The 108,516-nt window shown below is 68.8% G+C and carries 75 protein-coding genes and 5 pseudogenes; 39 read left to right on the top strand and 41 right to left on the bottom strand.

The window, feature by feature from the left end; genetic code table 11:
* Positions 1-1,236: 1,236 nt before the first annotated feature.
* From ACIRG9_RS25210 to ACIRG9_RS25200, 3 genes are all read right to left on the bottom strand, one after another.
* Positions 1,237-1,554: a hypothetical protein gene (locus tag ACIRG9_RS25210; RefSeq protein WP_402860598.1), complete on the bottom strand. Its 318-nt coding sequence runs from the start codon at positions 1,552-1,554 to the stop codon at positions 1,237-1,239.
* 431 nt (positions 1,555-1,985) lie between these two features.
* Positions 1,986-3,725, bottom strand: coding sequence for a CocE/NonD family hydrolase (locus ACIRG9_RS25205; protein WP_402860595.1), 1,740 nt, complete (start codon positions 3,723-3,725; stop codon positions 1,986-1,988).
* A 349-nt stretch (positions 3,726-4,074) separates the two neighbouring features.
* Positions 4,075-7,014 (bottom strand): M20/M25/M40 family metallo-hydrolase, encoded by a 2,940-nt coding sequence (locus ACIRG9_RS25200; protein WP_402860592.1) that lies wholly within the window; start codon positions 7,012-7,014, stop codon positions 4,075-4,077.
* Positions 7,015-7,121: 107 nt separating this feature from the next.
* Here ACIRG9_RS25200 and ACIRG9_RS25195 point away from each other — a divergent pair.
* Positions 7,122-7,414 (top strand): annotated as a pseudogene (locus ACIRG9_RS25195) (transposase); the annotation flags it as partial.
* A gap of 217 nt (positions 7,415-7,631) precedes the next feature.
* On the opposite strand, the gene ACIRG9_RS25190 reads toward ACIRG9_RS25195, so the two are convergent.
* The gene (locus ACIRG9_RS25190; protein ID WP_402860589.1) at positions 7,632-8,906 is read right to left on the bottom strand and encodes a hypothetical protein; all 1,275 of its coding nucleotides are present in this window, start codon (positions 8,904-8,906) and stop codon (positions 7,632-7,634) included.
* Between the two features lie 586 nt (positions 8,907-9,492).
* Between ACIRG9_RS25190 and ACIRG9_RS25185 the strand changes: the two genes are divergently transcribed.
* The 3 genes from ACIRG9_RS25185 (at position 9,493) to ACIRG9_RS25175 (ending at position 17,138) form a co-directional block, all read left to right on the top strand.
* A complete protein-coding gene (locus ACIRG9_RS25185) occupies positions 9,493-12,615 on the top strand; it encodes an alpha-mannosidase (RefSeq protein ID WP_402860586.1) in 3,123 nt (1,040 codons plus the stop codon).
* A gap of 540 nt (positions 12,616-13,155) precedes the next feature.
* A complete protein-coding gene (locus tag ACIRG9_RS25180; protein ID WP_402860583.1) occupies positions 13,156-15,963 on the top strand; it encodes a PQQ-dependent sugar dehydrogenase in 2,808 nt (935 codons plus the stop codon).
* A 14-nt stretch (positions 15,964-15,977) separates the two neighbouring features.
* Positions 15,978-17,138: a ThuA domain-containing protein gene (locus tag ACIRG9_RS25175; protein ID WP_402860580.1), complete on the top strand. Its 1,161-nt coding sequence runs from the start codon at positions 15,978-15,980 to the stop codon at positions 17,136-17,138.
* 343 nt (positions 17,139-17,481) lie between these two features.
* Here the strand turns inward: ACIRG9_RS25175 and ACIRG9_RS25170 are convergent, their stop codons facing one another.
* The 3 genes from ACIRG9_RS25170 to ACIRG9_RS25160 all read right to left on the bottom strand — a co-directional run bounded on the left by ACIRG9_RS25170 (position 17,482) and on the right by ACIRG9_RS25160 (position 20,436).
* Positions 17,482-17,841 carry a cyclophilin-like fold protein gene (locus ACIRG9_RS25170; RefSeq protein WP_402860577.1) on the bottom strand — a complete coding sequence of 120 codons (360 nt, stop codon included), beginning with the start codon at positions 17,839-17,841 and terminating at the stop codon, positions 17,482-17,484.
* A 247-nt stretch (positions 17,842-18,088) separates the two neighbouring features.
* Entirely contained in the window at positions 18,089-19,354 is a 1,266-nt protein-coding gene (locus ACIRG9_RS25165; RefSeq protein ID WP_402860574.1) for a multidrug effflux MFS transporter, read from the bottom strand.
* A 98-nt stretch (positions 19,355-19,452) separates the two neighbouring features.
* Positions 19,453-20,436 (bottom strand): zinc-dependent alcohol dehydrogenase family protein, encoded by a 984-nt coding sequence (locus ACIRG9_RS25160; protein ID WP_402860571.1) that lies wholly within the window; start codon positions 20,434-20,436, stop codon positions 19,453-19,455.
* Between the two features lie 827 nt (positions 20,437-21,263).
* On the opposite strand from ACIRG9_RS25160, the gene ACIRG9_RS25155 reads away from it, so the two are divergent.
* From ACIRG9_RS25155 to ACIRG9_RS25140, 4 genes are all read left to right on the top strand, one after another.
* On the top strand, positions 21,264-21,431 hold the full coding sequence (locus ACIRG9_RS25155) for a hypothetical protein (RefSeq protein WP_402860569.1): 168 nt from the start codon (positions 21,264-21,266) through the stop codon (positions 21,429-21,431).
* Positions 21,432-21,553: 122 nt separating this feature from the next.
* Positions 21,554-22,432: a helix-turn-helix transcriptional regulator gene (locus ACIRG9_RS25150; RefSeq protein ID WP_402860567.1), complete on the top strand. Its 879-nt coding sequence runs from the start codon at positions 21,554-21,556 to the stop codon at positions 22,430-22,432.
* 72 nt (positions 22,433-22,504) lie between these two features.
* A complete protein-coding gene (locus ACIRG9_RS25145; protein WP_402860565.1) occupies positions 22,505-22,912 on the top strand; it encodes a cupin domain-containing protein in 408 nt (135 codons plus the stop codon).
* Positions 22,913-23,360: 448 nt separating this feature from the next.
* The gene (locus ACIRG9_RS25140) at positions 23,361-24,458 is read left to right on the top strand and encodes a phosphotransferase enzyme family protein (RefSeq protein WP_402860562.1); all 1,098 of its coding nucleotides are present in this window, start codon (positions 23,361-23,363) and stop codon (positions 24,456-24,458) included.
* A 17-nt stretch (positions 24,459-24,475) separates the two neighbouring features.
* Here the strand turns inward: ACIRG9_RS25140 and ACIRG9_RS25135 are convergent, their stop codons facing one another.
* From ACIRG9_RS25135 to ACIRG9_RS25120, 4 genes are all read right to left on the bottom strand, one after another.
* Positions 24,476-24,952, bottom strand: a complete 477-nt coding sequence (locus tag ACIRG9_RS25135; RefSeq protein WP_402860559.1) for an HAD domain-containing protein — start codon at positions 24,950-24,952, stop codon at positions 24,476-24,478.
* Complete coding sequence (locus tag ACIRG9_RS25130; RefSeq protein WP_402860556.1) at positions 24,945-25,280, bottom strand: hypothetical protein; 336 nt, start codon at positions 25,278-25,280, stop codon at positions 24,945-24,947. The genes ACIRG9_RS25135 and ACIRG9_RS25130 overlap by 8 nt, the downstream gene beginning before the upstream one ends.
* A gap of 13 nt (positions 25,281-25,293) precedes the next feature.
* Entirely contained in the window at positions 25,294-26,238 is a 945-nt protein-coding gene (locus ACIRG9_RS25125; protein WP_402860553.1) for a hypothetical protein, read from the bottom strand.
* Between the two features lie 119 nt (positions 26,239-26,357).
* A complete protein-coding gene (locus ACIRG9_RS25120; protein WP_402860550.1) occupies positions 26,358-26,501 on the bottom strand; it encodes a hypothetical protein in 144 nt (47 codons plus the stop codon).
* Between the two features lie 243 nt (positions 26,502-26,744).
* On the opposite strand from ACIRG9_RS25120, the gene ACIRG9_RS25115 reads away from it, so the two are divergent.
* Positions 26,745-28,130 (top strand): serine/threonine-protein kinase, encoded by a 1,386-nt coding sequence (locus ACIRG9_RS25115; protein ID WP_402860547.1) that lies wholly within the window; start codon positions 26,745-26,747, stop codon positions 28,128-28,130.
* 82 nt (positions 28,131-28,212) lie between these two features.
* Positions 28,213-29,979 carry a substrate-binding domain-containing protein gene (locus ACIRG9_RS25110; RefSeq protein ID WP_402860544.1) on the top strand — a complete coding sequence of 589 codons (1,767 nt, stop codon included), beginning with the start codon at positions 28,213-28,215 and terminating at the stop codon, positions 29,977-29,979.
* A gap of 510 nt (positions 29,980-30,489) precedes the next feature.
* Here ACIRG9_RS25110 and ACIRG9_RS25105 read toward each other — a convergent pair.
* Both ACIRG9_RS25105 and ACIRG9_RS25100 read right to left on the bottom strand, forming a co-directional pair.
* Entirely contained in the window at positions 30,490-30,777 is a 288-nt protein-coding gene (locus tag ACIRG9_RS25105) for a hypothetical protein (protein ID WP_402860541.1), read from the bottom strand.
* Positions 30,778-31,228: 451 nt separating this feature from the next.
* Positions 31,229-31,591: a VOC family protein gene (locus ACIRG9_RS25100; RefSeq protein WP_402860538.1), complete on the bottom strand. Its 363-nt coding sequence runs from the start codon at positions 31,589-31,591 to the stop codon at positions 31,229-31,231.
* Positions 31,592-32,155: 564 nt separating this feature from the next.
* Here ACIRG9_RS25100 and ACIRG9_RS25095 point away from each other — a divergent pair.
* The 13 genes and pseudogenes from ACIRG9_RS25095 to ACIRG9_RS25035 all read left to right on the top strand — a co-directional run.
* Entirely contained in the window at positions 32,156-32,533 is a 378-nt protein-coding gene (locus ACIRG9_RS25095) for a helix-turn-helix transcriptional regulator (protein WP_402860535.1), read from the top strand.
* A 951-nt stretch (positions 32,534-33,484) separates the two neighbouring features.
* Positions 33,485-34,483, top strand: a complete 999-nt coding sequence (locus tag ACIRG9_RS25090; RefSeq protein WP_402860532.1) for a glycosyltransferase family 2 protein — start codon at positions 33,485-33,487, stop codon at positions 34,481-34,483.
* The gene (locus ACIRG9_RS25085) at positions 34,480-35,700 is read left to right on the top strand and encodes a glycosyltransferase 87 family protein (protein WP_402860530.1); all 1,221 of its coding nucleotides are present in this window, start codon (positions 34,480-34,482) and stop codon (positions 35,698-35,700) included. Before ACIRG9_RS25090 ends, ACIRG9_RS25085 begins: the two co-directional genes overlap by 4 nt.
* Positions 35,700-36,704 (top strand): glycosyltransferase family 2 protein, encoded by a 1,005-nt coding sequence (locus ACIRG9_RS25080; protein ID WP_402860527.1) that lies wholly within the window; start codon positions 35,700-35,702, stop codon positions 36,702-36,704. The genes ACIRG9_RS25085 and ACIRG9_RS25080 overlap by 1 nt, the downstream gene beginning before the upstream one ends.
* Complete coding sequence (locus ACIRG9_RS25075; RefSeq protein WP_402860524.1) at positions 36,701-37,777, top strand: glycosyltransferase family 2 protein; 1,077 nt, start codon at positions 36,701-36,703, stop codon at positions 37,775-37,777. Before ACIRG9_RS25080 ends, ACIRG9_RS25075 begins: the two co-directional genes overlap by 4 nt.
* Positions 37,774-38,811, top strand: coding sequence for a lysylphosphatidylglycerol synthase domain-containing protein (locus tag ACIRG9_RS25070; protein WP_402860521.1), 1,038 nt, complete (start codon positions 37,774-37,776; stop codon positions 38,809-38,811). The genes ACIRG9_RS25075 and ACIRG9_RS25070 overlap by 4 nt, the downstream gene beginning before the upstream one ends.
* Before the next feature lie 76 nt (positions 38,812-38,887).
* Positions 38,888-40,210: an aspartate aminotransferase family protein gene (locus ACIRG9_RS25065; protein WP_402860619.1), complete on the top strand. Its 1,323-nt coding sequence runs from the start codon at positions 38,888-38,890 to the stop codon at positions 40,208-40,210.
* Positions 40,204-41,247: an NAD-dependent epimerase/dehydratase family protein gene (locus ACIRG9_RS25060; RefSeq protein WP_402860518.1), complete on the top strand. Its 1,044-nt coding sequence runs from the start codon at positions 40,204-40,206 to the stop codon at positions 41,245-41,247. The genes ACIRG9_RS25065 and ACIRG9_RS25060 overlap by 7 nt, the downstream gene beginning before the upstream one ends.
* Positions 41,247-42,200, top strand: a complete 954-nt coding sequence (locus tag ACIRG9_RS25055) for a UbiA prenyltransferase family protein (RefSeq protein ID WP_402860515.1) — start codon at positions 41,247-41,249, stop codon at positions 42,198-42,200. The genes ACIRG9_RS25060 and ACIRG9_RS25055 overlap by 1 nt, the downstream gene beginning before the upstream one ends.
* Positions 42,197-43,393, top strand: a complete 1,197-nt coding sequence (locus ACIRG9_RS25050; protein ID WP_402860512.1) for an endonuclease/exonuclease/phosphatase family protein — start codon at positions 42,197-42,199, stop codon at positions 43,391-43,393. Before ACIRG9_RS25055 ends, ACIRG9_RS25050 begins: the two co-directional genes overlap by 4 nt.
* Complete coding sequence (locus ACIRG9_RS25045) at positions 43,384-44,541, top strand: glycosyltransferase family 4 protein (RefSeq protein WP_402860509.1); 1,158 nt, start codon at positions 43,384-43,386, stop codon at positions 44,539-44,541. The genes ACIRG9_RS25050 and ACIRG9_RS25045 overlap by 10 nt, the downstream gene beginning before the upstream one ends.
* 8 nt (positions 44,542-44,549) lie before the next feature.
* Positions 44,550-44,704, top strand: a pseudogene (locus ACIRG9_RS25040) (type III PLP-dependent enzyme); the annotation flags it as partial.
* A gap of 362 nt (positions 44,705-45,066) precedes the next feature.
* Positions 45,067-45,243: pseudogene (locus ACIRG9_RS25035) on the top strand (hypothetical protein); the annotation flags it as partial.
* A gap of 32 nt (positions 45,244-45,275) precedes the next feature.
* On the opposite strand, the gene ACIRG9_RS25030 reads toward ACIRG9_RS25035, so the two are convergent.
* The 3 genes from ACIRG9_RS25030 to ACIRG9_RS25020 are packed head-to-tail and all read right to left on the bottom strand — an operon-like array spanning position 45,276 to position 46,440.
* On the bottom strand, positions 45,276-45,632 hold the full coding sequence (locus tag ACIRG9_RS25030; protein WP_402860506.1) for a nuclear transport factor 2 family protein: 357 nt from the start codon (positions 45,630-45,632) through the stop codon (positions 45,276-45,278).
* Positions 45,629-46,096: an SRPBCC domain-containing protein gene (locus ACIRG9_RS25025; protein ID WP_402860503.1), complete on the bottom strand. Its 468-nt coding sequence runs from the start codon at positions 46,094-46,096 to the stop codon at positions 45,629-45,631. Before ACIRG9_RS25025 ends, ACIRG9_RS25030 begins: the two co-directional genes overlap by 4 nt.
* The gene (locus tag ACIRG9_RS25020; RefSeq protein ID WP_402860500.1) at positions 46,093-46,440 is read right to left on the bottom strand and encodes an ArsR/SmtB family transcription factor; all 348 of its coding nucleotides are present in this window, start codon (positions 46,438-46,440) and stop codon (positions 46,093-46,095) included. Before ACIRG9_RS25020 ends, ACIRG9_RS25025 begins: the two co-directional genes overlap by 4 nt.
* A 563-nt stretch (positions 46,441-47,003) precedes the next feature.
* On the opposite strand from ACIRG9_RS25020, the gene ACIRG9_RS25015 reads away from it, so the two are divergent.
* Complete coding sequence (locus ACIRG9_RS25015) at positions 47,004-47,216, top strand: hypothetical protein (RefSeq protein ID WP_402860497.1); 213 nt, start codon at positions 47,004-47,006, stop codon at positions 47,214-47,216.
* Here the strand turns inward: ACIRG9_RS25015 and ACIRG9_RS25010 are convergent.
* Entirely contained in the window at positions 47,211-47,522 is a 312-nt protein-coding gene (locus ACIRG9_RS25010) for a hypothetical protein (protein ID WP_402860494.1), read from the bottom strand. The two genes, ACIRG9_RS25015 and ACIRG9_RS25010, sit on opposite strands and share 6 nt — an antisense overlap.
* Before the next feature lie 681 nt (positions 47,523-48,203).
* Between ACIRG9_RS25010 and ACIRG9_RS25005 the strand changes: the two genes are divergently transcribed.
* Genes ACIRG9_RS25005 through ACIRG9_RS24990 form a run of 4 tightly spaced genes read left to right on the top strand, consistent with a single transcriptional unit; the run spans position 48,204 to position 52,178 of the window.
* Positions 48,204-49,235 carry a LacI family DNA-binding transcriptional regulator gene (locus ACIRG9_RS25005; protein WP_402860491.1) on the top strand — a complete coding sequence of 344 codons (1,032 nt, stop codon included), beginning with the start codon at positions 48,204-48,206 and terminating at the stop codon, positions 49,233-49,235.
* A 5-nt stretch (positions 49,236-49,240) separates the two neighbouring features.
* Entirely contained in the window at positions 49,241-49,981 is a 741-nt protein-coding gene (locus ACIRG9_RS25000) for a (Fe-S)-binding protein (protein WP_402860488.1), read from the top strand.
* On the top strand, positions 49,978-51,480 hold the full coding sequence (locus ACIRG9_RS24995; RefSeq protein ID WP_402860485.1) for a LutB/LldF family L-lactate oxidation iron-sulfur protein: 1,503 nt from the start codon (positions 49,978-49,980) through the stop codon (positions 51,478-51,480). The genes ACIRG9_RS25000 and ACIRG9_RS24995 overlap by 4 nt, the downstream gene beginning before the upstream one ends.
* On the top strand, positions 51,477-52,178 hold the full coding sequence (locus tag ACIRG9_RS24990) for a lactate utilization protein C (protein WP_402860482.1): 702 nt from the start codon (positions 51,477-51,479) through the stop codon (positions 52,176-52,178). The genes ACIRG9_RS24995 and ACIRG9_RS24990 overlap by 4 nt, the downstream gene beginning before the upstream one ends.
* 78 nt (positions 52,179-52,256) lie before the next feature.
* Here the strand turns inward: ACIRG9_RS24990 and ACIRG9_RS24985 are convergent, their stop codons facing one another.
* From ACIRG9_RS24985 to ACIRG9_RS24905, 17 genes are all read right to left on the bottom strand, one after another.
* A complete protein-coding gene (locus ACIRG9_RS24985; RefSeq protein WP_402860479.1) occupies positions 52,257-53,744 on the bottom strand; it encodes a rhamnulokinase family protein in 1,488 nt (495 codons plus the stop codon).
* A complete protein-coding gene (locus ACIRG9_RS24980; protein WP_402860476.1) occupies positions 53,741-57,856 on the bottom strand; it encodes a glycosylhydrolase-like jelly roll fold domain-containing protein in 4,116 nt (1,371 codons plus the stop codon). Before ACIRG9_RS24980 ends, ACIRG9_RS24985 begins: the two co-directional genes overlap by 4 nt.
* Before the next feature lie 3 nt (positions 57,857-57,859).
* Positions 57,860-58,012: a hypothetical protein gene (locus ACIRG9_RS24975; protein ID WP_402860473.1), complete on the bottom strand. Its 153-nt coding sequence runs from the start codon at positions 58,010-58,012 to the stop codon at positions 57,860-57,862.
* 80 nt (positions 58,013-58,092) lie between these two features.
* The gene (locus tag ACIRG9_RS24970; RefSeq protein WP_402860470.1) at positions 58,093-58,308 is read right to left on the bottom strand and encodes a LuxR C-terminal-related transcriptional regulator; all 216 of its coding nucleotides are present in this window, start codon (positions 58,306-58,308) and stop codon (positions 58,093-58,095) included.
* Positions 58,309-58,326: 18 nt separating this feature from the next.
* Positions 58,327-59,781 carry an arabinose isomerase gene (locus tag ACIRG9_RS24965; RefSeq protein ID WP_402860467.1) on the bottom strand — a complete coding sequence of 485 codons (1,455 nt, stop codon included), beginning with the start codon at positions 59,779-59,781 and terminating at the stop codon, positions 58,327-58,329.
* 56 nt (positions 59,782-59,837) lie between these two features.
* Entirely contained in the window at positions 59,838-61,889 is a 2,052-nt protein-coding gene (locus ACIRG9_RS24960) for a bifunctional aldolase/short-chain dehydrogenase (protein WP_402860464.1), read from the bottom strand.
* Positions 61,890-61,947: 58 nt separating this feature from the next.
* Positions 61,948-63,114 carry an L-rhamnose isomerase gene (gene rhaI / locus ACIRG9_RS24955; protein ID WP_402860461.1) on the bottom strand — a complete coding sequence of 389 codons (1,167 nt, stop codon included), beginning with the start codon at positions 63,112-63,114 and terminating at the stop codon, positions 61,948-61,950.
* A gap of 74 nt (positions 63,115-63,188) precedes the next feature.
* Entirely contained in the window at positions 63,189-65,432 is a 2,244-nt protein-coding gene (locus ACIRG9_RS24950; RefSeq protein ID WP_402860458.1) for a family 43 glycosylhydrolase, read from the bottom strand.
* Between the two features lie 174 nt (positions 65,433-65,606).
* Positions 65,607-66,575 (bottom strand): substrate-binding domain-containing protein, encoded by a 969-nt coding sequence (locus ACIRG9_RS24945; RefSeq protein WP_402860455.1) that lies wholly within the window; start codon positions 66,573-66,575, stop codon positions 65,607-65,609.
* Positions 66,576-66,708: 133 nt separating this feature from the next.
* Positions 66,709-67,794 (bottom strand): ABC transporter permease, encoded by a 1,086-nt coding sequence (locus tag ACIRG9_RS24940; RefSeq protein ID WP_402860452.1) that lies wholly within the window; start codon positions 67,792-67,794, stop codon positions 66,709-66,711.
* Complete coding sequence (locus tag ACIRG9_RS24935; RefSeq protein WP_402860449.1) at positions 67,784-68,785, bottom strand: ABC transporter permease; 1,002 nt, start codon at positions 68,783-68,785, stop codon at positions 67,784-67,786. The genes ACIRG9_RS24940 and ACIRG9_RS24935 overlap by 11 nt, the downstream gene beginning before the upstream one ends.
* Positions 68,782-70,320, bottom strand: a complete 1,539-nt coding sequence (locus ACIRG9_RS24930) for a sugar ABC transporter ATP-binding protein (protein WP_402860446.1) — start codon at positions 70,318-70,320, stop codon at positions 68,782-68,784. Before ACIRG9_RS24930 ends, ACIRG9_RS24935 begins: the two co-directional genes overlap by 4 nt.
* Before the next feature lie 644 nt (positions 70,321-70,964).
* Positions 70,965-75,860 (bottom strand): family 78 glycoside hydrolase catalytic domain, encoded by a 4,896-nt coding sequence (locus ACIRG9_RS24925; RefSeq protein ID WP_402860443.1) that lies wholly within the window; start codon positions 75,858-75,860, stop codon positions 70,965-70,967.
* An 81-nt stretch (positions 75,861-75,941) separates the two neighbouring features.
* Complete coding sequence (locus ACIRG9_RS24920) at positions 75,942-79,229, bottom strand: family 78 glycoside hydrolase catalytic domain (RefSeq protein WP_402860440.1); 3,288 nt, start codon at positions 79,227-79,229, stop codon at positions 75,942-75,944.
* A gap of 254 nt (positions 79,230-79,483) precedes the next feature.
* Positions 79,484-84,130: a family 78 glycoside hydrolase catalytic domain gene (locus ACIRG9_RS24915; protein ID WP_402860437.1), complete on the bottom strand. Its 4,647-nt coding sequence runs from the start codon at positions 84,128-84,130 to the stop codon at positions 79,484-79,486.
* Positions 84,131-84,225: 95 nt separating this feature from the next.
* Complete coding sequence (locus ACIRG9_RS24910; protein WP_402860434.1) at positions 84,226-87,012, bottom strand: family 78 glycoside hydrolase catalytic domain; 2,787 nt, start codon at positions 87,010-87,012, stop codon at positions 84,226-84,228.
* A 65-nt stretch (positions 87,013-87,077) separates the two neighbouring features.
* Complete coding sequence (locus ACIRG9_RS24905; RefSeq protein WP_402860432.1) at positions 87,078-90,278, bottom strand: family 78 glycoside hydrolase catalytic domain; 3,201 nt, start codon at positions 90,276-90,278, stop codon at positions 87,078-87,080.
* A gap of 486 nt (positions 90,279-90,764) precedes the next feature.
* Here ACIRG9_RS24905 and ACIRG9_RS24900 point away from each other — a divergent pair, with 486 nt between their 5' ends.
* The 3 genes from ACIRG9_RS24900 to ACIRG9_RS24890 are packed head-to-tail and all read left to right on the top strand — an operon-like array spanning position 90,765 to position 93,423.
* A complete protein-coding gene (locus ACIRG9_RS24900) occupies positions 90,765-91,604 on the top strand; it encodes a lysostaphin resistance A-like protein (protein ID WP_402860429.1) in 840 nt (279 codons plus the stop codon).
* The gene (locus ACIRG9_RS24895) at positions 91,601-92,752 is read left to right on the top strand and encodes a sensor histidine kinase (protein ID WP_402860426.1); all 1,152 of its coding nucleotides are present in this window, start codon (positions 91,601-91,603) and stop codon (positions 92,750-92,752) included. Before ACIRG9_RS24900 ends, ACIRG9_RS24895 begins: the two co-directional genes overlap by 4 nt.
* Positions 92,749-93,423, top strand: coding sequence for a response regulator (locus ACIRG9_RS24890; RefSeq protein ID WP_402860423.1), 675 nt, complete (start codon positions 92,749-92,751; stop codon positions 93,421-93,423). The genes ACIRG9_RS24895 and ACIRG9_RS24890 overlap by 4 nt, the downstream gene beginning before the upstream one ends.
* Before the next feature lie 28 nt (positions 93,424-93,451).
* Here the strand turns inward: ACIRG9_RS24890 and ACIRG9_RS24885 are convergent, their stop codons facing one another.
* A complete protein-coding gene (locus ACIRG9_RS24885) occupies positions 93,452-93,733 on the bottom strand; it encodes a hypothetical protein (protein ID WP_402860421.1) in 282 nt (93 codons plus the stop codon).
* Positions 93,734-93,793: 60 nt separating this feature from the next.
* Here ACIRG9_RS24885 and ACIRG9_RS24880 point away from each other — a divergent pair, with 60 nt between their 5' ends.
* Together ACIRG9_RS24880 and ACIRG9_RS24875 are read left to right on the top strand one after the other, a co-directional pair.
* Positions 93,794-94,105 carry a calcium-binding protein gene (locus ACIRG9_RS24880; protein ID WP_402860418.1) on the top strand — a complete coding sequence of 104 codons (312 nt, stop codon included), beginning with the start codon at positions 93,794-93,796 and terminating at the stop codon, positions 94,103-94,105.
* Positions 94,106-94,110: 5 nt separating this feature from the next.
* Positions 94,111-95,259, top strand: a complete 1,149-nt coding sequence (locus tag ACIRG9_RS24875) for a hypothetical protein (protein WP_402860415.1) — start codon at positions 94,111-94,113, stop codon at positions 95,257-95,259.
* A 331-nt stretch (positions 95,260-95,590) separates the two neighbouring features.
* Here ACIRG9_RS24875 and ACIRG9_RS24870 read toward each other — a convergent pair whose 3' ends face one another.
* The 4 genes and pseudogenes from ACIRG9_RS24870 to ACIRG9_RS24855 form a co-directional block, all read right to left on the bottom strand.
* Positions 95,591-96,265: a class I SAM-dependent methyltransferase gene (locus ACIRG9_RS24870; RefSeq protein WP_402860412.1), complete on the bottom strand. Its 675-nt coding sequence runs from the start codon at positions 96,263-96,265 to the stop codon at positions 95,591-95,593.
* A 45-nt stretch (positions 96,266-96,310) separates the two neighbouring features.
* Entirely contained in the window at positions 96,311-97,336 is a 1,026-nt protein-coding gene (locus tag ACIRG9_RS24865; RefSeq protein ID WP_402860409.1) for a fatty acid desaturase family protein, read from the bottom strand.
* A gap of 79 nt (positions 97,337-97,415) precedes the next feature.
* Entirely contained in the window at positions 97,416-97,619 is a 204-nt protein-coding gene (locus tag ACIRG9_RS24860; protein ID WP_073838824.1) for a cold-shock protein, read from the bottom strand.
* A gap of 409 nt (positions 97,620-98,028) precedes the next feature.
* Positions 98,029-98,115: pseudogene (locus ACIRG9_RS24855) on the bottom strand (IS5/IS1182 family transposase); the annotation flags it as partial.
* 640 nt (positions 98,116-98,755) lie between these two features.
* On the opposite strand from ACIRG9_RS24855, the gene ACIRG9_RS24850 reads away from it, so the two are divergent.
* From ACIRG9_RS24850 to ACIRG9_RS24840, 3 genes are all read left to right on the top strand, one after another.
* Entirely contained in the window at positions 98,756-100,222 is a 1,467-nt protein-coding gene (locus tag ACIRG9_RS24850; RefSeq protein ID WP_402860405.1) for a dolichyl-phosphate-mannose--protein mannosyltransferase, read from the top strand.
* A gap of 89 nt (positions 100,223-100,311) precedes the next feature.
* Positions 100,312-100,620, top strand: a complete 309-nt coding sequence (locus ACIRG9_RS24845) for a hypothetical protein (RefSeq protein WP_402860402.1) — start codon at positions 100,312-100,314, stop codon at positions 100,618-100,620.
* Positions 100,621-101,642: 1,022 nt separating this feature from the next.
* Entirely contained in the window at positions 101,643-102,140 is a 498-nt protein-coding gene (locus tag ACIRG9_RS24840; RefSeq protein WP_402860616.1) for a tyrosine-type recombinase/integrase, read from the top strand.
* A gap of 48 nt (positions 102,141-102,188) precedes the next feature.
* Here the strand turns inward: ACIRG9_RS24840 and ACIRG9_RS24835 are convergent, their stop codons facing one another.
* Positions 102,189-102,908, bottom strand: a complete 720-nt coding sequence (locus ACIRG9_RS24835) for a VOC family protein (RefSeq protein ID WP_402860399.1) — start codon at positions 102,906-102,908, stop codon at positions 102,189-102,191.
* Between the two features lie 156 nt (positions 102,909-103,064).
* On the opposite strand from ACIRG9_RS24835, the pseudogene ACIRG9_RS24830 reads away from it, so the two are divergent.
* From ACIRG9_RS24830 to ACIRG9_RS24820, 3 genes and pseudogenes are all read left to right on the top strand, one after another.
* Positions 103,065-103,379 (top strand): annotated as a pseudogene (locus ACIRG9_RS24830) (RCC1-like domain-containing protein); the annotation flags it as partial.
* 39 nt (positions 103,380-103,418) lie between these two features.
* The gene (locus ACIRG9_RS24825) at positions 103,419-104,147 is read left to right on the top strand and encodes an RCC1 domain-containing protein (protein ID WP_402860613.1); all 729 of its coding nucleotides are present in this window, start codon (positions 103,419-103,421) and stop codon (positions 104,145-104,147) included.
* Between the two features lie 107 nt (positions 104,148-104,254).
* Positions 104,255-105,310 carry an ankyrin repeat domain-containing protein gene (locus ACIRG9_RS24820; protein ID WP_402860396.1) on the top strand — a complete coding sequence of 352 codons (1,056 nt, stop codon included), beginning with the start codon at positions 104,255-104,257 and terminating at the stop codon, positions 105,308-105,310.
* 769 nt (positions 105,311-106,079) lie between these two features.
* On the opposite strand, the gene ACIRG9_RS24815 is transcribed toward ACIRG9_RS24820, so the two are convergent.
* Positions 106,080-108,002: a hypothetical protein gene (locus ACIRG9_RS24815; RefSeq protein WP_402860393.1), complete on the bottom strand. Its 1,923-nt coding sequence runs from the start codon at positions 108,000-108,002 to the stop codon at positions 106,080-106,082.
* Positions 108,003-108,516 lie beyond the last annotated feature (514 nt).

Raw genomic sequence — 108,516 nt, 5'->3', positions numbered from 1 at the left:
GATGGCCTCACCCGCTTCATTCGCCTCCAGGTAGGCCACTCACCCCGCGAACCCCCAGCTCAACGACCCGCGAACCGAACACGCAATAGCCCTGCCGGCCGGAGGCGGATCGTCATCACCGGCACCGAGCATGGAGTAGCCGACGACACCACCACAGGCCACCAACACCACCATCACGACCGCACCAATACCCAGCCCAAGCCAAAGCCCCTTGTTCGGAGACTTCGCTGGCGGCGTGCCGTACGGTGCCGCAGGCGGCGGTGGCGGGGCACCAAACTGCGGCGACGGATACCCCGACGGGCCGGCGACCGGAGATCCCGGTGCAATCGGCTGACCCGCCATAGGACCAGGCGGCGTGCCCCAAGCGGCATTCGGATCCGGCTGCCCTCCATACGGAGGGTGGCTGTCACTCATCTGAGACCCTTGTCAGGAAAGAAGCTCACTGGCAGATAACAAAGCAGGTGATGGTCAGCACAAGCTGACGGCATCCCCATCACGACGGATTCCGAAAGGACCATCCGTAGGTGACGGAGGGACGATACGAGGACGCTCGTACAAGCCGCAAGGAACACGCCACCGATTCGGCCAACTCCGGCAATATTCTGGAAATATACCGGCGCAGCTGTTGTCCGATCTTCCCTCAGGGCTAGGCTCGCCACGCATCGAGGTGAGCGCCGATGAATGCATTTTCATTCATGGGCGACGATTCGGATGAGAGGACTTCGCCTTGCGCAGTAAGTTGGGCAGAAAATCGCGGGCCGGACTGGTCGCTGGGGCACTTGCCGCTGGGATGGCTGCGGCCGTCGTGCCGGCAAGCCCGGCGGCAGCCGCCCTTTCTTGCGGTCTGACCGTGGAGGTCAGGGCAATGGACTGGACCGCATCGTCAGGGTGGGCCTACTATCGGAACTGTAGCAATTACCCCAGAACGGTGCGCACGGTGAACAGCGGCGGAACCCACTCGACCTGCAAGACGGCTGGGCCTAACCTGACCATCAAGTGGGACTGGATCTGCATTTTGACCGTCGGGGAGCCCAAGCGAATCGAGACCTGCTGAGTTCAGTGAATGGCGCGGGACTCCGATACGAAGGGCTCCTACCACGGACCGCTTCGCCCGGAGCGCGCCAGCTATGAGGTTGAGTCGGCCTGAGGCGCGGTGCCTGGATTGCTCCGGGTCCGTTTCCCCAGGCCGCTCGCCGAACCGTACGTGCGAGTTGGCAACCGCGTTGGACGACCCGATCACGCCGATGTCTCGGTGAGGCCCAGAATTTCGGCGAGCCGATCGTGGTGCCGGTGCGTGTCGGACGTCGTCAGCCGCCAGTTGTGATGGGCCTCCGCGATTGCGTTCGACGCGATCTTTGCTGCGCGATCAAGGTCAGACTGGTCGCCGAACGAGCCGTCCCAGGCCGGGTAGAGATCGGTCGCCGGTAGGTCGGCGACGATGCGCTCGAAACAATTTCCGAGGACCGCAGCCGGCTCGACCGGCCAGGCCGTGATGGAGATGTGGAGCGACCAGTCGTCGGCGCTTCGGGCCTGGTGAGGTCGGCCGGCCGGCATGTAGCAGGTGTCACCTGGGGCGAGGGCGAGGCGAGGCGCCGGTTCGACGCCTGCACGGCGCTGCCCTCGTCGCGGTAGCACACGGCATGATGGTCCGCCGTGCTGCTGCGACTGGCCTACCCGGGTGTGATGACCGCGTTCGCCATGCGGTGCCTGCTGGCGGTGAGCGACCGGGACAAAGACGTGGGATTCCTGGCGTTGCGCCATCAGACCACGGTTCTGCAGCGGCGACCGGGCACGCAGAGGCCGCGGTCTCAGCCGAGCGATGGGGCGTTCCTGGCGGCGGTCGCCGCACCCGGTAAATGGGGGCGGTTTCCGGGGGGAGGTTCAAAACCTCACAGAAGAAGATCGAAGCCCTGACCAGGGTTCCCGCTGGTCAGGGCGGAGCGGCCCGCCCGGCCGGGGGCGGACCGCTCCTCTCTGGAGGTTGCTCAGTGCCGAGTGCCGAGGGCGAGCGGGAAGGTGCCTTCGCCGACGCCGGTGAGCGTTTGGGTGTATTGCCTCCGATAGGTGTTGAGGAACGGCGAGCGGTCGCCCTGGGTCGGCACGTCGAGCTGTGGGTCCTGCAGCGCCAGACTCAGCCGCGCTCCGGTGACCTGGATCGTGTTGCCGCTCGGGGTGCCGCGCCAGCCGCTGGCGCCGATCGTCCCGACCTGGACCCCGAGCTGGTGGCCCTCCTCGAAGGTCCAGTCGGTGGACTTCAGGTCGAACGCGACCCGGCCCGCCTGCCTGACCAGCGCGACGTTCTCATCGAACATCACGGCGGTGCCATTCGGCGCCACGTCCCACAGCCGCACCATGACATTGCCGGATGCGCTGGCGTCCATCGTGAACCGGGGCGTGGCGGTGATCCGAAGCCGGGAGGTGGTCGGCGTGGACCAATTGAAGTAGCTGTGCGTGTCACCGGCCAACGGCGCCACGGCAAGGCTCCTCATCTCCAGCGACGCGGGATCGGTGTAGTGCTCCATGTCCCACTGCTCGCCATCGGACGCGGTCTGCGCGGCCAGCACCGAGGGGCGACCGTCATCGACGTACTGCCCGTCCGGCAGGGCCGCCACGGTGGACGACGATGGGGTTGGCCAGGTCGACTGCTCACGCCACACGCCGGTGCTGTCCTCGATATCGAAGGCGGGGTCCTGGACCTCCGGCTTGACGATCTTCAGGTAGCGGTCGTAGAAGCGCATGACCTCGCCGAAGAAGTCGGCGCGGCCCTGTAGCAGCTGGCCCTGCGAGTTCCTCTCGTTGCCGCGGACGTGCTCCCACTGCCCCATCCAGCCCCGCTCCACACCGTTGTGGTTGGCGAGGTACTTCTCGACGTCCTCAGGCTTGGTGTTGTTCTCGATGAAACCCTGCGTGATGAACAGCGGCGTGCTCGTGCCCCTTGCCTGCGCGGCGAGGTTCCGGGCGCTCCAGTAGGGCGAGTCAGGGTCGGGGTTGTTGTTGTTCGCGAGGTTGTCGGAGAGACACTCGGGATGGCTCTTCTCGTAGTTCGCGTTGGCCTTGTAGTGGTCGGTGTCGTCGGCCAGCGCCGCCATCGTGGCGATGCCGTTGTAGGCGTTCGGCGTGCCGGTCACGTTGGGCCGAGGAACGCCGTTGCTGAAGAGGTAGGGGTACATGTTCCACAGCGGCTCCTGGGCGACGACGGCCTTCAGCGCGCCGATACGCAGGTTGTTGCCGACCAGGCCGGTCACCGCGTCGTACGACTTGCCGTACATGCCCACCTTGCCCGTCGACCACGGCTGCTTCGCCGCCCACCGGATCGCGGCCTTCACGTCGGCCTGCTCGCCGGGCCCCACCCAGTCGAGGCAGCCGGTGCTTCCGCCGAAGCCGCGCAGGTCGACCATGACATAGCTGTAGCCGCGGGCGAAGAGGTCGGTGCCGCTGGTGAAGTCCTCGAAACGGTTGGACGGGCCGGTTGCGGTCCAGCCTTCCGGTCCCGTCTGGCCGGCGTGGCCGAAGTAGGGGCCGACGGCGAGGATCACCGGTGTCTTGGCGTCGGACGGCAGGTTCGCCGGCCGGAGTACGTCGGCGTGCAACTCGACGTCGCTGCCGTCGGCGGACGGGAAGTATGCCTCGGTCCACACCGCGCCCTCCGGGACGCGGGGGTTCTCCTCGTGAGTGATGCCCTGCTGAGCCGGTGCTGGAGTGGCGGCGGTCGCCGTACCACTCACAGCCAGAGTTGCGATCGTGACTAGCACACCCAAAGCGGCGGCTGTTATCCGCCTGCGTAGGCTCATCTGAACTCCTCAAGCAATAGCAGTGTCCCTGCGAGCATTGACGCTAGCGTGTCGGAGTCCCGCTTGGCAGCCTTCGAAGGCAATGGATTTCCATTCGTGCGGAGTGCTTGGCAGCAACCCACAGGAATGGCGCACAACGGAGTGGAACCACCGCCGACGGCAATGGCTCCACTCCGTTGTCAATGCGCCTCGCACCCCGGCAGCCGCTGACTCCGAGTCGAGGCATCCTGCCACCGCGCGCGCCCTCTCGTACGCGCTGAACTGAACTTCCGGTTCACCCGCGTCACACGATGGAGATCGACCGCACCTGGGTGTTGCCCTTGGTGTCGACGTACACCTTGTAATCGCCGACGGTGTAAGTGCCAGCAGCGTTGTTGTCGATGGTGAACCGGGCCGTCACAGGAGACTCGCCGCCGTCGATATGAGTCTGCTTCACCGTGATGGTCAACTCGTTCGTGTTGCCCTTCAACTTCTTCACCACCGCCGACGGTTTCGCATCGATGACCGCGTTGGCGACTGTCACGTAGACCGCGTCGGGCGAAGAGAACTCCGCGTTCTTCTGCCCATCACCGAACAGGAAGAAGCCTCGTTGTTCGACGGCACCGCGCCCGGGGAACGGATCCGGGTTTGCGGCCAGGTACGTCGGATTGACCGTGTACAGGTCCGTCTTGGAATCCGCGAGGATGGCCTGCACCCCGGTGTACGGGGCATCGGTGATCGCGAGGTTGACCGACAGGTAGATGGCGTCGGGGTTGTTGGCCGAGATGCGCGAGGAGAAGTACTTTTCCGCACTCTGCCCGGCAGGAACGGCCAGCGGCACAACCGAGTCGCCGACGAGAATGTTGAACTGGAAGTCGCCGTAGCCGCCGGCCACGAACTTCGCCCAGGCCGCATCCGACATGTAGTCGGGGCGCTCCACCTTGAACTCCAAGCGCATCGGCGCCACGTACGTGGAGTTCAGGTACTCGGTGTCGGTCAGGGGCAGGTACACCCCTCCCGGGGCGTGCCCCAGTTCGAAGGCCGACGCCGTCGGAGTGGAGTTGCCGCGCCCGATCCACATCGGGATGTTGAACGAGGTGGCGCCGAGCAGGGCCTGGTTGCCCAGCTGGCTCGTGCCGACAGCGGCCGACGCGTCCTGGTAGGTTCCGATCGTGACGTCGAGCAGGTCGAGGTCCGCCCGGTCGGAGTTCAGCCCCGGGATGCTTGCCGACATGAACTTGGCACCGGCGGGCCCGGAGTACCGGGCCATCTCCAGCATGCCATCGGCCATGATCTTGGTCATCTGCACTGCCGAGTCGACCTTCATCCGCTCGTTGGCCGTGTGCCACCAGCGCTCGTTACCCGGGATCACCGCGCCGAAGGCGGTCATCTTGTTGCGGAAGCTGCTGGCCAGGGTGCCCCCGGTCGTACCCTGCGGATAGACCACGTCCCGGAGGGAATATGGATCCGCAAAATCCTCCGAGTTGCGGTTGATCGAGGCTTGGTAGCTCCCGAACTGAAGAGCCGTCAGCGGGTTGTCGTGGGTGACGTACAACCCGGCACCGACGGGCGACCCGAGGTTGCCGATGGTGAACCCCTTCGCCTGGAAGGCGGCAGTGACCGCCGTCGTCGCCTGGCTGGAGTCATCCGCGGTGACGTGCATGCTGCGCACATACATCGGCATGCTGAGGCTGCCGGAGGCGGCCGTGTAAAAGCTCGTCGGGGTCTCCGAATTGATGCCGCCCATGAGGGCAAAGGTCAGGTTCGGCGTGCCGTTGCTCGGGTTGCGCAACAGGCTCGCCGGGATGCCCATGTACTTGCCGATATAGGCTTCGCCTTCGACACCGTCGCGGAAGAACAGGTCGGCGATGCCGTCAGCGGCTTTCTTCAATTGCATGTCGGCGGCCGTGGTTCCCAGTGCGCCGAGTCCCTTGGAGAGGAGGGACATTCCCCAGACGATGGCATTCTTGCCATACTGCGGGGTCGGCATCTCCATCGCCACATCGGTGTTGATCTCCAGCGTGAGCGAGTCGCCGGTGATCGTGGTCTGCACCTTGGGCGTGGTGCGGGGAGCAGCCGGGAGCCAACCCTTCGCGGTCGCGGCAGCGGTGATCGCCGACACGAATCGGTCGCGCTCGGCGGAGCCGGCCCCCGCCACGTCGAGGGTGAAAGTGGCCCGCGAGGCGATCTGCGTGGTGCTGCCGTAGGCGATGTCCTTGAGCGTCGGATCACCTTCACGCAGGGTGACGCCAGCTGTGGCAGCCGTCAGCCGGAAGGCCTTGGCGCTGTCCGCGGACAAGCTCATCGACACCGACGGGGTCACCGATCCGGAGTTGCCGACGATGACCGGGAACCGCGAGTCGGAGGTGTAGGCCGCAATCGGGATCTCCTCCCGATTGAGGTTCTTGTAGGCCCAGTTGTCGTAGAAGCTCGGGTTCGAGTTGTACGGGATGGACTGGAAGGTGGCGGTGTTCGTCGTCGAGGGCGTGCCGGGACCGCCGTCTTCGTAGATTCCCATGACGATGCGGATGCGTCGGTCGAGGGGCAACCCCGCCTCAAGCAGCGCCTTGGCCGCGAGCAGCGTCGCCAGCGTCGGGCCGCTGTCGTCCTGAATGCCCGCCCCGTAGACCCAGCCGTCCTGGACATAGGGCGAGTGGTACGCACCAGGAGTGCCGAGGTTGCCATCGGCGTCCCGCCAGCGCGCCAGTTGGGCTGATGAAACGGACGCCGTCGGGGAGTCGAGGTGGCTCAACGCCATGACCATCTCCGGGGCGTCCGGGTCACCGATCTCCGCGTAGACGTACTTGTCGGGCTGGCGTTGGACGACCACCGGGAAACCCAGGTCGGTGGCCAGCTTGACCACCCAGGCGAGCTTGGCGACCTTGCGGTCGTACTCGTTCTGGTTGGCTTCGGTGTTGCTGACCGGGAAGGGGTACGCCGTCGCGGCCGTGCCGCCTCGGGAGATGGAGTCGTAGCTCGACCCGTCCAGCATCGCCCCGACCAGGCTGAGCGGGTCGTAGGTGCCGTCCCCCGCCCGCGCGCTGTTGACACGTCCGGCCAACGCCTCGACTTCCGCGTGAATCGCGTCGCGCTCGGCGTCGGTCACGGACAGGTCGTAGGTGACACTCGGCTGGAAGCCCTCCTCGCCGAAGCTGGTCGCGAACGCGTTGGGCGTGGGCCCGACGGTCGCCGCGAGGGTCGCGGCGAGCAGGACGGAGAAGATGGTCGTCCGTCTGTCTCTCATAGAAGCTCCAGAACAGGGGGGATGACACGGTGGCGACAGCACACGCCAGCCGTGCCGCCAGCGGCCGAAGGGGCGGGATATCTTGAGGATGATCTGAGAATCGGCCCGTGCCGTCAGCTCGGCCGCAGCCCGAGCCGACGGCGTCGGCGAAGGCCGCCGCCAAGCTGGTCCGGGCGCGAAGGAACAAGGGCTGTCGCTGACGGGCCCGGACGGGCTGCTCAAACAGTTGACCAAGACGGTCCTGGAGACCGCGTTGAACGAGGAGATGACCGAGCGGCTCGGCTACGAAAAACACGACCAGGCCGGCGTCGGGCCGGGCAACATTCGCAAGGGCACCCGGCCGAAGACGGTGCTGACCAACACGACCGGGCCGGTGCAGATCAACGTGCCGCGGGACCGACGATCCCGGCCGTGCTGTTCCGCGGCGACGTCGTCCGGCTCCGGCGGCACAACACGGATCGCGCGCCCAAACCCCCACACGATCGGCGCCGACCCGGCGGGCGGCCGCGCTGCGGTCACGAGACATCCGCTCATAGCCGCAGACCGCGCTACGCTCCGTGCCGAGGTGCAGGGGGGCAAACACTCGGTCGTGGCCGATGTGAGGATGGTCAAGTCCGTTAGAAATTGCGCAGCCATTGACGGAGGCGGTCGATGACGCCGTGCGGCTTGAGCGGCGGAAGGGCCCGCCGCAGCTCATCGTCGGTGGCCGGGCGGGCATTGAGAGCCGCCTGGCGCAGCAGCGTCTTGTCGACCCGCAGCCCGCCCAGCACCTGCACATTCACCTCATCGCGCCGTATCACGTACCCGTGCGTGTCCTCCTGGCGGACGTAGGTGAGGCCGGCGTCCGGCGTGCACTCGATGGTGTCGAAGCAGATGCTGTCGCCGGCCGCGTAGGTCACATACAGGGAGATGGACACGCTCTGTGCCCCGTTGCCGGTCTGGTCGACGGGCGCGTAGAGCATCCCCGGTGGGCTCCCGGTTGCCTGCCCGACGTATCCGGGGACCGCCGCCGTGTAGTACTCCCCGGCCAGCTCCCGGTTGTCACCCAGTTCGTCCGTGGTGGCCAGGTGCAGACTCAGTGCTGCGGCCCGCAGCAGGTCATGGTCGACCGCCGGGGTCCCCACGACCGTCACGTACCGGTGACCGACCGGCACCTGGTAGCCATGCTCGATCTCGTTGTGCCGGTAGACCAGACCACCCGCCTCCACCTTGCAGGAGCCCCACGTCAGACGTGAGTCCTGGGCGGTCGGCTGCCCACACATCTGTTCGCCGAGCATGGCCCGGTCGTACCTGGTGATCGTGATGTACCGGTCGGGCGGAACCGCGTCCGGGTTCTCCGGATGGAAGCTCGCGCCACCCAGTCCGTCGCCGTAGTCACCACCGTCGGTGGGCAGATAGCCGGGGATGGCGACCGCGTAGGTGGTCTCCCTGTGCACGTTGTCGGCAGCCAGTCGCGCCTCGAACTCGTCCGGTGACTCGTGGCGCAGCACCACCACGCCGGCGCTGATCAGCACCACGCTCAGGCCGAGCACGGCGGTGTTGAGCTTCCAGCCAGCCAGGAACAATCCGGCCACCAGGGCGTACGGAACCCCTCCGAGCAGGAACGTCAACAGCAGGTTGTGGCTCACCCCGAGGCCGGCGACGTCGGTGACGGCCCACCCCAGAGCCCACCCGGCGGTTCCCCCACCCACGACGAGCAGCGCCCACAGCAGTCGACGACCGCCGGTCGCACCGAGAACCGACACCTCGCCGGTGATCGTGATCACCACGAACAGGTAGGCCAGGACGGCCAACGCGCCCACGAGGACCATGACGCCGAACAGGCCCGTCCCGCCGGCGAGCAGCGCAACGAGCAGGGCCTGCCATGCCATCGGCAGTGCGACCGCCCCCACCGCCCAAACTGCGCCGAGCTGGAACGCGACAATCGCGGGCTTCGACGTCCTTAATTCGAGCACCCACCAAGGGTGCCCACCCGGGCGAGATTGCGCATCCCGCCGCCTACCCAGTCCCGGCCGAGTACCGGCACTCACCCGTCAGGACTCGTTACCGGGATTGGCGGGGTCCTCGCCGTGACCGGATGGCTGTCACCGCCCGCACCGGGTCGTCTCGAACCAGATCGCCCGCCCGCCGCCGGTCACCAAGGAACAGTTCGTCGTGGCCCAGGCGATCCTCGATGAGCAGTGGCTAATCGAGAGCTTATTGGCGGATTAAATCCACCATAACCGGCACCCGGATACCAGCAGCCGCCGATACTCTTCACCGCGCGGAGGACCGGGGTCCGAAGGACTTCTGCACCGGGCCGCCCAGGCAGTGAACCGCCGAGGGCAACGGCCCCGGCCCTCCGTCCAAATCTTGATCCGGGACACGGCCCGATGCCGGCAGCAGCCAGATTCCCCCACAACAGGCGATGCCCGGCGTTACCGGATCCGCTTCGCGGCGCACGCCATGCGCCTGCCCGCGACACCTGAGCGTATCGGCATGGCAACGAAGCGTGGTGCGCGGATATGGTTGCGATCCCACCCCGACGAGGTCCCGTGCCTCACCTCCCCACCCCCGGAGTTCCGGATGCACCGGTCGCTGTCCAGCCTGACCGAGCGGATCGAACGCGCTCTCAATGAACGGCTCATCCCGGCGCTGTACCGGGACGCCGAACCCGTACAGGTCGAGGCGGCGCACCTGCCCGGTGAGCCGGTGCCGGCAGGCGAGGGGCTGGCGATGGCATACGCGCCCTTCGCCGTGGGTCAGCGGTGGGGGCGCGCCTGGAGCACCACGTGGTTCCGGTTCACCGGAGAGGTGCCGGCGCGGATGCGCGGGGGCCGGGTCGAACTTCTCGTCGATCTCGGCTTCGAGCGGGCCGGACCGGGATTCCGTTCCGAGGGCCTCGCGTACACGGCCGACGGCACGCCGATCAAGGGCATCGAGCCACGGACGGCGTACGTACCGATCGCCCGGCCCGCCGTCGGTGGGGAGCGGGTCGAGGTGTACGTCGAGGCGGCCGCCAATCCCCGGTTCGACGGCAGCGTCTCCCCGCTCGGTGATCCGGAGACGGTGCCCGACTGCCCGCTCTACCGGCTGGACCGGGCGGAACTCGCGGTGCTGGACGAGGAGGTGCACGCCCTCGTTCTGGACGTACAGGTGCTGCACCAGCTGGCGCTGCAACTGGCCGAGACGGACCCCCGGCACCACGAGATCCGCCGGGCCCTTGGACTGATGCTCGACGAACTCGACCTCGCCGATGTCTCTGGCGGGGCTGCCGCCGCTCGCGGCCGCCTGGCCCGGGTCCTTTCCTCCCCCGCCGTGCCGAGCGCCCACCGGGTCACTGCTGTCGGGCATGCGCACATCGACTCGGCCTGGCTCTGGCCGGTACGCGAGACGATCCGTAAGTGTTCCCGGACCTTCTCCAACGTCGTGGCACTCGCCGACGAGTACCCGGAACTGATCTTCGCCTGTTCCTCCGCGCAGCAGTACGCGTGGCTGCGGGAGCACCACCCGAAGGTGTACCGCCGCGTGGCGGAGAAGGTGGCCACCGGACAGTTCCTCCCGGTCGGCGGCATGTGGGTGGAGTCGGACACCAACATGCCGGGCGGCGAGGCGATGGTGCGCCAGTTCACCCAGGGCAAGCGGTTCTTCGCCGCCGAGTTCGGCGTCGAGCCGCGGGAGGTCTGGCTCCCCGACTCGTTCGGCTACTCGGCGGCGCTGCCACAGCTCGCTCGGCTGGCCGGGTTCCGCTGGTTCCTCAGCCAAAAGATGTCCTGGAACCAGACCAACCGTTTCCCGCACCACACCTTCTGGTGGGAAGGCATCGACGGAAGTCGGGTCTTCACCCACTTCCCACCCGCCGAAACGTACAGCTCCGAGCTGTCCGGCAAGGATCTGGCGTACGGGGTGAGCAACTTCGCCGAGCACGGGCGGTCCAGCGTGTCGCTGTTGCCATTCGGCTACGGCGACGGCGGGGGCGGCCCGACCAGGGAGATGCTCGAAACGGCCCGGCGAGTGGCCGACCTCGAAGGCTCGCCCAGGCTCGCCATCCGCACCCCCGCCGAGTTCTTCGCCGAGGCGGAGCGGGAATTTCCGGACGCCCCGGTGTGGAGCGGCGAGATGTACCTCGAATACCACCGGGGCACGTACACCAGCCAGCAGGCGATGAAACGCGGCAACCGGCGCACCGAGCACCTGCTGCGGGAGGCCGAGTTGTGGTCCACCGCCGCGGCGCTGCGGGCCGGCCATCCGTACCCGTACGCCGAACTTGACACCATCTGGCAGGAGACGCTGCTGCTGCAGTTCCACGACATCCTGCCCGGCAGCTCGATCGCCTGGGTGCATCGTGAGGCTCGGCAGACGTACGCGAAGCTGGCGGACCGGCTGGAACGAGCGATCGACGCGGCACTGACCGCCCTGGCCGGCCCCGGATCGGTGCCATTGACCGCGAACGCGGCGCCGCACGAGCGGGACGGCGTACCGGCACTCGGGGTCTCAGCAGGCCGCGACGGCGGTGCTCCGGACGTGTCGGTGCGGTCCGGACCAGACGGAACGGTGCTGGACAACGGCCTGCTCCGGGTACGCCTCGGCCCCGACGGGACGGTCTTCGCGATCCGCGACCTGGTCGCCGACCGCGACGTCCTCCGGCCCGGCACCGCGGCCAACGTCCTGCAACTGCACCCGGACACGCCCAACAAGTTCGACGCGTGGGACATCGAAGACTTCTACCGCAACCGACGCCGCGACCTGACCGAGATCACCAAGATCGTGGTCGAGTCGGACGATCCCCGGCAGGCCCGGGTCCGGGTGACCCGCGACGACCGGAACTCCGCGTACGTCCAGACCGTGTCGCTCTCGGCCGGCGAGCGCGTGCTGCGGTTCACCACCGAGGTGGACTGGCACGAACGAGAGACCCTGCTCAAGGTTGCCTTCCCGATCGACGTCCAGGCCGTGCAGTCCAGCTCGGAAATCCAGTTCGGCCATGTACAGCGACCGACCCACACCAACACATCGTGGGACGCGGCGAGGTTTGAGATCTGCGCGCACCGGTGGCTGCACATCGGGGAGCCCGGGTACGGCGTGGCGCTGGTCAACGACGGCACCTACGGCCACGACGTGACCCGCCAACCACCTGGTGATGTGTTGGGTGCGCAGCCGACCACGGTACGGCTCTCCCTGCTGCGCGGTCCCCGCTACCCCGACCCGAACACCGACCAGGGCGTGCACCAATTCGGGTACGCGCTGGTCTGCGGCGCGGAGATCGTCGACGCGGTACGCGAGGGCTACCGGGCGAACCTGCCGATCCGCCGGCACCGGGGCGCGCGGCCGGTCGCGCCGCTGATCGAGGTGACCAACCCCGCCGTCGTGGTGGAGGCCGTGAAGCTGGCCGACGACCGGTCCGGTGACGTGATCATCCGGCTGTACGAGGCGCTCGGCGGCCGCGCCCGTACCCGTCTCACCGCATCGTTCGATCTCGCCGAGGTGCGGGTCTGTGACCTGCTCGAACGGGACAACGCCGAGATCGCCGCGCTTGCCCCGGTCTCGGTCGACGGCAACGAGGTGGATCTCGCCCTGGGACCGTTCCAGATCGTCACCCTCCGGCTCCGCCCGGCGCAGCGCTGACCTCGCAGGCGGCTACGAAGGGTCGCGTCAGGCGGTGGCGGTCCCGCGAGGCCATGCGGATCCTGGTAGCCCGACGGCGCTGGCTGCGCCTGGCACCGTCACCGTCGGAGCGTTACTCGACGAACCCACCGACCACCTGCAGCCACGCCTGCACGACGAGCTTGAGGCTGCGCTGGGCCACCGACGCCTGCGCGATTGTGCTGGCCAGCCACGACGGCTGACTGCGGGAGCGATGGCAGGGGCGGGAGATCCGGCTCGACCGGCCGGCGCATACGCCCTCCTTTTGACTGGCGTCGCAGAAAGTTCTGCCACCTTGATCGAAACATCTAGACGTATCGATCTAACTTCCGTAGTATGTGCCCACGGCTGAGAGCGCTCTCCCAATGATCCATTCGTACGGACATTGAAGGTGCGCTCGACGACGCGGGCCGGCATCGCGGCAGCCTCGGCTGCAGCGCGGCGGCGCGCGCCTTGCCTGACGGGTTCGGTCAGGAAGGGGCACCCATGAAGCGATATCACCCCACTCGTCGATGGCGGCCAATGGCGGCCGCCCTACTCCTGCTCACCCCGGGGCTTGTCATGGTCGCCGCGGCGACCCCGGCCGCGGCGGCGATCAACCCCGCGGAATTCCAGCAGGTCACGCTGGCCAAGGGCGTAGCCGAGACCGGCGAACCCATGGCGCTGGCGGTGCTGCCGGACCGCTCGGTCCTGCACACCGCGCGCAACGGGACTCTGCGCCGCACCGACGCCGCCGGCAACACGTCGGTGATCGCGAACATCCCCGTCTACACCCACGACGAGGAGGGGCTGCAGGGCATCGCCGTGGACCCCAACTTCGCCGGCAACCGCTACATCTATCTGTACTACGCGCCGCCGCTGAGCACCCCCGCCGGCGACGCGCCCGCCAGCGGTACCGCCACCGACTGGGCCACCTGGACCGGGGTCAACCGTCTGTCCCGGTTCACGCTCAACGCCGACTTCACGGTCAACACGGCCAGCCAGGTCACTGTCCTGGAGGTGCCGACCAGCCGCGGCATGTGCTGCCACGTCGGCGGCGACATCGACTTCGACGCGGCCGGCAACCTGTACCTGTCCACTGGCGACGACTCGAACCCGTTCGAGTCGTCGGGCTACACGCCGATCGACGAGCGCACCAACCGCAACCCCGCCTACGACGCGCAGCGCTCCGCCGGCAACACCAACGACCTGCGCGGCAAGGTCCTGCGGATCAAGGTCAACGCCAACGGGACGTACTCGATCCCAGCCGGCAACCTGTTCGCGCCGGGCACCGCCAACACCCGGCCCGAGATCTACGCCATGGGCTTCCGTAACCCGTTCCGGATGAGCGTCGACAAGGCCACCGGCATCGTCTACCTCGGCGACTACGGGCCGGACGCCGGCACCACCGACCCCAACCGGGGCCCGTCCGGCCAGGTGGAGTTCGACCGGATCACCGGGCCGGGCTTCTACGGCTGGCCGTACTGCACCGGGTCCAACACCACCACCGAGACGTACAACAAATGGGACTTCGCGACCAACTCCACCGGCCCGAAGTTCAACTGCGCCGGCGGCCCCACGAACAGCTCCTTCCGTAACACGGGCCTGACCACGCTGCCCGCGGCCAGGCCCGCCTGGATCCGCTACGCCGGCGACGCCGGCTCACCGCCGGCCTTCGGTGGCGGCTCCGAGTCGCCGATGGGCGGCCCGGTCTACCGGTACGACGCCGCGAACCCGTCGACCACGAAGTTCCCCGCCAGCCTGGACGGGCAGTTCTTCGCCGGCGAGTTCGGCCGTGGCTGGATCAAGCCGATCGTGGTCAACGCGGACGGCTCGCCGGGCACGATCGACAACTTCCCGTGGAACGGCAAGCAGGTCATGGACATGGCGTTCGGCCCGGACGGGTCGCTGTACGTCCTGGACTACGGCACCGGCTACTTCAACGGCGACGCGAACTCGGCGCTGTACCGCTACGACTACGTCGGCACCGGCGGCAACCGCGCGCCGACCGCCGTGGCGAGCGCCAACCGTACCTCGGGTGCTGCGCCGTTGGCCGTGACGTTCTCCTCGACCGGTTCGTCGGACCCGGAGGGTGGGGCGTTGACCTACTCGTGGGCGTTCGGCGACGGCGCCACCGCCACCACCGCCAACCCGTCGCACACGTACACCGCCAACGGCAACTACACGGCCACCCTCACGGTACGCGACCCGCAGGGTGCCACCGGCACGGCCAGCGTGCCGATCAGCGTCGGCAACACCGCCCCCACGGTCACCGTCAACAGCCCCGCGTCCGGGCAACTGGCCGCCTTCGGCGACAGCGTCCCGTGGAGCGTCACGGTCACCGACCCGGAGGATGGCACGATCGACTGCGCCAAGGTGACCATGGCCTACCTGATCGGGCACGACCAGCACGCCCACCAGATCACCTCGCAGACCGGCTGCTCCGGCACGATCACGATCCCGGTGGACGGCGAGCACGACGACGCGGCGAACACTTTCCCGATCTTCGACGCGTCCTACACGGACAAGGGCGGCCTCACCACTCACGCGCAGAACATCCTGGCACCGAAGCACCGGCAGGCCGAGCACTACAAGACCGCCTCGGGCGTCAACAAGTTCACCAAGACCACGGCCGAGGGCGGTATGACCGTCGGCGACATCAACAACGGCGACTGGATCCAGTTCGACCCGTACAAGCTCACCAACGCCACCTCCTTCACCGCCCGGGTCTCCTCGGCCGGGGCAGGCGGCACGCTGCAGTTCCGCACCGGCTCGCCGACCGGCACGATCATCGGCTCGACGGCCGTCACGCCGACCGGGTCGTGGGAGACGTTCGCCACCGTGAGCGGCACCATCAGCGGCGCGCCGACCGGCACCACCTCGCTGTACGTCACCTTCGCCGGCACCGGCACGGGCGCGCTGTTCGACCTGGACAGCTTTACCTTTGCCACCAGCGGCGCGCCGGCGACGAACCTTGCCCTGAACAAACCGGCCACCGCGTCCAGCGTGGAGAACGCCAGCTTCCCGGCCGCCAACGCGGTGGACGCGTCATCGACGACGCGGTGGTCGAGCGCGTTCTCCGACCCGCAGTGGATCCAGGTGGATCTGGGCGCCACCTACACCGTCAACCGGGTCCGCCTGCTGTGGGAGGCGGCGTACGGCTCCGCGTACCAGATCCAGACGTCTGCCGACGGCACCACCTGGACGACGGCCCGCTCGGTGACCGGCGGAAACGGCGGTGAGGACGACCACACGGGCCTGAACGCCTCGGGGCGGTACGTGCGCATCTACGGCACGGCCCGCGGCACCGGCTACGGCTACTCGCTGTTCAGCTTCGAAGTCTACGGTTAAGGGAGATATCGATCATGTTGCGCAGACTGGCCTTCTTCTGCGTCGCCGTGGTCACCGCCGCGCTCGGCCTCACCGCCGTGCCGGCCCACGCGGCGCCGGACTTCACCGTGCTCGTGTTCAGCAAGACCGCCGGATTCCGCCACGACTCCATCCCGACCGGCATCCAGACGATCCGCGACCTGGGCACGGCGAACAACTTCGCCGTCGAGGCCACGGAGGACGCGGCCCAGTTCAACACGGCGAACCTGGCCCGGTTCAAGGCGGTCATCTGGCTGTCCACCACCGGCGACGTGCTCAACGCGGCGCAGCAGACCGCCTTCGAGAACTACATCCGCGCCGGCGGCGGCTACGTCGGCGTGCACGCGGCGTCCGACACGGAGTACGACTGGCCCTGGTACGGCGGCCTCGTCGGGGCCTACTTCGCCAGCCACCCGGCGATCCAGGCCGCGACGGTCCGCATCGCGGACACCACCCACCCGTCAACGGTCGGCCTGCCGGTCGCGTGGAGCCGCACCGACGAGTGGTACAACTACCGCACCAACCCCCGCTCGCAGGTGCACGTCCTCGCCACGCTCGACGAATCCACCTACAGCGGCGGCGCGATGGGCAGCGACCATCCCATCTCGTGGTGCCGGGCATATGACGGCGGCCGGTCGTTCTACACCGGCATGGGCCACACCATCGACAGCTACGGCGAGGCGAACTACCGCACACACCTGCTCGGCGGCGTCCGCTACGCCGCGCAGGGCACCAGCAGCTGCGCGGTCGACACCACGCCCCCGCCGCAGACGGACCTGGCGCTGAACCACCCGGCGACGGCGTCCAGCGTGGAGAACGCCTCGTTTCCCGCCTCGAACGCCGTGGACGCGTCCACCACCACGCGATGGTCGAGCGCTTTCTCGGACCCGCAGTGGATCCGGGTCGACCTCGGCGCCACGCACACCGTCAACCGGGTCCGGCTGGTGTGGGAGGCCGCCTACGGCAAGGACTATCAGATCCAGACCTCGGCCGACGGGAACACCTGGACCACGATTCGGACCGTCACCAACGGCAACGGCGGTGAGGACGACAACACCGGTCTGAACGCCTCGGCGCGGTACCTGCGCATCTATGGCACGGCCCGCGGCACCCAGTGGGGCTACTCGCTGTACACCTTCCAGGTGTACGGCACGTGAGACCGGGCCGGCCCGGGAGCCCCACGGCTCTCGGGCCGGCACCCCGCGCTCGGAGTTCGTCCATGACGATCCGCACCGACGCCGTTGCACAAATTCGATTGCGGACTTGTTGAGCCCGTGGCTGGGCTTGCGGTCAGATCGCACGGGCGAGTTCGGTGAACGTGGCGGCGACCCGCAGAGCGGGCGGGGTGTCGATGGCGAGGTCGTGGTGTCCACGTCGGCGGTTCTGCAACAACGCGCACCTCCCCGACGAGGTCGGAATCCCAGGCCTCGCATCGACCGTGCCGTCATCGCCCCGCGCTCGACCGACTCCGGTCGGCGTCGTAGAAGCTCCGGGCACCTGCTACTCGACAACCTCGACGGTGACCTCGCCCCGTTCGAGGCGGTCGAGCTGTTCCACGCCGGACTCGACCCGGCCGATCGTGATGACGTTGTCGTCGTGGCCGCCGTCGGCGTTATAGAAGAAGCCGAGGTTCCCCCACGGCACGTAATAGATTAGGTTGCCATTCTGTGGAGCGCTGCCTGGCGAGCCGTCTGTGGTGAGCCGCTCCGGCAGGTAGCTGATCTTTTCCTTGCCGGCGAATTCCTCAAAGCGCAGCCTCAGCGGTAGCTTCGAGATGAAATCTCGGCTCGTGGGGTTGTCGGCTATCCGGACCCCGATCTCGGTACCGTCCGTGACGAAGCGCACTTGCGTCGCGTCCATCTGCGTCTGTCCTCTCATATCTTCCGTCGTTGGTGGTGGGGACTGCTGCGCTGACGTCGGGGTGTCCGGCCCGGCCGTGCAGCCTGACAGGGACACGAACAAGATTGCGGCCAGGATGCTGGCGAGGCGCCTGGTCATCGCGGTGACCTCCGGGTAATCCACCTGTGGGTAGGAGTTCGAGCTGAGCGGCCTACGCATGGCGGCGGCTCGATGCCGTTTCGATCGATCGGCCGGGCCGCGGGGTTGGTCAGCGGATGGCTCCAGCGACCGCGGGCTTCGGGATGTCCCCAGTCGGATGCGCGTACGGGGTCGCCCGCCGTCGCATGAGTGCGGCGTAGGCGATCACCCCGAGCACGGCGGCGACGACGGTGACCAGCCCGAACGGGACCGGGTTGGTGGCGCCGCCGAGCCCGACCAGCGGCGCCGTCAAGCCGCCGAACGCGAACCGGGCCAGGCCGAGTAGTGAGGATGCGGTGCCGGCGATGTGGGGATAGTCCGCCAGTGCGAGTGAGGTACTTGGCGGAGTGGTCACGGCAACTCCACCGACCATCGTGAACAGCGACAGGACGATCGCGATCAGCGGCAGCTGGAGCACAGCGGTGACGAGCAGGCCGCCGGCGCCGGCGACGCACAGCGCGAGCCCGACCATCAGCATGCCCTTTTCCGACCACCGCTCGGATAGCCGTCCGGCGACGAAGCCGAACACCATGAACCCGAGCGAGTTCAGGCCGAAGGCCACGGAGTAGCCCTGCGGCGAGAGACCGTAGGTCCCCTGGAGGACGAAGGTTGCGCCGCTGAGGTAGGCGAACAGGGCGGAGTTGACCATGCCCGTGATGAGTACGGCGCCGAGGAACACCCGGTCCGACAGCAGCTGGCGGAAGTCGCGTCCGGTGTGGGCGAACCCACCGGCGGTGCGGTGCTCGGCCGGGAGGGTTTCCCGGAAGATGATCATCGAGGCGATCAGGATCGCCACGCCCACAGCGGCGAGGAACAGGAAGATGCCGTGCCAGTCGGTGAGGTTCGCCAACTGCCCGCCGATGACCGGGCCGATGATGGCCGCGAGTCCGCCGAGCACGGTAAGCCGGCCGTAGTAGCGCACGAGTCGGCCCCCGGAGTACAGGTCGCGTCCGGCGGCCTGGGCGATGACGATCCCCACGGCGCCCGCGAGGCCCTGGACGAACCGCGCGGCGACAAGGGTCTCGACGGCCGGACTGACCGCACACCAGGTCGAGGTGACCACGTAGGCGATCACGCCAATGAGCAGCGGGCGGCGTCGGCCAAACCGGTCCGACAGGGGTCCGGCGACGACCTGACCGAACGCCAGGCCGAGCAGACAGGCGGTGATGGTCAGCTGCGCGACCGAGGCCGCGGAGCCCAGCTCGATGGTGAGCGCGGGCAGCACGGGCAGATACAGATCCATGGAGATTGGCCCGAAGATTGTCAGCAAGCCGAGTACGACTGCCAGCGGGCGGCCTACGGCCTGCTCACGCGTGGCGAGTTGGGTGGTGCGCACGCACCTTCCTTTCGAGAAGTGGTGGTTCCTTTCGCGTTGCAGCTCATACAGCCGGTGCGCTACCCAGACGGTCGCCCTCTCCGGGGTGGTGCGCGTCGTCAGGGATTGAGAAGCACCTTGATGGCGCGACGCTCGTCCATCGCCTGGTACCCCTCGGCGGCCTGCTCAAGGGGGAGGGTGAGGTCGAAAACCTTGCCGGGTTCGATCTGCCGGTTCCAGATCAGGTCGATCAGCTCAGGCAGGAATCGGCGTACCGGAGCGGGGCCGCCGTGCAGGTGCACGTGGGAGAAGAACAGCTCGTCGCCGGGCAGTTGGACGTCGTGGGCGACGCCGACGTAGCCGACGTGACCGCCGGGACGGGTGGAGCGGATGGCTTGCATCATCGATTCCTGCGTGCCGACCGCCTCGATGACTGAGTGCGCCCCGAGCCCGTCCGTGAGGTCCTTGATCCGTGCGACGCCCTCATCGCCGCGCTCGGTGACGATATGGGTCGCACCGTAGTCGGCCGCCAGTTTCTGACGCGGCTCGTGCCGGCTCATCGCGATGATGCGTTCCGCGCCGAGCTGCCTGGCCGCCAGCACGGCGAGCAGACCGACCGCACCGTCGCCGACCACCGCGACCGTCTTGCCCGGGCCGACCTGCGCCGCCACGGCGCTAAACCAGCCGGTACCGAGCACGTCGGAGGCGGCAAGGAAGCCCGGGATCAGGTCGTCCGAGGGAATGTCCGGCGTGGCGACCAGGGTGCCGTCGGCCAGGGGTACGCGTAGGTACTCCGCCTGGGCACCGAGCCCGCCGACAGGCTCGCGATGGATGCACGAGCTCTGGTAGCCGGACCGGCAAATCGGACACGTGTTGTCGGATGCGAAGAACGAGCCGATGACGAACTGGCCCGGCTTGACGTTCTTGACCTCGCTGCCGACCTCCTGCACGACGCCGACGTACTCGTGGCCCATCGGGGACGGCCCCTTGACCGCTTCAACACCCCGATACGGCCACAGGTCTGAACCGCAGACACAGGTCGCGGACAGGCGAATGATCGCGTCGGTCGGAAGCATGATCCGGGGATCTTCGCGCTCCTCCACCCGAACGTCCCCGGGGGCGTAGAGGACAGCACCACGCATAAGTCATTCCTTCCAATTCGACGTCCGGCCGGACGCGCCCGATTACCCCTCCCGCATACCCCATGCAGGGCGTGGGATTGCCGCCATCCGGGGGGCAATCACGTCGAGCGCGATGCCCAGTCACCCCGGGCGCGGCGGCCAGCGGTGGCGTTTCAACGCCATCCAGGAAACCCCGGCAATGCTCGTTCAAGGAGTTTCCGCTGAAAGGTGTACTGAGAGGGAATCCCTCGAAGGAGCCGCGACACGTACGGTCGGGGCGTGGACAACCGCACCGAGGTCCGCGAGTTCCTCGCCCGCAGCGCCAAGATCAGCCCGGTGCGGGCCGGCCTGTCTGCCGGCCCCAACCGGCGAGTCCCGGGCCTGCCCCGCAGCGAAGTCGTGTCGCTCGCGGGAGCGAGCCGAGCGTTCTACGCCGACGCGCACACCGACCCGCACCCGCTTCGCCAACATCGCCCGGTGCGCTTCCTTGACGAGAAAGCGCACCCTTCTACCCGGAATGGCACCTCGCCGCCGACATCTGCGTCGCCATCCTCCGCATGGAAGCCGGCAGCGACCCCACGAAAAGGATCTCGACGACCTCGTAGGTGAGCCTCCACCCACAGCTCAGACTTCCGCAAACGCTGGGGAGCTCCCACCGTCCGGCACCACCGCATTGGCGCCAAGGTGTGTCTGACGTTGGGCTACCCGCTTGGCTGCCCGGGCCAGCGTCTCCATCTGATCGACCTGGCCAACCATCACTATGTCCCCGTGCGGCCGAACCTCGTCACGAAGAAACAGGAGCAACCATCGTGCGTGTGCACGCCTACGCAGCACCCAGCCCGTCCGAGCCGCTGGCCCCCGTGACCATCGAGCGGCGGGACGTCGGCCCCGACGACGTGCTCATCGAGATCAGAGATGCGGGCATCTGCCACTGCCGGCGGTCCAGCCCGGGTACGCAGGGCAGGTCGATGTCCTGATGGGCGTCGGCGAGAGTCCTTCGACCTTCTGATCAATACTTTGACTGCCTGGGCAGAAACGGAAAGATGGGTGTACCAGCAGTACATCCCAGTTCAGCGCGGCGCGTCGTACCGTCGAGGGCGTGAACAACCGAGCCGAAGTGCGCGAATTCCTCACCTCGCGCCGTGCCAAGATCACACCGGAGCAGGCTGGGCTGCCCGCCGCCGGGCAGCGACGCGTCCCCGGGCTACGCCGCAGCGAAGTCGCCACGCTGGCCCGCATGAGCGTTGAGTACTACTCCAAGCTCGAGCGCGGCTCGCTCGCCGGAGTCTCCGCCAGCGTGCTCGACGCGATCGCCCGGGCCCTGCAGCTCGACGACGCCGAACGCGCCCACCTGATGCGTCTCGCGCAGGAAGCCAACGGCAGCAGCGCGCTGCTGCGGCCGAGCCGGCGAGTGAAGCAGCGAACCGTCCGGCCGAGCCTGCAATGGACCCTGGACACCATCACCACCCCGGCGATCGTGGTCAACAACAGACAGGACCTGCTCGCCGCCAACCTGCTCGGCCGAGCCATGCACGCCGACGTCTGCGCCGACCCCACAAGCGTTCCGAACTTCGCCCGGTTCACGTTCCTCGACAGCGCCGCCCGCCGTTTCTACCCGGACTGGGATCTGTTCGCCGACATGACCGTGGCCAACCTGCGCACCGCCGCGGGCATAGACCCCCACGACAAAGGTTTGCACGACCTCGTCGGCGAACTGTCCACCCGCAGCGACGAATTTCGCCGCCGCTGGGGCGCACACAACGTCCGCATCCACGGCACCGGCGTCAAACACTTCCGCCACCACATCGTGGGCGACCTCGCGCTCGCGTACGAAAGCATGGAACTGCGCGCCGAGCCGGACCTCACCATGACCATCTACGCCGCAGAACCCGACTCGTCGACCGCGCACGCACTCACGCTTCTCGCATCCTGGGCCGCCACCACCAGCGACAACGGCCTGTCGACGTCGGATCGCTAGACGTTTGGGAAGCACTGCTGTGGCCTGACCTCCCCGGCCGCCGATCCCGAGCCCGCAACAGAGGAGAACCACATGGAACTACGATCCGACAACCCGACCGCCAAGGGCCCCGCCCAAACCTTCATCGGCGACGTCTATGTCACCCCCATCTACCAGGGGCAGGAGCCCTCGCGGATGGTAGTCGCCCTCGTCCGCTTCACTCCCGGCGCCCGCACCAACTGGCACTCCCATGCCGTCGGCCAGACCCTGTACGTCACCGACGGCGTCGGGCTGGTGGGAACGCGCGACGGAACGGTCGTGCGCGTGCGTCCCGGCGACACCGTCGTCTGCCCGCCCGGGGAGGAGCACTGGCATGGCGCCGCCGCCGACACCTTCATGAGCCACTTCGCCATGCTCGAGAACCTTCCCGACGGCGGCGACCCCACGACCTGGCTCGTACCAGTCACCGACGAGCAGTACCAGCTTGCGAACCAGCAATGACCACTCGTAGCCAGCTTCTACTATCCCGTCTGGCTTCCTCGCCACCACAGCGAATATCCCCGTCCAACGGGCCGAGGATCAGGCAACACGAAGAACCATCGCGCTTCGTGTGGAACTAACGTGTCCGAGTTGAACTCCAGCTGCATGATCAGAATGGCCACTGAGCTGTAGTTGTGCTGACTGTTTAATTGACATGGATGCTGGGTGCCGATGTCGCCTGATCAACGCCTCGCGGCTCGGGCACTGCACAACGGAACACTGCTCGACGACGACTACGCGAGTGCTGCGGGTCAATGTGTCCCTCCGTCGCTGCCACCTCGTTCCGCCCCCGTTCACCGACGAACAACCGCGCCAGGTGAGGGCCCCGACCCTGGGTTGGTGAGGATGGGGCATCGCGACGGCCTGGTTTCCTTGTGGTCCGCCAGGTCCCCTCATAGGCTCACTCGACATGCGCGTGACGCACTCGCTCATCCACGTCGAGGACCTCGCCCAACTCGTGGAACGGGAGTACGCCATCGCAGCACCCGTCAAGGTGAGCCTGCTCAACCGCGGCTTCAACGACACCTACCTCGTCACCGACGTCGAGGGTGGTCGCCGCGTGCTGCGGGTCTACAACCGAGAGAAGTACTGGATCCGTTCCGAATCCGACCTCCGCTTCGAACTCGACCTGCTCGAGCACCTGGCCGCGGCCGGGCTGGGCGTCATCCGCCCGTACCAGCGGACCCGCGGCGACCGGCTCGGCCGGCTGACAGCGCCCGAAGGCGAACGATGCTTCGCCCTGTTCACCCACGCGCCCGGCACACCCTTACACGAAGGCACGCTGACCGCCGACCAATGGCGCGAGTACGGCTCCGGCATCGCCCGGATGCACCTGAAGATGGACACGTTCCTCACCAGCCACGACCGCTACCACCTCGACGAACGCATCCTCGTCGAACGGCCGCTGGCCAGCCTGGCACCCTACGCCGACTCGAGCCAGGCCGCAGCGGACCTCGCCGAACTCCGCAAGCTCGGCAAACAACTGACCGGCAAGATCCAGCAGCTCCGAACGATCGGCGACGCATACGGCATCATCCATGCAGACCTACACCCCGGCAACACCAACATCGACGGCGACGGACAGTTCCTCACCTTCGACTTCGACCACTGCGGGCTCGGGTTACGCGCGTACGACCTGACCGTCTACTACCGCGGACCGGACTCACCAGAGGAAGATCGCGAACGCTGGACAGCGATCCTCGCCGGCTACCAACACGTCCGATCGCTGAGCCACACCGAGGTGGCCAGCCTCCCCATACTGGCTGCCTGCCGAGCGATCTGGGACATCGGTGACTGGGTGAGTGCCGCCAACCGCACCGGCGACGCCTGGGTCACCGAGGCGACGATCGCCAAACTGCTGGCGGACGTCCGCAAAACGGAATCCGATCCCACACCCCGACCGGCCGCCGATGCAACATCGGAGCAGTATCCACCACACGTCGACTCCGGCCCACGCGATCCCCACGCCGCCGACGAGCAACCGCATGACGAATCAGGCGACGCGTAACGCCACACGCCCTCTCGTCACTGCCCGGGGGCCGGCGCGTTCAGCCATTGCCCGACGGCTTGGTAGTCCGCGTCGGTGAGTCCGCGACGTGGGTCTACGCGATGCAGGAGTGCGGAACCGCTGTGGTTCGCTGCTACCCACGTCCGGTCGGCGGCGGCAATCTCGTCATCCACCCAGGAGAACGGGCGCCCTGCGGCCCACTCGACGAGGCGGCGCGTTTTCCAGTGCAGCCGCCCGCCGTCGTCCTCGTTGTCTGGCCAGTCGACGACGGGCAGCTGGGGTAGGCCGAGCCGTGGTGCGAGCACCTCGTTCGCGTCGTGCATCCAGGTCGTAGCCCAGACGAGATCACAAGGCAACGCGGCAAGCCGACGGCCGTGCTCGGCGTCGAGGCCTGCCAGCAGAGGGTTGGCGTCATCGCTTATCGGGCCTACGGCGTCACCGAAGGGCAGAAGCGTCCCGTCCACATCGAAAAACAGCAACGGACGATCAGCCACCGGCGACGCCGATCCCGTGCTCGGCGAGGCGGCGTACGCCCGCCTCGCCGAAGTCCACATCCGGCCAGAGCTGGTGCGCTACCCAGTCCAGCCACTCGCGCGGCGGCTCATCGGCCTGGAAGTAGGCGATCCTCTCGCGCTCGTCCATGGGCGCAGACTCCCACCAATGCCACCACACCATCAGATGCCACTCGCCGTCACCCATGCGCCAGCCGATGCTGAACCGCTCTATCTGCGGATACGCCCGCCACGGCGGAAGGACCCGCCCATGGGCATCAAGCTGTTCCCGTACGGCAGCATCGAGGAGCTCGCTGGTCCGGTCGTCCAATGTTCGGCGCTCCTCAGCTCAGCTCTATGACGGGCCGGGTCAGGATCTCGTCGGCGTACCCGTCGTCAGATGCGAGCCACCGGCCGAACTCCTTGTCGCGGTAGGCGGTCGCGAGGGTGAGCCAGCCCAGGAAGAATCCGCTGCCTCCACACGTGGTGCTGCCGCCATCGCCGCCGCACACGATCGTCCGCTCGGTGGTCGCCTCATGCCCGTAGGGATCCTGCCCGATCGCCAAACCCCACAGGTTCGTCTGCCTGTGCGTACCGGTCTCGTAGTCGAACGGGTAACCGTCGTTGGGGCAGTCATCGCCCCACCGGAACAGGGTCGTCGCACCAGCTCCACACGCCCACTCCCACTCATCCGCAGTGGTCGTCCGCAAGCCGATGCTCGCGAGCCCGTCCATCGCCTCGTCGTAGGAGACCTCCCGGGTAGCTCGGGCCCGCACCACCTGCCCGGCCTGGTCGAACTCGACCGCCAGCCCACCACCAGAATGGAATGTGCTCATCCCGTCGAGCCGACCCCCGGCCGACGCGACCAGTTCAAGTACCTGAGGGTCGTCCGGCGCCAGTGGAACCTCGCACGGGTCGAACGCTTCCACCGCGGTCAGCATCGCCGGCATCTCGACGCTGCGTACCGGCGAGGTCATCGCGTCGACGTACTCGGCCAGCGGTGGAAGACCGTACTCGCTGGCGCTGTCGGCGTAGCTGGCGGCCTGGTCCGGAGAGGGCTGGAATCGGGCCGCGTCGTAGCCGAGAGCCGGCCGACCGCCGGTTACAAGAGCGAATTGCATCCCGTCACGGTCGAACAGCGCCATCCGGTACGACCGCCCCGCGTACGCCGTGTTCTTCAGGCCGACCACAGTCAGGTCGTGTCGGTCGGCGATGTCCTGAGCCGTCCGGCGGGCAGCCCCGTCAGACAGTTCGTTCCACTGCTCGAAGCTGAGGTCGGCGTACGGCACCGCGCAAGGATAGAGCCGAAGGCACCGATCGCACAGTGGGCCGGCCTCAACACCTGAACCACCAGGCGCACGAGGCGGGGCACTTCGAGATCGCTGTGACTTTCGCTCGTGAAGCGACCTCACCGGTCGGGGCGGCTGCTCGCCAGCCCGCCGGCGAGCAACCGGCCGGTCTCCTCTCCGAGCGCCACCGCCGCTCGAGCCGCCAATGCGACAAGCTCAGCCTGCTCTGCCACGGTGACTCGATCGTCCGCGAGCAGTCCCATGGCAGGCCTGGTGGCAGGGCGCCTCGGACCTGCCCGGTGGGCAGATCGAGCGTCCCGGCCGGCCGTGTGCCTTCGACATCGATACCCGGCTCCATGCGGGCAGTCAAGCACGGTGCCGTCGGCGGGGTGTGCCCGCGGATTGTGGGTAACGGGCCCAGGGCGACAACGGCCGAACTCACCCGGATCGAATACGCGCTTCTACCGGTCTGACCCGCGTTCAACCAGTGGCGTGGACATGGCACCATGGCCGTACTTTCACGGCGTGCAGATGATCGGTCGTCGGATCAGGGAGTCGGATTGGCACAGTGGGCAGCGGCGATGCCGGGTAGCACACCGTTGAATTCGCATGATCCGCGCGCAATCGGGCCATATCAGGTGCTCGGCCGGCTTGGCATGGGTGGGCAGGGCGTCGTCTACCTGGGGCGCGACGGCGTCGGGCAGCACGTCGCGATCAAGATGATCAATGTTGATCTGCGCCATGACCCCACGGCCAAGAGGCGATTCATCAGGGAAATTGCCGCTGCCCGGCAGGTCGCGCCCTTCTGCACCGCGCAGATCCTCCACGCCGAGGTGGACGGCGACACGCCGTACGTGGTCAGCGAGTTCATCGCCGGCCCGACACTGTACCGGCACGTCCGCGAGCAAGGACCGATCACCGGAAACGCATTGCACCGGCTGGCCGTCGGTACCGCCACCGCGCTTACCACGATCCATCAGGCCAACGTGGTCCACTGCGATCTCAAGCCGGACAACGTCGTTCTCGGCGCGGACGGTCCTCGGGTCATCGACTTCGGCATCGCTCACGCGCTCAACACCACCGAGACGATGACCCGGCAGATCGTGGGTACCGCGCCATACATGGCGCCGGAGCGGTTCCGCGACAACGACGTCGGCCCGGCCTGTGACGTTTTCGCCTGGGCGGCGACCCTGGTATTCGCGGCTGCCGGCAGAGCACCGTTCGGCAACGATTCGATAGCCACGGTGATGCATCGGATACTCCACGAACCACCCGACCTGCCTCAGCTGCCGTACGCGCTCGACGAGTTGGTCAGACAGTGCCTGGACAAGGCTCCTCTGGCCCGCCCCTCCGCCGAGCAGGTCCTGCTGCGCCTGCTCGGGTACGCCGGGCCCGCGAAGGCGGTGGCGATGGAGGTGGTCCTGGAGGAGGGCAACGCGACGGCCACCGCGCCCATCCAGCCCAGTTCGGCGAGCGACCGGGCCACGCCGCTCCGGCCGGAGCCGGTACCTGCCAGCGCCGCGCCGGCGCCCCCCGTACCCGCCGGCCCGATGCCCGGCCAGGCCGCCCCAACCCTGCCGGAACCGGTACGCGCCGGCGCCGCGGTGCGACCGATCAGCCCGAAACGGGACCCCTGGCCCCGCCGGTTGCGAAGCGAACTCGGCAACCCGTGGGGCGTCTCGACCGCGATCTTCCTCGGGGCGGTCGGTGCGTCAGCCGGTTACGCGGCGTCCACCGCAATCAGCATGGGAGCGGTCACCGGATCGGTGACGTTCCTCGTGGTCTACACCACCCGAGTGCTCATCGCCGCAGCGGTAGCGGCTCCGCTCCCGGCGGACTCCGCCGCGGGCAGCCCGGCAGCCCAGCACCCACCTTCCGCCCCGAAGGCCTGACCCATCGCTCCATCTCCGGGCAGCCCGAGTTCCGAATGGGGTGGGGAAACGCTGACCAGTACACAGAATCCCGGAGGATCGCATGGCTTCAGGTAGCAACCGTGTCCGAGCCTGGTTGCCGTACACGGTATCCATCGCCGCCGGGATCGGCGTCATCGCTGCCGCCTACCTGATCGTCGGGACTGACCACGTGGACGCGGAAAACTGCGTACCGCTGGAGGTTAGCTCCTCCTCCGAGAAGAGCGAACTGGTCGACCAGCTAGCCGGTCGTTACAACGACAGCCACCGGAGGTTCGGGAACAACTGCGCGACCGTCACTGTGCACGGCCTGAACTCGGGCGAAGCCATGGATGCGCTGGCCAGCGGCTGGGCCGCGCAGGAGCCCGATTTTCCCGAGCCACAGGTGTGGCTGCCGACGTCCAGCTTGTGGACCGGCCAGTTGAAGCTGTTGGACGAGGCGGCTGGACGGCCCGTGCAGACCCCGGACAAATATCCATCCATTGCAAACAGTCCGCTGGTCATCGCGATGCCACAGCCGAAGGCCGAGGTGCTCCAGCAGCGCGGCCAGCTCGGCTGGGGTGAGATCCTGGGCCTGTCCGGCGACGCCGGATGGTCGACCTTCGGGCGCCCCGGGTGGGGACGGTTCACCTTCGGCAAGGACAACCCGAGGCTGTCCACCTCCGGCCTGGCGGCCACCATCGCGACGTACTACGCCGCGGTCAAACGGGCCAGCGACCTGACCGAGGCCGACCTCGCCAAACCCGCGGTAACCCAGTTCGTCCGCCGCATCGAGGCCAACGTGTCGCACTACAGCGACGACTCGGTGAACCTGCTCCGGAACCTCGCCGAGGCCGACGTGTCCGGCGCGGACCAGGCGACTGCCGCCGACATGAGCGCGATCGTGATGCAGGAGGAGCTGGTCTATCTCTACAACGAGGGCAAGCTGAGCCCGAAACCGGGTAAGAAGCCGAGGGTGCCTCTGGTCGCCCTGCATCCCAAGGAGGGGACGTTCAACCTCGACCACCCGTACGTGGTGTTGCCCTCGGCTGACCAGCGGCAGCGGGAGGCCGCCGAGGACTTCCTGAATTTCCTCCAGGAGGATGCGCAACAACGGGCCTTCGGTCAGCTCGGCTTCCGCGACCACCAGCGCAAGGCCCCGGACGCCCTCGTCGCGTCGGTGCGCGGAACCGACACCACCGAGCTGACCTACTTCGACCCGCCGGAGCCGAACGTGGTGAGCGCGATCCTGGACAGTTGGGACACGCTCCGCAAGAAGGCCAACATCCTCATCGCCATCGACACCTCCGGTTCGATGAAGGCCCGGATCGGGAACCGCACCCGGTTCGAGGTGGCGAGCGACGCTGTGGCCAAGGGACTCGCCCTGTTGAACTCCGAGGATCGGGTGGCGCTGTGGTCGTTCTCGTCGGAAACGCCGAAGCGGCCGAGGGCTCCCTACGGCGAGGAGGTGCCGCTCTCCGGCTTCAACCAAAAGGTCCTCACAGGCGGGCTGAAGAAGCTGCATGTCGAGGGTGACACCGCGCTCTACACCACGGTACGGGCGGCGCACCGCCACATGCTCGACAACTACGACCGGACGCGAATCAACGCGGTCGTGGTGCTGACCGACGGCAGGAACGAGTACCCAACCGGGGGTAACCTCGCCACCCTGCTCAAGGACGTCAAGCTGGATCCGACGCGACCGGTCAAGATTTTCTGTATCGCCTTCGATCAGCAATCCGAGTTCGACCCGCTGGACCGGATCTCGAAGGCGTCGGCCGGCAAGGCCTTCAACGCCCAGAATCCGAAGGACATCGACGAGGCGTTCGTGAAGTTGGTCAGCAGCTTCTAGGTGGTCCACACCGGCCACGGCGAGGTTGCCGAGGCCGACCCTGATGATTCAACCTCGCCGCGCAGCTCTTCCGCCAGCAGCGCCGATTTCGACCGCCGAGCGGCGCAGCATCGTGACCACGTCGGCGGAGAGGCGTTCGGCGGGCACACCGCCCATCCGGTCACGTGCTTTCGATTTGTGCCGGCCGGCCACGAGAAGAGCCGGCGCTCCACCCCCTGGGCGCCGGCCCTCCTCGCGCGCCGCAGGCCATCCCATGGCCGCGCGCGCGTACCCCTCACCCGCTCATCGAGTTGCACCTCAGCCGGGTTACGGGTGCCACCAGCCGTCGGCTCTCAATCACCCGTCCGGACTGCGGCACCGTGCTCTGCGCGGCCCTGTCGCACTCCTGGCGGCTGATCGCCGCGCTGACCCTCACCGCATATACAGCCGACCGCGGGCAGCCCCACGGCGTTCGGACCACGCGGCGGTCCGGTTTGTACCCGTCCACGGGCAGGCAGAGCCCGTGAACCGTCAAGTACGCGGGTTACGCGGCACGTCACCCCGCGGCTCGGGACGGTGCGGCGGCTGCTGGACCTTCGGCCGCCGGAGCAAGCCCAGCAGACCGCCGAGTCCGATAAGGCCCCACAATCCGTTCAGGCCCTTGTTGCCACTGTCGTAATTCTTGTCCTGGTTTGAAGTTGGCGTCGCTTCGACGGCGGGCAGGCGGGTGCCTGCCTCGTTCGCCGCGGCGGGCGCGGCCGCGACCGGCGTCAGCGAGAGCGCTGCGGCAAGACTCAGCACAGCTGTCGTTTTACGCATGGTTCGTTTCTCCCCCGTGTTGGTTGAGTGACTGGCAAGCTTCTCCTTACCCTCAACCCGGCCGTTGACGCAGTTGGTTCGCTGGAGGTTCCCTGCCCGAGGGAAGGTGTGGAAGGAACACCCGTAATGAGCTCTGCCATCCCGTTATTGGCCGGGTCGACCCGATGACGCATCTCGGATCCGCTGGCGATGCGACGGTTAATTAACCCGGGTTGTGGCACCTGTCCGGGCGGCGAAGTAGGTGCTGGTGGGGCCGAGCGGTTGAGGCGGTTTCCGCGTCGGGCAGTCGCCAGACCGGTCCCGCCTCTCCACGGGCGGGGACAAGGTGGAACTGCCCGAGGGACTGCCCCTCCCACACCTCGTCGGCGCTGGACTCGATGACGATTTCCTTGCGGATGGAAGCCATTGCTGGGTCTCCGCTCTCTGGTCGGGATGTCAGGGGGAGCCGGGGTCAGTCGCTGCTGGCGACGCAGAACGGATGTCCTTGTGGATCGGTGAGCACCACCCACTCGTCCCCGCCGGGCTGGAACTCGGGCTTGGTCGCACCGAGACCGAGCAACTCCTTGACCGTGTGCCCCAGATCGGTGACCTTGAAATCGAGATGGGCATGCTTGGCTACGTCGGGCCAGCCCGGGGGCCGGTAGCCCTCGACTCGCTGGAAACCGAGCTGGATCGGGCCGCCGTTGCCCAGGTGGACGCAGTCCTCGTCGCGGTAGGTGACCTCCCAGCCGGTCACCGTACGATAGAAATCGGCGAGCGGTCCTGGGTCGGCACAGTCAAGGACGACCGTGGTGATCTCGGCCAATGCGGACATGACGATTGCTCCTCTGAACTCGTTCGGGCTCATCGAGGAGCCTGCCCGCCGCGAGGTGTGCCGTCTTGAAGATCCTTGCATCGGCTGTCGGACCCCGGGCGTAGCTTCGGGGCGTGCGCTCGTTCGTGGTTCTCGCTGCCCGGCCCGACTTCACGGTGACGGCGGTGACCTGTCGCGACGACCACAAGAAGTGGTCTGAGGTCGAGTCGCAGGACGACTACCGGATAGTGCTGGTTCGCCGGGGCCGATTCCGCAGACGGACCGCCGGTGTCCCCGCGGAGGTTGATCCGACTCTCGCCTACGTCGGCGTGCCGGGGCAGGAGGAGCATTTCGCCCATCCCGCAGGGGGAGATGCATGTACGTCGGTGAGCCTTACACCGGCACTGTGGCGTGTCCTGACAGGTGATGAGGCGCGGGTAACCAGGCCTGTCGTTTACGTCGACCCCCGACTTGACCTCACCCACCGCCAGGTCCTCGCCGCCGCGAGCGCCGGGGACCTTGACTACGCTCTCACCGAGCGGCTGATGGACCTGCTCAGCCGCGTTGTCGAGCAGGTCGTCAGCGGTGCCACACCTGTGGCTGCGGGTCGCGCCAAGGCCGATCACGCGCTCGTCGCGGCGGCGCGCCCTGATCGGCGAGGGCGACCCGGCCGCGCACGGACTGTTCCCGCTCGCCGCGATGCTCGGGGTCTCCCCGTACCGGTTGAGTCGGGCGTTCACCCGGGAACTGGGGGTGTCGCTGACTCGCTACCGAAATCGGGTTCGTCTCGGCCGAGCGCTGGACCGGCTGGAGGGCGGCGAGTCCAGCCTCGGGGTGCTCGCCGCGGATCTCGGCTTCGCCGACCAGGCACACTTGTGCCGCACCGTACGCGAACACCTGGGCCACACGCCGACTGCGCTGCGCCGCCTCCTGGCCCAGCCGGTGACCGCTGACCGGGGATGAGCTGGGCGAGGCTCGTCGGGCCAGCTTTCGGTGACAAGTCTCCGGCCCAGGACGCGAAGTCCTGGGCGGATTAGTCGCTCAGGACATGAAAAGATCAGAGGCGGCGACCAATGCGGCAGGCCCTGGATTGGCCGGTCGCCAACCCGGCCAGGCCCGTGGCGTTGCTCCGGTGCAGCCACAACACGCCTCACATGATCAGGCATGTTGCAACAAGTATTGGAACCCGTCGCACGTTCGGTGGCCGCGATCCCCGCTGCAGCGGTCGATGAAAATCCCACCCATGAAATTTACCGAAATCATCGCCCGTTCGAGGCGCAAGCACACGGCCGCCAACAGGGTAAATGCCCAGGCGACGTCGATCTCGACGCAACCCGCGATCCTCAGCCTGCCGATACCTCATGTTTTGACGCGCGTCGACGGGCTCCCAAATCGTGGCACCTCCCCGGAGCCGCCACCGGCGTCCTAACTTGCCGGCGTCGCGAAAGCCACGCCCGGTGCCAGCCGTCCAGCATCTGGCCTGCCTGTTGGTTTGACAGCAGCAGGCGTTGCCACCCCGAACGGAGCCCGAACCGGCGTCGAGCTCCCGGCACCCAAAGTCGGACATTGACCGTCATCAAGTCGATCGAAGCGATTCTCTGCCACAGAATCAATCTTTCGGACATTCCCACAAGAGTTCAATCAATCCCCCATCGCATACAGCCGACTGCCCGTCAAGCCCTTGACTGGCCCACCATGCAGCCGCATGCTATAGACATCCATCACATCGATAGGCGCCGAAGGCTATCGACTTCCCGGCCGGTGAAAGCAAGAGAACAGAAGGCAAGGGCACCTTTTGATCTCACCGTCGGACATTTTCCGGCAACACCAGGACCGCAATTGTCAACGGGGTGTAACGAAACCATGCTGGAAAGGCCCCGGCGTGGGCCAACCGACGCGTGAGGGAGAGACGCAGTGAATCCGCTGGTCTCAGTCGTCATACCCTGCTACAACCGGGCGCGCACAGTGGAGCTGTGCGTACGGTCGGTACGGCAGCAGACGTATCCGGCCATCGAGATCATCGTGGTCGATGACGCCAGCAGCGACGGCTCCGCGACCGCAGCCGCGTCGGCCGGCGCCACGGTCCTGAGTCTGGAGGCGAACAGCGGTCCCGGCGCCGCCCGAAATCTGGGCGCGGAGCGGGCCTGCGGAGAGATCCTCTTCTTCCTCGACGCGGACGTCGCACTCGAGCCGGGCAGTGTCGCCGCAGCGGTCGCCGAGTTGCGGGCCGCGCCCCGGCTGGGTGCGATCTGCGGGGTGCTGCGGCCGGAGTCGCTACTGTCCCACAACCTTGTCGCCGAGTACCGGGCGCTGCAGATGTACCACTGGTGGCTGGCCCGGGAGGGCCCCATGGAAGGGCTGCACACCGCCCTGTGCGCGATGCGTACCGAGGTGTTCCGCGAGATCGGGCCGTTCGATCCTGACCTGCGGCACACCGAGGCGCCGGAGTACGGGCACCGGCTCCGCCAGCGGTACGACGTGCGAAGCACCGCCGGGATCGCCGGCGTCCACGACCACGACACCACCCTGCGGGTGCTGCTGCCGAAGGTGTTTCTGCGGGCGCGGGCCAGCGCGGCGGAGGTGCGGCGCGGGGAGGTGCTCGGCGGCGCTGCTTCGCGGGTGCTGGCCAGCGGCCTAGTCCTCGCCGCCGCGCTCGCCCTGCTGGCACCGCTGGTCGCGGGGCCCCGCGCCGCAGCGGTGCCGTTGGCCCTGGTCGCCGTGGCAGTCGCGCTGGACGCCCGAACCTACCGCCGGGTGGTGGCCGACCGCGGCATCCACTTCGGACTGCGGTTCACCGCGATCCATCTGCTCTACCAGCTCACCTCGGCAGCCGGGGCGGTGCTCGGGACGGGGCAGCGGCTGCTGTCCCGTGCCGCCTGGCGGGCCACTCCCTCGGTCGAGGTACCCCGGTGACCGTCCATGCCGACGACCGGACGGGTCTCGCGCGAAGCACGGCCTCGGGCACCGTAATCCTGGCGAGCGTCGCCGCGACGGTCGCGGCGATTCTGACCATGCAGTGGATCGCAGCGCGAACAGGCAGTTCCTGGTCACCCGGTGGCGACCTGGCCGTCTACCGGGATGCCGTCGGGGCGGCCCTGGCGGATGATTCGCCGTACGGGATCAGCCGCAACGGCTACGGGTTCGTCTACCCGCCGTTCGCCTTGCTGGCCCTGGCCCCGTTGGCGTGGCTCGGCCCGGCGGTCGGGTTCTGGGGGTGGACGGTGGTGTCGACGCTCGCGGTGCCGGCCGTGGTGTGGCTTCTGATCGACCACCTCACCCCCGCCGGGGACCGACAACGGCCGGGCCTGCTGGCGGCCGGCACCCTGGCCGCGCTTCCGCTGTCCCCGATCGCGGCGACGCTGCTGCTGGGCAACGTGAACATCTTCCTGCTGGCGCTGCTCCTGGCCGACCTGCTGCTGATCACCGGGCGGCATCAGGGAGTCCTGGTCGGCCTTGCCGCCGGGATCAAGCTGACGCCGCTCCTCTTCGTCGGCTACCTCCTGCTGACCCGCCGCACCCGAGCCGGCCTGGTCGCCCTGCTGAGCTTCGTCGGCACGGTGGGCGTCGGTTTCCTGCTCCTGCCGGCCGCCTCCGGCACCTTCTGGGGCGGCACCTTCGTGGACGCTTCTCGGACCAGACCGCCGGGCGAGGAGGTGTTCGGCACTTCCGTTCGGGGTGCCGTGCGGCACCTCCTGCCGGGCACCGGGCCGGCGGCTTGGGTGTTCGCGAGCGTGGTGGTGGGCGTGGTCGGGTTGGCCGTAGCGGCGTGGGCGAGCCGGCGGGGCGAGGAACTGGCGGGGATTCTGGCCTGTGCGGTGACCGGCCTGCTCGTCTCGCCGGTTACCTGGTACGCCCACTGGGTCTGGTGCGTGCCACTGCTGGCGCTCCTCGCCGCGCACACCTGGCACCGGTCACGCCACGGCCGGCTGCTCGTCGTCGGTCTGTGGCTCGTCTTTGCCCTGCCGTTGCCCTGGTGGATCGCGTACGTCGTCGGTTGGGCACCGGGCCCGGAGCGGACCTGGGTGTTGCCGGTCGACCTGCTCTACACCCTCACCGGGGTGGGGCTGCTGGTCCTGGCGGCGGCCTGGCTGTGCCGTACCGGCCCGGCAACCGATGGCGGGAGGCAGTGATGTCGGCCTGCGACGCGGTCGCGGTGGTGGTGCCGAACTTCAACAAGGCCAAAACCCTGCGTGCCTGCCTTGACGCCATCTACGCCCAGACCCACCAACCCACCGAGGTCATCGTCGTCGACGACCACAGCACCGACAACTCCCCCGCCATCGCCCGCGACTTCCCCTGCACCCTCATCACCACACCCACCAACCAAGGACCAGCCGCCGCCCGCAACACCGGCGCAGCCGCCAGCACCGCACCCCTGCTCTTCTTCGTCGACTCCGACACCGCACTCGCCCCCGACGCCATCGAAAACGCCATCCACCTCCTCCACCACACCCCCAACGCCGGCATGGTCCAAGGCATCTACGCCCCCCACCCCCTCTACGATGACGGCCCCGTCGAGGCATACCGAGTCGCCTTCGAACACCACTGGCGCAAACGCAGCGTCGGGCGGCCCCGCGCCGCGACGCTCTTCGCGGCCAGCCTGATCCGCCGCACGGTGTTCTTCGAGGCCGGCGGGTTCGACGAGCGGCTGCGCACCGGGGAGGACGCCGAGTTCGGCACCCGGCTGCCCGAACGGTACCGGCTGGTGGTCACCGACCGCGTGGTCACCCGACACGACGACGTGGACCGCTTCCTGCCATTCGTGCGAGAGCAGTTCGGTTTCGCGACCGACACCCCGCTGGTCATGCTCCGCGCTGGGCGGCGCCGCAACGCCGGCACCGGGATGCGGGTGAACGCGGTGTCACCGACGGGCCTCGTGTTGTCCGGGCTGAGCCTGCTGACGCTGCCCGTCCTGCCCATCCTGCCGGGGCTGCTGCCGCTGTGGCTCGCCCTGCTCGTCGGATCCACCGCGATGAGCCACGATTTCCTCCGCTTCACCTACCGGCTGCGTGGGGCCGGCTTCGCCGTGTACGTCACGGGCATGCACACGCTGTTCTACGCCCTCGCGGTGGTCGGCACCGGAGTGGGCGCACTGCGTGCCGCCTACGTCCTGGCCCGGGGGCGGGCGCGGTGACCAGATCAGACGCGGTCGCGGTGGTGGTGCCGAACTTCAACAAGGCCAAAACCCTGCGTGCCTGCCTTGACGCCATCTACGCCCAGACCCACCAACCCACCGAGGTCATCGTCGTCGACGACCACAGCACCGACAACTCCCCCGCCATCGCCCGCGACTTCCCCTGCACCCTCATCACCACACCCACCAACCAAGGACCAGCCGCCGCCCGCAACACCGGCGCAGCCGCCAGCACCGCACCCCTGCTCTTCTTCGTCGACTCCGACACCGCACTCGCCCCCGACGCCATCGAAAACGCCATCCACCTCCTCCACCACACCCCCAACGCCGGCATGGTCCAAGGCATCTACGCCCCCCACCCCCTCTACGATGACGGCCCCGTCGAGGCATACCGAGTCGCCTTCGAACACCACTGGCGCAAACGCAGCGTCGGGCGCGACACCGGGGTGTTGCTGGCCGCGAGCCTGATCCGACGCACGGTGTTCACGGAGGCCGGCGGGTTCGACGAGCGGCTGCGCGACGGCGAGGACGACGAGTTCGGCACCCGGCTGCCCGAACGGTACCGGCTGGTGGCGACCGACCGCGTGGTCACCCGGCACGACGACGTCGACCGGCTGCTGCCGCTGCTGCGCGAGCAGTTCGTCCGGGCCAGCACGAAGCCGCTGTTGATGCTGCGGACCTGGCAGCGGCAACGGGCCGGCGCCACGGGCACCCGGGTGGGGATGATGTCGCCAGACCGGTTCCGGCACCTCGAATGGTCCGCACGGGTGTCGCTGGTCGCGTCAGGGCTGGCGCTGCTGACGGCGCCGTTGACCGTGGCGGTGCCGTGGCTGCCGCTGACCTGGCCTGCGTTCGGGGTGGTCATCGTCGCGGCAAACCACAGGTTCCTGCGGTTCGCCTACCGGTTGCGGGGGGCCCGGTTCGCCGTGTTCGCGGCCGGGCTGCACCTGCTGGCCCACGTCACGCTCGTGGCCGGGCTCGGCGCGGGGCTGCCGCGGGCCGGGTACACGCTGCTGCGGGAGCGGACGCGCGGGGCCCGGTCGAAACCGGCGCAGGCGGGGGTGCGTAGATGATCATCGACACCGCACCCGGCCCGGCGCCCGCCGCCGGCCGGCCCCGAAAGCCGTGGCGGCGCCGGCTGTGGCGGATGGTCACGGTGGCGTTCGGCCTGGTCGTGACGGCCGCCGTCGCACGGGCGTTGGCCAACCAGGACTGGTCGGTGGTGGCCGTGCTGCTGCGCCGGCGCGACGGCGCCCAGATCGGCCTGCTGCTCGCCGGCGCCTTGCTGGCGGCGATGGTGGGGCCGCTGCTCGGGATGCTCTCCTGGCGGGCCGTCTTGCTGGAACTCGGCCCGCCGGTCAGCCCGGCGCGCCTCGTCCGCATCTTCTTCGTCGGGTTCCTCGCCAAGTATGTCCCCGGCAAGGTGCCGGGCGTGGTCGCCGCCATCAAGGTGGCCACCGCGAACGGGGTAACGCTGTCCCGGACGCTGGTGGCCGGGACGCTCAGCACGCTCCTGGTGCACCTGACCGGGCTGACCGTCGGGCTGCTCACCGGCGCGCAGGTGCTGGGCGGCCAAGCCGGGTGGCTGGTGCTGCCTGCCCTGCCGGTGCTGGTGGCAGTGTGCTGGCCGGGTGTGCTCGGCCATACCGCCCGCCTGGTGCTGCGGCTGCTGCGCCGGCCCGAGCCGGCTGCGGCGGTGTCCGGACGGGCGGTCCGGGTGGCGGTGCTGTGGCAGACCCTTTCCTGGCTGGTCAGTGGGTTGCACCTGTGGCTGTTGGCGGTGGCGATGGGCGCCCCTGCGGGGCGCGCGCTGCCGTTGTGTGTTGGGGCGTTCGGGCTGGCCACCGTGGTCGGCGTGCTGGCCGTCGTCGTGCCGGACGGGCTCGGGGTGCGCGAGGCGGTGCTGTCCGGTGCCCTGGCGCTGGTGTTGCCGGTGCCCTCGGCCGTGGCGGTAGCCGTGGCGAGCCGGTTGGTGACCACCGTGGGCGAGGCGGTGCTCGGCGGGGTGGCGCTGGGGGCGGTGACGGTCGTCCATCGAAGGTCGCCCGCATCTGTTGCGGTGTTTGTGAGGGGAGATGAGCGTGATGCGCAGACTGATCGGGCTTGACGAGTGTGAACAGCTGACAACGAAGGAGGTGCACGACCTCTACCGCCGGTATGTCAGCAGATCACAGGTCTCCCTGATGACGACGTTCGGTTTCGGCCGGGAGTTGGTGGACCGGGCGGAGGGCTCCTGGGTCCACATGCGCGACGGCAGCCGGGTGCTGGACCTCTCCGGCGGGGTCGGGGTACTCAACCACGGCCACAACCACCCGCGGATCCTCGCGGCGCGGGCCCGGTTCGCGCAGCAGCGGCGGATGGAGGTGCACAAGGCGTTCTTCTCCCCGTATCTGGCGGCGCTGAGCCACAACGTGGCCGAACTGCTGCCCGGGGATCTGTCGATCTCCTACTTCCCCAACTCCGGGGCCGAGGCGAACGAGGGCGCCATCAAGATGGCCTACAAATATCACAACGGCCGGCGCCAGACGGTGCTGCGGGCCGACATCAGCTTCCACGGCAAGACGCTCGGCGCGGGCAGCCTGACCGGATCGGCGGAGAACCACTTCCGCTTCCCGGGCCTGCCCAACGCGGTGGTGTACCCGTACGGCGACGTGGCGGCGGTGCGGGCGGCGGTGGAGGCCGCCCGCCGCCCGGACGGCGGCTGCGACGTGTACGCGCTGCTGGTGGAGCCGTTCAGCGCGTCGAGCCTGCGCAGCTGGTCCGAGTCAGAGCTGCGCGATCTGCGCCAACTGTGTACCGACGAGGACATCGTGTTGATCTTCGATGAGGTCTACACCGGTTGGGGCAAGACCGGCAGCCTGTTCTACTTCATGCGCTACGACGGCCTGCTACCGGACATCCTCACCTACTCGAAGTCCCTCGGCGGGGGCAAGGCGTCCATCTCCGGGTACACGGCGCGGGAGCGACTGTTCCGCCGGGCGTACGACCGGCTCTCCGATGTGATCCTGCACAGCACCACGTACTACGGGTTCGGGGAGGAGACCGCGACCGCGATCGAGGCGGTCAACGTCGTGGTGGACGAGGACTTCCCGGGCCGGGCCCGGCAGGTGGAGGCGATCCTCACGCCCGGCCTGGAGCGTATCCGCGAGAACCACCCGGACGCGGTGGACCGGGTCGCGGGGGTGGGCTCGTTGCACGGGGTGTTCCTCAACGGCGGCCCGAAACTGCTGGATCTGGCCGGCAAGCTGGTGCCAGGGTTCACCCGCGACCCCCGGTTCGGCACGAAGCTGATCACCCTGTCGGTAATCGCGCACCTCTACCGCGAACACAAGATCATGACGTACTACAGCCCGAACGTGGAGAACCCTCTCATGGTCGCCCCCACCCTCATGATCGAACCGGCTGACTTGGAACACTTCCTGGAAGCGCTGGACGCCACGCTGGCGCTGGGGCTGCGCCGGCTGCTCACCGGGTTCGTCCGGGAAAAGGTTGGGACCGCGTGGTGACCGACGGCGGCCGAATCGTGGTGACGGGGGCGAGTGGCATGCTCGGCGGCTTCGTCGTCCGCCGGCTGCGCGACGAAGGCGTACGGGTGCACGGAGTGGATCTGCGTGCCCCCGCCGACAGCCACGTGGACGCCACGCTGGCCGACGTGCGGGACCGGGCCGCAATGACAGCGGCGTTCACCGGGGCCGACGCGGTCGTGCACTGCGCCGCCGCGCTGCCCAGTTACGCATCGGACGAGATCCACTCGGTGATCGTGGACGGCACCCGCAGTGTGCTGGCCGCCGCCCGCGACGCCGGTGTGCCCCGTGTGGTGCACATCTCCACCACCGCCGTATACGGTCTGCCCACCGTGGTGCCCACCCCCGAGACCCACCCCCGCGAGCCGGTGGACACCTACGGCCGGGCCAAGGCCGCCGCGGAACAGGTCGTCGAGGAGTTCCGCGAACGCGGGCTCTGCGTACCGATGCTGCGGCCCAAGACGTTCCTCGGCCCCGGCCGGATGGGCCTGTTCGCCATGCTCTTCGAATGGGCGCATGAGGGACACCACTTCCCGATCCTGGGCCGGGGCGACGCCCGCATCCAGATGTGCGCCGTCGAGGATCTCACCGACTGCGTACTCATCGCCCTGCGCGCCGACCCGGCCGAGGCCAACGACACCTTCAACGTGGCCGCCATCCGGTTCGGCACCCTCCGGGAGGACTTCCAGGCAGTCCTCGACGCCGCCGGCCATGGCCGGCGCGTCATCGCCGTCCCCGCCCGGCCCGCCCTGGTCACCCTCCAACTGCTCGGTCGGGCCGGGCTGTCCCCGGTCTACGACCGGCTCCTACACAAGCTTCTCGCCGACTCGTACGTCAGCACCGACAAGGCACAGCAACGGCTCGGGTTCACCCCCCGGCACTCCAACCAGGATGCCCTCCTGCGCACGTTCCGGTGGTGGCAGGCCCAACGGTCCCGAGGCGAAGCCCACCAGGCGGGCCGTACCAGCCGCGAACCGTGGTCGCAGGGCGCGCTCCGCGTCGCGAAGGCCTTCTTCTGATGGACCCGGTCGTCCGCACCAGCCCGGCGGTCCGCACCACCGTCCCGCAGCCCGCCGACGCCGGCCGCGGCGGCACCCTGGCCGGTGCCCTGCTGCGGCTGGCCCGCCCCGGGCAGTGGCCGAAAAACGTCCTGGTCATCTGCGTACCATTGCTCGACCCGATGTCCTGGCACCGCACCGCGCTGGCCGCCCTGGGCGGGGCGGTCGTCGCGTTCACCCTCGCGTCCGTCCTCGTCTACGTCCTCAACGACCTCGTCGACCGGAAACGCGACTCCCGCAACCCGGGCCGCTGGCACCGCCCGCTCGCCTCCGGGCGGCTGTCGCCACGGGCCGCGGTGCTGTTCACCGCCGTCGTCTCGGTGCTGCTCGTCGGCGTGCTGGTCCTCCAGACGGTGGCCACCGTCTGGCCCGTGGCCGGGTATCTCCTGCTCAACGTCGCCTATTCAATCGGTCTCAAACATGTTCCGCTGCTGGACGTCTTCCTCGTCGCCACCGGATTCGTGCTCCGGCTCGTCTACGGCTACCTCACCGCCGGAGTCACGCTGCCCGGCTGGCTACTCACCGCCGTGTTCACCCTGTGCCTGCTGCTCACCCTCGGTAAACGCCGCCAGGAACTACACACCACCGGCGCCGTCCACCGGCCGGCCCTGCGCGGTTACACCGTCGCCCTCGCCGACCAGCTCATGCAGTTGTCCGCCGCCCTCACCGCCGGCAGCTACCTGCTCTACCTGCGCGACGAGGCACCACTGGGCCACTACGACTCGACGGCGGCCATCCTGCTGACCCCGATGGCCGTCTTCGGGTTGTTCCGCTACCTGCAACTCGTGCTGGTGCACAACGCCGGCGGGAGCCCGGTACGGGTCCTCGTCCGTGACCCCGCACTGGTGACCAACACCGTCCTGTGGGCCGCCCTGTCCGGCGGGCTGCTGCTCGCCGCGCGAGGGCAGGTGTGAACGCCGGCCGGTCGGTGGCCGAAGAGCCGGTGCAGGCGGCCGAGGACCCGATCGTCCCCCGGCCGCGGCCCTGGCGGTGGATCACCTGGTTGGTGCAGGGCGCCGCCGGGTCGTGGCTGGGGTTCGTGGCGGCGCACCGGAGCCTGTCCGGCCGCGTCTGGTGGTGGAACCTGCCGGACCTCGCACCACCGCTGATATTCGTCGCCGTCCCGCTCCTGCTGCTCGTCGCGCTGCCGCTGGCCCGACCCGCCCGGAGGGCCGTCGCGGCGCTGATCGCTGCGGCGCTCGTACTCGGCTGGCCCTGCGCGGGCGTCAACGTCGCCGCCCTCTGGCACCGCCCCACGCCGGCACCCGCTGACGCGATCACCATCTTCTCCTGGAACACCTGGTACTGGGACCAGTTGGTCCGGACCGGCCCCGGTGGTGAACCGATCCGCGACCCGGACCGCTTCTACCGCTACCTACGGGCGCAGGCCGCCGACGTCTACCTCCTCCAGGAGCAGCTCTACATCGACGGACACGACTGGTCGCCGCTGCCGGTGACCGACCCGGACCGGCTGCGCCGTGAGTTCCCCGGCTTCCACATCGCGGTCTCCGGGGAACTGGTTACAGTGTCCCGCTTCCCCATCGTTCTGGAGCGCCCCGTCGACCTGCGCCCCTGGCTGACCCGCCGGTGGCCCGACCTGCCGCCGACCGACTCCCTGTTACCCGCGTACCACACCGTCAAGACGCTCCGCACCGACCTGCGGGTCTCCGGACGCGTGATCTCCTTCTACAACGCCCACCTCTACGTACCGGTCGTCGGGCTACCGACCCGCGGTGGCGGTACCGCGGAGGACCCCCTGGCCCGACACGACCTGCGGGAGGCCAACTACCGGGCGGTGGCCGCCGACATCGCCGACAACCCCCACCCGATCGTGCTGGCCGGCGACCTCAACACCTCGCCGTCCATGCGACTGCTGCGGACGCTGCCGAACCGGCTGGTTGACGCCACCCCCGCCCTCGGCTCGCTCTACCCGACCTCGTGGGCCCGCTACGGGCTGCCGCTCTGGCGCCTCGACTGGGTGTTCACCACCCGCGACATCGACGTGCACCGCTACCGGATGACACCCCAGGGCGGCCTGTCGGACCACCGCGGTCAGCTCGTTGTCATGTCGCTCCGAGACTGTCGAGAAGGGACGTCATGTCGTTGAACAACCCGGACCAGCGGTACGACCTCACCGTCGCCCTGACCTACTACACCCCGTACATGAGCGGGGTGACCCACACGGCCCGCACCGTCGCGGAGGGAATGGCAGCGCGCGGCTGGCGGGTGGCGGTGGTGACCAGCCAGCACGACCGGTCCACCCCGCGTCGCGAGACCCTCAACGGGGTGGACGTGCACCGCTCACCCGTGCTCGGCCAGATCACCCGGGCGCAGATCAGCCCTGCCTACCCGATCGAGGCGGCCCGGATCGCCCGCCACTCCGACCTGCTCTACCTCAACCTGCCGATGGCCGAGGCGGCGCTGCTGGCCAGGCTCGCCCGGCCCACCCCGATCGTGAGCATGCTGCACATCGACCTGTACCTGCCGCCCGGCCTGCTCAACCGGGTCGCGGTCGCGGCTTCCGACGTCACGTCCCGGGCCGCGCTGCGCCGGTCCGCGGCCGTGGTCACCAACAGCGAGGATCAAGCCCACGCGTCGAAGTTCTGGCCGCTGGTACGGAAACGGGAGTTCCGGCCCATCCCCGCTCCGTGCCTCGACCGCCGCGGCGGTCAACCGCGCTACCGCCGCACCAGCGGGCTGCACGTCGGCTTCCTGGGCCGCATCGTCGAGGACAAGGGGATCCCCTACCTCGTTCGGGCCTTCCGGCGGATCGCCGACCCCGACGCCCGCCTGCTGATCGGGGGCAACTACCAGACTGTGATGGGCGGGGACAACCTGGCGGACATCCGGGCTGAGATCGGCGCGGACAGCCGGATCGAGGTTCTCGGCGAGCTGCACGGCCAGGAGATCGATGACTTCTACGCCTCGATCGATGTGTTCGCGCTGCCGTCGGTGGCGGAGTCGTTTGGCATCGCGCAGGCCGAGGCAATGATGTGCGGCGTGCCGTCGGTGACCACCGATCTGCCCGGCGGACGCTATCCCGTCCTGGCGACCCAGTTCGGCGCACTGGTACCGCCCCGGGATCCGGCGGCGCTGCACCGAGCGATCCTGGAACTTGCGGCCAGGCCAGCCGGCTGGCGGGATGTCAAGGCCCGCGAGGCACGGAAGCTCTTCGCCGCCGAACGAAGCCTGGACGCGTACGAGGAACTGTTCACGATGATGCGGGGCCGGTCCGCCGCCGGGCGGCCGCGGTAGTGGCTGTCATCGGCGTGGGTGACGTGCTCGTCTTCGCCATGGCCGGCGCATATGCCTGGAACATCAGCCACCGCGACCTCCGCTGCATGAGCCGCCGGAGTTCCGGACCGGCGACCCGCACCGGACGGCAGCCGAGTGGGCGGCCAGGTCCCTCGATTCGTAAGCCTCGTAGATGCGAGCGCAGAACGTCGGAAAGGGCTGGCGGGTGTCGTTTAGCTCGGCTTGCGGGTCCTGACCACGTGGGTCGGCAACCAGGGCCCGCTCCGCCATTGCCGCCAGCCCAGATCGCGGCGGATCACCTCGGCCATGCCGAGATGCTGGAGCCGCTGCCGGTACCTGCGGGTGCCATGCAGGTCGGTAGCACGACGTACGGCAGCCAGCCCACGGGCTGCTCCGGCGCCTGCCGTGCATGACCTGTTGACTGCTTCCGCATGGCAGGTGTCGGATGGCCGTTGTCGGCCGCGGCCGGCGGGGCTGTGACGTGCGGGTGCGCGATTCGACAATCACGGGCAGCGGCGGGCCCGCGAGCTGCACGACGCCCCCGCCCACTCGCTGTCCGGCCTGGCGCCGCAACTGGAGGGTGCCCGCCCGCTGTCCGAGCGGACCGGCGTCGTGGACATCGTCCTCGGCCCTCGCCGCGCGGCCGACCACACCAACCCGCGGGGCTTCCTATTGGCGCAGGTGTACTGCCATAACCGATGAGAGTGCGGGCAAGATACGTGGCACTGCCTGCGTCAGGACAGCGGGACAATGTAGGAGTCGACGCGGGCGATAAGCCCGCCGCGGAACGTGAACAGGTCGTTGAAGGCGAAGCGGAACGGTCCGTGATCGACGCTGGTGCCGTGCCCCTCTCCGGTCGTGACGACGGCCGGGCCGTCCTCGTGGATACGCTGTACGTCGAGTTCGGGGCTGCCGGTGAACGCCGGATTCTCGATCTCGCCATCGAACTCCGCCTTGCCGTAGGTGGTCCGGTGGCCGTGAATGACCCATTGGACGTCGTCGGTGAGGGTCGCGAGGATTCGCGGGTGGTCGCTCGTCCGGAATCCTTCGAAGTACTCCGCGACGATGTGGCGCTGGGTTGTCTGGGTCATCGTGTTCTCCGTCTTGGTGTGGCATTGGGGTGCTGCAGGTGTGCGGCGAGGGCGTCGAGGATCGAGGCGAGCCCGTCGGCTGCTTGGGCCGTCTGAAGCTCGGCGGGAAGTCGACGCTGGTGGACCATGAGATCCGTGCCGCTGTCGGCGGGGCGGACGTTGATGGTGGTGCGGAGACCGGTGATGGGCTCGTCGAATACGAGTTCGTGCGGTGCAGCGACGCTCACGTAGACGAACCGGAGCCGGCGGGTCGCGCCGTCCGGCGCATGGGTGTCGAGCGTGAACTCTCCGCCGGGACGCAGGTCGACGATCACGGACTCAGGCGGCACGGTGGCATGCGAGCCGCCCCAGAACGCCGCGATGCCTGCTGGCGAGGTGAGGGCGGCCCAGACGCGTTCGGGGTCCACCGGGAGGTGGCGCTTTGCGATCAGTTCGTCGCCACGAAGTTCTGCGCTGGCGGTCAACGGGTTGCCCTGTCCTCGGTGAGGTGCTGTTCAAGGGCGTCGAGCCGGTCGTCCCAGGCACGGCGCTGGTCGTCGATCCACGTGCCGAGCCGCGACAGCTGGTCGACCCTGAGCCGGCAGGGGCGCCTGGTGCCCTCGCGCCGCTGCTCGACGAGGCCACACCGCCGCAGGACACCTACGTGGTGGGAGATCGCCTGTGGGGTCAGGTCGAACGGCTCAGCGAGTTCTCCCACTGTGGCGTCGCCTCGCGCGAGACGTGCCAGCAAGGCGCGACGGACGGGGTCGCCGAGGGCAGCGAAGGCCGAGTCGAGGTCTGGCCCGGGTGCGACGAGCGAGGGCAGCATGGGACCATGCTAACGAAAACATCCCTTTGCGCAAGCGGTCGTTTTCAGACTCTGGTCTCACCGGGCACCAGCTACCGGCGCATTGCCGCCAGAGTGGAGGAATCGGCGGACGCGCCTATCCGATCGCAAGGCGACTGATTGAGCGATGACCGGTCATGCAGGTTGGCCGGCGGTCGGAGTGGGCAGGACTCCGGATTACTCATTTCATGACGAAGCAGTGAATGTCTGCCAGGTAGGCTTCTCCCGCCTTTATGGAGCGGCGGTTATCTGCCGCCGCTTGATGCAGGGGGTGGCGGTAGCTGGCTCAGCCAGGTCGTTCTGCCGGGTGTGCCAGGCGGTCTTGTGCTCGTGGGGACTACATCTGCAGGTCGGACAAGAGCTGCTTCCGGTCGACCACGCGAAGACTCCAGCCGGAGGTTGTGCTTACGGGCGAAGTCCGGGAACTCCGCTCCGGAGCAGGGTAGGCGAGCACCGGTTGCTCTCGGTGCCTCAATGAGGTTCCCCGCAGCGGTCAGGGTTTGCTTGCCGTCCCGGCATGCCCCCGCGAGAAGCCAGATGGTGCCGTGGACGCGGGCATCGTGGGCACGGGCGACCTGCGTCGCGTTCCTGTCGTCCGTGATGGCCACGCCTGCCCGCAGTACGGCGGCCGCGAGGACGGACGCTTCCCCGAGGTCGCGCTCACCCGAGCCGAGCCGCGCGGCCCATTTGGTAAAGCACCGCACCTCATCGAGCATGTCCAGCTGGGCAGTGGCCAGCCACCTACCCGGCAATTATGACGAAAAAGCTTCCGCCTCTTTTAGCGCCGCCTTGTACTCCGTGTTAGCCACGGTCAGTTTCTCCTGAAGCTTGAGCATGGCGTCTCGGTGTTCCTCGGCCGTTTCTCCGGGACCGACCTCAGCCAGCAACGCCTTCACCGGCGGCGTGTTCATGGCCGGGGTGTATGGGTTCTCAGGATTCAGGAGATGCTCAACATGGTTGAGCGCCATCGATATGATGCTCACCTTTTCGGGGGCCTGCAGAAGCCTACCCTGCACGGCTTGCTCCTCGGGGCTGAGAGCTTCAACCTCTGAATCTGAGTCCATGATCACTCATCCTTACAGTGAGGATTATTCGCCGCGCGGTGGGGTTTCCTCCTCAGTCTAGGGCGCTTTTGCCCGGCCCAAGTGGCGATGGCCCGACAGTGGGACGTGACGCGAAATGCCTGGAACTGGGCGAGCGATTGGCCGACCATCGGGCCAGCCATGTTCAGTTCGGCGTTCGGTCCGATGGCTACTGGAAGGCGAGCTGTTGCGCTGGCCAACCCCGCACGCCACAGCGGGTTGCGCTCGTCGACTGTCACGTCGCCAACGTCCACGCTGATCTCCGCGGCGGCCCGTCGCAAAGCAGCGGCCGGGCTGCCAGCGCGAGCGACCTCCGGGTAAGCCACGCCATCTCGGGGAACTCGGGCTCCAGCGGACGCCGGTCCGTGTCGCTGGGGATCGGCGCGCGGCGGCATCGGTCAGCCGGGCGAGCAGCGGGTGTGACCACCTGAAGGACGTCACCTGACGTCACAGCTTGTGAAACGTTTCACCACCTCGTTATGATGTCGGTGGAAGCCGGACGTAGCCGCCATCGAGGGGTTTCCGCCCGAATTGTTACTACCATGTGGACGGCAGGCAGTTTCGAAGATGGGGACAGGATTGAGACGTTTTAATGCCACGGCCGCAGGTCCCGGCCGCTCACGCAGCCGCCCGGAACCGCCGTTGAGGAGTTACTGAGCCGGCATGGCCACGAGCATCAAAGAAGTCGCCCAGCTCGCCGGTGTCTCGCTCGGCACCGTGAGCAACGTGCTCAACCAGCCTGAACGGGTGACCGAGGCCACCCGCAAGCGGGTCCTGGACGCGATCGCGACGCTCGGCTACGTACGCAACGACTCCGCGCGCCAGCTGCGTGCGGGCAGCAGCCGCCAGATCGCCATCGTCGTACTCGACGTGGCCAACCCGTTCTTCACTGACGTCGTGCGCGGCGCAGAGAACGCTGCCGAGGACCAGGGGGTCATGGTCGTCGTCTGCAACAGCAGCGAGGATGCGCAGCGTGAGCGCCGGCATCTGGACCTGCTGGAAGAGCAGCGTGTCCGCGGCGTGCTCATCACTCCGGTGGACGACACCCGCAGCTCGCGACTGGAGGAACTGATCGAACGCGGAACGCCCGTCGTGCTGGTCGACCGCGGCTCTGGGTGGCACAACCGCTGCTCAGTTGCGGTCGACGACGTGCACGGCGGCCGCCTCGCTGGCGAGCACCTGGCAGCCCTGGGCCATCGCAGGATCGCCTTCGTCGGCGGGCCGATGAGCATCCAGCAGGTTGCCGACCGGCATCGGGGCGTTTCGGGCGCGGTAGCGGGCAAGGCGGAGCTGGTTGCGGTCGCCACGTCCAGCCTCACCGTGTCGTCCGGGCGTGCCGCGGCCGGCCAGATCGCCGACCTGCCGGCCAGCGAGCGTCCGACCGCCGTGTTCTGCGCCAACGACCTGCTCGCGCTAGGCGTGCTGCAGGAGATGACGCAGCGAGGTGTGCGCGTACCGCAGGACATCGCAATCGTCGGCTACGACGACATCGAGTTCGCTGCCGCGGCCGCCGTCCCGCTGTCCTCGGTACGCCAGCCGCGCGAGCAGCTCGGCCGCACCGCCGCCGGGCTGTTGCTCGAGGAGATCGCCTCGCACGGGGATCACGAGCACCGGCACGTGATGTTCCAGCCTGAGCTCGTGGTCCGCGCGTCCAGCAGCCGTCCGATGCGCCACCGTCGGCGGACGGCCGGGTGAGCGGCATGCGTGTGGCATTGTTCGTCACCTGTCTGGCCGATGCGTTGTTTCCCGACGTGGGCAAAGCGACGGTGGCCGTGTTGGAGCGCCTCGGTCACGAGGTCCTGTTCCCGCCGGCGCAGACGTGCTGCGGGCAGATGCATCTCAACACCGGCTACTCGAGGCGGGCGCGCACACTGGTACGCCACCACGTCGAAGTGTTCGAGCCGTACGACGCGGTCGTGGCACCGTCGGGTTCGTGCGTCGGATCGGTACGCCACCAGCACGCCACGCTCGCCCGGCGCTTCGGCGACGAGAGGCTCGCCGACCGGGCGCAGGCGGTCGCGGCGAAGACGTACGAGCTGTCCGAGTTCCTCGTCGACGTGCTGGGCGTGACCGACGTCGGCGCGTGGTTCCCGCACCGGGTTACCTACCACCCGACCTGCCACTCCCTGCGGATGCTGCGCGTAGACGACAAGCCGTTGCGGCTGCTACGCGCGGTGCGCGGCATCGACCTCGTCGAGATGCCCGACGCCGAGCAGTGCTGCGGGTTCGGCGGCACGTTCGCGCTGAAGAACGCCGACACCTCGGCAGCGATGCTCGCCGACAAGATGCGTAACGTGCTGGACTGCGGCGCCGAGGTGCTGACCGCCGGAGACTCCTCCTGCCTGATGCATATCGGCGGTGGGCTGTCCCGGCTGCAGACCGGAACGCGGACAGTACACCTGGCGCAGATCCTTGCGGCGACGGACGGGGTGGCGGCGTGAGCACGTTCCTGGGCATGCCGACACCCCGCGACGGCTCGCCAGCGCACGCCCCGCGAGGGGTGGGCCACCTGCGCGGTGATGAGCCGTTCCCGGTCGCGGCGCACAAGGCGCTGGCCAACGAACAGCTGCGGCGCAACCTGCGGCATGCGACCACCACCATCCGCGACAAGCGGACCCGGGTCGTCGCCGAGTTGCCCGACTGGGAAGCGCTACGCCTGGCCGCGGAAGCGATCAAGGCCGCCACCATGGCCCGCCTCGACGAGCACCTGATCCGCCTCGAACACGAGGTGACGGCCCGGGGCGGGCACGTGCACTGGGCCCGCGACGCCGTCGAAGCGAACGAAATCGTGACCGGCCTGGTCCGCGCCGTCGGCGCCACCGAAGTCGTCAAGGTCAAGTCGATGGCCACCGCCGAGATCGGCCTCAACGAGGCCCTCGACGCCGCCGGCATCAACGCCGTCGAAACCGACCTGGCCGAACTGATCGTGCAGCTCGGCCACGACCGGCCCAGCCACATCCTCGTCCCCGCCATCCACCGCAACCGCACCGAGATCCGCGACATCTTCCTGCGCCAGATGCCCGACGCAGACCCGGACCTCACCGACGACCCCCGGCAGCTGGCCATGGCCGCCCGCGCCCACCTGCGCCGCAAATTCCTGTCCGCGCAGGTGGCGATCTCCGGCGCCAACTTCGCCGTCGCCGACACCGGCACCATCACGGTCGTCGAGTCCGAAGGAAACGGCCGCATGTGTCTGACCCTGCCTCGGACCCTCATCACCGTCATGGGCATCGAGAAGGTCGTGCCCACGTGGGCCGACCTCGAGGTCTTCCTGCAACTGCTGCCGCGCTCATCCACCGGCGAGCGGATGAACCCCTACACCTCGACCTGGACCGGCGTCACCCCCGGCGACGGCCCGCAGGACTTCCACCTGGTCCTGCTCGACAACGGCCGTACCGCCGTGCTCGCAGACGAGGTTGGCCGCTCCGCGCTGCACTGCATCCGCTGCTCAGCCTGCCTCAACGTGTGCCCCGTCTACGAACGTACGGGCGGGCACGCCTACGGCAGCGTCTATCCCGGGCCGATCGGCGCCATCCTCAGCCCGCAACTGACCGGCGTCGAAGACAACGCCTCCCTGCCGTACGCCTCCAGCCTCTGCGGCGCATGCTACGACGTGTGCCCAGTGCGGATCGATATCCCGACGATCCTCGTGCACCTACGCGCAAAGCACGTCGCCGCACGCGCTAAGCGGGCACTCCCCTCCCGCGAAGCAGTCGCGATGGCCGCCACCGCGTGGGTGATGTCCACCCCGCGGCGCTTCCGCGCCGGTGAGCTCGGCCTGCGCCTGGGCCGTCTGCTGGGCCGGCGCGGGCGTATCCGCCGCCTGCCACCGCCGCTGTCCGCGTGGACCAAAGCCCGCGACCTGCCGCTGCCACCGAAGCAGACCTTCCGGCAGTGGTGGCGCGCCCGCGGCGACGACCAGTCAGGAGGCCAGGCGTGATCGCCCGCGATACCATTCTGAACCGCATCCGTACCGCGCTCGGATCCACACCGGCGGTCCCTGAGGTGCCCCGCGATTACCGCAGCACCGGCCGGTACGCCCCGGGCGACCCGGACCTGGTGCGGCTGTTCACCGACCGGTTGCACGGCTACCGGGCCACGGTCACCGCGACCACCCCCGACGGGGTGCCCGCCGCCGTCGCCGCCGAACTGGCCCGCGTCCTCCCTGCCGCTGGTCGCGTCATCATCCCGCCCGGCCTCCCGAGGCTGTGGGGCCTGCCCGACGCGGCGGTCGACGACGGATCCCTCGACCCGCTCGCGCTGGACGGCTTCGCCGCCGTGGTGACCGGCTGCGCCGCCGCCTGCGCCGACACCGGCACGATCGTCCTGGATGCCGGCCCCGACCAGGGCCGCCGCGCGCTCACCCTCGTTCCTGACCGGCACGTTTGCGTCGTACGCGCCGACCAGGTCGTGCACACCGTGCCCGAATTGCTACGCCGGCTCGATCCGACCCGTCCGCTCACCTTCATCAGCGGCCCGTCGGCTACCAGCGACATCGAACTCAACCGCGTCGAAGGCGTCCACGGCCCACGCACCCTGGCCGTCATCGTCATCACCACACCGACCGTGCGAGGCAGCGGGCAGGAACAGGCTGCGGGCCGGGCCCGCACCATCAGCTCGCCCAGCCGGCGGCGGTAGCGCTCACCGCCGAGGGACGGTGACGCTCACGGCAAAGCGTGACGCCTGCCGGTCCTGCTCACGCTCGACGGTGTGAGGTCAGCCCACGCCGAGGCCGATGCGGGCTGCGGCGCTACGCCAGGCCGCCTCGTCCCCCCGTGGCTCATAGGTTTGCAGATCCTGCGTCCTCTGCAGGAGCGCCCGCAGCGTGCCCAGGTCGCCCGACACCGCGCCGACAGCCCGGGCCTGGACGAGGACGTTGCCGAGAGCCGCCGCCTCGACCGGCCCGGCTATGACGGGCCGGCCGCAGGCATCCGCGGTGAGCTGGCACAGCAGCGTGTTCCGGGCACCGCCGCCGACGATATGCACGGCGTTGATGTCGCGGCCTGACAGCCGCACCGCGTCGTGCACGGCGACGCGGTGGGCGAGCGCGAGGCTGTCCATGATGCAACGGACTGTCTCGGCCTGGCTTTGCGGCGGCGTCTGTCCGGTGTTTCGGCAGGCGACGGCGATGCGTGCCGGCATGTCGCCGGGGGGCAAGAACGCCGGGTCGTTGGCGTCTACTACCGCGGAGAAGGGCCGAACGTCGGCTGCATCGTGCAGTAGTGCAGCCAGGTCGGCGGGGAGCCCGGCAGCCTTCCAGGAGCGGATCGATTCCTGCAGCAGCCACAGGCCCATGACATTACGCAGGTAGCGAATCGTGCCGTCGACTCCGCCTTCGTTGCTGAAGTTGGCGCGTCGGCTCTCCTCGGTCAGGACGGGCGTGTCAAGTTCGACGCCGACGAGCGACCAGGTGCCGCACGACACGTACGCGAACCGCTCCCCGGCCGCCGGCACGCCGACCACCGCGGAGGCCGTGTCGTGCGACCCGACGGCGGTGACCGGCACTGGACCGGCCAGACCGGTCTCGTCGAGGACGTCGGGCAATAGCGCTCCCGCCCCGTCGCCCGGCTGGCGCATCGGCGGGAAGAGGTCCGCCGACACGCCGGCCGCGGCGAGGAGTCGGTCTGACCAGGTGCGGCTGCGCACGTCGAGAAGCTGGGTCGTGGACGCGTTCGTGACCTCGGTGCCTGCGACTCCGGTGAGCCAGTAGCTCAGCAGGTCGGGAACGAGCAGCAGGCTCCGCGCGGCAGTGAGCTGCGGTGACTGGGCGGACGCGGCGAGCTGGTAGAGCGTGTTGAACGGCAGGAACTGCAGCCCGGTGATCTGGTAGACCTCCTCTGCCGGCATTCTGGCGAGCACCTTGTCCATGGCACCGTCGGTGCGCTCGTCGCGATAGTGCACGGGATTGCCGAGCAGGGCGCCATTCGCGTCGACCAGGCCGTAGTCGACCGCCCACGAATCGATCCCGACGGAGGTGAGGTGGCTGGCTTGCCGGCCGGCCGCTCGTAGCCCGTCGAGGATCCCCCGGTAGAGCGCCAGGATGTCCCAGTGCAGCGTGCCCGCGAGGCGTACCGGCACGTTGGGGAACCGGTTGACTTCAATGAGGTCGAGCCGGTCAGGCTCCACCCGGCCCAGCATTACCCGACCGCTGGAAGCGCCGAGGTCGATCGCGGCGACCGTGGCGGCGCCGCCCCGAGTACTCACCGTGGGTATCCCTCCAGCTCGATGATGCGGGAGTAGGTGCCGTCGTTGGCGGCCCGCCCGACCACACGCAGCGCGCTCGCCGTGACCGGCTCGAAGGTCCGCCGCACCAGGCCCTCGGTGTTGCCGCGGATCTCGGCGACGGTGCGCCACTCGCCGCTGATCAGCAGTTGCACGTCGGCATCGCGGATGCCCCAGTCCTTCGCCGGGTACACCGCGGAGTCGATCGTGTAGAGGTCGACCCGCCCTACCGGCGCGGGTGCGGCGAAGTCGACGGTGAGTGTGTCGGGGAAGGCGCCTGGAGTCGCGTCGTTCCAGCCGTTGCCCTGGGCCCACCGATCTGAGCTGCGGTCCCCGTTGATCGCGCCGTCGGGCTGGAAGGAGCTGTGGGTGGAGGAGGCGCTGGCCCGGCCGAGCCGTGTGGCCAGGTCGACGGTCACCGGCACTTCGTGCTGTTCGCTGCCGACCGTCGCGGTGAGGGTTCCACTGCCGGGAACTGCCGCGTCCACGGGAGCGATCAGCGTGAGCGGCACTGTCGCCTCGCCGTCGCGGCCGAACTTCACATCGGTCCTGGCCGGAATCACGGTCAGTCCGCCAGTGGCGGCGAACTCGACCTGCCCGTTGCCCGAGCCGCCGCCGAAGCGGCGCACCCGCACCTGCAGTTCCCGGGACTGGCCGGGCGACACGGCAGCCGCGACCGGCATGCCGATCTCGTACACCGGTTCGCTTCCAAGCGGCGCGAGTTCGGCGGAGACGGCCCGCTGCGGCCGCAGCGTCACCGGGCCGAGCAGTCCAGCTGGCCGGTGGTCGCCATGCCGGTTGGCGAGGGTGTTGGTGACCCGCACCTGGATGTCGTTGCGCCCGGCGCGCAGCGCGGAGGTGACGTCCTGGCGGTAGGGCTTCCACAGCAGCGGGTCCAACGTCTGCCCGTTGATCGAGACCTCGGCGACGTCTCGGACGTCGCCGAGGTCGAGGATGAACCGGCGCCCGTCCAGCGTCGCCTCGTCCAGTTCCATCGTTCGGGAGTAGGTCGCCGAGCCGGAGTACGACTTGTCGATTGCCGTCCACGAACCGAGTGGCCGGTTTTGCGACTCGGCGCCGGGCTTGTCCAACCGCACCGTCCAGTCATCGCCGAGCGTGACCGGGTTGAGCGGGTCGTGGGTCGCGACGGTGCCGCTGAACAGCCGGCCGCCCGATTTGGCGACCAACCGGTGGCTGCCTGGTGCGTCGAGCACCGTGTCCACCCGCAGGTTGCCGGCCTCGCCCGAGCGCAATGTGGTGACGGTGACGTCGCCAGAGATCACGTGTGGTACCGCGGCTGGCGGCGGCGCCGCGGACCGGAAGGCGACCACAAGCGTTTGGTACGGCTGAAGCTCCAGCGGGACTGCGATGTCCCGACCGCCGGGCACCTGCCGGAACGTGGTTGCGGTCGTGGTCTGACCGGACTCCGGTTGCCAGATTTCCGGAGTGCCGTTCGCGGCGAACGTCGCGGTGGTACGCACCACCGCCGCGCTTTCATTGGTGACCAGGAACGCCTTGTCCGCACCGGTCTCGAGCCGGAGCACCCGGACCGCGTGCTGAGCCGGTTCGAGCACGGCCGCGGCGACGCCCGCCGAGCGGGCCGCTTCCCCGAGCGCCGGCGGCGCGACAAGCCGGATTACGCGTCCGGCACCGTGCCGGTGCTCGGCCGGCGTATTGCTGTCGCCGAAGAGCGCCACGAGCGCCTCGCGGAGTTCGGTGTCGCGGCCGGCAGCCTCTTCCCGAGGGAGATCGCCGACCGCGACGAGCGTGCCACCGGTACGGACGAATGCGGTCAACGTCCGTACGGTGGCGATATCGTTGGTCGGAGCCTGCGGAAGCACAGCCATCCGGTACGACTGCTCCCCGACGTGCAGCCGCCCTCCGCGCACCTGTGCGTGGGCGCGGATCGCGGGGTCGCCGGAGAGCGCGCCCTCGTCGAGCAGGTCGAAGTCGACCTGCTCGTCCTCCAACGCGTATGCGGCGGCGGTGAAGTCGCGGTCGATCGCGTCCTGGGTGAGCGTGCCCTGCCATGCCTCAGCGGCCCGCTGCGGTTGGATGAGGACGGTCGAAGCAACGGCCCGGCCGCGGGCGACCTCCATCACTCGGCCGATCCAGTCTGTGAGCGGCTTCGCCGTACGCCACCAGGGGTTGCCCGAGCCGAACGGCGGTGGGTAGACGACGTTGCTTTCGTCGGTCCACATCGCGTGCAGCACGGTGAGGTTGATCCCCCGCGCCGCGAACGCCCCGAGCAGCGCCCGCGAGAACTCCGGTGAGACGTGCCAGCCCATCGCACCGAAGGCCTCCAGCAGCACCCGGTCCTGGCCGTTCTGGTGGGCGTCGCTCGCCGCGTAGCGGGGCAGCATCGTGCGCCCGCCGGGCGCGTATTGGTCGAACACGACGTCGGTGCCGGGCACCTGTGCCCACTGGTTGTTCTTGTGCAGGTTGCCGGTGCTGGCGATCTGCTCGGCGGGGCCGTACTCGTCCCAGAGCGGGTTGGAGATGTAGGCGACGCCGTGGTCGGCCATCCAGCGTGCCTGCTGGGCGTAGTAGGCCTCACCGAAGCGGTCGGAGACGGCGCGCCAGTAGGCGCCGCGTGCAATCCGCCCGTCCCGCCCGAGGTCGTCGAAGAGGGCCGCGTACGCGACGCCGGGTGTGGTGCCGACGTTCTTGAGGGTGGCGTGCAGGCTTGGCGACCACGGGTTCTGCTGGAAGTGAGCGTCGGCTGAGGCGATGAAGGGTTCGTCGTCCCAGAATCCGCGCAACACGGTGCCGAATGCCCACGGGAACCGCCGGTAGTACTCGCCTGGTACTGCGTCCAGCATCCGTGCTACGGCGTCGTCGTCGAGCAGGTCGAGGTAGTTGCGGCGGAACGACCAGGCATTGTCGTCGGCCAGTGGCGTCGCGGTGAAGGTGTCCACCCGCCACTGCCCCGCGGGTGCCTGCCAGGTGTGGCCTGCCGCCACGTCCTCGGTGAGGTCGATGAGCGTACCGACGTCCGTCGACCCGGCGGGTCGGGCGACTGCGGAGACCACCTTCGCGGCGCTCTGCCGAGGCCGGAAGTCGTCGAGTGCGGCGACGTCGTCGAACGTCTGCCGGTACAACGGCTCACCGCCGGGAGCCGAAACGGAGATCTCGTCGTACGTGGAGCGCTGGTCGCTGACGGCGCGGACCCCGACGGTGCCGCGCGGGAACGTGTTGTCCGTGGCTGACGGCTGGGCCTTGCCGTCCACGTACGGGGTGATGGTGCTTCCGGAGACCACTACCGTGATCTCGTGTTCGGCGGCCGGGTCCCAGTCGGGCACGCCGCCTGGGTGGCTGAGCAGCGTGAACATCCCGTTCTGCTGGCGCCAGATGTCGACTCCGCCGTCGTCGCGGCGGGTATCCACCAGGTAGCCGTTGCGCTCGTCGGTGGCGCGTACGACGAGGCCGGCCGTGCCGCGCTCTAGCCGGGTGCGGGCGGTGAGCGTGTAGGTGCTCCAGGCTGCTCCTGTCTTCAACACGGCGGCACCGTTCAGTGCGGTGGCGTCAACGACGAGACGGCCGCCCGCGACGTCCAGCCCTGTTGCGGCACCGTCGAGGGCCACCTGCATCGGACCGGTCACGGTTCTGGTGGTCCGTTGCAGGCCCGTTGGGCGCAGCTCGGGGTGCGGTTCGTAGGTGCGATCTCCTACCTTGCCGCCGTTGACGACCAGCCCGCCGCCGCGGCCACTGGGGAAGAAGTCGTCGTTGAACAGCCAGAGGTGCATGCCGGTGCGCTGTGCCTCGCGCAGCGTGTGCTCAATGATGGCGAACCACTGCTCGCTGAAGAACGTCGGCTTCAGCGCGGTGGTGTCGAAGGGGAACACGATCGCCTCGTACACGCCCTGTGCCCGCAGCTCGCCGAGCTGGCGGTCGACCAGAGCCGGCGTCACGGTGCCGTTCCAGAACCACAGCACGGTCGGCCGGCTGTCCGGGCGTGGGTCGGCGAACCGGGCCGTGTCCAGGCCTTTCGGTGCCTGCTTGGCGACCGCAGCTGGCTGGGGGAACGTGACGGTGGCGACGGAACACAGCACGGCAAGCGCAGCGGCGGCGACCCGGACGGAAAGGGGCTTCACTCGTCACTCCTCATCTGGGTTAGTCGGGGCGAATGCCTCGAACTCGATCACCGTGTCCGGAAAGCTCCCGGGAGTGCCGTCATTCCAGCCGGCACCGCCGTCCCAGTGCGCCGCGGAGTTGTCGCCGTCGTTCGCCTTGGCGGCCGAACGTTCCATAGGTGCTCCTCAGGATTGAGTAAGACGTGACCCGGCGTACCGGGCGGCGTCGTTGCCTGATGCGGATCCGCCAGCGCCGGTCAGATCAGGCCGCGGCGCGCCGCCCAGACGACCGCCTCGATCGGTGTCGCGACACCGAGTCGATCGCAGATCGTTCGGGTGCGCCTGCGCACCGTGCGGTCCGATGTGTCGAGGCGCCGGGCCACGGCGTCCAGCGACAGTCCTCGCGCGAGCAGCGCGAGGACTGCCACATCGTCCTCGGACAGATCAGGTCGTGGCACGTTGACGACGTCCACGTGCCGGCCTCCCTCCGGTCATACCCGCAGCTCGTGGAACTCGACGTCGAGCAACTCCGCAACCGTCCTCAGCTCGGCCACCCGATGCCCGGTTCCGAGAGCCCAGTGATGCCCGACGCCGCTGGCGCTCCACGCGTCGGTCCACTCGCCCGGATCGCAGCCGAAGTCCACCCGCGAGGTGGTGTTCCCGATCTGGAGCAGCGGCCCGGCGACGACGGTTCCTTCGGAAGCCACGAACGTGTACCGCCCGTCGCGGGTCTGGCCGACACCGAAGGCGGTCACCGGGCCGTGCTTCACGTCGAACTCGACCGAGACGCCCCAGCCCCGCTTGCCGTGGTAGACACCGAGCCCGCGTAGCAGCGGCTTGCCGTCGCTGATCGCCAGGTGCGCCGGGCCGTCGTGGCCCATCTCCACCACGTCATCCAAGAAGTTCAGCGCCTGCAGCTCGGTGAACGACCCGCCGGCGCCGAGCCGGTCCATGACGAGCATCGCCAGCGACGTACGCAGCTCGTACTCGCCGGCCACCGGGATGCCCCGCGCGGTCAACAGGGAGGCCCCGAGGATCATGCCGGCACCCAGCCGCTCGTGCAGCTCGCCCTCCAACCCCCGGTGGTAGTAGGCGAGGCTGTCCAGCTCGAAGTCCTCGACCAGCCGGTCGAGCCCGACCGCGACGCGCGCTGCCCACTCGAAGTCCTCGTCCAGCACCGAGTCGGTGATGGCGAAGACTTCGCGTGCCTGCTCCACCTTTGCCCACACCTGCTCGTCGGTCACGGCGTTGACCCGCACGCGCAGGTCGTCGAACTCCACAACCTCCATGTGCCCGCCGAAGTTGGCTGGCACCATGGTCAGGTCGGTTGAGACGTCCAGCATGCCGGGGTAGAGGTGGCCCATCAGGCCGTGCCGACCACGCCGCAGCGCAGCTCGGACGCCGGCCGCCTTCACCCAGCTGGCGATCCGCGCCCAGGCCCGTTCGTCTTCCAGGTAGCCGGAGACGGAGCGAAACGGGACGCCGCAGCGGGTGAACGTGTTGGCCATTTCCGGCAGTGGGCAGGCGCCACAGTAGGCCAGCCATTGCCCGGTGTCGAAGGTCGCGTGGTCCATCGCCTCGGTCGGCTGCAGGTTGATGAGCAACACCGGCGCGTCGCTGCGCTGGGCGATCGGCAGGAGCATCGTCGCGGTCATGTAGGTGGTGAGGAATCCGACAATAATGTCGCAGCCCTCGGCTCTCAGCCTCTCCGCCGCTGCCGCGCCCTCCTGCGCGTCGGAGATGAAACCAACGTCTACGACGTCCGCGCCGAGGGCATCCATCTTCTCGCTCACGCGAGCGGCCGACCGCTGCAGCTGTGGCAGCAGGTCGGGAAACTGCGGCCAGTATGCGCCGAGGCCGCCCGCCACGAGCCCAACCTTGACTCGACGCCGCGGGATTCGGGTCAGCGTGGGGCCGGTGGCGACCGGCTCGCTCGTGGCGGTCATCTCGTGGTCCTCTCGGGTCGGTGTGGTCCTATTACGACGACTCGGGTCGGTAACGGTTAGCGGAGGAACGCGGCCGGCACACCGGCGTCAACCGGAATGTGGAGGCCGGTGGTGAGCGACAAATCTCTACCGACCAGCGCGAAGACTGCGGCGGCCACGTGCTCCGGCAGCACCTCCCGCTTGAGCAGTGTCCGTCCGGCGTAGTACTCGCCGAGCTTCTCCTCGGGCACCCCGTAGACCGCAGCGCGCTGAGCGCCCCAGCCGCCGGCGAATATCCCGGATCCGCGCACCACCCCGTCGGGGTTGACGCCGTTCACCCGGATGCGGTGCGCGCCCAGCTCTGCTGCGAGCAGCCGCACCTGGTGCGCCTGGTCGGCCTTCGCCGCGCCGTACGCGACGTTGTTGGGGCCGGCGAACACGGCGTTCTTGCTGGCGATGTAGACGATGTCGCCGCCCATCCCCTGATCGATCATGACCTTGGCGGCGCCCTTGGCCACGAGGAACGAGCCGCGGGCCATGACGCGGTGCTGCAGGTCCCAGTCCGCCTCGTCGGTCTCCAGCAGCGACTTGGAGATGGACAGGCCCGCGTTGTTCACCACCAGGTCGACCCCGCCGAAGGCCAGCGCGGCCGCCTCGAAGGCCGCCTCGATCTGGCCCGAATCCGTGACGTCCATCCGCACCGACACGGCGACGTCCGAACCCTTGCCGTGCCCGATCTCGGCGGCGACCGCCGACGCGGTCTCCGCGTTCCGGTCCGCGATCACCACGCAGGCGCCCTCGGCGGCCAGCCGTGTCGCGATCGCCTTGCCGATGCCCGAGCCCGCCCCGGTCACGAGCGCGACCCGCGCGGCGAGCGGCTTCGGCGCGGGCAGCCGGCGCAGCTTCGCCTCCTCCAGTTCCCAGTACTCGATCCGGAACTTCTCCGACTCGGGGATCGGGGCGTACGTGGAGATCGCCTCGGCGCCGCGCATCACGTTGACCGCGTTGACGTAGAACTCGCCGGCGACCCGCGCGGTCTGTTTGTCCTTGCCGAAGGAGAACATGCCGACCCCGGGCACGAGAACGATGGCCGGATCGGCACCGCGCATCGGCGGCGAATCGGGCGTCGCGTGCCGCGAGTAGTAGGCCACGTACTCCTCCCGGTACGCGGTGTGCAGCTCCCTTAGGCGCGCGATGACGTCCTCTAGCGGGGCAGTCGCCGGCAGGTCCACGATGAGCGGCCGCACCTTGGTGCGCAGGAAGTGGTCGGGGCAGGATGTGCCGAGTGCGACCAACGCCGGGTGCTTCTCCCGGGCCAGGAAGTCGAGCACCACGTCGGAGTCGGTGAAGTGCGCCACCTGGGCCGCGTCGGTCGAGGCGAGCCCGCGGACGATCGGGGCGAGCGCCGCGGCGCGGGCCCGTCGCGGCGCCTCGGGCAACGGCCCGTACCCGTCCAGGAGCGCGCCGAACGGCTGGGCCGCACCGCGCGCGTCGATGAACGCCTGTGCCGTACGAATGATCTCCAGCGACCTGGCCTCGCACTCCGGCGATGTGTCGCCCCAGGCGGTGATGCCATGCCCGCCCAGGATCACGCCGATCGCTTGCGGGTTCTCCGCCTTGATCTTCGCGATGTCGAGGCCTAGCTGGAACCCGGGGCGGCGCCACGGCACCCAGGCAACCCGGTCGCCGAAGCACTCCTTGGTGAGCGCCTCGCCGTCGGCGGCGGTCGCGAACGCGATGCCAGCATCGGGGTGCAGGTGGTCGACATGGACGGCGTCGACCAGGCCGTGCATGGCGGTGTCGATGGACGGGGCGGCGCCGCCCTTGCCATATAGGCAGTGGTCGAAGGCCGCCACCATCTCGTCCTCGCGGTCGACGCCGGGATAGACGTCAACGAGCGCGCGGAGGCGGTCCAGCCGCAGGACGGCCAGGCCTGCCTCGGTGAGCGTGCCGAGATCTCCGCCGGAACCCTTCACCCACATCAGCGTGGTGTCTTCTCGGGTAACCGGGTCGGTCGCGGTCGCCTTGCAGGAGGCGTTTCCGCCGGCGTAGTTCGTGTTCTGCGGATCGGCGCCGAGCCGGTGCGCGCGATCGAGCAGAGCCGCGACGGTCGGGTTGGTCGTACTCATTGTGTCCTTCTCCGGTCTTTTCGTACGGCGGTGGCCTCGTGGTGGCGTCGAGCGGCTGTCAGGCGCCCCAGCCGGCCTGCGAGCCGCCCTGCCGCTCGGCGACGAGTCGCTGGTGGTGACCCGACCGGCGGTAGGCGGCGATTGGGTCGGGGTCGATGCCCATCTCCTCGCGCAGCTCCGCGAGGATGGGCCGGACGTCGGTGTTGAACGCGTCCATGAGCACGGCGTTGGCGCCGAGGACGTCGCCGCTTTGCTGGGCGGCGCGCAGCGCGTCGGCGTCGACCAGCAGCGCCTTGGCGGTAGCCTCCTGCACGTTGAGCACCGACCGAATCATCGCGGGGATCTTCGGCTCGATGTTGTGGCACTGGTCGAGCATGAACGCCACGTCGGCGGCGGCGTCCAGAGCGCCGGCCTGCACGATCTCGTGCATGATCCGGAACAGCTGGAACGGGTCTGCGGCGCCGACCATGAGGTCGTCGTCGGCGTAGAAGCGGCTGTTGAAGTGGAAGCCGCCGAGGCGGCCGGCGCGCAGCAGGAGCGCCACGATGAACTCGATGTTGGTGCCCGGCGCGTGGTGGCCGGTGTCGACGAGCACCTGGGCCCGGTCCCCCAGTGCCAGGCAATGCAGGTACGACGTGCCCCAGTCGGGCACGTCCATGGTGTAGAACGACGGCTCGAAGAGCTTGTACTCCAGCAGCATCCGCATACGCTCGGGCATCGCAGCGTAGGTTGCCGCCAGCGCCTCGGCGAGGCGGTCCTGGCGGGCCCGGACGCTGTCTTGCCCCGGGTAGTTGGTGCCGTCGGCGAACCAGAGGCTGAGGATCGTCGAACCGGTCGTGACGCCGATCTCCACGCAATCCAGCAGATGGTCCAGCGCCTTGCGGCGCACGTTCGGGTCGGGGTTGCAGACGCTGCCGAGGCGGTAGTCGTCCTCCTGGAAGACGTTTGGATTGATCGCGCCGATCCGGATCCCCGCATCGCTGGCGTGCTTGGACAGGTCGGCGTAGTTCGCGACGTGATCCCAGGGGATGTGCAGGGCGACGCTGGGCGCGATGCCGGTGAAGCGGTGCACAGTCGCGGCGTCGTCGACCTTCTCGTACGCGTTGCGCGGCACTGCTTCCTGGGCGAAAACCTTGAAGCGGGTGCCGGAGTTGCCGAAGGCCCACGACGGTGTCTCGATCCGCTGCGCCCTCAGGGCCGCTTTGATCCTTGCAATGTCGGTCATCAGTCGTGCTCCCCGGTTGATCTCACGTCGTGTGCTGCTGTTGTGCTGTGCCGTTGTTGGCTCGGTCACCGTTGTCAGGCCGTCCGAACTGTGGTGTCCAGGCGCAGGTCGCGGCCGGCCTCCTCGCGCCAGGTCATGCCACCGTCGTTGCTGTAGAGGGCCCCACCGGCCGTGGGATAGGGATCGGCGTCGTTGTAGGCCATGCCGTAGCACCCACGGGCGGCGGTGGAGCGGACCACGAGCGCGAACCGCTCCCCTGCTGCCACGTCCAGGTCGACCTCGACAACGACCCGCGACGGCGACCAGCTCACGCCGGCCGCGGCGACCTCCCGCCGGGCGACCACTGTGCCGGGCCGGCCGTCCGGGCCCAGCCTGGTGACCTCCAGCACCAGCGGCCCGTCGGCGTGTCCGCTCTGGAAGGTGGTGTAGGCCACCGCCTCCAGCCGGCCGCTGCGCCCGATGGTGAACGTCTGCGCCCGCTGGATCTGGCGGGCCACGTCGCAGAATGCCTGGAAGCCGACGTCGCCGGTCGTCACGTCCGTGCCGGCAGGCAGCGCCGGACCAGTCGTCGCGTGCAGCCCGGCGAGCGGCAGGTCGTAGCTGCGACCGCAAGCGAGCGGCTCGATCGACCCGTCGGCCCGGAAGCGCAGCGGCTCCCAGTGGTGCCGCGCCAGGGCCTCGTTCGGCGCCCCGTTCTCCCACAGGTCGCTCTGGTACAGGTAGACCTTGCCCTGGCGGGCTGGCAGTTCAACGACGTCGGCCGGCTGCCCGCCGCACGAGTCGTTACTGATCTTGATGCCGGTGGGTGGTAGGGCCGGTCGGTCCCAGGCCGCGAGGTCGCCGGCAAAGTCGTCGGCGAGCAGAACGGTACCGTCCGACGCGATCACCTTGACGTCGACGAAGCGCGCGCTCTCGTGGTCCGAGCCCCCGCTCTCCCGGAAGCCCACCCGCCCGGCGCGGTACGTGCTGTCGGTCGTCTCGTCGATGAGCACCCCGTCGACCCAGGTACGGATGGTGCTGCCGGCCACTTGGGTGCGTACGGCGTAGGAGCGCCCGCCCTCGATCGGCATCGGCGTCGGGACTGTCTTCGCGCTCGCGATCCCGCCGCCCCGCCAGATGATCTTGGTGAGGTTGCCGCCCACGGCGCCAGCGTGCGGGTAGTTGCCGAGCAGCCAGGAGTAGCCGGTACCGGGATCGGAGGCCCGGAACACCCATCCGGCCTGCGCGTAGGAGTGGCCGCCCTGGCTGGCGGACTGCAGCGGCGTGACGGTGAAGGTCAGGTCGTAGTCGGTCCACTGTGCGCCCGCCTTGGACAGCCCGACGCCGCCGCCCTCGACGAGCAGGGCACCATCGGTGATCCGCCAGGTGTCCTTCACGGGTGCGCCGGTCCACGGGCCGAGGGGGGACGGCGCGGTGAGGTACGAGGTGCCGGTGGTGCAGTAGCCGCAGTTCGGGTCGGAGAGTGTGAGGTAGTAGCGACCGCCGCGCTCGAACATCGACGGCGCCTCGACCCCGGTGAGGCCCAGCCGGACGTACTCGCCGGTGCCGGTGAGGTACTCGGGGTCGAGCTTCTCCACGACGATGTCGCCGCCCCGGCGCCAGTCGGTGAACGCCAGGTACGCCGTGCCGTCGCGGTCGACGAAGACGTCGTGGTCGCCGTTGTTCAGGCCAGCTGGGACGCCAGCGGTCACCGCGAGCGTCGGGAACCGCTGTTCGACGAACGGGCCGGCCGGCCGGTCGGCGGTGAAGACGTGGTAGCCGACGCCGATGTCGTACGAGTTGATCCAGAGGACGTACTTCCGCTTCGCCTCGTTGAACGCGACGTGCGGGCGGTAGCAACCGTAGGTGTTGCCGCTGCAGCGCTGCTGCCACTGCGCGGTTGAGGCGTCGAAGAGGAAGCCCTCGTCGCGCCAGTGCACGAGATCCGTGGAGCTGTAGGACCTGAAACCGCAGAACGGCCTGCCGGGGCGCTGCCACTCGTAGCCGCAGCCGTAGCTGGTGCCGTAGAGGTAGTAGCGGTTGCCGAAGCGGCGAATCTCGCCGTCGTGCGCGTCGACCGCGTCCCCGCCCGCGGCGAACCGGATCGTCGACCCGGCCGCGTCGCCGTTTACCACAGTCGTCACCGGTTGCGGCGATTCGGCCGCGGCGGGTGGGCTGGCGACCACGATCGCCAGGGCGGCCGCCGCGCCCAGGAGAAGTAGGCGCTGCCGGCTCACGGCCGCTCGGCGCAGACCACCGGTCAGCTGCAGGAGCCGCTTGCGGAAGTTGGGCGCCCGGCCGATCTGCGCTGTCTGGCCACCCGTCATGTCGTGCCTCATCCCACGGTTCCTTCCCTCAGGCTGTTCGCCGGTGCAAGCGTTCGAGCGGTGCTGATCGCCCGAACCGGGGCGCGACCGCCGGCACGGTGGCGGTGGGGATCCGCCGCGCACCGAGGTGCGGCCATCCCGAGCGGAGGCGATAGTTCGATCCGCTCGGGACGGCGCTGTGGCGGTTCACCCCGCGAACTGCGCGACGTTGTCCTTCGTCACGAGGGTGACCTTCTGGAACACCTCGCGCGTGCTCTCGTCGTCGTAGGTCAGCTTCCCGCCGTTGAGGGCTTGCGCGGCGAGGTCGACGGTCTTCGCGCCCATGCCAGCCGGGTCCTGGGCGACCGTGGCCGATAGTCCGCCCTTGCCGATCGCGGTGATCGCCTCCGGGTCGGCGTTGAAGCCAATGGTGACGATGTCCTTGACCGGATCCTTGCCGGCGTCCTTGATCGCGTTGGCGGCGGCGACGCCCATCGGGTCGTTGCAGGCGAAGACGCCTGTAACGTCCGGGTCCTTGGCAAGCGCGTCCTTCATGATCTTGTACGCCTCTTCCGCCTTGGAGTTGCCGGAGAGTTCGGTGACGACCTGGTAGCCCTTGTCCTTGATCTGCTGCGTGAAGGCCAGGTTGCGGCGGGCCGCGTACACGGCCGAGGGCTCACACGTGATCGAGACGACCTTCTTGCTCTTGGCGCCGTTGGCCGTGATCTGCTGGGCCATGTACTCCGCGGCCTGCTTGCCGCCGTCCGCGTTGTCGGAGATGACGATGGCGTCGTACGGGGTGCCGCCCCCGCCGATGTCGTCAATGATCACCGGGATGTTCTTCTGCTTGGCCTTCGCGATGATCGGGCCGAGCGCGTCAGGCTTGAACGGACTGATGATGAGGACGTCGACGCCCCGGTCGAGCAGCGCCTGGGCTCCGGTCACCATCTCGTTCTCGTCGCTCTTCTCGTCGTGGAGCTTGAACTTCCACCCCTGTGCCTCGACGGCCTCGCGGGTGCCCTTCTCCATCTTCTGGAAGAACTCGTACTGCATGTCGTACACGGAGAAGCCGACGGTGATGTCGCCGCTGGCCTTGCCGGAGGGCTTGCCGGCGTCGGTTGTGGTGGAGTCCGAACAGGCGCTCACGCCAAGGGCGAGCACGCCAGCGACGGCCATTGTGGAAATAGTGGTGCGCTTCAAGGTTCCTCCTCGGAGGGTGACCCGGCCGGCGTGACGACGGGCGGGATGGCAGCGGTTGAGACGTTTCAAATCTGTTAGGAATGCCCGCGCAAAGTCGGATGTGGCTCAATCAGCCGGTGGGCACCGCCCGGCGCCGGAACGGCAACAATCGGGCGAACGAACCGGGCGCAGCGAACCGGCTGCGCAGCCCGTCGATGGCAAGTGCGGTGATGAGTACGCAGCCGAGCACCACCCGCTGGTAGGAGGCGTCGACGCCGCGGCTGACCAGCAGGTTGTTGAGAACGCCGACCAGCAGCACCGCGGAGAACGTGCCAATCAGCGTGCCCTTGCCGCCCTTGAGGCTGCTGCCTCCCAGGACGACAGCGGCGATGACACGGAGCTCGAAGCCGTCCTGGGCCGAACCGTCGGCCGTCCACACCCGGCTGATGTAGGTCAGCGCCCCGATGCCGACGCTGAATCCGATGACGGCGAAGATGAGCATGCGGATGCGGTATACCGAGATTCCGCAGAACCGCGCCGCCACCGGCGAGGAACCGAAAGCCACAATGCGGCGTCCCGTCGCCGTGCGACGCAACAGCACCCAGATCGCACCGTAGAAGACCACCATGATGAGGAATGGCAGTGGGATACCGGCGACGTTCAGCCCACCGATCTTCACAAACGGCGATCCGATCTCGCTGTACGGCAAGGTCTTGGGACCGTGCTGGGTGAGGACGTAGGCGATGCCACGGAAGACGAACAGCATGCCCAGCGTGGCGACGAACGGCGGCACCCGCAGCGCCGTGACCAGCGTGCCGTTCACCGCGCCGCAGGCCACGCCGGTGGCGATCGCGACTGTTATGGCAAGCCAGGTGCCGCCGGCCGCGTAACCCATCAAGGTCGTCACCGAGACCAGCGCGAGTTGGCCCCCGACCGACAGATCGAAGGTGCCGTTCATCACGGCGAGGGTCATCGCCGCGGCCACGATTCCCAGGTAGGCGCTTTCGCGCAACACCGACTGGAGATTGGCGACGGTAAGGAAATCCGCCGACAGCAGTGGCGAGGCGGCGAGCAGGACAACGAGGACTGCGGTGATGCCCCAGGTCTCCCAGAGCGCGCCGAAGCTGTGCTGCCGGGCCCAACGGCGCTGATTCTCGGTGGCCGGAGCGGGCGTTTGGGTGCCGGGGGCGGGCGGCACGGCGAGGTCAGACGTCATCGAGGGCCTCCGCGGGGGCGTTGCGGCGCATGGCGTGGATCGTCAAGGCGATGACGAGCAACAGGCCGATGCTGATGCGCTGATAGGCGGGCGGGGTGTTGAGCAGGTTGAGACCGTTGCGGATCGTCTCGATGAGCACTGCCCCGAGCAGTGTGCCGACGACCGACGCCCGGCCGCCGAGCAGGCTGGTGCCGCCGATCACGACGACCGTGATCGCGTCGAGTTCGAAGCCGAGCCCGAGCTGTCCCGAGCCCTTCTGCAGCTGGCTTGAGATGAGCAGGCCCCACATTCCTCCGGCGAGACCGACGATGATGTAGACGGTGGTTCGTATGCGGTCGACGCGCAGACCGGACATGCGCGCGGCCTCCCGGTTCGACCCGATCGCACAGACCCGCCGCCCGAAGCGGGTACGGTTGACCACCCACCATGCGGCGAGCGCCACCGCTACGGCGAGCACCACCGGCATCGGGATGCCGAAGACGCGTCCGGCGGCGAGGAACTTCAGGGTGGACGAGCTGACGATGACGTCTCGGCCGCCGGTGTAGGCAAGTGAGACGCCGCGGACAATGACCAGCATCGCCATGGTGGCGATGAATGGGGTCACCCCGAGCTTCGTTACGACGAGGCCGTTGATCAATCCGACCGCCGCGCCGACGAGCAGACCGGCAACCATCGCGACACCGGCGGAGTGGCCACCCGCTATCCAGGTGCACGCCACCGCCCCGGTAAGAGACACGGTGGAACCGACAGAGAGGTCGAACTCTCCCATCGCAATGCACAGCGTCATGGCAAGCCCCGGGATCGCGACGATCCCGGCTGCGACGATGACGTTGGTGAGGTTGTCGACGCTCAGAAACCGATCGGTCGCCACCGTGAGTACGACAGCGAGCAGCAGGAGCGGCACCGCCAGTGGCGCCCTCTCGACCGCCCGGCTGAGGCGGACCCGTGGGCCGGCTGTACGGATGCCCCGCTCGGGGGCGGCAGTGGTCATGCGGCGACTCCGATTCGGCGACCCGTGGTCGCGCAGGCGACCACGTTCTCCTCGGTGCGGTCTTCTCCCTCGAGCACGCCGACGACGCGGCCCCTGGACAGCACGACGACTCGATCGCTTGTGCCGAGCAGCTCCGGCAGGTCACTGCTCACCATGATGACCGCCGTACCTGCAGTGGTGAGCTCGTTGACGAGCGCGTGGATCTCGGCCTTGGCGCCGATGTCGACGCCACGGGTCGGCTCGTTGAGGACCAGGACTCGACCCCCTGGCGCGAGCGCCCGGCCGAGCAGCACCTTCTGCTGGTTGCCGCCGGAGAGTTCGCTGATGAGCTGCTCCGGGCCGGTGGCGCGTACGCGCAGCCGGCTGCCGTACTCGGCGTAGGTGCGCTCCTCCGCGCGGCGGGAAAGCAGTCGGACCAAGCCGTGGCGCAGCTGCTCCAGCACGGTCACTGTGAGGTTCTGACGGACCGACAGGTCGGGCAGTATGCCCGCGCGCTTGCGGTCTTCGTGCAGGAAGCCGACACCCGCGGCGAGCGCGTCTGCCGGCGTTGCCGGGGCGAAGCGCCGGCCGTCGAGTTCCATGTGCCCCGCACGCAACGGCAGAGCGCCAAAGACCGCCTGCGTGAGCTCGGCCTGGCCGGCCCCCGCCACGCCCCCGATCCCGACGATCTCGCCCGCACGGACCTCGAGGTTGACATCGCGCAGGATCCGGCCGGCACTCACCCCGACAAGGCGGAGGACGACGTCGCCCTCGGCAACGTCCTCGCGGTGGAAGACAGCATCGATGTCGCGTCCGACCATGAGCCGGACCAACTCGTCCTCGTCGGTCGCGGCGATGTCCAATGTGCGAACGAGCCGCCCGTCGCGAAGTACGGTCGCCCGGTCGGCAACCGCGAAGACCTCCTCGAGACGGTGGCTCACGTAGACCACCGAGCGGCCCTCGTCGCGGAGCCGGCGGACCACATCAAGCAGTCGTTGGACTTCCTCTCTGGACAGCGCCGCGGTCGGTTCGTCCATGACGATGACCTGGCCGTCGGTGCCGAGAGCCTTGGCGATCTCGACGAGTTGCTGTTCGGAGACGCTGAGGTCAGCGACCCGCGCGTCGGGGTCGATGTCGACGCCCAGTACGTCGAAGAGCGCTCTGCACCCGACGCGCATCTCGCTGTAGCGGATGCCGCGCGACCACCGGGAGTGCGGCTCGCGTCCGGCGTACACGTTCTCGGCGACGGTCAGGTCGGGAAAGAGGGTGAACTCCTGATAGATCACGGCGATGCCGTGAGCGAGCGCATCGCTGGGCCGGCGCGGCGCGTATGTCTCGCCGCGCAGCAGGACGGTGCCGGCGCTGGGGCTGTATACACCGCCGAGTACCTTAAGCAAGGTCGACTTGCCGGCGCCGTTCTCCCCGACCAGGGCGTGCACCTCACCGGCCTTCACGTCGAGGTCGACGCCGTCGAGCGCGCGGACCCCGGGAAACTCGACCGTAAGACCGGTGACCGCTAGGACGCGGGTCGCGGTGGTGTCGACTGTAGGGCTCATTCGGGCGGGGCTCCAAGTATCGACTTCGGATGCTGGTGAATCGTTTCAACGGCTAGGCTGCAAAGCTAGGTCCGATCTCCAGCGCGTGTCAAGGGTCACACCGTCGTCAGTCTGATATCGGCTCGAAACATGGGCGCCTCGGCTTCGTCCGTAACGAGTCGGCGCGGCACCTGCACGCCGGCCGCAGCCGTACCGTCGGACTGGTCGTCCTCGACGTGGCGAACCTGTTCTTCACGGTGTCGCACGAGGTGTGGAGGACGCCGCCAACGACGCGGGCCTCGCGGTCGCTTCTGCAACAGCGACGACGACCCCACCGAGAAGTCCCGCTATCTCGACTTGCCGGAAGGGCGGCGGGTGCAGCGGATCCTGGTCACTTCGGTCACCGCGGCCAACGATCGGCTGGACCACCTGCGTAGCCGTGCCAACCACCGGGCCGACACGGGCCCGCCGGGCGACGCCTCCACGTCCTGCTCACGCTCGGCGGGAACATGGACCTCCGCCGTGGCGCCCACCGGCGCTCCGCGTTCTCGCTGCGCAGCCGGGCCAGCTCGGCCCGATCGTCGCTGCTCGAACCGTCGCCCTCGCCCGGGGGAACCGCACAGCTTCTTCGGGCTGGGCGGGCACTGGGGAGCAGCGGAGAGGACTCAGGAGGCTGGGCGCGACCAGACGTCGGCGATCGACGGGTCGTAGTATGCCGAGTCGTCCTGGTTCTCGAACCGGATCCGGACCGACCCGTCGGCGGCCGCGAGCGAGGCCGGGACGACCAGCTCGTAGGTCTCCGTGCCGGCACTGGCGGCGGAGCGCTGGAAGGTGCGCAGCAGCACCTCCTCACCGTCGACGTAGACCTTGTAGCGCTTGGTCTGAGCACGGTCGTAGGTCTCGACAGCACGGACCACGAACGCCTCGCCCGGGGTCACGGCCAGGTCGAACTCGAACCACGAGAACGGCGTGAGGTGTCCGGCGTAGCGCCGGGTCAGTCCGGCCTCCGTGCTGGTGCCGGAGGACGGCGCCGCCGTCAGCCGGTGCGCCTGCTCTGACGAGGCATTGCCGAGGTCGACGTGGTCGAGGGCGTCGGTGACGTCGGGGGTGATCGCGACCCGGACCGAGCCGGTTCCGGTCGCGAGGACCTCGCCGTCGCGGACGAACCGGGCGGTGAGCGTGACGTCCTCGATGGCCTGGCGGGCGGCACGCGGGACGACCACGTCGAGGGCCACGCTGCGGGTCTGCCCGGCCGGAACCGTCAGGTCGGCTCCGGCGACCGGCTGCCATCCCTCGGGGAGGTCGAGCCGGAGCCCGCCGGGCGCCGGGGCGCGGCCTACGTTGCGCACCGTCGCGGTGACCCTCGCGGCTTTGCCGGGTCGTACCTGAGCCGGCTCGGCGGTGACCGACTCCACGACCACCGGCGACTGCACCGACACCTCGAGCGGGCTACGCACGGTCAGGGTCGCGTCGGCGTACACGTAGGTCGCCTCGGCGTCGCCGCGCACGGTACCCGGTCGCTGCTGCTCGGGAACCGCCAGCTCCAGTTGGCCCTCGCCGGTGCCGGCGGGCGGCAACTGATTGGTCAGCCGCACCCATGAGGGCGTGGTGGTCCAGCCCTCACCGAACCCGGTCAGCGAGGCACGGACGTTCACCACCCGTTCGGAGCCGTCGTTGGCCACGGCGAGCCGCACGGGGACCCGGTCCCCCGGCCGCAGCACGTCGGGGCCGGCCTGGGCCTTCAGCGACAGGCCCAGCAGGTCCGACGCCGCGGCCGACACGGCGGACATCGCCCGATCGACCGCGGTCACGAGTTCCGCCAGGCCGGCGGCGTCCAGTTTCGTGACGACGTCGGCCATCGACTCCAGCGCCAGGTGCGCGGCGGCCAGGTGACGGGCGGCCGCTCGGGTGTCGCCTGTGAGCAGGGCGGCGTGGGCGTTGCGGACTTTCGCGCCGGAGGTGGCAGCCGCCCCGGACAGCCGCTGCGCCTGCCCGGGGTTGAGGTGGCCGGCCCGGCGGGCGGCGTCGACGCGGGCCGCGAGGGGCTCCGTTGCGTCGATCGCCGCCCCGACCAGGCCGAGCTGCTCGTCGGAGCCGAATCGGTAGTCACCGGAGCCGACGACCACCCGTACGACGCCGTCAGCGACGGTCACCTCGTGTACACCGGGTGCGTCCGCCACCGGCCGTCCGCTCTCGGACACGGCCCAGCGGTTGGCCCCTGGGACCTCGACCGTGGCGGTCGTACCGACGGGGACGTGCACGTCGAGGGAAAGTCGACGACCCTGCTGGCGCCAGTCGCTGGACACCGGACCCCACGGCGTCTGCGTGGTCGCGGACGCGTGGTCGAGCAGGCCGGTGACAGCCGGGGCAATCGTGATGTCGCGGTAGCCCGTCGCGGCCGAGGGCCGGATGCCGGCGACGTAGTGGTAGTTCCAGTCCTCCAAGGTGCCGAGGAAGTAGTGGCCCAACGACCGGGCCTGCAGGGACCAGTGCTCCCAGACGGTGGTCGCGCCGTTCGCGAGCTTGTAGCCCCAGCTCGGGTACGTCGTCTGGGTCGCAACCCGGTAGGCCACGTCCTCGTGGCCGTACTGCGTGAGCACCGGCAGTAGGTACTTCGTGCCCAGCGAACCGGTGTCGAGGTGATAGTCCCGCTCGACCACGTCCTGGGCGAGCCGGTCAGCGACTCGCTGGGCGACCTGCTCGTTGGGGGTGAGATCGAAGGCAAGCGCCAGCACGTTGTGGACTTGCCGGTAGCGGTTGGCGTCCGCACCCTCACCGCGGTAGCGGTCCTGTGAGCTCTGGAAGTAGACGTCGTTGAACGCCGTCTTGGTGGCGTCCGCCTTCGCTGCGAACTGCGCGGCGTCGGTCTGCTTGCCCAGGTGCTGCGCGATCCCCTCCATCGTGCGCAGCATGATGTAGAGGTACGCCGTACCGGCCACGCGATTGTCCTCGTCCGGGGCGTGGCCGCCGGCCGGGCTGCCCGTGGGCGGCACCCAGTCACCGAGCCGGTTGCTGATCACGGTGCCGTTGGCTCGACGCTGGGCGTACTCCAGGTCGATGTAGCCCTTCATGCCGTCGTAGAGCTCGGTCATCACCCGGTCGTCGCCGCCGTACTGGTACAGCCAGTACGGGATCATGATGTAGGCCGCGTGCCAGGGCTGAGACGGTCCCCAGGCACCCCAGTTGCCCGAGCTGGGCGCGATCACCATCGGGGCACCGGCGCGGGAGCCACTGACCTCACGGCTCTCGTGGACGTCGCGCATCCACTTGGCGAAGAGCTCGTGGGCATCCATGTTCAGCATGAACATTTCGGCACCGACCGCGGCGTCGCCGGTCCAGCCGTTCTTCTCGAACATCGGGGTGTCGGTCGGGATGTGGTGGATGTTGTTGTAGAGCGTGTTCACCACGATCTCGTGGACACCGTTCAGAGTGCCGTTCGAGGCCTCGAACCGACCGGTCTGCTCGGCGTCGGTGTTGACCCGCTTGGCCGTGAAGGCGCTCAGCGGCGGCGGGCCGTTGCCGGGCCAACCGGTGACCTCGATGTACTTGAAGCCCTTGTAGGAGAACTTGGGCATCCAGGTCTCCGGCTTGCCGGTCCCGGCCAGCGTGAAGTAGTCGGTCTGGAAGCCGGCTTGGAAGCCACCGTTGTTGCTCATGTTGACGCGGCCGTTGGCCAGCAGCTTCTCCGCGTGAGCGGCCCGGATCGTGGTGCCCGCCGGGCCCTGGACGGTGTACTCGACCATGCCGGCGATGACGTTGGGGAATTCCACCACGTAGACGCCTGGCGCGGGCTCGGTGATGCCGACCGCGGGGTAGGACCGGGTGATCCGAACCGGTTGCTGGCGCTGGTTCACCAGGACACCGCTCGGCCCGGTCGCGATCCTCGGGGCACTCCACGCGGAATCGTCGAAGCCGGCGGAGTTCCAGCCCGGGACTGCGAAGCGCGCGTCGTAGCGCTCACCGGCGTAGAGGTCGTCGAAACGGGTCGGGCCCTCGCGGTAGGTCCAGGAGTTGTCCGTCACCACGCGCTCGGTGCTGCCGTCGGCGTAGACGATGTGCAGGATGCCTCGCGCCATCGGCTCGTCACGCCAGGTCGGTCGCTCCCAGTTCCAGACGTTGCCGCCGGTCATCGCGAAGAACTCGCGGCCGAGCTCCATGCCGATCGCGTTCGGCCCCTGGACCAGCCGATCGGTGACGTCGAACGCCGCGTACTGCACGGTGTCGTCGTAGTCGGTGAAGCCCGGGGAGAGCATGGCATCGCTGACGGGGGACCCGTTGAGGCTGACGTCGGCGTAGCCGCCGGCCGCGACGTAGTACGTCGCGTTGCGCACCGGCCCGTCGACGGCGAACTCCTTGTGCAGCAGCGGGGCAGCGGCCGGCGCGGGCGCCAGGATCGTGTTGATGGACCCTACGAGCTCCAGCGAGCCGTTGACGACCGTGCCGCCGCTGAACGGGTTGAAGCCGGTGGAGAAGTCGATGTCGGCCAGCACCTTGCTGTCCTCGGTCCGGGTCACCTTGACCGCGTGGGCCCGCGACCGCTCCGGCTGGCCGCCCGAAGAGTCGGAGCGGAAGCCGATGAAACCGCGCTGCATGTTGCCGGCCTGTGGGACGTCGCGCGATTCGACCTCGATTCCGTTGATGCGGGTGACCACGTGGATGCTGGACTTGTCGGTGCCCGGTCCCACGGTGACACTCAGCTTGTTGGACTGCGTGGTGAGCTGGTTGACCGTCACCGCCGAGGAGATGTCGATGCCGGGGTTCGCCAGGAGGGTGTAGTTGCCGTTCAGGCGGCGGTGGGGGCGCAGGCGGGGCACGCCACCGTCGACGGAGACCTGCCACATCAGGGCGTCGTTGGGGCTCGGCGCGCGCACGAAGGCACCGAACGCGACGTGGTCGATGGTGAAGTCGAACTCCGCGGTGTAGTTGTCCCAGCCGACGAGCGGGTCGCGCGACGGCGGCTGCGCGCCGATCCACCTGCTGTCGCCCCAGTCGGCGGCGGTCATCAACCCCGTCCGGAACTGTGACGACCCGCTGGCCTGGCCTGCTGTGGTGACCACGTCGACTGTCCACTCGTACCCGGTCGTCGACGTCAGGGTCGGTCCGGCGTACTCCACGTCGAAGGACCGGTCGGACTCGACGACCCTGCTGTCCCAGATGACGTTCCCTCCGGTGGTGACCCGGACGCGGTAGGACTCCTGACGGACGTCGCGCTTCGTGGTACTGATGATCCACGAGAACCGGGGGCGGTCGAGGTCGATGCCGACGGGCTCGGGCTTGCGCTCGACCTTGAGGTCGACGAGCTTCACCACATCAGCCTCCGCCGGCCGTGCGCTCGCGCTCGGCGTCGGTACGCCGAGCCCGGTCAGGATCAGCGCCAGCGCCGTCAGCCCGCCGGCGAGACGGCGAACTCTGTCAGATACGTACCGCATGGGGCCACCTTTGGCTGGAAGCTGCTGTGGCAGTGAAACGTTACAGAGGAACGGTAGGCAGGATTGCCGCACCTTACAACTGGGCCGGAAGAGATGGCCGCATCCGGCCACGTCGGTGAATTGAATCGTCATCACGGCCCACGGGCGTCGGTCAGATCCACCGCCACCCGTCCGCCTGGCACTGTGGCCAGGCGGACGGGTGGCATTCCTCAGTCAGCGATGCACGGCCGCGACGGTGAAGCGGTAGGTCCCCGAACCGATCTCGTAGACGACGGCGTCGTCCTCGACGCTGACCCTTCGGGCACCGCCGGTCGCGGTGACGTGTTTGGCCTCGGAGCCCAGCCGCGGTACCCGCACGCGCGCGGTGGTGTTCGCGGGGATCTCGACCGTCAGGTGGAAACTCCGCCCCGAGCGCTGCCAGCTGGACGAGACAGTACCTCGCACCGTGTCCTGGGAGACACTCACGTGGTCCAGCCCTTGCGGCACCAGGGGCGCGACCGTCATCGCGGCGTAGCCTGGTGCGTTCGGGACGATCCCGCCCAAGCGAGTGAAGAACGAGGTGCTGATCCCAGCGAACATGGCGTGGTCGTGGGTGATCATCGGCGCGTTGTAGACCCACTGCTCCCAGGGGGTGGTGCCCCCATTCTCAATCTGGAAGCCGAAGCTGGGGTAGGTGCGCTTGCCCAGCACCGTCATCGCCACGTCCATCCTGTCGATGGCGGCGAGTGCGTCCATGAGGTGGCGGGTGCCGAAGATCCCCGTGTCGAGGTGACCCTCGTTATCGACCAAGATAGTCCTCACGAGGTGACGGCCCACCGCCTCCAAGTTCGCCTCGGGCACCATGCCGAAGGCCAGGGGCAGCACGCTGGTGGTCATCCGGCCGCTGCCGTATCTGTCCCCCGTGGCGGAAAGGAACTTTTCGTTGAAGGCGTCGCGAATCCGGCCGGCCAAGGCCTCGAAGCGCGCCTTGTCCTTGGTTTTGCCCAGCGCGGCGGCGGCCGCGGCCAGGTCACGTGCCTGCCGATACCAGAGCGCGGTGTTGACCAGGGAGACCTCGCTGAAGCAGCTGGTGACGCCTGGCCCACCCATGCCGCCATTGGCTACCTCTCCATGCACCGGCGGGCACCAGTCGCCGAACCCCTCGTTGTTGGGCCAGATCAGATCCGGCTTCTCCTTCACATTGCGGTCGATGAACCGGACCATGTCGTCGTAGTGCTCGGCAAGGACGGCGGGATCGCCGTACTGCTCGTACAGCGTCCACACAAGTGACACCTGTCCACCGGCCATGTCCGGGTACTGCGACTTCACGTCGTCGGTCGGCAGGGCAGTGCCGGGCGGCAGATCGCGCAGGTACTTGGCGTAGAAGGTGTCCATGCGGAATTCCCGGGTGGACGCGTCAGCATAGGCCTGTACATCCATGGCGGGAGGTGTGCGCTCGTCGCGCACCGGCGTGTCGGTCGGAGTGCTCATCGAGTTGTTGACAATGCTCCAGCGGTTGTTGCGCCAGATTGCGTTCAGCAACTCGTCCGAGGAGTCGAACGTCGCGGTGGACTCCACGTCGGCGTGAACGACGCGGCCCTCGATGGAGTCCAGGGTCGGTCGACCCGGGAAGCCGGTCACCTCCACGTAGCGGAACCCGTGATATGTGAACCGCGGCTCGTAGGTCTCCGGTGCCCCGCCTTTGAGGATGTACGTGTCGGTGACTTCGGCGTTGCGGTTGGTCCGGGTGTCGAGACTGCCGTCCGGATACACCTCCTCGGCGGCCCGCATCCGGATGGCCGCACCAGCCTTGCCCGATACGCGCAGTCGTGCCCAACCGGCGATGTTCTGTCCTAGGTCGAAGACGAACACACCGGGCTTAGGCTCATCGAGCGCGATCGGATGCAGTGTCTGGACGACCCGGCGAGGCGGGATCGGATCTCCCACCAGCCGTCCTTGGGGGGCAGGGAGGCCGGTTACCGGCTTCCACGACCGGTCGTCGAAGCCGGGCGAGGACCAGCCTGGCCGCTCTAGGCGTGCGTCGTACGCTTCCCCGTGGTAGAGGTCAGCACCGATGATCGGCCCGGTCGACCACGACCAGTCCTCCGGGCCAGTGGTGATGTGCTGGATGGTGCCGTCGACATGGGTGATGCGAATCAGCATCCGAACTCGCTTCTCACCGAGGAACCGCCAGGCGTAGGGGTTGTACTTCTGGCCGTAGCCATCGGCCAGCCACAGCCCGACCGCGTTCTCGCCCGACCGCAGGACGTCCGTCACGTCATAGGTGTCGTAGAGGGCGTGCGTCGCATACTGCCCGTTGGTGGGGGTAAGCACCCGATCACCCACCTTGTGACCATTCAGCTGCAACTCATAGAGGCCGAGACCGTAGACGTAGGCCCGGGCCGAAGCCACCGGCTCGGTCACCTCAAAGTCCGAACGCAGAAGCGGTGAGGCCGGATCGCGCGCCAGGAACGTCAGCTCCGAGGTCGGCGCCAGCTGGCCGTCGACGATCGGCGTGCCAGGAAAGTACGGATCGGGGTTGGTGGAGAAGTCGTCGGTGAAGAGCGTTTCCCCGGTCGGGCTGGTCACCTTGAGGTTGTCGTACCTGGCCCGCTCTGCTTGTCCTGCAGTACTACTGGCGCGGAATCCGAGGGTGCCTGCCCCGGGCAAGGAGTTGTCCTCACGCCGGTCGACCTGCACGCCGTCGAGCCATGTGGTGATCATGGCACCAGACGCCGTAATCCGGATGTGATGCGATTCGTCCAAGTTCTGCGGGGTAAGCACCGGGCCGAGGTCAATATCGTCGAGATTGGAGAAGCGGCCGCCTCGGTTCACGTGCGGCCGCAGCATTACCGAGCCCGGCTGCGTTACCGCGTTGATCTGCCACATGTAGAAGTTGGCGGAGTCTCTCACCCGGAACAGGAAGCTGGCGGCCGCCCGGTCGATGGTGAAGTCCGCCTCGTAGTTGAAGTCGCGCCACATGAGTTCGGCTGCGGTGTCGGGCCCGACGAACGCAGCCCCCTGCCAGTCGGCGTCGTCGAGCAAGCCGGTCTCCCACCAGCTCACAGGGCTCCAGTCAGAGGCTTGACCGCGGGAGTCTCGGACCTGGACCGTCCAGTAGTAGCGCGTGCTCGACTCCAGCGCGGGCCCGTCGTAGGGGATGCCGATCGTCTCGGTGCTCTCGACCCGACCGCTGTCCCATACGTCGGCCCGACCGGGAACAAGCCGGTCAGGGGCTGTCGCGACGATGATCCGGTAGCCGGACTGCTGGGCGTCGCGCAGCCGGCTCTCCAGCCGCCAGCTCAGGCTCGGCGCCGGATCGTCGATGCCGAGCGGCCGAGAGGTGCCTTCGACTCTCAGGTCGAGCGGCGCCAGCCTTCCGGCTCCCGGCGGCGAGGGGAAGCCGCTCACACCCGGGCTCGCAACGGCTGCCGCGGGTGCCAACGACAAGGCCACCACGAGCAGCGAAGCCAGCGCCAGCCTGGCACGTTTCCGGGGCCGCTGGGCGAGGTCGGCAGACATAGGGATCGATCGCATCAAACCCACCATCCGTTGAAAGGTTTCGGTCAGGCACGGCCGAGCTTGTCGTCGTTGTCCTGGAAGACGTTGGCGTTGATGGTCCCGAGGGTGATGCTCTGCTCGGCGGCATACCGGGCCAGCTTGCTGTAGTCGTCGACGAGGTCCGCAGGGATCGTCGGCTCACCGTCGGCTGCGTCCCTGCCCGGCAGGGGGTGGCTGGGGCATCTGCTTCTCCTCCAGGTGTGTGCCTGGCGGCTTTACTGGGCGGCGCCGGCCGGGTGGGACGGGTCGGCCGGATACGGCATCGCCCATACGTCGGCGATGGACGGGTCGTACCCGGTGCCGGTGTGCTGGAAGCGCACCCGTACCACGCCGTCGCGGGTCGCCTCTGGCAGGTCCACCACGAACTGGTAGGTCACCGTTCCCACGCCACCGACGGTGCGCCGGTACGAGCGGGAGTGCGTCACGACACCGTCGACGAGGACGTCGTATTCCTTCACCTGCGCCTGGTCGTAGGTTTCGATCGCCCGCAGGATGAACGGTTTGCCGGGCTCGACGGCGAGATCGAACTCGAACCACCCGCCGGGGTAGCTGACGTTGGTGTAGCGGCGGGTCAGGCCGGCCTCCACGTTGGTGCCGGAATGCTGCGAGGCGGTGAGATTGTGTGCTTGCTCAGAGGCGGGATCGCCGAGGTCGACGTGGTCGAGCACGGGCGATGGCGGGTTGGGCAGGCGCACCGGGATGCCTAGCGCGCGGCGTTCGGAGTCGGTGTCGCCGACGGCGACCTCGACGGTCGCGGTGCCCTCGGTCACTGTCAGTGGGGCGGTCACCGGTGTCTGCACCGTGGCCTCGGCGCCGGGGGCCAGGTCGTACGCCGTAGCCGGGCCGAGCTGCCACCCGGGTGGTGCCGTCGCGGTGAGACGGCCGGTCACCGGCACCGCCGCGCGGTTGCGCAGCACCGTGCGCAGCGTCGTCCCGGCGCCGGGCGTCACCTCGGCGGGCTGGGCCGACACAGACACGATCGCCACCGCCGGGGCGACGTTGAGCGTTGCCGCGACGGGCACGGTGGCCGTACCGGCCTGGTAGCGGTAGGCCAGCGACCCGGTCAGGGTCACCGCCCCGGCCGCCTGGCCGGCCGGGATCCGCACCTCGTAGCTGTGGGTGACGGTCGCTCCGGCCGCGGCGCTGCTGGCGTGTGTGCCGACCCGAGTGACCTCCCACCCGGGCGGGGCGTCCAGCGTGGAGGCGAGGCCGGTCAGTGGCCGAGTCCCTCCGTTGCGGATGGTAATCGTGGACCGCAGCGCCTCGCCGGGCAGCCGCTCGGCGGCCGCCAGGTCGAGGCGGGCCACGGCGCCGATCAGCGCCGCCGAGGCGGCGGACAGCCGCTGGTCGACCTGCCGGAGCAGAGCCGAGAACTGGTCTGCGGTGGACGCGGCGACGCGGCCCACCCTGACCTGGTTGGCCAGCCAGCGGTCAAGGTCGGCGGCGGTGGCCAACCCCCGGTGCATGTCCGCGGCCGTGGCGGGCGTGACACCGGCGATGCGGTGCTGCCGGGCCGCGTCGGTTTCCCGCTTCAGATTGCCGAGCTGGGCACGCAGGTGCGCGACCACCGATTGGTCCAGGTCCGCGCCATCCAGCAGCTCGGTCAGCGCCTCGACCCGCTGCCCTGCCTCGCCCAGGTCGCCGAGTATCCGGTCGATAGCGAACGAGTACGAGCCGGAGCCGATGTCGAAGACGGCGTCGGGCCCGTCGATCTCCACGAACCGCACGTGGTCGGCCTGTTCGACCGGCCGGCCGGATTCGGTTACCGCGTAACGGCTGGGGGCCGGCAGGCGGACCGTGGCGGTCGTGTTGCCCGGCACGGTCACGTTCAGGCGAAGGTCACCGCGCTCGTCGCGCTTCCAGTCGGTGCTGATACGGCCCTGCGCCGACTGGTAGGCAGCGCGGGCCCAGGTCAGATCGCCGCCGGGCTGCGGGGCGATGGTGAGGTGGGCGTAGCCGGGATTCGCTGCATCGGGCTGGATGCCGGCGACGGTCCGGTACATCCAGTCGCCGACGGCACCGTACGCGTAGTGGTTGAACGAGTTCATCCCCACGTCACCGAAGCTGCCATCCGGCATGATCGAGTTCCAGCGCTCCCAGACCGTGGTGGCGCCGTTGGCGATCTCGTATCCCCACGACGGGTAGGTGTCGTTGAGCAGCAGCCGGTAGGCCACGTCCAGGTGACCGGTGTCGCTGAGCGCGGGAAGCAGATCGGGGGTGCCGAGGAAGCCGGTGGCCAGATGCCAGTTGTGCCGCTTGACGTTGGCCACCAGCCGCTCGGCTGCCTTGGCCCGCAGCCCGTCGGGCAGCAGGCCCATGCCGATGGCGAGCACGTACCCGGTCTGGCTGTCACCCTGCACGGTGCCGTCGGCGGCGACGTAGGCGTCCACGAACGCCTTCGCGATCTCCTTTGACAACGCGGTGTAGCGGCCAGCGTCGGCGTCCTTGCCGATGGCCGCCGCCATCTCGCCGAGCAGCCGGATGCTGTAGGCGTAGTAGGCGGTGCCGATGACACCCGCGGGGGTGGGGTCGTCGAGGTTGAGCCAGTCCAGGTACGGGCCGGCGTTGGTGCGCCGGTTGGCGGAGCTGGTGGCCTGCAGCCAGGACGCGTAGCGGGTCATCGACGCGTAATGGTCCTCGATGATCCGGATGTCGCCGTAGCGTTGCCACAGGGTGTGCGGGACGGTGATGCCGGCGTCCCCCCAGCCGGTTGCGCCGTCGCCGCAGCACACTCGCGGGGCCACGTCGGGGTAGGCGCCGTTGGTCGACTGCGCGTCGCGTAGGTCCTGCAGCCACTTGCTTAGGAAGGTCAGGCTGTCCATGTTGAACGTGGCGGTCTTGGCGAAGACGTTGATGTCCCCGGTCCAGCCGAGTCGCTCGTCGCGGGCGGGGGTGTCGGTGGGGATGGACAGGAAGTTGCCGCGCTGACCCCAGGTGATGTTGCTGTGCAGCTTGTTGACCATCGCGTTGGAGGTGGTGAACTCGCTGGTGAGTGACCCGTCGGTGTGCATGACCAGGCCGGTGACCGTGCCGAGGTCGGGGGTGCCGGGAAAGCCGGTCAGTTCGACGTAGCGGAAGCCGTGGAAGGTGAAGGTCGGCTCGTAGATTTCGTTCCGGCCGCCGGAGAGGGTGTAGTAGTCGGTGGCCTTCGCCGAGCGCAGGTTGGCGGTGTAGGCGGTGCCGTCCGGGTTGAGCACTTCCGCGTGCCGGATGCGCACCTTGGTGCCGGCCGGGCCATTGACCTTGAGCCGGACCTTGCCGACCATGTTCTGTCCGAGGTCGAAGATCCACGTGCCGGGGGCGGGCTGGGTCTGGGTCTTGGCCGGCAGTTCCTGCACCACCCGCACGGGCGGGTCGACCTGAGCGACCAGTTTGGCCGTGGCGTCGATGTCGTCGACGGTCGCCGGCGACCAGGCGGAGTCGTCGAAGCCGGGCCGGTCCCAGCCGGCGGGCGTCCGGCGGGCGTCGTAGGTTTCGCCGTGGATCAGGTCGGTCTGCAGGAATGGGCCCGGGGTGACCCGCCAGGTGCCGTCGGTGCGTACGGTCTCGGTTCGGCCGTCGGCATAGTCGACGAGCAGTTGGGCGCTCAGGTGTGGGCGTGGACCGTAGTGGCCGGTGCCGAAAGAGGCGATGGTGCCGGCGTACCAGCCGTCGCCGAGCAGCGCGCCGATGACGTTGTCGCCCTGCCGCAGTTGGTCGGTGACGTCGTAGGTCTGGTACTGCACCCGCTTCTGGTAGTCAGTCCAGCCGGGCGCCAGTTCGTGGTCGCCGACCCGCTGCCCGTTGAGCGCCAGTTGGTAGACGCCGAGCGCGGAGGCGTAGATGCGGGCGCGGGTGACCTCGCCGTTGACGTGGAAGCCGCGGCGCAGCAGCGGGTCGGCGTCGAGGGCGACCAGCATCGCCTCGGTGTTGCCTGACACCCGCAGCCCTTCTGGGGTGAGGCTGCCATCGGAGAACGGGTTGTCGCCGTTGGTGAGTGCGGCTGCGAAAAGGGTGGTGCCGCCTCGGGTGACCGATAGATCGGTGAAGACGCCGGATTCCTGCCCGTCGGTGCGCAGGCCGACCGAGCCGCTGCGGTGGGTGGAGTTGCGGGTGACGTCGACCTGGGTGCCGTCGACCCAGGTGGTGAAGGTGTCGCCGGCAGCGGTGATGCGCAGGGTGTGCGGGGTGGTGAGCTTGTCGGCCGGTACGACGTTGCCGAGCGGCACCTCCTTCAGCACGGTCCAGTTGCCGTTGCTGCGCACGTGCGGGCGGAGTTTCGCGCTGCCACCGGTGATGGAGAACTGCCACATGTAGGCGTTTGCGGCGCCCCGGGCCCGGAGGTAGATGCCGGCGGCGTCCCGCTCGAGCCGTACCGTCGTCTGCACGGTGTAGTCGGTCCACGCTTCGGTGGGCGCGGGCATGCCGATCCAGTCGGCCTGCCATCCGGCGGCGCCGGCCACACCGGTCTCCCAGCTGGCCGGCGCGCTCCAGGCCGAGGTGCGGCCCTCGGTGTCCCAGACCCGCGCGTGCCAGAAATAGCGGGTACGGGGCTGCAGCGCCGGGCCGCCGTATTCGACCAGGCTGCTGCGCGCGGATGTCACCCGACCGCTGTCCCACACGTCCGCATTGCCCGAGGTGAGGCCGGCACTGCTGGTGGCCACCCGGATCTGGTAGGCCTGTTGCATCACGCCCCGCTCGTCCGAGGTGATCGTCCAACTCAGGCGCGGTCGGGGCACGTCCAAGCCGATCGGTTCGGTCGCCCGCTCGGTGCTCAGGTCGATGATGGCCAATTTGTCCGGCGCCACTCCCGCCGCCGCGGCGGGAGTGGCGGCGGGGACCAGCAGTGACAGGCACAGCAGCAGCGCGGTCGATGCCGCCACCGCCCCACGGGGCCGTCTGGTCGATTTGGTAAGCCGGATCGGACTGCCTGCGGTGGCGGCAAGAGTGCCCATCACTGCCTCCTAACGGGGAATGCTCAGCGTGGTTGCGCCGCGGAGTCGGCGACCGGGTGGAAGTTGGAGCGACCCGAGCCCACCTCGAACACGGCACGCCCGTCCTCGATGCAGATGAAGGTGGCTTTGCTCGGGCCGGCAGCGCGGTAGGACTTGCCGACTTCGACGGGCAGGGCCACCCGGGCCGTGACGTTGACCGGCACCTCGAGATCGACCCGCATGCCGGCGCCAACGCGGCGCCAGTCGAGGCGCACCGGGCCCCGCTGGGTGTGCACGGTGCCGGCGGCGTGGGTAAGACCAACCGCAGGCGGCACAATGCTGACGGTGGCCGCGCCGGGGCTGGAGGTACGGATGCCGAGCATTGTCTGCTGCACGTCCACCAGCGCCTGAGCGCCCCAGCCGTGCGACTGGCTGAAGTTGGTGCCGGGGTCGAGCGTCCACGCCTCCCAGGTGAAGGTGCCGCCCTGGGCAAGGATGTTGGCCCATCCCAGGTCATCGGCGTTGGTCAGCAGTGTGAGCACGGCTTCGGACCGCTCGGCATCGCTGAGAGCCTGCAGCAGCCAGTGCGCGGTCATGGGCCCTTGCTTCATGCCCATCGACGCGAGGTGGTCCGCCAGCACCGAGTAGTCAGCCAGTGGCGCGACGCCGTGCGCGATCGCGTAGGAGGTGGCGTGCTGGCCCGCGTGCCCGCTCTGCTGGCCGTTGGCCACCAGCCCGTCGACATACACACCGTCGGCGCGGCGCAGTTTGCTGTTCATCGTGTCGGCGAGTTGAGTGGCCTGCCCGTCGTATCGGCTGATTTCGCTGGCCGGCAGCCCGAGCGTTTCAGCCATCCGCGCGGTGGTGCGGAGAACGCCGACCCCCTGCGCGTTGATGGTGGTACGGGCGGCCGAGCTCATGTCGTAGCCGAACCTGCCGGGCTCCGGCCAGTCGACGATGCCGTACAGGTACGCGCCGCTGCCGCCGGACAGGTTGGTCACCAGGCCGGCCGTCGCTCCGGTGGCGGGGATGTGACGCAGCACGTAGTCCGCGGTGTCCCTGATCGCCGGGTAGGCCTCCTCGAGCAACGCCCGGTCACCAGTCTCCTGGTAGTAGCGCCACACCCAGTCGACGAACATCAACGAGTAGTCGGGGATGTCCCGCTTCCCGTCGCCATTGGGGTAGACCGCGTTGTATCGTCCAATGTCGTTGCCGCTGTTCCAGTAACGCTTCGCCGAGCGCAGGAATTCACGGATGGCCTGCTGGGTGGCGTCGCGCTCTCCGAAAGCGGCCATTGTCGCATAGGAAATGTCGGCGGCATCACCGAGGAACTGCCCCTTCTCACGGGTGGGGGTGTCGACGAACTCCTCCTGCACCGAGTAGATCGCCGAGCGCTTCATCAGCTCCCACACCGCGTTGAGGACCGGGTTTGAGCTGGTGAAGTTGGCCTCGTGGTCTGCCTGCACGGCGGTGTGCACGACGACTGCGGAGATGTCGTCCAATGCGACCTGCTCGCCGGGGATCTCCAGGTAGCGGAAGCCGAGATGGGTGAAGGCTTGGAACTTCTGCTCGCCGTCCTTTTGCGTGTACGGAAAGCTCATGTTGGTGCCCTGGCTGGCCAGAGTGGAGGTGGCGACCCGGCCGGTATCGGTGAGGTTGTAGCCAGCGCGCAGGTCGACGGTACGACCGGCGACGCCGTGTTTGAAACGGACGGCGGGACGCGCGGGGATGACGACGCCGAAGTCCGCGACGATGGTGCCGTCGTTGGCCGTACTCACCGCGACGGGTCGCACCAGGGTTTCGGCCAGCCGGGTCTCCTGGCCGATCAGGTGTGTGTACGGGGCGACCGGGTGTGCGCCGATGACCTGGGGGGAAGCCCACGGCGTGCTGCTGTGGCCATAGCCGGGCTGGGTCCAGCCGACCAGCTCGCCGCGCGCGTCCTGGCGTTCGATCCGATCACCTTCACCATTGCGTAGGGCCGAGTTGCTGACGAAGGACGTGTCGCGGGTGACCCGCCACGAACCGTCGGTGCCGAAGACCTCGCGGGAGCCGTCGGCGTGTTCTACGACGAGCTTCATCAGTAATCCGCGGGCACCGGCCGGGCGGCCTTGGCCGCTGCCGTACCAGTGGTAACGCACGCCGAGCGCGAGTGGCTCGCCCGCCGTGATCAGGTTGGTGACATCCGCAGCCTGGTAGTAGTCCTCGCCCGGATATCCAAAGGAGGTGCCGCGGTCGGCCAGCTGGCCGTTGACGAATAGTTCATAGGTGTGGTCGGCTGCGGTGTACGTGCGGGCACGCACCACGGGACTGCCGCCGATGCTCACCTGGGTGCGAGCCAGTGTGTAGTCGTCGGCCTCGGTGGTGTTGCGGCGGATCCAGCTCGCCCCCTCCCACTCATGGTCGGCAATGCCGGTCTCGAAGCTGCCGCCCGCGGCCGGCGAGGCGTGGTCAGTGCGGTCCCAGGTCCGCGCCGTCCAGGTGTAGGCGGCGCCGGAATGTAGTGCCGGCCCGCCATACGGGACATACGACTGGGCGGCGGAGCGCACCTTGCCGGAATCCCAGATCAGTTCGCCGTCCGCTTCAGAGACGGTCAACTGGTAGGCGGTCTGCACCTCGCCGGGGTCACGGTCCTGCGGCAGCCAGCTGAACCGTGGTGTGCCCTCGACGTTCAGTGGGTGGGCCCGGTCATCGACCAACAGGTCGGTCGGGGCTTCGGGCGCATGCCCCTTGGCGGCCACCGCCGGCGAGGCTCCGGCGAGCACCAGTGCAGCGGTCGTGACGGTTGCGGTAATCAGAGCAGTCCGACGGCGAGTTGATCGGGGCGTTGGCATGTCTCACTCCTCGGCGGCACAGGGGGCGTTGGCCAGATCGCGCTACACGGGTGTGGTGTCGGGTGTTAGCTGCGCCGGTCGCTCATCACCACCGTGCGACCCGGCTCAACCTGCGCCGCGATGAAGCGCCCGTCGGCGACAGACTGGTCCGGTGTCCTGCCTTCGGAACGCACGTGCAGGGCCCGGGCGTCCTGGATGCCGAGCTGGGCCAGGTCGAGTTCGATGCGGCCGGACACGTTGGGCGGCAGAGTAACCGTCAGCTGGAAGCCTCCCCGATGGTCGAGATCCACCTGCACGGGGCCGCGGATCGTAGGCACCTTCGCCCGCAGCCAACGCAGCGGGCCCGGCTGGGGGGCGATGAGGATCTCGCGAGCGCCTGGGGCCAGGGGGCGCACGCCGGCGACGAAACGGGGCACAATGTTGGCCGGTGCCGAACCCCACGCGTGGGAAAAGGTTGTGTTGGATTTGATCGACGGGTCCCACGCCTCCATGACGATGGTGGCGCCGAGATCGTCCATCATGTGCAGCCAGGAGAACTGCTCCCGGCTGGTCAGCAGGGCGTGGGCGGCGTGGCCCAGTCCGGCCCGGTAGAGCGCCTCGAGCAGGAACTGCGCGCCGTAGACGCTGACCCGCATGCCGCCAGCGGCGAGCCACTCGCCGAGCGCTCGGACGTCGCGCTCCTCGGCGACGCCGAGCGCCAGCGGGAATGCGCTCGCGTGCTGGGCGTGGTGGTCCGTGCCCACCCCGTCGCGGTAAGCGCCGACCGTGGCATCGAACAGCTGTGCGTTGGCCGCCGCCCGCAGCCGCGCTGCCAGTTCGGCGTACCGCTGCTGGTCCGCGCCGCGGCCAAGCACGCCGGCGATGCGGGACAGGGCGCCGAACGCGGCGTATTGCCAGGCGTTGATGACGGTGTTGACGCGGGTGAAGACGTAGCCGTCCCGGTTGGTCGTGGGCCAGTCGACGAGGTCGGCGTTGCTCTGGCTGGAGCTGCCGGGGTTCTTCTCGACCAGGCCGGTGGAGTTGAGCGACTCGTCGAGCTGCCGCTCGACGAAGAGGTCGTAGTCGGCGGCGAGGTTCGAAGGGTCGCCGGTGGCGAGGTAGTCCTCCCAGGCGATGAGGGCGGTCTGCAGGCGATACTCCGCGGGCCAGGTCGGCCGGCGGACGAGGTACGACGTGGAGTACCTGGCCAGCGCGAAGGACCGTTGGGTGCCGTACTCGGAGAGCTGGTTGATGATGGCATCGCCCTCGTAGGGTCCCCGTTCACGGGTGGGCGTGTCCTGGTAGAGGTCCTGCCGGGTGGCCTCGATGGAGTAGCGGCACATCGCCCAGACCCGGTCGAGATCGGGGTCCGAGCTTTCGAACGTGGCATCGTCGTCGTTCCACGGCAGCTTCAGCACCGCCGCCTCGACCGCGTCACGGAGGTCGAGCTGCGAATCGGCGACCAGTTCGATCCACCGGAAGGCCCGGTAGCCCCAGTGCTCGAGCTGCTGCGAGCCGTCTCGCAGCGTCCAGACCTCGCGGTAGGTCTGCCCGGCGCGCAGGTTGTACTGGGCGCCGCTGGACGTGCGTTCCTCGCCGAGGCGGACTTCCACCGTCTGGCCGGCGGTGCCGGTGACCGAGAGCCGGATGCCGCCCACCACGGCACGGCCGAGGTCGAACAGCCACCGGCCCGGGCCGAGCTGCTCCACCGCCGTCGGGCGCCGGTAGGTGTAGGTCATGTTCGTGACCCATGCGGGTTCGAGCCGGCGGGTCAGCGATGCGGCGGTGACCGGTTCCCAGCTCCCGTCGTCGAAGCCGGGTCCGGTCCAGCCGACCGGTTCGTATCGGGCGTCGAGATACTCCTGCGGAGCCTGGTAGTAGCCGCCCCCGGTGATGCCGGCGGGCGGACGCCAGCGGCCTGCCCGCCGACTCCGCCAGCCGTCGCCGGTCGCGACCACCTGGCGGGTCCCGTCGGTGAACACGACGACGAGCTGGGCGAGAAAGGTGCGCTCCTGCGGCGAGTAGCACAGCGCGGCGAGCGCATTGCGCCCCGGCACGAGCCGGCCGGTCACCTCGTGGGTCTGGTAGCGGGCCTCGCCGGCCATCGCCCGGACCGGTCCGACGCCCGCGACAGTCTCGTTGACCCACAGCTTGTAGACGTACTGCCGGGTCGGCTCGGGTGACTGGGCGGTGGCGTAGACGAACGCGGCGGCGATCGGCTTGTCGGGCAGCACCAGCTCGGTACGCAGCAGCGCCCAGTCGTTGCTCTCGCTCAGCGAGGCCAGCAGCGACTGGCCGCGGTCGAGTACGAGGTCTCCGCCCTGGACGGTGCCGCCGGTGAACATGCCGGGGCCCGAGGAGAAGTCCTCGTCGACGAGGCGGTTGCCGGCTGCGTCGGTGAAGGACGCCGAGTGAAAGCGCTGCGACTCGGTGCTGCCGTTGCGGAATCCGATGCTGCCGGAGGCGTACGTCGTGTCGGCGGTTGTATCGACCAGGGTGTCACCGAGGTAGGTGCGGATAGTGGAGGCGGCGAGTTCGACCCGCAGCCTCAGCGGGGTGCCCGTCGGCACGGGCACAGTAATGGGCCGCTCATTCAGCACCGTGTAGGTGCCGTTGCGTTGGACATGGGTCTTCAGCACTCCGGGTGAGCCCGCCCGCAGCTGCCACAGGTAGTTGTTTGACGTGTCCTGCGCCCGGAACCAGAGGCTCGCGGCGACGGAGGTGATGGTGACAGAGACCTCGAAGGTGCCGTCGCGCAATGCCCTGCGGTCGTCCGGTGCCCAGATGGGCTCGGCCGTCCATGTGCTGCCGGCGGCGGTGACGACGGCCTGTGGGGCCGACCAGTGCGAGACAAGGCCGGGCGTCGTCCAGGTGCGCACCCGCCAGTGGTAGAGGGACGCGGGCTCGAGCGGTGGACCGGCGTACGTCACTGCAGTCGAGTCGCTCGAGTCGATCCGCCCGCTGTCCCAGACGATGCCGCCGCTGGAGAGTAGTTCTCGGCGGGTGTGCGCGACCTGCACCTGGTAGGCGACCTGCCGCGGCGCCGGACCGAGCGCGGGCACGATCCAGCTCAACTGCGGCCGCTCCGAGGCCACCCCCAGCGGGCTGTCCAGCAGGGAGGTGAGCAGCCCGGACGGTGCGGAACTGTCCGCCGGTACGGCCGCTGCGGGTGTTGCGGGGGCGGCGAGCCCGACGGCGGAGGTGGCACCAACTGCTACGGCGCCGCTCCCGGCAAGGAAACGCCGGCGGGAGAGGCCCGCGGCGGGGTTGGCGACAGGCTTGCTCATACCCGCACCTCCGAATGAATCGTTTCAGGCAGGCTACGCCGGGGGTGCGCCGCCGTGAAGACGATGGCCGTGGCCGGATTCGGTCACGGCGTGCGCGAGGCCTCTTCAAGGGACGGCGGGTCCCAGAGGATTTCGCCCATGCGTGCCGGTCGGCGAATCCTCACCCAGGCCGTCTACGCCGCCGTCCAGGCCCCAATCATGGGAGTCAGCACCGCAGAGAGGAACCGCCATCGGGCCCTCGGTGATCTCGCGATACCAGCGCGACCGCTTGGCCATGTGGGCACGCCACGGTCAGCCACGCGTCTCGGTACTTCGACATCGACCCAAGTGGCGTCGCCGGCTCGGCGGCGGACCAACGTGCGAGCGTCGTCCCCCATGAGAGCTACCGGAGAGTGTCCACCCGGTGGTGATGATTCCGACAAGGCGAATCCATAGCGTTCGTTGTAGCGGTGCTTGGCCGCTACCAGCGGAATCGAAGGAGTCGTCATGCGTTTGGTGAAGCAGCTCGTGTGCGTCGCGGTGGTCGCCTTCGGCGGCAGCCTGGCGGTCGGCGCGGTGAACTGGAGCGCGTCGCTGACCCTGCTACTCGGGTTCGCGACGGCCATGCTGACGCTCCTGGTGTACGCGTGGGTCGTACGCCGCACCGAGAAGCGGGCTCCTGTCGAAGTGGAGCAGAGAGGGGCCGGCGGTGCCCTCGGCCGGGGCATGCTGATCGGGTTCGGGCTGTTCACGGCGGTGATCGCCAACATCGCTTTCCTCGGTGACTACCGGGTCGATGGCTGGGGCTCCCTGTCGGGTGCGATCGCGCTGCTCGGGTTCATGGCCGCGGCCGCGGTGACCGAGGAGGTCCTGTTCCGCGGTGTGCTGTTCCGCATCGTCGAAGGCTGGCTCGGCACCTGGTGGGCCCTCGCGCTGACCGGTGTCCTGTTCGGCGCGTCGCACCTGATCAATCCGCACGCCAGCCTGTGGGGCGCACTTGCCATCGCCGTCGAAGGCGGCGGCATGCTCGCCGCCGCCTACGCCGCCACCCGCACTCTCTGGCTGCCCATCGGCCTGCACTTCGCCTGGAACTTCGCCGAAGGCGGCCTCTTCGGCACCGGCGTCTCCGGTACGAATCAGCCACAGGGCCTGCTGCACGGCGTCATGTCCGGCTCGACCTGGATCACCGGCGGCGACTTCGGCCCTGAAGGCAGTCTCTACTCAGTGCTGGCCGGCATCATCGCGACCACCGTGTTCCTGATCATCGCCCGCCGACGCGGCAACCTGGTCCCCAGCCGCCGGCACCGCGCCGCCGGACTCCACGGGGCCGCTAGGCTCGCCCAGTGATCGACCTTCGGCGCGTCCCGGACCGGTGGCGGCGGCTCGACGTCACGGTCCGGGACCTCCCGTGGGCGATGCTGTTCGTCGTCGGATCGCTGCTGCCATCGCTTCAAGGCCACGGCACCGAGGTCGGCGATCTGCCGGCCCGCCCGTTCGACGCCCTGGCCATCGTGGCCGTGCTGCTGCAGTCGGTGCCGCTCGCGATCCGCCGCAAGTGGCCAATCGCCTGCCTCGCCGTGGTCTCGGCCGGCTTTTTCATCGACCAGATCCGCGCCTACCACTCGTTCGCCGGCACCGCCCTGGCGATCGCGCTGATCACGGCGGGCGCTCGTGTCGAACAGCACCGCCGCACCACGATGGTCGTGTTCTCGGTGGCCTACATACCGCTGGCGGTCTGGCTCGACCGGCTCGGCTCAAGCGAGCACGTGGGCGGATTCGTGCTGTTCTACCTGGTGCTGGTGCTCGCCTGGGGCATCGGGTCGTGGTGGCGCGCCACCCGAGTGGCCGACGCCGAGCGGCGGCGCCGCGTCGCGGAGGACACCCGTGCCGCCGAACGCACCCGCATCGCCCGCGAACTGCACGACGTCGTGACCCACCATGTGACGGCGATGGTGGTCCAGACCGAAGCGGCCCGCTACCTGACCGCCGCGCCCGACAAGCTCGACGCGACCCTGACCGCGGTCTCCGACACGGGCCGGCGGGCCATCACCGACCTACGCCACCTGCTCGACCTGCTGAATCCCGACCACGGCACCGCAGACCCAGTGCGACAAGGTGAGTTGAAGGACCTCGTGGAGCAGACCCGCCAGGCCGGCCAGCCGGTCGAGTTCACCGAAGGCGGCACGCCGGCGCAGACAAGCGGCAGCGCCGAGTTCGTGACCTACCGGGTCGTGCAGGAAGCGTTGACCAACGCCCTCAAGTACGCCCACGGCAGCGCCACCGTGGTCCGCGTGCACCACGGCGCAAGGGAGATCACCGTGGAAGTCAGTACCGAAGGCTCCGCCAACCCCGGCAAGGCGGTGGGCGGCAGCGGGCACGGCCTGGCCGGCCTGCGCGAACGGGTCGACGTGCTCGGCGGCGAGTTCAGCGCCGACCGGCAGCCCGGCGGCGGCTTCGTCGTACGGGCCCGCATCCCCGCCGGCAGCCCGTCGTGACCACGCCAGCCGAGGTGCCGATCCGAGTCCTGGTCTGCGACGACCAGGCGCTGATCCGCACTGGCTTCGCGACCATCATCGACGCGCAGCCCGACCTCGAGGTCGTCGGCGAATGCGGTGACGGGCGCGCCGCCGTCGACCTCGCACGCAAACTGCACCCGGATGTCGTGGTGATGGACGTGCGAATGCCCGTACTCGATGGCATCGAAGCGACCCGCCTCCTCGCCGGCGCCGGCATCGAGCACCTGGTCAAGGTCCTCGTTGTCACAACTTTCAACCTCGACGAGTACGTGTACGAAGCCCTCCGCGCCGGCGCGAGCGGCTTCCTGCTCAAGGACGCCCCACCCGCGCAACTGCTGCACGGCATCCGCACCGTGGCCACCGGCGCCGCCCTCCTGGCGCCCGAGGTCACCCGGCAGCTCGTCGGCCGGTACGCGTCCCGGATCCGCCCGATGGCGGGGCACACACCAGACGACGCCGCCCTCACGCCTCGCGAACTGGAGGTACTGCGACTCATCGCCGACGGCCGGTCCAACAGCGAAATCGCCGCGACACTGGTCATCAGCCAAGAGACGGTCAAGACGTACGTGTCGCGCATCCTCACCAAACTCGACCTGCGCGACCGCGTCCAAGCCGTCGTGTACGCCTACCGACGCGGCCTGGTGACGTAGGGCCGTGCCCGCTATACGGCTTCGCCGATCAGGTGGTCGGTGAGCAAGCGGTCGCGGGACGACTGTTGTCCCACCGCACGGCGTACACGTCGGCGCGGGCCCGGAACCGGTCGGCGAACAGCGCCAGCTTGTCCGCCCCCGGTGCGGCCATCGTGACCAACCCCGGCGCAGCGACCGGCGCGGACAGCTGCTCCGGCGCAGGGGTCGTGTCCTGACCGCGCACTTCGAGCAGCCGCGACAGGCGGGCGTTCTCCGCCCGTAACCGCTGCAGCTCCCGGCGAAGACCTTCGAACTCGTCGACCGAACCCACCGATCCATCCTCGGGTATCGGGCTTCGAACATCCCGGGAAGGGTCCGCTATCCTGCGCCGATGGCATCGAAGCGGAATGCGGCGCTCGAGGCGATGATCGAAGAGGCCACCGTCGACGCGTACAACGACGACGAACAGCTCACCGGCCTGTTCACCATGCTCGAAGAGCATCTGGTGGTGCCGTTCACGGCTACCGTCCTCGGCGTGGAGGTAGTCGTGCAGAAGGTCGATCTCACCGCCGACAGCATCGTCGCGGTCTGCGCCCGGGGCCGCCACCGGCAGAAGATCGGCCTGCTCGACCTGCCGCTGCCCACCCCTGCACCGGACGGCGCCGACTGGATCGACGCCTACCGGCACTGGGCGGGGCGGTAGCCAAGGTGAGTGAGTACCAGTACTACGAGTTCACCGCCGTCGACCGGCCCCTGAGCGGCCGGGAGCAGGGCGAGCTGCGGGCGCTGTCCACCCGGGCCGACATCACCGCCACCAGCTTCGTCAACACCTACCAGTGGGGCGACTTCAAGGGCGACCCGTGCAAGCTGATGGAGCGGTACTTCGACGCGCACCTGTACCTGGCGAACTGGGGCACCCGCCAGCTCATGCTGCGGCTACCGACGCGCGCGCTCGCCCCCGCCACCGTCGCCGACTACTGCGTCGGTGACAGTGCCTCCGCGTGGACCGCCGGTAAACACCTCATCGTTCGCCTGTATCGGGAGGACGAGGACGGCACCGACGAGTGGGACCTCGACGGGCACGGCCTGCTTGCCTCGATCATCCCGGTACGGGCCGCCCTCGCCGCCGGCGATCTCCGCCTGCTGTACCTGGGCTGGCTGCGCTGCGCGCAGTCGCTGGAACTCGACGACGACGAGCCCGAGCCGCCCGTCCCGGCCGGGCTGGGCACACTCGACGCCTCGCTCACCGCGGTCGCCGAGTTCCTGTGCATCGACCCTGATCTGATCGCAGCCGCGGCGGCCGCGTCGGCGCAGACCGCCGTCGAGCCGACCGCAGCGCAACTGCGCTCGTGGGTCACCAGACTCCCGGCCCGGGAGAAGGACGGCATCCTCGCCGACCTGATCAGCGGCGGCGACGGTCACCTGCGCGGCCGGCTGCTGCGCCGGTACCGCGACGAACACCCCTCGGACACGTCCACCACGACCGCCCCACGCACCGCAGGCGAACTACTCGCCACCGCCGCACACCTTCGCGCCGAACGGGAACGCCAGGTCGCCAAGCAGCGTGAGCGGGAACGGATCCGCCAGGAACGATCCGCGGTGGCCGCCCGGCAACGGCACCTCGACGCCCTCGCTGTCGATCTGCCCGCCGCATGGCGGCGGGTCAACGAACTCATCGCCACGAAGAAGCCCCGCGAGTACGACACGGCCGTGCAGCTCCTCGTCGACCTGCGCGACCTCGACGAACGCGACGGCAACTCCACGCCGTTCCGACAGCGGCTGGCCGAGCTTCGGACGGTGCACGCACGTAAGCCCAGCCTGCTGGAACGCCTCGACCTGGCAGGACTCGATGCCTGAGAGGGGCCGGCAAACAGCTGCGCAGGCCCAAACCAACCTCCACGCCGTGCTGCACCTCGTGGCCGGCGGTCGGCTACGGTGCAGCGAAACGACCCGCCGGCCAGCCGCTGCGACCGTCGCCGCAATCGCCGATGGGCTCGACGGCGAGGACTTCTACCCGGCGAGCCGATCGCAGCGTTCGCGTGGCCGCTGCTGCTGCAGGCCGGCGGGCTCGCCGAACTCGCTGGGCCGCGACAGCTCAACAACCACTTCCTCGCAGGGCAGACCGCGTCGGCTGGGGACTGCGATACGACCATCAGGATGTCGGGGGCTGCCCGCAGGGCGCTGAGCGCTACCCGGCGGGGCCGAGCACCGAGACCTCGGTGAGTTCGGCGTCCTCGGCGGCGCCCAGGCCGCGTACCTGGTAGCTGGTCAGTACCTTCAGCCATCGGTGGGGAAGGTGCCCGCGGCCGGGATCACCGACGAGGACGCGCGCGCCGCGGTCGGCGGCGCGGTGTAGGAACTCCAGCATCCGCGCGGCCAGTTCGGGGTCGTAGAAGGCGTCGCCGGCGAGGATCACGTCGGCGAGGCCGCCGTCGCCGTCGAGCAGGTCGCCCTCGTTCACCGCCAGCGTGACCGCGTTGGCCGTGGCGTTCATCGCGGCGGCCGCCAGCGCGTACGGGTCGATGTCGTTGGCGGTCACCTCGGCGGCGCCCGCCTTGGCTGCGGCGATGGCGACCAGGCCGGAGCCAGACGCCACGTCGAGCACCCGCCGGCCGGCCACCACCTGCGGATGGTCCAGGACGTACCGGGCGAGGGCCTGGCCGCCGGCCCAGGCGTTCGCCCAGAACGGGGCGAGCCCCGGGCCGACTCGCGCCTCCAGTCTGGCCCGCAACACGATCGCGTCATCCGCCAGGTGCAGGCAGATCTCCGGTACGAATGGAAGACGCGCGAGGCGCAGTCCGTCGAACTCGTCGGGGCGGAACGCGACGAAGGGCGCGAGCAGGGTGCCGGTCGGCGTGGGCAAAACATGCTCCGTTCATGGACGGCCGCCGGTCAGGGGCGACCGGTTTCAGGCGCCCACCGGGCACGGAGTACGTCCGACCGCGTGCAGGTGGCGCAGCGCCTGGGCGTACGACTCGAACAGGCTGGTCTGGCAGTACGTGAGGCCGTGCCGGCGGCAGAACGATTCGACGATCGTCTGTGCGTGACGAAGGTTCGACCGGGGCATGCTGGGGAACAGATGGTGCTCGATCTGGTAGTTCAGGCCGCCGAGCATGAAGTCGGTGAGCCAGTGGCCGCGCACGTTCCGCGAAGTGAGCACCTGGCGGCGCAGGAAGTCGGTACGGTCACCGGCGGCGAGGATCGCCATGCCCTTGTGGTTCGGCGCGAAGCTGCATCCGAGGTAAAGCCCGAACAGGCCCTGCTGGACGATGATGAACACGACCGCGCGGACCGGCGAAAGAACCAGGAAAACGGCGCCGAGGTAACCGATGACGTGGCTGGCGAGCAGCACCGACTCCCACGCGCGGGGGCGTCCGGTGCGGCGCAGCAGGGCGCGCACGCCGTTCGCGTGCAGGCTGAGGCCCTCCAGCAGAAGCAGCGGGAAGAAGAAGAATGCCTGGTAGCGGTACGCGAATGCGGCAATGCGGCCGCGGTTGCCGGCTTGGCGGGAGGTGAACGCGAGCGCACCGATCTCGAGGTCCGGGTCGGCGCCGTCGGTGTTTGGGTGGGCGTGGTGCCGGTTGTGCTTGTCCACCCACCAGCCGTAGCTCAGTCCGATGGCCAGGTTGCCGTGCAGCAGCCCGAGCACGTAGTTCGCCCGCCGGGACGCGAAGATCTGTTTGTGTCCGGCGTCGTGGCCGAGGAACCCGAGTTGAGTGAAGACGAACGCGAGGAAGCCGGCGACGATCAGTACCCACCACGAGTCCCCGATGAGCGCGAAGGCCGTCCAGCCGGCCGCGAACAGCAGACCGGTGATGGCGATCTTCCAGATGTAGTACCCGGTGCGGCGTTCCAGCAGTCCGGCGCCACGGATCTGATGCAGGAGATGGGCGTACGGGCTTCCGCTGCCGGTTTGCGGCGGCGCTGTGGACATGGGCGCCTCCCGGCGGGTGCTGCGCTGACGCCGGCGCGTGCCAACCATCCAGGGGTGGTCGGCACGCGCCGGCTGTGGTTCAGATGGCGCGGATGTTCGCGGCCTGCGGGCCCTTGGCTCCCTGCGTGATGTCGAACTCGACCCGCTGGTTCTCATCGAGGCTGCGGAAGCCGTTCGAGGCGATCGCCGAGAAGTGGGCGAACAGGTCCGCGCCACCGCCGTCCGGGGTGATGAACCCGAAGCCCTTGTCCGCGTTGAACCACTTCACAGTGCCGACAGCCATGTCTTCTCCTTGGAAGGCTGGATTCAGGACCCACACCATGCGGGCCCCGACGTCGCGGTATTGATCGCCCACATCCGGAGATGACCGGAAACACCAAGCGCCGAGGGGTCAGCTACCCACCATGCGCTGGTAAAATATTGGAAAGCAATTGCAACGAGGCCTACGGTACCATGCTCGGATAGGGCACAAGCCGGACCACATGAGGCACTTCCCCTCCCCCGGCGCCCACGCTCTGGTTGCCGGGAGACCGCCAACGTGCTGTGCACCAACGCAGCAGCCCGGCAGCCGCGACGCGCACCGTCCTGCCGCTGATCCTGACCGTCGTCTTCCTGGCACCTACCCCGCTGCTGCGGGCCCTGCTCGCCCCGCCAGTGTCGTGCGCTCTTCGGCGCGGACGCACTGAGCCGTTTCACCCTGAGCAGCGGCTGGTCTCGACGCGGTGCAGGACACGGATGGCCTGCACGACCGCGGTCGCCCAGCGGGGGCAGCAACGCACTGTCGCTCTTCGCTGATCAACCCACCGTCACCCGGTCACGCGGCGTGAGCGAAAGCGCGGGCTTCCGGCGGTTCGCCGGTCCCAGAGTGAGAAGCCGTGCCCTTTCGTCGTTTCGCGGCACGGTGCGACCGGACCAGCACTGACCCCTGCGTCACTGGGCCGGAACAGGGCGGCGATCTGGTCAGCGCCGACGTGCCGGATCGCGGCCGGAGGCTGCCAGCACGCGACGACCGGTCATCGCGCCCTTGCGGTTGAAGTCGACCGCGCATGCCCGCAGCGCGGGCAAGGACGACCGCCTCAGCGGCCCGCAAATCGAACACCGGCTGGACATCACCGATGACCCGTGCGCGGGAGACACGTTCGCGGCCGGATCAGGGAAAGGTCACGGACGGCTAATCGGACGGCTGATCCGTCCTGTTTGTCGGCTGCTGCTGCAGGGGTCCCCGCCCTCCACCTACGATGCGCGGATGACCGAGGCGGCTACCAGGCAGACCACAGGCACACGAGTCAACGAACTGGGCCTGGCTCGGTGACTGCATCCACCGTCGACGATAAATCGGGGGCGCGGCGCCAAGCCTTGCCGGACGTCGTCCGGCGCCGCCTCACCTCCTTCGATCCTCGTGGAGATCTCCGCTCCTGGATGGCCACCGCGGTGGTCGTGGTGATCGCGGGGGTTCTGCGCCTGCTCAACCTCGCCCAGCCGAAGGGCAAGATTTTCGACGAGCTCTACTACGCCACCGAGGCGCACGATCTGGTCACCCGCGGGATCGAGTGGGAGGAGAAGAACAACGCCGCGAAGTACGTCGTGCACCCGCCGCTCGGCAAATGGATGATTGCGCTCGGCGAATGGCTCTTCGGCTTCAACGAGTTCGGCTGGCGTATCTCGGCCGCGGTCACCGGCACCGTGTCGATACTCATCCTCGTCCGGGTGGCCCGGCGGATGTTCGGATCCACCATGCTCGGCTGCGCCGCGGGGCTGCTGATGGCACTGGACGGCATGCATCTGGTGCTGTCCCGGGTGTCGCTGCTCGACATCTTCCTGATGTTCTTCGTCCTCGCCGCGTTCGGCACGCTGATCCTCGACCGCGACGCCCGGCGACGCCGGTGGCTGCGGGCGCTGGCCGACGGGCTCGACCCGACCGCGCCCGGTCACGCGGGGCGACCCCGGTTCGCCGTGCCGTGGTGGCGGCTGGCCACCTTCGCCCTGCTCGGCTGCGCATGCGCGGTCAAGTGGAGCGGCGTGTGGTACGTCGTCGTGTTCGCCGCTCTGATGCTCTACTGGGAGGCCCAGACCCGGCGCTCCGCCGGCGTACGACACCCCTGGCGCGACGCGCTGCTCGACGAGATCGGCTGGGTGGTCCTCGGCGGGGTCATCGTCGGCGCGGTCTACCTGGCGAGTTGGGCCGGGTGGTTCGTCAGCGACAACGGCTATCTCCGGCACTGGCTGCGCGACACCGGCCAGCGGGAAGTACCCGTCATCGGAGCGCTGCAGAACCTGTGGCACTATCACCAGGAGGCGCTGAAGTTCCACACCGGGCTGCAGACCTCGCACCCTTACCAGTCCTCGCCGTGGCAGTGGCTGCTGCTCGGCCGGCCGGTCGCGTTCGAATTCCATTGCTACGAGACGTGTAGCGGGTCGACCCCCACCATAGAGGTCCTGCTCCTCGGAACGCCGCTGCTGTGGTGGTCGTTCATCCCGGCGCTGGGCGCGCTGGCCTGGTTCGGCATCGCCCGACGCGACTGGCGAACGGGCGCGATCGGGGTCGGTGTCATCGCCGGGCTGCTGCCCTGGTTCTACTTCGCCGCCGCCGACAACCGCACGATGTTCTCCTTCTACGCCATCCCGGCGGAGCCGTTCCTGATCCTCGCCGTGGTCTACGTGCTCGCCGCCATCATGACGCCGGCCCACGCCGCTGCCACGACCGGCGGCGCTGACGGCCCCGCCGATGCCGGGGGCGATCGACGCCTACTCGGCGCGATCGGCGCGGGTCTGTACGTGCTGCTGGTCGCCGCCTGCTTCGCGTACTTCTATCCGATCTACGTCGGAAACACCATCCCGTACACCGACTGGGCAGCTCGCATGTGGCTGGGTAGCCGCTGGATCTAGGCCACCGGCCTGCTGGCCCACCTGGCGTGAGTGCCCGATCCGCGTGCCCCTGCCCGACTCTCACCTTCTGGGTCGCGTCCGCGGCGCTCGTGTTTGAACGGGCATGGAGCATCGAAGGCACGCTCGGCCTGCTCCACGAAGTCATGGGGATCGCCGACGTTCACCGACTTGATTCCCCAGACAGCAGCCCGGAGCCGTTGTGCCACATCGAGGGTCAGAACTTCGAGTTGTGTCTGCGAGCTGTTGGCTACAGCCAGTACCTCCGGCTGCCGCCGCAGCACGTCCCCCGGCAGGCCCTCATCTCCACCGAGTTCGCCGGGATCAGCTTCGCCGAGCAGTCCTTGATTCAACGGCGCACGGATCTGGCCACGATCCGCGCGCTACGTAGGGTTGCGTAACCGCTCGCGGCTCACAATGCGGATGTGCCGAGAACAGTGCGTTCAGGCGGCGTCCTGATGCTCTGGGCGGCATCGCTCCTGCCGCTGGCGGCCGTTCTCCAGCTGTCACGGTGGCATTGAGACGGCGTCCGGGGCTCCCTGCGGGAGAGTGCGCCGCGCCGAACGATTCGGTCGCTGCCGGACTGAAGATCAGAAGACGTCGTCGTATCCCTGCTGCCAGCGGTCGGCGTTACGGCGCCAGAGATGCCGGGTCACCCACACAAACAGACCCGCGGCTGCGCACGGCAGCACGATGATTAGGAGAGCCCAGTTACGCGTAACAGCGGCCATCAGCAGAAAGATCGACGTGAAGATTGCCGAGATGGCAACGCTCGGTTCCGGCCGCCGCAACCAGTAATGCAGTATCCCAGGCCGAGATCGCTGCCCGCGTCGAGGAGTCTCACGATCCTTGAGTTCTGGCAGCCGCCGGCGCCCTCTGCGCTGGCGATTCTTCCGCTGCCCCGGCCTCGACACGCGACCGATCCTAGAGCCTGTCGACCTTTACTCTCATGCCGCTCCCGGCGTGCTGGCGTTCTTTACCGCTGGTGACGCACGGTGATGTTTGACTACCTCTCCTGCTTCCGCTTCCGGTGTCGTACCTGCCGATCAACTCGTTCTACGAGCCGCGGCATCCGCCTTCCTGGGCCGCTACCGCGGCCAGACACGCGTCCATACCGAGTCCGACCTGCACGTTTGCCTCCGCTGGTGTAGCGACCACGGCCTTGACCCGCTGACGGCGGTGCGGGTGGACATCGAGCGGTACGTGCGCTGGCTGCAGGACGTACGCCGGTACCAGCCCTCGACAGTGTCCCGCCGGCTGTCGGTCGTGGTCGGCTTCTACCGGGTCTGCGTCATCGACGCCATCCTGGAGCACTCGCCAGCCGACTACGTCCGCCGGCCCACCGTGCCGGCCGAGTCACCGACCCTTGGACTGGGTCACCTGCAGTTCGAAGCCCTGATCACCACCGCCCGAAAGTCTCCTTATCCGAACGACTTCGCCCTGGTCGCCCTTCTGGGCCCGCTCGGGCTGCGGATCTTCGATAGCCTGCGGATCGAATATCGCCGACCTGGGCGAGGAACACGGCCACCGGGTCCTACGCGTGCGCGGCAAGGGCGGCAAGGTCGTCCTCGTTCCGCTCCCACCCGCAGTCGCCCGAGCCATCGACCGGGCCGTCGACGAGCGCACCAGCGGGCCGATCCTGCGCAACACCCACGGTCGGCGGATGGACCGGCACGCCGCCACCCGCCGACTCAAGCACCTCGCCGACACGGCGGGGATCCGGATGCCGAGGATGCACCCCCACATGCTTCGCCACACGTTCGTGACCACCATGCTCGACGCCGGCGTCAGCCTCCGCGACGCGCAGATCGCCGCCCGCCACGCCGACCCGCGAACCACCATGCGCTACGACCGGGCCCGCAAGAACCTCGACCGCCACCCCAACTACATCCTCGCCGCGTACATGGCCTCCGGGACGTAGCAAACGCTCGCGGCTTTGCCGAGATGAGGAAGGCATGCATACGCCGAGTCACCGCAGCGCCGCTGCGAGTTCGGCGGCGTTCTCGAACGCAGGCGCCGCCCTTTCGGCTTCGTCCTTGCTCAGCACGACACGTTCGACGCGGGCCAGCATCTCAGCCGTGGTCTCTGGATCGTGCAGCACCATCGCCAGTTCAGCGCGGTAGACCAGGACCTCTACCTGCGCGACCGGGTCGTCGTCGGCCTGCGGGCGGGCCAATGCGCTGTCGAGGATCCGGATAGCCTGTCGGACGTCACCCCTGGAGTCGGCCTGCACGACAGCGTTCGCCAGGGCCTTGGCCAGTCGCCCAGCAGGCGTGGTCGCCGGCTCGGGAGCAGTGGCGGCATTCCGAACGACGCGGATCCAGTTGCCGCCCGGGTCGATGACGCTGAATCCGCCCAACCCGTCGTTGTTCTTCCGCGCCCTGGGTCGGGTCATACGCGGCGTTCCGGATACCAGTACCTTGCCGTACGCGGCGCGCATGCCGGCGGCGAACGCCCGGTGCAGTCCTTCGATGTCGGATGTGAGTACGAGGCAGGAACCGTAGGACTGCTCCGGGTCGAATCCGGCGATCTCGAAGAAGTGCAGATGCAGGTCTTCACGCTGCAACGACACATATGGGTTGGGCTTGCGCTGCTTATACATCATGCGGAAACCGAGAACTTCGTAGAAGTTGACGATGCCGTCGATGGACGCACAAGGCAGCAGGGGAATGGTCACCTCGTTGGTCATGTCTCCTTCCTAGGCGTCGTAGGGCGCCTGCCGCACATAGAAATAGCCGATCATCTCCTTCGGTCATCCGATCGGCCGATTACCCGCCACGACATCGGTACGCCGAGCCATCGGCGGCCCGGTGGTCCAGTCCCCGGCCTGAGTAGCCACTGGTCGATGTGCCTTCATGTCGCCGGACGGCCATACGTTGACCAAGATCAAGCACCCGGATCTGCCGCGAAGCGCTCGTCACGGAAGGTAGCTGGATCGCCGGTGCCTGCATCCGGACGTGCCGATGAGCGGGTGCTGGAGGTCCGGAATCTCGACGACTTTGTGGCGACGCTCATCAGCCTGGAGGGAATGGAGCGGGGCCGGTCTGCCCAGGGTCATGTAATCCGTAATGCTGTGCACATGAGTAGTCCTGTCATCGCCGCTGGACGCCGACACTCGTTGGGGCTGCGTGCCGACGGCACTGTGGTTGCGGCCGGCACGGGGACGTCTGGTGAGTGCCGAGTCGGGGATTGGGTCCAAGTGGTCGCCGTGGCGGCGGGCAACGTGCATACGGCGTCGAACACTGGGCGGTCCCACAGCGTCGGCCTGCACGCGGACGGCACCGTGACGGCGACGGGCTGGAACGGTGACGGGCAGTGTGACACCGCGTCATGGCGGAACGTAACCCTTGTTGCCGCGGGCTGGCGCCGCACCCTGGGGCTCGTTGGTGACGGCACCGTGCTGGCTGCGGGACGGCTTCGCGAGGGAGCATGCGACGTGAGCCAGTGGCGTGAGATTGTCGGCCTGGCTTGTGGCGACTGGCATTCGGTGGGCGTCCGAGGCGATGGGACCACCGTCGCCGTGGGGAACAATCGCCGTGGGCAGTGCGCGATCGACACGTGGCGTGCCATGGCCGTCGTCGCTGCCGGCTACCTTCACACGGTCGGTCTCACCAACGACGGACGCGTCTTTGCGGTCGGGGATCAATCGACGGGCGCCTGTAACGTCAGTGCTTGGAGAGACGTCCTGGCAGTGGCGGCTGGGAGTTACCACACCGTCGGAGTCACCGCGGCTGGCCGAGTCGTGGCCGTTGGCAGCAACGATTTCGGTCAGTGCGACGTAGCCGGCTGGCGCGAGATCGTCGCGGTGGCGGCAGGATCCACCCACACTCTCGGACTACGCGCGGACGGAACAGTTGTCGCCGCCGGCAACAACGAAAATCATCAATGTGACATTGCAGGCTGGGACGCGATCCGGTCGCCCAACTAAGTACCGCACGTAAGCAGGCGGTGCAAGCCGGTGACGAGGTGGCCGTTGCACAGGCCCTCGCTGGCGGGGCGGACCCGAATGCCGCGGTGAGCCGGTACCAAGGGTCGGTGCTTATCGAGGCAGCCCACAGCGGCAGGCTGGGAGTTGTCGGCCTGCTGATGGACGCTGGCGCCCGGATCGGACCCTTCGGTACCTTTCATGTGACGCCGCTGCGCGTCGCCATGCTCGAAGCACACGCGGACGTGGTGCAGTACCTCATCGCCCACGGAGCCCTTCCGGCGGAATCCACGACAAGGACGAGCGTCTTGACGGAGGCCGTGTCCTATACACGGCACCGCCCTCGACCGGCGGCCCTTGCCACGCTGCGGGTGCTGCTCGAAGCGGGGGCAACACCACACCCAGGCGAGGAGGCGCCTCTGATCACCGCGGTCATGCAACCTGTCGCACCTGCGGTCCTGCGCGTTCTCCTAGCGAACGGCGCGGACGTGAACCAGCAGCGGTCCGACCGTACGCCAGCGATTGTCATCGCCGCCCGGCGAGGAGATCATGCCGCGGTGGACGTGCTCCTGCAGGCCGGCGCCGACGTGGATGCCCGCGACCAGCAAGGACGGACCGCGTTGATGCACGTGGTCGAACGCGACGAACAACGGGTCATCGCCGCCCTGCTGTTGGCCGGCACCGCTGTCGACACGGTCAGCACCGACGGCATGACCGCCCTGGAACTGGCGCGCGGCTGGCAGCACCAGAACGTCCAGTTCATGCTGGGCGAGCACCACGCCGGCTTGGACGACGTGCCGATCACCCGCACCGTCGTCCGGATCCTCCCGACGAGTGTCCGGCTCACCAGTGACCCGCAGATGTTGCACCAATTGGCGAACGTCATCGTCATCGTTCTCGACGACCTCGGCGACGACGATTGGGCAACCCGCACGGGCGTCGACGCCAATACGGCGCGGGCCGTTGCCCTGCGGCTGCGCAACGAGGTCGTGCCGGCCCCTAACGCATCGTGGTACCAGTTGGATGTCACCGCAGACGAACTCGCTGCCACACGCTCGGCGTTGGTCGAGCTAGCCTACGGCACCACACGGGTGCTGCCCTCTGCTACCACCAGGTTGGAGATCGTCGATCTGCTTGAGGAACTCAACGAGCAGCTCGGGCGTTAGCCCGGGCCAGGGCCCCATCTACAGCAGTTCGATGTCGGTGGGAGCTGACGATCGGATCTGTAGCAAGGGCCGCTGGCCTGCTGCCCTTTGACCCGTGCATGCCGGTCGGCGCGGACCGGCTGGCAATTGTTCAGTCATGGCTGAGGATCAACTGAGCACGGTCCGGCGCAGACCTCCAGAAGGAACGCGGGTCCAGGAAACGGTCATCGGGTCCTGGCCGCAGGCGCCTACCAAACCGCCCGACCCGCCACGATCCACACCCGGATCATCAACGTCGCCGCCCGCCTCGGGCACCGGGCCCGCACCATCCACCTGCACCTACCCGAGCACTGGCCCTGGCAAGCAGCGTTCGACAACCTGTTCACCGCCGTCCAGACCGCACCCGGCTGACCACATTCACCAGCAGGATCCCGGCGGCCCCACCACAGGCCACAATCCCATTCACCGCACAAACGCGACTGGAGCAAGCCGACCAACGATCGGCGGCTCCCGCACACCCGCCGACTCACCCAATGTGCGCCTCTCCCTGCCCTCCGGCTCCCCCTGCGCACCGCCACGCCCGTCCGGAGGCGCATGGAAGGGTGAGCTGTTCGGGCTGCTCGTCCGATGGAACTGCACGTCGGCCTCCCCGCGCTGTGGTTGTGCGTCGCCGCTGCCGGCGTCGCGATCTCCGCGGGCCCGAGCCAAGGGCGATCACCGGAGCCGCCGTCGTCACTCGGCGTACCACCATGGCGTCAGCAATCGGAGGACGACGATCGGGATGCCGCATTCAGGGCCCGGCCGGCGGGCCGGCCCGACCAGGCCCTGGGCCCGTCGGCGCGTGGAGGCGGTCGACCAGTTCGCGCACCGCCCCGGTGAACGGCTGGTCGGACTCGCAGGGCCGGTGCCCCTGGATCGGCGGCGGCACGCTGTCGCCGGGCGGAGCCACCACATCGGTGGGATCTCGCAGTCGACGATCCACCGTTGATGCCGCGCCGCCAAGGCTGACGGGCGCGGAGAACACCCAGCCGCCGACGGAATCAGTGTCCCGCCATAGATTCACCCACCGCCAGCCGACTCGGCCGCCGATCTCGTGCAGCACCTCGTCGTCGATATAGGCGGGGAAGAGCCGGGCATAGAGTCGGCGCAGCGGCGACCCGTAGGTAAGCAGGGCGACCCGGCTGCTGACCTGAGGTGGCAACTGCAGCACCGTCGCTGCGGCCAGAACCGAACCGTAGCTATGTCCGGTGAGCAGGACCGCTTTGCCATGCCCTACCAGGTAGGTGATCCGTCGGGCCAGCTCAGGTACAGCCCGTTCGGCGTAGCAGGGCGGCGCGAACGGGTGGGCGGCCCGGGGCCAGAACGTACCCAGGTCCCATATGACGCCGACGTGGCGCCGGAACTCGACGGTCCGGTAGGCGAAGATCCCGCCGATCACCAGGCTGAGGATGACCGCGGCGATCACCCAACTGCCGAACGCGATGGCGAAGGTGACCAGGCCGGCCGGCACCCCCGCGTACCGTTCGAGGACATCACCCGGATGCAGCTCCAGCAGACCGATCGTGGTGGTGGCCGTGCCGATTGCAGCCAGGCAGGCGTAGACCACGGCCAGCGGTACGAGGCTTTCGGTGAACCGGGAGCGGGCGATCGCCTTCTGCACCTGCCGCAGTCGAGGCCCGGCTCCCTGCGGCGGGTCCGGGTAGTCGCGCGCGACAATTGCCGCCGCGGCGCGGAGCCGGCCAGGTCTGGAGATCAAGGCAGCCAGGCCTGCGACGACCAGAGTGATCAATACCGCCCGGAAGAAGCCGAAGATCGCCCAGGTGTACGCGCGAGGTGGTCCGGCGGCCAAGCCCGCTGCGGTCGGCGCGTCGCGGTCCAGGAAGTCCGCCACCCAGTAGACCAACTCGGCCGAGTACGCCACCGCCAGACTGATCGCCGCGGCCGCGACCGCCAGCGCTCCCAGCCCGAGCAGCGGCGCGGCATCCGCCCGACGGCTCCGGCACCAGAGCAACACGGCTCCCAGAGCGGCCAGCAGGACTGTCTGGGCGGCGAACAGCGAGGTGAGGATTGGGTCGTAGCCAGGTAGGCCACCCCCCTCGCGCCACGGTGCCGGGCTGGCCAGGACATAGGCCGTGACCACGATCGTCAGGACTATGGCAACGGTCCGGAGCATGCTGGTGATCCGGTCGAGCCGCCGATCCGCGGTGCCCCTGTCGATGAGTGGGGGCGCGCAGAGCAGAACCGCACAGGTAGCGAGGACCGCCCCGGTGACGAACGCCAACGCGATGCCGCCGGCCGAGGCGCCGGATGAGACTCGGGCGGCGAGCAGCGCGACGTCCAGTGCCGCAAACGCCGCCGCGACATGGATGGAGCGCAGCCGCCCCACCAGCGGCTCGGCGTCCCACTGGCCGACGGCAGCGAGCCGATGCCCGCTGCCCCCCGCCTCAGGCGCGCGGAAGGCGTCGAATACCCGTCCCGGGCGCGTACTGGCCCGCCAGAGCAGGCCGACGGCGGCCGCCGGAACCAGCGCCAGCACTGCCAGCCGCAGCCCGACCGGTCGCCCGCCTAACCAAGACAACCAACCGCGACCGGCCAGGCAGTGCGGCGAAGCCATGCACTTCCACGCGACCAGGTCCAGCGCAACTCCGACGACGGCGAGTACGTACAGCACCGTGAGAGTGAGCGCCAGCAACCGGCACAGGGACCGAATCATCGCATCGGCGCCACGGCCCCCCGGACGCATCCAGATCGCAACGTTAACCAGCATGAACGGAAGCAGGAACACAAGTGACAGTGTTCGGGCCATAGTTCCGGAGGGCAGGTCACCCCAGCGATACGCCTCCAACGTCAGCGGTACGGCGCCGCTGGTGCCCGGACGCCGGCTGCGGGCCCGGTAGAAGCCCCCACTGCGATCGCCCGCGACCTGGTCAATCTGTAGCAGGCCCAACACCTGACCGGCGCTCGCGCCGGATGCACCGTGTACCCGCAGCTCCACCACGTCATCGGGCCTCCCTGGCCCACCCAACCGCGCTCTCGACATCGCCCCCCCCCCGAGCCGTCTTCGGAGGTCCAAACCGGGTGGATCCGGCCAAGAACGCTCCCCGCCTTTCGGGAGGGTCTACCCAGCCTGGACGGGCCCAACCGCAAAGCTTTTCCACCGCCGCATGTCAACGGTCATTGGGACGTGGCTCTGGCAGGGGATTCCTCCTCTCGCAGGGTGGATCTTC

Origin of the sequence: Micromonospora sp. NPDC093277 (assembly GCF_044765245.1) — a bacterium.
Classification (GTDB): domain Bacteria; phylum Actinomycetota; class Actinomycetes; order Mycobacteriales; family Micromonosporaceae; genus Micromonospora.
This window is presented reverse-complemented; position numbering and strand designations above follow the sequence as displayed.

Coding starts and splice junctions, on each gene's coding strand:
- ACIRG9_RS25100 (WP_402860538.1), bottom strand. CDS start 31,591: ATGTCCGCATTGGCCGAGATCACCACGGTCGTCCTTGACTGTGCCGAC.
- ACIRG9_RS24975 (WP_402860473.1), bottom strand. CDS start 58,012: ATGGAACGTTCGGCCGCCAAGGCGAACGACGGCGACAACTCCGCGGCG.
- ACIRG9_RS25120 (WP_402860550.1), bottom strand. CDS start 26,501: ATGGGACTGCTCGCGGACGATCGAGTCACCGTGGCAGAGCAGGCTGAG.
- ACIRG9_RS24850 (WP_402860405.1), top strand. CDS start 98,756: ATGGCCACCGCGGTGGTCGTGGTGATCGCGGGGGTTCTGCGCCTGCTC.
- ACIRG9_RS25020 (WP_402860500.1), bottom strand. CDS start 46,440: ATGCTGCCCTCGCTCGTCGCACCCGGGCCAGACCTCGACTCGGCCTTC.
- ACIRG9_RS25010 (WP_402860494.1), bottom strand. CDS start 47,522: ATGGACTCAGATTCAGAGGTTGAAGCTCTCAGCCCCGAGGAGCAAGCC.
- ACIRG9_RS25210 (WP_402860598.1), bottom strand. CDS start 1,554: ATGCCGGCCGGCCGACCTCACCAGGCCCGAAGCGCCGACGACTGGTCG.
- ACIRG9_RS25110 (WP_402860544.1), top strand. CDS start 28,213: ATGGCTTCAGGTAGCAACCGTGTCCGAGCCTGGTTGCCGTACACGGTA.
- ACIRG9_RS25045 (WP_402860509.1), top strand. CDS start 43,384: ATGTCGTTGAACAACCCGGACCAGCGGTACGACCTCACCGTCGCCCTG.
- ACIRG9_RS24905 (WP_402860432.1), bottom strand. CDS start 90,278: ATGAGCAAGCCTGTCGCCAACCCCGCCGCGGGCCTCTCCCGCCGGCGT.
- ACIRG9_RS24865 (WP_402860409.1), bottom strand. CDS start 97,336: ATGTCCACAGCGCCGCCGCAAACCGGCAGCGGAAGCCCGTACGCCCAT.
- ACIRG9_RS24920 (WP_402860440.1), bottom strand. CDS start 79,229: ATGTCTGCCGACCTCGCCCAGCGGCCCCGGAAACGTGCCAGGCTGGCG.
- ACIRG9_RS25000 (WP_402860488.1), top strand. CDS start 49,241: ATGCGTGTGGCATTGTTCGTCACCTGTCTGGCCGATGCGTTGTTTCCC.
- ACIRG9_RS25065 (WP_402860619.1), top strand. CDS start 38,888: ATGACGACGTTCGGTTTCGGCCGGGAGTTGGTGGACCGGGCGGAGGGC.
- ACIRG9_RS24835 (WP_402860399.1), bottom strand. CDS start 102,908: ATGACCAACGAGGTGACCATTCCCCTGCTGCCTTGTGCGTCCATCGAC.
- ACIRG9_RS24815 (WP_402860393.1), bottom strand. CDS start 108,002: ATGATTCGGTCCCTGTGCCGGTTGCTGGCGCTCACTCTCACGGTGCTG.
- ACIRG9_RS25005 (WP_402860491.1), top strand. CDS start 48,204: ATGGCCACGAGCATCAAAGAAGTCGCCCAGCTCGCCGGTGTCTCGCTC.
- ACIRG9_RS25070 (WP_402860521.1), top strand. CDS start 37,774: ATGATCATCGACACCGCACCCGGCCCGGCGCCCGCCGCCGGCCGGCCC.
- ACIRG9_RS25180 (WP_402860583.1), top strand. CDS start 13,156: ATGGCGGCCGCCCTACTCCTGCTCACCCCGGGGCTTGTCATGGTCGCC.
- ACIRG9_RS24965 (WP_402860467.1), bottom strand. CDS start 59,781: ATGACCGCCACGAGCGAGCCGGTCGCCACCGGCCCCACGCTGACCCGA.
- ACIRG9_RS25105 (WP_402860541.1), bottom strand. CDS start 30,777: ATGCGTAAAACGACAGCTGTGCTGAGTCTTGCCGCAGCGCTCTCGCTG.
- ACIRG9_RS24935 (WP_402860449.1), bottom strand. CDS start 68,785: ATGACCACTGCCGCCCCCGAGCGGGGCATCCGTACAGCCGGCCCACGG.
- ACIRG9_RS24950 (WP_402860458.1), bottom strand. CDS start 65,432: ATGAGGCACGACATGACGGGTGGCCAGACAGCGCAGATCGGCCGGGCG.
- ACIRG9_RS24880 (WP_402860418.1), top strand. CDS start 93,794: ATGGCATCGAAGCGGAATGCGGCGCTCGAGGCGATGATCGAAGAGGCC.
- ACIRG9_RS25170 (WP_402860577.1), bottom strand. CDS start 17,841: ATGGACGCGACGCAAGTGCGCTTCGTCACGGACGGTACCGAGATCGGG.
- ACIRG9_RS25055 (WP_402860515.1), top strand. CDS start 41,247: ATGGACCCGGTCGTCCGCACCAGCCCGGCGGTCCGCACCACCGTCCCG.
- ACIRG9_RS24900 (WP_402860429.1), top strand. CDS start 90,765: ATGCGTTTGGTGAAGCAGCTCGTGTGCGTCGCGGTGGTCGCCTTCGGC.
- ACIRG9_RS25080 (WP_402860527.1), top strand. CDS start 35,700: ATGTCGGCCTGCGACGCGGTCGCGGTGGTGGTGCCGAACTTCAACAAG.
- ACIRG9_RS25030 (WP_402860506.1), bottom strand. CDS start 45,632: ATGACCCAGACAACCCAGCGCCACATCGTCGCGGAGTACTTCGAAGGA.
- ACIRG9_RS24925 (WP_402860443.1), bottom strand. CDS start 75,860: ATGACGATTCAATTCACCGACGTGGCCGGATGCGGCCATCTCTTCCGG.
- rhaI (WP_402860461.1), bottom strand. CDS start 63,114: ATGACCGACATTGCAAGGATCAAAGCGGCCCTGAGGGCGCAGCGGATC.
- ACIRG9_RS25145 (WP_402860565.1), top strand. CDS start 22,505: ATGGAACTACGATCCGACAACCCGACCGCCAAGGGCCCCGCCCAAACC.
- ACIRG9_RS24930 (WP_402860446.1), bottom strand. CDS start 70,320: ATGAGCCCTACAGTCGACACCACCGCGACCCGCGTCCTAGCGGTCACC.
- ACIRG9_RS24910 (WP_402860434.1), bottom strand. CDS start 87,012: ATGCCAACGCCCCGATCAACTCGCCGTCGGACTGCTCTGATTACCGCA.
- ACIRG9_RS25115 (WP_402860547.1), top strand. CDS start 26,745: ATGGCCGTACTTTCACGGCGTGCAGATGATCGGTCGTCGGATCAGGGA.
- ACIRG9_RS24860 (WP_073838824.1), bottom strand. CDS start 97,619: ATGGCTGTCGGCACTGTGAAGTGGTTCAACGCGGACAAGGGCTTCGGG.
- ACIRG9_RS24960 (WP_402860464.1), bottom strand. CDS start 61,889: ATGAGTACGACCAACCCGACCGTCGCGGCTCTGCTCGATCGCGCGCAC.
- ACIRG9_RS25140 (WP_402860562.1), top strand. CDS start 23,361: ATGCGCGTGACGCACTCGCTCATCCACGTCGAGGACCTCGCCCAACTC.
- ACIRG9_RS25175 (WP_402860580.1), top strand. CDS start 15,978: ATGTTGCGCAGACTGGCCTTCTTCTGCGTCGCCGTGGTCACCGCCGCG.
- ACIRG9_RS24940 (WP_402860452.1), bottom strand. CDS start 67,794: ATGACGTCTGACCTCGCCGTGCCGCCCGCCCCCGGCACCCAAACGCCC.
- ACIRG9_RS25200 (WP_402860592.1), bottom strand. CDS start 7,014: ATGAGAGACAGACGGACGACCATCTTCTCCGTCCTGCTCGCCGCGACC.
- ACIRG9_RS25185 (WP_402860586.1), top strand. CDS start 9,493: ATGGCAACGAAGCGTGGTGCGCGGATATGGTTGCGATCCCACCCCGAC.
- ACIRG9_RS24945 (WP_402860455.1), bottom strand. CDS start 66,575: ATGGCCGTCGCTGGCGTGCTCGCCCTTGGCGTGAGCGCCTGTTCGGAC.